At 33.2% G+C, this 115,343-nt stretch carries 110 protein-coding genes, 4 tRNA genes and 1 riboswitch (1 of these 115 running past the window's edge); of the genes, 22 read left to right on the top strand and 92 right to left on the bottom strand.

The genetic code is table 11. From position 1 onward, the window contains the following. The 19 genes from ACN0TY_RS11520 to ACN0TY_RS11430 form a co-directional block, all read right to left on the bottom strand. Window positions 1-728, bottom strand: partial view of a bifunctional DNA primase/helicase gene (locus tag ACN0TY_RS11520; RefSeq protein WP_417444614.1) — the 5' portion only. The gene continues 1,078 nt to the left of window position 1, outside the view; 728 of the gene's 1,806 nt are visible here — the first part of the coding sequence; the start codon lies at window positions 726-728; its stop codon lies off the left edge, out of view. 2 nt (window positions 729-730) lie between these two features. Next, window positions 731-1,543: a DUF4373 domain-containing protein gene (locus ACN0TY_RS11515; protein ID WP_417444613.1), complete on the bottom strand. Its 813-nt coding sequence runs from the start codon at window positions 1,541-1,543 to the stop codon at window positions 731-733. Between the two features lie 5 nt (window positions 1,544-1,548). After that, window positions 1,549-1,893 carry a hypothetical protein gene (locus ACN0TY_RS11510; RefSeq protein ID WP_417444612.1) on the bottom strand — a complete coding sequence of 115 codons (345 nt, stop codon included), beginning with the start codon at window positions 1,891-1,893 and terminating at the stop codon, window positions 1,549-1,551. Then, a complete protein-coding gene (locus ACN0TY_RS11505; RefSeq protein ID WP_417444611.1) occupies window positions 1,890-2,138 on the bottom strand; it encodes a hypothetical protein in 249 nt (82 codons plus the stop codon). The genes ACN0TY_RS11510 and ACN0TY_RS11505 overlap by 4 nt, the downstream gene beginning before the upstream one ends. A gap of 11 nt (window positions 2,139-2,149) precedes the next feature. Then, on the bottom strand, window positions 2,150-2,473 hold the full coding sequence (locus ACN0TY_RS11500) for a hypothetical protein (RefSeq protein WP_417444610.1): 324 nt from the start codon (window positions 2,471-2,473) through the stop codon (window positions 2,150-2,152). Window positions 2,474-2,532: 59 nt separating this feature from the next. Further along, window positions 2,533-2,970 carry a hypothetical protein gene (locus ACN0TY_RS11495; protein WP_417444609.1) on the bottom strand — a complete coding sequence of 146 codons (438 nt, stop codon included), beginning with the start codon at window positions 2,968-2,970 and terminating at the stop codon, window positions 2,533-2,535. Next, window positions 2,971-3,300 (bottom strand): hypothetical protein, encoded by a 330-nt coding sequence (locus ACN0TY_RS11490; RefSeq protein WP_417444608.1) that lies wholly within the window; start codon window positions 3,298-3,300, stop codon window positions 2,971-2,973. A gap of 126 nt (window positions 3,301-3,426) precedes the next feature. After that, window positions 3,427-3,921 carry a hypothetical protein gene (locus ACN0TY_RS11485; protein ID WP_417444607.1) on the bottom strand — a complete coding sequence of 165 codons (495 nt, stop codon included), beginning with the start codon at window positions 3,919-3,921 and terminating at the stop codon, window positions 3,427-3,429. Between the two features lie 73 nt (window positions 3,922-3,994). Then, complete coding sequence (locus ACN0TY_RS11480; protein WP_417444606.1) at window positions 3,995-4,093, bottom strand: hypothetical protein; 99 nt, start codon at window positions 4,091-4,093, stop codon at window positions 3,995-3,997. A gap of 68 nt (window positions 4,094-4,161) precedes the next feature. After that, window positions 4,162-4,725 (bottom strand): NUMOD4 motif-containing HNH endonuclease, encoded by a 564-nt coding sequence (locus tag ACN0TY_RS11475; protein WP_417444605.1) that lies wholly within the window; start codon window positions 4,723-4,725, stop codon window positions 4,162-4,164. 12 nt (window positions 4,726-4,737) lie between these two features. Then, on the bottom strand, window positions 4,738-5,613 hold the full coding sequence (locus tag ACN0TY_RS11470) for a recombinase RecT (protein WP_417444604.1): 876 nt from the start codon (window positions 5,611-5,613) through the stop codon (window positions 4,738-4,740). A 12-nt stretch (window positions 5,614-5,625) separates the two neighbouring features. Further along, window positions 5,626-6,306 (bottom strand): hypothetical protein, encoded by a 681-nt coding sequence (locus ACN0TY_RS11465; RefSeq protein WP_417444603.1) that lies wholly within the window; start codon window positions 6,304-6,306, stop codon window positions 5,626-5,628. Then, window positions 6,306-8,336: an AAA family ATPase gene (locus tag ACN0TY_RS11460; protein ID WP_417444602.1), complete on the bottom strand. Its 2,031-nt coding sequence runs from the start codon at window positions 8,334-8,336 to the stop codon at window positions 6,306-6,308. The genes ACN0TY_RS11465 and ACN0TY_RS11460 overlap by 1 nt, the downstream gene beginning before the upstream one ends. A 150-nt stretch (window positions 8,337-8,486) precedes the next feature. Further along, window positions 8,487-8,786: a hypothetical protein gene (locus ACN0TY_RS11455; RefSeq protein WP_417444601.1), complete on the bottom strand. Its 300-nt coding sequence runs from the start codon at window positions 8,784-8,786 to the stop codon at window positions 8,487-8,489. Then, complete coding sequence (locus tag ACN0TY_RS11450; protein WP_417444600.1) at window positions 8,773-8,931, bottom strand: hypothetical protein; 159 nt, start codon at window positions 8,929-8,931, stop codon at window positions 8,773-8,775. Before ACN0TY_RS11450 ends, ACN0TY_RS11455 begins: the two co-directional genes overlap by 14 nt. 259 nt (window positions 8,932-9,190) lie before the next feature. Next, the gene (locus ACN0TY_RS11445; RefSeq protein WP_417444599.1) at window positions 9,191-9,457 is read right to left on the bottom strand and encodes a hypothetical protein; all 267 of its coding nucleotides are present in this window, start codon (window positions 9,455-9,457) and stop codon (window positions 9,191-9,193) included. A gap of 87 nt (window positions 9,458-9,544) precedes the next feature. Continuing rightward, a complete protein-coding gene (locus ACN0TY_RS11440) occupies window positions 9,545-9,727 on the bottom strand; it encodes a hypothetical protein (RefSeq protein ID WP_417444598.1) in 183 nt (60 codons plus the stop codon). 5 nt (window positions 9,728-9,732) lie between these two features. Next, window positions 9,733-9,966: a hypothetical protein gene (locus tag ACN0TY_RS11435; protein WP_417444597.1), complete on the bottom strand. Its 234-nt coding sequence runs from the start codon at window positions 9,964-9,966 to the stop codon at window positions 9,733-9,735. Continuing rightward, window positions 9,967-10,221, bottom strand: a complete 255-nt coding sequence (locus ACN0TY_RS11430; protein WP_417444596.1) for a hypothetical protein — start codon at window positions 10,219-10,221, stop codon at window positions 9,967-9,969. It abuts the gene before it with no gap. A gap of 159 nt (window positions 10,222-10,380) precedes the next feature. Here ACN0TY_RS11430 and ACN0TY_RS11425 point away from each other — a divergent pair, with 159 nt between their 5' ends. The 5 genes from ACN0TY_RS11425 to ACN0TY_RS11405 all read left to right on the top strand — a co-directional run bounded on the left by ACN0TY_RS11425 (window position 10,381) and on the right by ACN0TY_RS11405 (window position 14,057). Next, on the top strand, window positions 10,381-11,055 hold the full coding sequence (locus tag ACN0TY_RS11425) for a helix-turn-helix domain-containing protein (protein WP_417444595.1): 675 nt from the start codon (window positions 10,381-10,383) through the stop codon (window positions 11,053-11,055). Between the two features lie 11 nt (window positions 11,056-11,066). Continuing rightward, on the top strand, window positions 11,067-11,462 hold the full coding sequence (locus tag ACN0TY_RS11420) for a lipocalin family protein (protein WP_417444594.1): 396 nt from the start codon (window positions 11,067-11,069) through the stop codon (window positions 11,460-11,462). 330 nt (window positions 11,463-11,792) lie between these two features. After that, window positions 11,793-12,452 carry a ribulose-phosphate 3-epimerase gene (gene rpe / locus ACN0TY_RS11415; protein ID WP_236959964.1) on the top strand — a complete coding sequence of 220 codons (660 nt, stop codon included), beginning with the start codon at window positions 11,793-11,795 and terminating at the stop codon, window positions 12,450-12,452. Beyond that, window positions 12,452-13,423 carry a YpdA family putative bacillithiol disulfide reductase gene (locus ACN0TY_RS11410; RefSeq protein ID WP_417444593.1) on the top strand — a complete coding sequence of 324 codons (972 nt, stop codon included), beginning with the start codon at window positions 12,452-12,454 and terminating at the stop codon, window positions 13,421-13,423. Before rpe ends, ACN0TY_RS11410 begins: the two co-directional genes overlap by 1 nt. Window positions 13,424-13,481: 58 nt before the next feature. Continuing rightward, on the top strand, window positions 13,482-14,057 hold the full coding sequence (locus ACN0TY_RS11405) for a hypothetical protein (RefSeq protein WP_417444592.1): 576 nt from the start codon (window positions 13,482-13,484) through the stop codon (window positions 14,055-14,057). Window position 14,058: 1 nt separating this feature from the next. On the opposite strand, the gene ACN0TY_RS11400 is transcribed toward ACN0TY_RS11405, so the two are convergent. Beyond that, a complete protein-coding gene (locus tag ACN0TY_RS11400) occupies window positions 14,059-15,582 on the bottom strand; it encodes a GH3 family domain-containing protein (RefSeq protein WP_417444591.1) in 1,524 nt (507 codons plus the stop codon). A gap of 135 nt (window positions 15,583-15,717) precedes the next feature. Next, entirely contained in the window at window positions 15,718-17,304 is a 1,587-nt protein-coding gene (locus ACN0TY_RS11395) for a beta-N-acetylhexosaminidase (protein WP_417444590.1), read from the bottom strand. Between the two features lie 347 nt (window positions 17,305-17,651). On the opposite strand from ACN0TY_RS11395, the gene ACN0TY_RS11390 reads away from it, so the two are divergent. The 5 genes from ACN0TY_RS11390 to ACN0TY_RS11370 all read left to right on the top strand — a co-directional run bounded on the left by ACN0TY_RS11390 (window position 17,652) and on the right by ACN0TY_RS11370 (window position 27,305). Next, on the top strand, window positions 17,652-18,182 hold the full coding sequence (locus ACN0TY_RS11390; protein WP_236959969.1) for an RNA polymerase sigma factor: 531 nt from the start codon (window positions 17,652-17,654) through the stop codon (window positions 18,180-18,182). A 97-nt stretch (window positions 18,183-18,279) separates the two neighbouring features. Next, the gene (locus ACN0TY_RS11385) at window positions 18,280-19,422 is read left to right on the top strand and encodes a FecR family protein (RefSeq protein ID WP_417444589.1); all 1,143 of its coding nucleotides are present in this window, start codon (window positions 18,280-18,282) and stop codon (window positions 19,420-19,422) included. A 173-nt stretch (window positions 19,423-19,595) separates the two neighbouring features. Beyond that, entirely contained in the window at window positions 19,596-23,000 is a 3,405-nt protein-coding gene (locus ACN0TY_RS11380; protein ID WP_417444588.1) for a TonB-dependent receptor, read from the top strand. A gap of 10 nt (window positions 23,001-23,010) precedes the next feature. Then, complete coding sequence (locus tag ACN0TY_RS11375) at window positions 23,011-24,348, top strand: RagB/SusD family nutrient uptake outer membrane protein (protein WP_417444587.1); 1,338 nt, start codon at window positions 23,011-23,013, stop codon at window positions 24,346-24,348. Window positions 24,349-24,482: 134 nt separating this feature from the next. Continuing rightward, the gene (locus tag ACN0TY_RS11370; protein WP_417444586.1) at window positions 24,483-27,305 is read left to right on the top strand and encodes a M16 family metallopeptidase; all 2,823 of its coding nucleotides are present in this window, start codon (window positions 24,483-24,485) and stop codon (window positions 27,303-27,305) included. Window positions 27,306-27,394: 89 nt separating this feature from the next. On the opposite strand, the gene ACN0TY_RS11365 is transcribed toward ACN0TY_RS11370, so the two are convergent. The 18 genes from ACN0TY_RS11365 to mraZ all read right to left on the bottom strand — a co-directional run bounded on the left by ACN0TY_RS11365 (window position 27,395) and on the right by mraZ (window position 45,349). After that, the gene (locus ACN0TY_RS11365) at window positions 27,395-28,477 is read right to left on the bottom strand and encodes an alkaline phosphatase family protein (RefSeq protein WP_417444585.1); all 1,083 of its coding nucleotides are present in this window, start codon (window positions 28,475-28,477) and stop codon (window positions 27,395-27,397) included. A gap of 115 nt (window positions 28,478-28,592) precedes the next feature. After that, a tRNA-Arg gene (locus tag ACN0TY_RS11360) sits at window positions 28,593-28,666 on the bottom strand. Then, window positions 28,644-28,904, bottom strand: coding sequence for a GIY-YIG nuclease family protein (locus ACN0TY_RS11355; RefSeq protein ID WP_236959975.1), 261 nt, complete (start codon window positions 28,902-28,904; stop codon window positions 28,644-28,646). The genes ACN0TY_RS11360 and ACN0TY_RS11355 overlap by 23 nt, the downstream gene beginning before the upstream one ends. Next, entirely contained in the window at window positions 28,901-29,200 is a 300-nt protein-coding gene (locus ACN0TY_RS11350) for a GIY-YIG nuclease family protein (RefSeq protein ID WP_417444584.1), read from the bottom strand. The genes ACN0TY_RS11355 and ACN0TY_RS11350 overlap by 4 nt, the downstream gene beginning before the upstream one ends. A 78-nt stretch (window positions 29,201-29,278) precedes the next feature. Beyond that, window positions 29,279-29,728, bottom strand: a complete 450-nt coding sequence (locus ACN0TY_RS11345) for a GatB/YqeY domain-containing protein (RefSeq protein ID WP_236959977.1) — start codon at window positions 29,726-29,728, stop codon at window positions 29,279-29,281. Between the two features lie 102 nt (window positions 29,729-29,830). After that, window positions 29,831-31,780, bottom strand: a complete 1,950-nt coding sequence (gene ftsZ, locus ACN0TY_RS11340) for a cell division protein FtsZ (RefSeq protein WP_417444583.1) — start codon at window positions 31,778-31,780, stop codon at window positions 29,831-29,833. An 81-nt stretch (window positions 31,781-31,861) separates the two neighbouring features. Then, window positions 31,862-33,211, bottom strand: a complete 1,350-nt coding sequence (gene ftsA, locus ACN0TY_RS11335; protein ID WP_236959979.1) for a cell division protein FtsA — start codon at window positions 33,209-33,211, stop codon at window positions 31,862-31,864. A 3-nt stretch (window positions 33,212-33,214) separates the two neighbouring features. Further along, window positions 33,215-33,934, bottom strand: coding sequence for a cell division protein FtsQ/DivIB (locus ACN0TY_RS11330; RefSeq protein ID WP_236959980.1), 720 nt, complete (start codon window positions 33,932-33,934; stop codon window positions 33,215-33,217). Beyond that, on the bottom strand, window positions 33,918-35,273 hold the full coding sequence (gene murC, locus ACN0TY_RS11325) for a UDP-N-acetylmuramate--L-alanine ligase (protein WP_417444582.1): 1,356 nt from the start codon (window positions 35,271-35,273) through the stop codon (window positions 33,918-33,920). Before murC ends, ACN0TY_RS11330 begins: the two co-directional genes overlap by 17 nt. 10 nt (window positions 35,274-35,283) lie before the next feature. After that, entirely contained in the window at window positions 35,284-36,381 is a 1,098-nt protein-coding gene (gene murG / locus ACN0TY_RS11320; RefSeq protein ID WP_417444581.1) for an undecaprenyldiphospho-muramoylpentapeptide beta-N-acetylglucosaminyltransferase, read from the bottom strand. Beyond that, window positions 36,368-37,576: an FtsW/RodA/SpoVE family cell cycle protein gene (locus ACN0TY_RS11315; RefSeq protein ID WP_236959983.1), complete on the bottom strand. Its 1,209-nt coding sequence runs from the start codon at window positions 37,574-37,576 to the stop codon at window positions 36,368-36,370. Before ACN0TY_RS11315 ends, murG begins: the two co-directional genes overlap by 14 nt. A 9-nt stretch (window positions 37,577-37,585) precedes the next feature. After that, on the bottom strand, window positions 37,586-38,920 hold the full coding sequence (gene murD / locus ACN0TY_RS11310) for a UDP-N-acetylmuramoyl-L-alanine--D-glutamate ligase (RefSeq protein WP_417444580.1): 1,335 nt from the start codon (window positions 38,918-38,920) through the stop codon (window positions 37,586-37,588). Then, window positions 38,920-40,152 (bottom strand): phospho-N-acetylmuramoyl-pentapeptide-transferase, encoded by a 1,233-nt coding sequence (mraY, locus tag ACN0TY_RS11305; protein WP_417444579.1) that lies wholly within the window; start codon window positions 40,150-40,152, stop codon window positions 38,920-38,922. The genes murD and mraY overlap by 1 nt, the downstream gene beginning before the upstream one ends. A 36-nt stretch (window positions 40,153-40,188) precedes the next feature. Then, on the bottom strand, window positions 40,189-41,652 hold the full coding sequence (locus ACN0TY_RS11300) for a UDP-N-acetylmuramoyl-L-alanyl-D-glutamate--2,6-diaminopimelate ligase (RefSeq protein ID WP_417444578.1): 1,464 nt from the start codon (window positions 41,650-41,652) through the stop codon (window positions 40,189-40,191). Next, a complete protein-coding gene (locus ACN0TY_RS11295; protein WP_417444577.1) occupies window positions 41,649-43,658 on the bottom strand; it encodes a penicillin-binding protein in 2,010 nt (669 codons plus the stop codon). Before ACN0TY_RS11295 ends, ACN0TY_RS11300 begins: the two co-directional genes overlap by 4 nt. 3 nt (window positions 43,659-43,661) lie before the next feature. Then, window positions 43,662-43,979, bottom strand: coding sequence for an FtsL-like putative cell division protein (locus ACN0TY_RS11290; protein WP_236959988.1), 318 nt, complete (start codon window positions 43,977-43,979; stop codon window positions 43,662-43,664). A gap of 7 nt (window positions 43,980-43,986) precedes the next feature. Next, entirely contained in the window at window positions 43,987-44,883 is an 897-nt protein-coding gene (rsmH, locus tag ACN0TY_RS11285) for a 16S rRNA (cytosine(1402)-N(4))-methyltransferase RsmH (RefSeq protein ID WP_417444576.1), read from the bottom strand. Continuing rightward, complete coding sequence (gene mraZ / locus ACN0TY_RS11280; RefSeq protein WP_417444575.1) at window positions 44,870-45,349, bottom strand: division/cell wall cluster transcriptional repressor MraZ; 480 nt, start codon at window positions 45,347-45,349, stop codon at window positions 44,870-44,872. Before mraZ ends, rsmH begins: the two co-directional genes overlap by 14 nt. 289 nt (window positions 45,350-45,638) lie before the next feature. Here mraZ and ACN0TY_RS11275 point away from each other — a divergent pair, with 289 nt between their 5' ends. Then, window positions 45,639-46,403: an alpha/beta fold hydrolase gene (locus tag ACN0TY_RS11275; protein ID WP_236959991.1), complete on the top strand. Its 765-nt coding sequence runs from the start codon at window positions 45,639-45,641 to the stop codon at window positions 46,401-46,403. A 14-nt stretch (window positions 46,404-46,417) separates the two neighbouring features. Then, window positions 46,418-47,029, top strand: a complete 612-nt coding sequence (gene yihA, locus ACN0TY_RS11270) for a ribosome biogenesis GTP-binding protein YihA/YsxC (protein WP_236959992.1) — start codon at window positions 46,418-46,420, stop codon at window positions 47,027-47,029. A 76-nt stretch (window positions 47,030-47,105) separates the two neighbouring features. On the opposite strand, the gene ACN0TY_RS11265 is transcribed toward yihA, so the two are convergent. The 3 genes from ACN0TY_RS11265 to gldB are packed head-to-tail and all read right to left on the bottom strand — an operon-like array spanning window position 47,106 to window position 48,771. Next, window positions 47,106-47,480: a GTPase gene (locus tag ACN0TY_RS11265; RefSeq protein ID WP_417444574.1), complete on the bottom strand. Its 375-nt coding sequence runs from the start codon at window positions 47,478-47,480 to the stop codon at window positions 47,106-47,108. Beyond that, complete coding sequence (gene gldC / locus ACN0TY_RS11260) at window positions 47,480-47,815, bottom strand: gliding motility protein GldC (protein WP_236959994.1); 336 nt, start codon at window positions 47,813-47,815, stop codon at window positions 47,480-47,482. The genes ACN0TY_RS11265 and gldC overlap by 1 nt, the downstream gene beginning before the upstream one ends. After that, window positions 47,815-48,771: a gliding motility lipoprotein GldB gene (gene gldB, locus ACN0TY_RS11255; RefSeq protein WP_417444573.1), complete on the bottom strand. Its 957-nt coding sequence runs from the start codon at window positions 48,769-48,771 to the stop codon at window positions 47,815-47,817. Before gldB ends, gldC begins: the two co-directional genes overlap by 1 nt. Window positions 48,772-48,937: 166 nt before the next feature. Between gldB and nadE the strand changes: the two genes are divergently transcribed. After that, on the top strand, window positions 48,938-49,729 hold the full coding sequence (nadE, locus tag ACN0TY_RS11250; RefSeq protein WP_417444572.1) for an NAD(+) synthase: 792 nt from the start codon (window positions 48,938-48,940) through the stop codon (window positions 49,727-49,729). Window positions 49,730-49,892: 163 nt separating this feature from the next. Then, window positions 49,893-50,522 carry a response regulator transcription factor gene (locus ACN0TY_RS11245; protein WP_236959997.1) on the top strand — a complete coding sequence of 210 codons (630 nt, stop codon included), beginning with the start codon at window positions 49,893-49,895 and terminating at the stop codon, window positions 50,520-50,522. Window positions 50,523-50,590: 68 nt separating this feature from the next. Here the strand turns inward: ACN0TY_RS11245 and dnaG are convergent, their stop codons facing one another. The 16 genes from dnaG to ACN0TY_RS11165 form a co-directional block, all read right to left on the bottom strand. Continuing rightward, a complete protein-coding gene (gene dnaG / locus ACN0TY_RS11240; RefSeq protein ID WP_417444571.1) occupies window positions 50,591-52,594 on the bottom strand; it encodes a DNA primase in 2,004 nt (667 codons plus the stop codon). 115 nt (window positions 52,595-52,709) lie between these two features. After that, window positions 52,710-53,759: a hypothetical protein gene (locus ACN0TY_RS11235; RefSeq protein ID WP_417444570.1), complete on the bottom strand. Its 1,050-nt coding sequence runs from the start codon at window positions 53,757-53,759 to the stop codon at window positions 52,710-52,712. 27 nt (window positions 53,760-53,786) lie between these two features. Further along, window positions 53,787-54,506: a hypothetical protein gene (locus ACN0TY_RS11230; protein ID WP_417444569.1), complete on the bottom strand. Its 720-nt coding sequence runs from the start codon at window positions 54,504-54,506 to the stop codon at window positions 53,787-53,789. After that, window positions 54,487-55,074, bottom strand: coding sequence for an RNA polymerase sigma factor (locus ACN0TY_RS11225; RefSeq protein ID WP_417444568.1), 588 nt, complete (start codon window positions 55,072-55,074; stop codon window positions 54,487-54,489). The genes ACN0TY_RS11230 and ACN0TY_RS11225 overlap by 20 nt, the downstream gene beginning before the upstream one ends. A gap of 232 nt (window positions 55,075-55,306) precedes the next feature. Next, the gene (locus ACN0TY_RS11220) at window positions 55,307-56,284 is read right to left on the bottom strand and encodes a polyprenyl synthetase family protein (RefSeq protein ID WP_417444567.1); all 978 of its coding nucleotides are present in this window, start codon (window positions 56,282-56,284) and stop codon (window positions 55,307-55,309) included. 50 nt (window positions 56,285-56,334) lie between these two features. Beyond that, complete coding sequence (locus tag ACN0TY_RS11215; RefSeq protein ID WP_417444566.1) at window positions 56,335-56,742, bottom strand: hypothetical protein; 408 nt, start codon at window positions 56,740-56,742, stop codon at window positions 56,335-56,337. Between the two features lie 48 nt (window positions 56,743-56,790). Beyond that, window positions 56,791-57,831, bottom strand: a complete 1,041-nt coding sequence (rlmN, locus tag ACN0TY_RS11210; protein ID WP_236960004.1) for a 23S rRNA (adenine(2503)-C(2))-methyltransferase RlmN — start codon at window positions 57,829-57,831, stop codon at window positions 56,791-56,793. 126 nt (window positions 57,832-57,957) lie between these two features. Further along, window positions 57,958-59,007 (bottom strand): tRNA preQ1(34) S-adenosylmethionine ribosyltransferase-isomerase QueA, encoded by a 1,050-nt coding sequence (gene queA, locus ACN0TY_RS11205; protein WP_236960005.1) that lies wholly within the window; start codon window positions 59,005-59,007, stop codon window positions 57,958-57,960. A gap of 309 nt (window positions 59,008-59,316) precedes the next feature. Continuing rightward, on the bottom strand, window positions 59,317-60,546 hold the full coding sequence (gene aroA / locus ACN0TY_RS11200; RefSeq protein ID WP_417444565.1) for a 3-phosphoshikimate 1-carboxyvinyltransferase: 1,230 nt from the start codon (window positions 60,544-60,546) through the stop codon (window positions 59,317-59,319). A gap of 97 nt (window positions 60,547-60,643) precedes the next feature. Then, a complete protein-coding gene (locus tag ACN0TY_RS11195; RefSeq protein ID WP_417444564.1) occupies window positions 60,644-60,970 on the bottom strand; it encodes a nucleotide pyrophosphohydrolase in 327 nt (108 codons plus the stop codon). Window positions 60,971-60,972: 2 nt separating this feature from the next. After that, window positions 60,973-61,422 (bottom strand): D-aminoacyl-tRNA deacylase, encoded by a 450-nt coding sequence (dtd, locus tag ACN0TY_RS11190; protein ID WP_417444563.1) that lies wholly within the window; start codon window positions 61,420-61,422, stop codon window positions 60,973-60,975. A gap of 2 nt (window positions 61,423-61,424) precedes the next feature. Continuing rightward, entirely contained in the window at window positions 61,425-62,375 is a 951-nt protein-coding gene (gene rsgA / locus ACN0TY_RS11185) for a ribosome small subunit-dependent GTPase A (RefSeq protein ID WP_417444562.1), read from the bottom strand. 87 nt (window positions 62,376-62,462) lie between these two features. Continuing rightward, on the bottom strand, window positions 62,463-63,545 hold the full coding sequence (locus ACN0TY_RS11180; protein ID WP_236960010.1) for a bifunctional 3-deoxy-7-phosphoheptulonate synthase/chorismate mutase type II: 1,083 nt from the start codon (window positions 63,543-63,545) through the stop codon (window positions 62,463-62,465). 11 nt (window positions 63,546-63,556) lie between these two features. Continuing rightward, window positions 63,557-64,417 carry a prephenate dehydrogenase gene (locus tag ACN0TY_RS11175; protein WP_236960011.1) on the bottom strand — a complete coding sequence of 287 codons (861 nt, stop codon included), beginning with the start codon at window positions 64,415-64,417 and terminating at the stop codon, window positions 63,557-63,559. Between the two features lie 73 nt (window positions 64,418-64,490). After that, window positions 64,491-65,636, bottom strand: a complete 1,146-nt coding sequence (locus ACN0TY_RS11170; protein ID WP_417444561.1) for a pyridoxal phosphate-dependent aminotransferase — start codon at window positions 65,634-65,636, stop codon at window positions 64,491-64,493. Next, window positions 65,633-66,460, bottom strand: a complete 828-nt coding sequence (locus ACN0TY_RS11165; protein WP_236960013.1) for a prephenate dehydratase — start codon at window positions 66,458-66,460, stop codon at window positions 65,633-65,635. The genes ACN0TY_RS11170 and ACN0TY_RS11165 overlap by 4 nt, the downstream gene beginning before the upstream one ends. A 380-nt stretch (window positions 66,461-66,840) precedes the next feature. On the opposite strand from ACN0TY_RS11165, the gene pncB reads away from it, so the two are divergent. Further along, window positions 66,841-68,028 (top strand): nicotinate phosphoribosyltransferase, encoded by a 1,188-nt coding sequence (gene pncB, locus ACN0TY_RS11160; protein WP_236960014.1) that lies wholly within the window; start codon window positions 66,841-66,843, stop codon window positions 68,026-68,028. A 13-nt stretch (window positions 68,029-68,041) separates the two neighbouring features. Here pncB and ACN0TY_RS11155 read toward each other — a convergent pair whose 3' ends face one another. The 9 genes from ACN0TY_RS11155 to ACN0TY_RS11115 form a co-directional block, all read right to left on the bottom strand. Next, complete coding sequence (locus tag ACN0TY_RS11155; protein ID WP_417444560.1) at window positions 68,042-68,665, bottom strand: TetR/AcrR family transcriptional regulator; 624 nt, start codon at window positions 68,663-68,665, stop codon at window positions 68,042-68,044. A gap of 107 nt (window positions 68,666-68,772) precedes the next feature. Then, the gene (locus tag ACN0TY_RS11150; protein ID WP_417444559.1) at window positions 68,773-70,413 is read right to left on the bottom strand and encodes a RagB/SusD family nutrient uptake outer membrane protein; all 1,641 of its coding nucleotides are present in this window, start codon (window positions 70,411-70,413) and stop codon (window positions 68,773-68,775) included. A gap of 11 nt (window positions 70,414-70,424) precedes the next feature. Next, window positions 70,425-73,592, bottom strand: coding sequence for a SusC/RagA family TonB-linked outer membrane protein (locus ACN0TY_RS11145; protein ID WP_417444558.1), 3,168 nt, complete (start codon window positions 73,590-73,592; stop codon window positions 70,425-70,427). A 199-nt stretch (window positions 73,593-73,791) separates the two neighbouring features. Then, window positions 73,792-75,024, bottom strand: a complete 1,233-nt coding sequence (locus ACN0TY_RS11140) for an enolase C-terminal domain-like protein (protein ID WP_417444557.1) — start codon at window positions 75,022-75,024, stop codon at window positions 73,792-73,794. A 74-nt stretch (window positions 75,025-75,098) separates the two neighbouring features. Further along, complete coding sequence (locus ACN0TY_RS11135) at window positions 75,099-76,334, bottom strand: glycoside hydrolase family protein (RefSeq protein ID WP_417444556.1); 1,236 nt, start codon at window positions 76,332-76,334, stop codon at window positions 75,099-75,101. Continuing rightward, window positions 76,334-77,779 carry a sulfatase gene (locus ACN0TY_RS11130; protein WP_417444555.1) on the bottom strand — a complete coding sequence of 482 codons (1,446 nt, stop codon included), beginning with the start codon at window positions 77,777-77,779 and terminating at the stop codon, window positions 76,334-76,336. The genes ACN0TY_RS11135 and ACN0TY_RS11130 overlap by 1 nt, the downstream gene beginning before the upstream one ends. Window positions 77,780-77,792: 13 nt before the next feature. Next, window positions 77,793-78,857, bottom strand: coding sequence for a Gfo/Idh/MocA family protein (locus ACN0TY_RS11125; RefSeq protein ID WP_417444554.1), 1,065 nt, complete (start codon window positions 78,855-78,857; stop codon window positions 77,793-77,795). An 8-nt stretch (window positions 78,858-78,865) separates the two neighbouring features. After that, window positions 78,866-80,404, bottom strand: a complete 1,539-nt coding sequence (locus ACN0TY_RS11120) for a sulfatase family protein (protein WP_417444553.1) — start codon at window positions 80,402-80,404, stop codon at window positions 78,866-78,868. 26 nt (window positions 80,405-80,430) lie between these two features. Further along, the gene (locus ACN0TY_RS11115) at window positions 80,431-82,014 is read right to left on the bottom strand and encodes a sodium:solute symporter family transporter (RefSeq protein WP_417444552.1); all 1,584 of its coding nucleotides are present in this window, start codon (window positions 82,012-82,014) and stop codon (window positions 80,431-80,433) included. A 129-nt stretch (window positions 82,015-82,143) separates the two neighbouring features. Between ACN0TY_RS11115 and gldA the strand changes: the two genes are divergently transcribed. Continuing rightward, the gene (gene gldA, locus ACN0TY_RS11110; protein WP_417444551.1) at window positions 82,144-83,040 is read left to right on the top strand and encodes a gliding motility-associated ABC transporter ATP-binding subunit GldA; all 897 of its coding nucleotides are present in this window, start codon (window positions 82,144-82,146) and stop codon (window positions 83,038-83,040) included. A gap of 1 nt (window position 83,041) precedes the next feature. On the opposite strand, the gene ACN0TY_RS11105 is transcribed toward gldA, so the two are convergent. The 9 genes from ACN0TY_RS11105 to ACN0TY_RS11065 form a co-directional block, all read right to left on the bottom strand. Further along, entirely contained in the window at window positions 83,042-83,497 is a 456-nt protein-coding gene (locus ACN0TY_RS11105) for a hypothetical protein (RefSeq protein WP_417444550.1), read from the bottom strand. 56 nt (window positions 83,498-83,553) lie between these two features. Then, window positions 83,554-84,822, bottom strand: a complete 1,269-nt coding sequence (locus ACN0TY_RS11100) for an NAD(P)/FAD-dependent oxidoreductase (protein WP_417444549.1) — start codon at window positions 84,820-84,822, stop codon at window positions 83,554-83,556. 135 nt (window positions 84,823-84,957) lie between these two features. Continuing rightward, complete coding sequence (locus ACN0TY_RS11095) at window positions 84,958-85,737, bottom strand: head GIN domain-containing protein (RefSeq protein WP_417444548.1); 780 nt, start codon at window positions 85,735-85,737, stop codon at window positions 84,958-84,960. 41 nt (window positions 85,738-85,778) lie between these two features. After that, window positions 85,779-86,885 carry an acyloxyacyl hydrolase gene (locus tag ACN0TY_RS11090; RefSeq protein ID WP_417444547.1) on the bottom strand — a complete coding sequence of 369 codons (1,107 nt, stop codon included), beginning with the start codon at window positions 86,883-86,885 and terminating at the stop codon, window positions 85,779-85,781. A 33-nt stretch (window positions 86,886-86,918) separates the two neighbouring features. Next, complete coding sequence (metF, locus tag ACN0TY_RS11085) at window positions 86,919-87,872, bottom strand: methylenetetrahydrofolate reductase [NAD(P)H] (protein ID WP_236960023.1); 954 nt, start codon at window positions 87,870-87,872, stop codon at window positions 86,919-86,921. A 72-nt stretch (window positions 87,873-87,944) separates the two neighbouring features. Beyond that, entirely contained in the window at window positions 87,945-90,659 is a 2,715-nt protein-coding gene (metH, locus tag ACN0TY_RS11080) for a methionine synthase (RefSeq protein ID WP_417444546.1), read from the bottom strand. A 100-nt stretch (window positions 90,660-90,759) separates the two neighbouring features. Beyond that, window positions 90,760-91,761, bottom strand: coding sequence for a homocysteine S-methyltransferase family protein (locus tag ACN0TY_RS11075; RefSeq protein WP_236960025.1), 1,002 nt, complete (start codon window positions 91,759-91,761; stop codon window positions 90,760-90,762). Between the two features lie 109 nt (window positions 91,762-91,870). After that, a riboswitch (SAM riboswitch) is annotated at window positions 91,871-92,000 on the bottom strand. Window positions 92,001-92,163: 163 nt separating this feature from the next. Then, window positions 92,164-93,219: an NAD(P)/FAD-dependent oxidoreductase gene (locus ACN0TY_RS11070; RefSeq protein WP_417444545.1), complete on the bottom strand. Its 1,056-nt coding sequence runs from the start codon at window positions 93,217-93,219 to the stop codon at window positions 92,164-92,166. Between the two features lie 149 nt (window positions 93,220-93,368). After that, window positions 93,369-93,980 (bottom strand): hypothetical protein, encoded by a 612-nt coding sequence (locus tag ACN0TY_RS11065; RefSeq protein ID WP_236960830.1) that lies wholly within the window; start codon window positions 93,978-93,980, stop codon window positions 93,369-93,371. A 145-nt stretch (window positions 93,981-94,125) separates the two neighbouring features. Between ACN0TY_RS11065 and ACN0TY_RS11060 the strand changes: the two genes are divergently transcribed. Then, window positions 94,126-95,100, top strand: a complete 975-nt coding sequence (locus tag ACN0TY_RS11060) for a helix-turn-helix transcriptional regulator (RefSeq protein WP_236960832.1) — start codon at window positions 94,126-94,128, stop codon at window positions 95,098-95,100. Window positions 95,101-95,104: 4 nt separating this feature from the next. On the opposite strand, the gene ACN0TY_RS11055 is transcribed toward ACN0TY_RS11060, so the two are convergent. The 5 genes from ACN0TY_RS11055 to ACN0TY_RS11035 all read right to left on the bottom strand — a co-directional run bounded on the left by ACN0TY_RS11055 (window position 95,105) and on the right by ACN0TY_RS11035 (window position 98,221). Then, a complete protein-coding gene (locus tag ACN0TY_RS11055) occupies window positions 95,105-95,563 on the bottom strand; it encodes a COG2426 family protein (protein ID WP_417444544.1) in 459 nt (152 codons plus the stop codon). 172 nt (window positions 95,564-95,735) lie between these two features. Beyond that, window positions 95,736-95,809: transfer RNA gene (locus ACN0TY_RS11050), tRNA-Arg, on the bottom strand. A gap of 15 nt (window positions 95,810-95,824) precedes the next feature. Further along, window positions 95,825-95,899, bottom strand: a tRNA-Pro gene (locus ACN0TY_RS11045). 53 nt (window positions 95,900-95,952) lie between these two features. After that, window positions 95,953-96,036 (bottom strand) — tRNA-Ser (locus ACN0TY_RS11040). A 136-nt stretch (window positions 96,037-96,172) separates the two neighbouring features. After that, complete coding sequence (locus ACN0TY_RS11035) at window positions 96,173-98,221, bottom strand: HD family phosphohydrolase (protein ID WP_417444543.1); 2,049 nt, start codon at window positions 98,219-98,221, stop codon at window positions 96,173-96,175. 121 nt (window positions 98,222-98,342) lie between these two features. Here ACN0TY_RS11035 and ACN0TY_RS11030 point away from each other — a divergent pair, with 121 nt between their 5' ends. The 3 genes from ACN0TY_RS11030 to ACN0TY_RS11020 all read left to right on the top strand — a co-directional run bounded on the left by ACN0TY_RS11030 (window position 98,343) and on the right by ACN0TY_RS11020 (window position 101,769). Next, the gene (locus tag ACN0TY_RS11030; RefSeq protein ID WP_417444542.1) at window positions 98,343-99,518 is read left to right on the top strand and encodes an acetyl-CoA C-acyltransferase; all 1,176 of its coding nucleotides are present in this window, start codon (window positions 98,343-98,345) and stop codon (window positions 99,516-99,518) included. Between the two features lie 24 nt (window positions 99,519-99,542). Further along, window positions 99,543-100,292, top strand: a complete 750-nt coding sequence (locus ACN0TY_RS11025; RefSeq protein ID WP_236960840.1) for a C40 family peptidase — start codon at window positions 99,543-99,545, stop codon at window positions 100,290-100,292. Between the two features lie 109 nt (window positions 100,293-100,401). Continuing rightward, window positions 100,402-101,769 carry a Gfo/Idh/MocA family protein gene (locus ACN0TY_RS11020; RefSeq protein ID WP_417444541.1) on the top strand — a complete coding sequence of 456 codons (1,368 nt, stop codon included), beginning with the start codon at window positions 100,402-100,404 and terminating at the stop codon, window positions 101,767-101,769. A 74-nt stretch (window positions 101,770-101,843) separates the two neighbouring features. Here ACN0TY_RS11020 and mgrA read toward each other — a convergent pair whose 3' ends face one another. Beyond that, window positions 101,844-102,842 (bottom strand): L-glyceraldehyde 3-phosphate reductase, encoded by a 999-nt coding sequence (gene mgrA / locus ACN0TY_RS11015; protein WP_417444540.1) that lies wholly within the window; start codon window positions 102,840-102,842, stop codon window positions 101,844-101,846. A gap of 35 nt (window positions 102,843-102,877) precedes the next feature. Further along, window positions 102,878-103,969 (bottom strand): GDSL-type esterase/lipase family protein, encoded by a 1,092-nt coding sequence (locus tag ACN0TY_RS11010; RefSeq protein WP_417444539.1) that lies wholly within the window; start codon window positions 103,967-103,969, stop codon window positions 102,878-102,880. Between the two features lie 277 nt (window positions 103,970-104,246). Here ACN0TY_RS11010 and ACN0TY_RS11005 point away from each other — a divergent pair, with 277 nt between their 5' ends. Further along, window positions 104,247-105,443, top strand: coding sequence for an LETM1-related biofilm-associated protein (locus ACN0TY_RS11005; RefSeq protein WP_417444538.1), 1,197 nt, complete (start codon window positions 104,247-104,249; stop codon window positions 105,441-105,443). 69 nt (window positions 105,444-105,512) lie between these two features. On the opposite strand, the gene ACN0TY_RS11000 is transcribed toward ACN0TY_RS11005, so the two are convergent. Continuing rightward, on the bottom strand, window positions 105,513-106,886 hold the full coding sequence (locus tag ACN0TY_RS11000; RefSeq protein WP_417444537.1) for a pyridoxal phosphate-dependent decarboxylase family protein: 1,374 nt from the start codon (window positions 106,884-106,886) through the stop codon (window positions 105,513-105,515). A 77-nt stretch (window positions 106,887-106,963) separates the two neighbouring features. Between ACN0TY_RS11000 and ACN0TY_RS10995 the strand changes: the two genes are divergently transcribed. Further along, window positions 106,964-107,509, top strand: a complete 546-nt coding sequence (locus ACN0TY_RS10995) for a pyridoxamine 5'-phosphate oxidase family protein (protein WP_417444536.1) — start codon at window positions 106,964-106,966, stop codon at window positions 107,507-107,509. A gap of 107 nt (window positions 107,510-107,616) precedes the next feature. On the opposite strand, the gene ACN0TY_RS10990 is transcribed toward ACN0TY_RS10995, so the two are convergent. From ACN0TY_RS10990 to ACN0TY_RS10955, 8 genes are all read right to left on the bottom strand, one after another. Then, on the bottom strand, window positions 107,617-108,105 hold the full coding sequence (locus ACN0TY_RS10990) for a hypothetical protein (protein WP_417444535.1): 489 nt from the start codon (window positions 108,103-108,105) through the stop codon (window positions 107,617-107,619). A 77-nt stretch (window positions 108,106-108,182) separates the two neighbouring features. Then, window positions 108,183-108,788 (bottom strand): type ISP restriction/modification enzyme, encoded by a 606-nt coding sequence (locus tag ACN0TY_RS10985; protein ID WP_417444534.1) that lies wholly within the window; start codon window positions 108,786-108,788, stop codon window positions 108,183-108,185. Between the two features lie 780 nt (window positions 108,789-109,568). Continuing rightward, window positions 109,569-111,497 carry an AAA family ATPase gene (locus tag ACN0TY_RS10980; protein ID WP_417444533.1) on the bottom strand — a complete coding sequence of 643 codons (1,929 nt, stop codon included), beginning with the start codon at window positions 111,495-111,497 and terminating at the stop codon, window positions 109,569-109,571. Between the two features lie 192 nt (window positions 111,498-111,689). Next, window positions 111,690-112,460, bottom strand: coding sequence for a TraB/GumN family protein (locus ACN0TY_RS10975; protein ID WP_417444532.1), 771 nt, complete (start codon window positions 112,458-112,460; stop codon window positions 111,690-111,692). Window positions 112,461-112,779: 319 nt separating this feature from the next. Then, on the bottom strand, window positions 112,780-113,193 hold the full coding sequence (locus ACN0TY_RS10970; RefSeq protein ID WP_417444531.1) for a thioredoxin family protein: 414 nt from the start codon (window positions 113,191-113,193) through the stop codon (window positions 112,780-112,782). Window positions 113,194-113,366: 173 nt separating this feature from the next. Then, entirely contained in the window at window positions 113,367-113,513 is a 147-nt protein-coding gene (locus tag ACN0TY_RS10965; protein WP_417444530.1) for a hypothetical protein, read from the bottom strand. A 20-nt stretch (window positions 113,514-113,533) separates the two neighbouring features. Then, a complete protein-coding gene (locus ACN0TY_RS10960; protein WP_417444529.1) occupies window positions 113,534-114,190 on the bottom strand; it encodes a hypothetical protein in 657 nt (218 codons plus the stop codon). A gap of 150 nt (window positions 114,191-114,340) precedes the next feature. After that, on the bottom strand, window positions 114,341-115,198 hold the full coding sequence (locus ACN0TY_RS10955) for a hypothetical protein (protein ID WP_417444528.1): 858 nt from the start codon (window positions 115,196-115,198) through the stop codon (window positions 114,341-114,343). Window positions 115,199-115,343 lie beyond the last annotated feature (145 nt).

The raw sequence follows: 115,343 nt of genomic DNA, 5'->3' as shown, positions 1-115,343 counted from the left end.
CTTTCGCATCTCCATCTACCTAGTCTTTGCGCTATCTTTTCGCTTAAATCATTTCCTTTAATGTCATTATCTGTGCAGATATAAAACTTTTCAATTCCAGATAAATACTGCTCTGAATTTTTCCAATAATCATCATTATCATTCGCTCCATTAGGAACACTTATAGCGTTTTTAATTCCAACTTCTCTTAACGCTAAAACATCAAATTCACCCTCAACGATATAACACTCCTTTTGCCCTATAATTGAATTTATGTTGTAAAAAATACTTTTACCTCCTTTGCTTTGTGTGAACTTCTTATCCCATGTTCGATACTTTTTATTAACAACCTTCTCCCCTTCGAAATAATTAAAAACTAAATTATTTACTTCCTTTTTTGCCGCAGGCTGATAATACACTTCTTCTGTCACCTTCAAATCAATTGCAGTTGACTGACTTATTTTTCGCTCATTTTCAAGCCATTTAACGAGGTTTTCAGATAATTCCGTATAGTTTATCCAATTTTGTTTCGGAAGCTCGTAGGATTGAGCTTTTTGCTCTCTATCGAAGTCTTTTAAACTCTTTTTGTTGCAGTAATGACAAAAAGCAACTCCTTTTGTGATATCCACCGAAAGAGATTTATCTGATTTATTGGATCTCGTATCAATGCATTCTGGACACTTGAATTTGTGGCTTCCAGACATCTTGCCTTTTAAATCTATATTTTCCCAGTCAAAAAATTCGTCCATGGCTAAAGTGTGATGTCGGTTGGTGATTTAATTTTCTTTTTAGATTGCTTTTGTTTTGGATATTTTCCAGCTCCTATGCAATTTTTGAAATATTTAGAATACTCTTTCCATGTTTCTAGGTTCCTGCCTAATGATTCCAAATCAGAATTAAATTGACTTAAGCTTAGGTCTAAGTTTTCTGGAGTTATTTTCATGTTTTTACAAAAAGCACTTCTAAGGTTTTTTTCTTGATACCTAAGTTTTAATTTTTGAATATTCTCAAAAACATCATCGGATGTTGATGATGTTTTTTTTCTTTTTTCAACATCATCTTCTTTACTTTCATTTACTCTACTTTCCTTTACTTTACTTTGTGTACTTTCTTCCGTAGTTAATGGAGTTTCTTCCGTAGTTAATGGAGTTTCTACTGGATTATTTCCAGAATTATCTCGAATTAAGTTTAGTTTTTCCCTTATAATTACGTTGGTTCTCTTTGAATCCTTACAAGCTTTCTCGTATCTTTCTTGAATCTCTTTTGATGTTATAAACCCATTTTCAAACATTTTTTGATTAAAAAATCCAACTTGAACTGACTTATTTATTATTTCTTTAGCTGCACCCTCAGTAACGCCAACTTCATCAGCTATTAAAAAAGGTAAATCTTTATCCCACTCAATGTAATACCCTTTGTTTCTATAGATATTACATAGCAGGCAAATAAGCACAGAGATACTTTGTGGACCACAAGCCATTTTTATTTTTCTAACTTTTATATTCTGATAGAAATCTACATCTATACTGAAATAATCAAGTCCTGTTTTCCTAGGTCTAGCCATAATAATTAATCGTTAATTTTACTTTCAAATCGTTCTTCTAAAACATGATCTGTCGATGCAAATCGGCAAGTAATGTCAAGCTCTTTTAATGCTGCATACGCATTTCCAATTTCATCTAATGGAACCATTAAAACAGCCTCTTTTCTTTGGCTAAAAATCACATCAAGATCCATTTTAGGATATAGTTGCACTGCTTTTCTAACAGTACAATCGCTAACTCTAAAGCTCCTAGCAGTTTTTGAATAATCTTTAGTGTTGTAAATGAAGTCATAAGCCATAGCAGGCTTTAAAATTTCAATTTGCTTTGCACGTTTTCTTATCCAAGGTTCTTTTTCGGTTTCCAAATTCATAACCGTTCAATTTTTTCAGCTACTGCATTGTTATAGGTGTTCTCTCTGGAGTCTATTCTTGCCGTTGTTGTAAATGATACGTCAACTTTATCCCCAGACTTAAAACCTCCTGCTTTATGCATAAGCGACTTTCTAAATTCAATTGCCCAACTACAACCTATATTAACACAGTCAGCTATTACAGCTATTCGTTTAGGTGGGTTTGATTTTACAATTACTTGTTCTATTATTCCGATTGTCTGCATGGACTATTTATTTAAAATGGTAAGTCGTCGTGATCTTCTGATGGCACATCTTTAAATTGATCTTCGTTATACTCTTGAGGCTCTGATTCTCTTCTACTCCAAAGAATTGCGTTTCCAAAAATTGGAGTAGCTTTTTTCTCTTCATCTGTCATTTTTTCAAAAACCTCTTTAGGTAGGTTCTGCTTTATTAAGTGAGTATCTTTACTATCTCCTACCTTATTCTTAACCTCAATAGCTGTAAAATCACCATAAACGCCTTTTTCTCCTTTAAATAAGTTATTGGCATCTACTGGAATTATTAAAACGTCAACTTCATTTCCGTCTTTATTTTTCATTTTTTTAAAAACGTGCTTGAATTGTCTAAGATTGATTTTAATTGAAATGTTTCCCATGATTATAAATATTGTTTTGATGTTTGTTTACTAATTTCCCTTTCTATTTCTCTAAGCGACACTAAATCGTCTGGTGTTGGTAAATACAATCCTTGTTGTGCTGAAAAGTCTCTGAATCTGTCTATTGCAAGGGTTGTTTCTGCTGTATTTAAGTCAGCAGTTGAACGCCAACGTTCAATACTTACAACTCCTTCCACTTGTTCGACATAAAACAATCCAGCGTTTACGTGTTTTTTATAGATTTCTTGTTTTACCTCTTCTAGTGTATAACCGAAATGCAAACCGAACCACGAAAAAAGAAGGTGGACGTAACTGTTTTGAGGAATTGAACGCTTTGGATTTTTTACGGTTAATTCAAAGGTTTTTTCTTTTTCAATTAACCAATTAAGTCGCTCTTTTGCTTTTTCAGCTTCGGGTTGTATTTTGGCGTTGTAGATCATTTAATACTTAATTTTTACTACTCCTACACCTATTCCATTTATTACTGCTTTAGCTTCTCCATCTGGCGTATAACTTAATGCAGTATAAATTGCAGCAATCACTCTATCATCTAATGTTTGGTGTTGTGAAAATGTTTCTCCAGTTCCAGAATATTTTTTACGCTGCTTTTCGTTGTGTCGCTCAATAGTTTTATTTGATTCTATTAAAATTGATAGTGTAGTTGTTACTGGATTAAGTGTCTTTGTTGGTCTATTTTCCCTAATTCCCATCATCCAAAATTGCCATTCAAGGCAAACTCCTATTATATCTTTTGCTTCTTTTATTTTCATTTTAAAAAGGTTTTGTAAATCATTTAATCTTTTTCTTTTATTATTGTTATAATCCAAATAATAAACCCCGCTATTGAAATAAATATCTTAGGGTATTCATCTATTAATTCTATAAAATCCCTCATTTCAAAATGGTTCTTTATTAAATTCTATTTCCATCCCATTATTCGCCACACTAACATTCTTTCCAGTTAGTTCTGCAACTTCTTTTTGAAACTGCTTTTCGTTCGAATTGCTGTCACTTAAGTGTATTAAGCAAATGTTGTTAACCTTACTTAAGTCATTCGCTTGCAATAACTCTTTGCAGTATTCAAGTGATAAATGAGATTTTAATATTCTATTCCTTAAAAACTCGGGAGAGGCGCCAGCCTTAACCTTTCGGTCAATGATCTCCCGAGAAAAATTAGATTCAACAATAATGTTGTTTAGGCCTTTAAATGTGTACGGACAATAAAAAGTATCTGTTAAAAACAATGTATTTCCGCATTCTGGATGATTGATAAAAAAGCCAACCGTTGGAACGTCGTGTTTTACGTCAAAAGGCATAATTTTAAAGCTGCCAGCACTAAATGATGTACCAGATTGTATTTCTATTGAATTATGATGTCCTAATGTTTTCATTTTAACATGAGTTTCCTTTTGTGCGTATAATTTTATTCCGTTCCCTACAATATCTTTACTACACCTTGAATGGTCAAAGATGCTCGTGGCTTAAAACCACGCCTCGCAACTTTTGAAGATTAAAATCAAGTGCTTTTTTTATCTCGCTGATTTTAACACCACACTCAATCATTAAGGATTCGTTTTTGCCTTCCAATATGTAGCAATTGCCCTTTGATCCCGAACTAATTATTTTTAAAGTCATGACGTCAAAAATTCCCATTTATAACCGCCTGCTTGACTTCTTGTCCGCCCTTCCTTATATTCTTTTTTATTAGCAACTTGAAGAATATTTCTTGCGCATACACCAGTTTTTTTAGCTGCTTCTGTACTGTTTTTAAAAACATTAATCATTTTGTTTTTTAAGGATTTCTGTACAATTTTTTTAGGCTTTATTTCTTGATTGTACTTTTTTAACCCAGACAACATTGAAGGCTTTATTTTGACCGCATGCTTAACGTTTTCACTGGGCGTGCACCATTCTAAATTTTCAACTCGATTATCAGTTTTTATTCCGTTCTTGTGGTTAACAAAAGGCTTGTTGTCTTTATTTGGGATAAAGTGTTTTGCTACTAAACGATGTATTTTTATAGATTTATACTTGTTTCTAGTTTTCAATACTATATTCAAATACCACCCTTTTGAGTTTTTATTAGAAAGAATATATCCTTTCGGATCTTTCTTAAAACTTTTAACCCTTCCTTTAGAGCTTATTGCATAAACTCCTTCAAACCCTTTAATTGGTTTCCATACTTCTACACTCATGATTTTTTTGTTTTAAAACCCTGGTCCATCTTGTTCAACAACTTCTTTTTGTGGTTCTGACGCAACTTCCTCATGCACTACTTCCGCATCTTCAACATCATCAAATCCTATTTCCTTTTTGTTGGCTTTTTGTGAAACCTCATAGGCTACATCTGCAGAAGTAGTATCAATTCTTTCTCCCTCATTTTCAGTATATAAAACACTATCATTCGAACCTCTAATTAATAATTTACAAGCTCGATTAATAACAGTTTTCTTTGCCATTTGGTCTGGAAAGTTTTTATGCGCTGGAGAGTTTCCATTCATTGCGCCTTGATTCCAGGCAGCTTCAATTTGCTTAATGTTCATTATTTCGGTATCAATACTGCCGTCAACCATGTGCATAATAGCGTAAGCACCTATCACTTTTCCGCTACCTAAACTTTGAAGTGTTTGCTTGTGTAGTGTTACTTTTTTACAACCAGTAGTTACATCATTTTCAAACTCAAATTCATCTCCTTCGAAAATTGCGTGCGCCTTGATTTCTTTTAGACCTCCGTATCTTTTTGCTAAAGCAATATTCCCAGTATATTCAATAGAACAATCAAGTTTATTGCCGTACATAATAAAGTCACATTGCTTTTTTAGTGGAGACAATCCCCAAACAACCATTTTAAGTAAAGCGTTTGCAATGCTTTCCTTTGTGCAATGGTCTAAAGCTTTTTGCTTTTGTTTGTTTTCGGTTTCTGAAAGGATTAAATAAGCTGATTTAAGAGCGTTCTCTGGAGAGTAATCTTTTGGAAGACTTAACTCTCCTGTTTGTTGAAATCCTTCAATCTTACTTAATACTTGTGCTGAAATATCTTTTTTAATTTCAGCTACTTGTGTGTTTTTGGTTTGTGTACTCATTTTGAATTTATTTTAATTAATTGATTTTTTGTATTTAAATTTATCTACGCCTTTTCTAAGCAATGGAATTGTCAATGATTCCTCCAAAGACCAACCCCTTTTTAACCTATTGTGCAGAGCTTGAATACTAATGTTAAATTCTTCGGCAAACTCAGATAAAGTTTTAGTATCTCCTTTAAAAGTTAATAACCTAGAGCTGGTTCTATTTCTACACTGAATCTTATCTGTTACCCACCTACAATTTGATGGCTCATAATTGCCGTCTACGTCTATCCTGTCAATGCTGAGATTATTCTTATAACCATTATTAATTGACCACTTATGAAAATTCTCATAATTCATCCAAGAAGCGCAAACTTCAACACCTTTACCTCCATATCTTGGATATTCTACAACCCTACTGTTGTTACATCTAGTTTTCATTCCAGACCAAATTCTAAATAGTCTTGTTTTGGTTCCATCTGCATTTTTAGATAGTCCATGTGTTTTAAGAATATTTCTCCCTGTCATTGCAGCTTTTTCTTTTTGTAGACAACCACAGCTTTTTGTGTTTCCTTTTTTTAAAGAAGTTGTTGACGCTTTAGTGTAATTTCCGCAAACACAAACGCATTTCCACACCTTATTTCTATAATTATCAATTCCTATAAATGAAATGATGGTTAGTCGATTAAATTTTTTGCCAATCATTTCCATTATGCAGACTGATTTATAGGTTTATTTGACAACACACTCACCTTGTCATATTCATCGTTAACGTATAGTCTTATAAGCTGGCTATCTATTAACATAGTATTAGTCACTGATTCCGCATTATCAATCCAAACAGGACAAGAAATCCCATAATAATCACTCAAAGCTTGTATTATACTTAAACCCGCATTGATTCTGCTTGCTGTATTTGCATTTGAAAACGGCACACCATCAATTAAAGCCTCACAAGTTTCGTTTAAACCTCCGTTAATTTGAACATCAAACATTTTAAAGTTTACCATCTTGAATTTGGCGTTAATTTTACCTTCTAAATGCTCTATTTTATGCTTAATGAAATTCTCAATTACAAACTCCTCTTTTTCAACATCTGCAATTTGTTGAGCGAGTTCTTTTTCTTGTTTTTCAAGTTCTGAAATACGATCGTCAGCACGCTTAATCTGATCTTTAGCTTGAAGTTTAGTTTTGATGCCGTCAATAACATCTAAAATGCTTTGACGTTCTTTTATAAGTGCTTCATTGTCAGCCTTTGGTTCTTTTTGTAGTTCAGCACGTAGATTACTTATTTTAGCTTTAAGAGATTCTATGTCTTTATTCGAAGCTAATAACTCGATATAAACATCTTCAACATCTAATGTTTCATCACTTGCAGGAATAGACTCTATTTGCTCTTTTAAATCTTTTATTGTTGACTTAATAGATTCTATTGTCTTACTTCCTTTTTCAATACGCTCGGCTGTTTTTGTGGATTGCTCTTTATAGCTTTGTAATTCAGAAGCTAATTGTTTTCCACTCGAATTTATAGCGTTTAACTTTTTAGATTTATTTTCTTTAAAGGAAGCTTCTAATTCTGCTTTTTTTGAATCAATATCGTCTAGCTCTCTGTTGCATGTAGGACATTTACAATCGCTTTCGTCAAGTTTAAATTCAGTAGCATTTTCAGCATTCCACTCTTCACGCTTTTTAACGATATCAGATTCAATTTGCGAAATGTTAGACTGAATGCCTTCCTTTTTGGTTTCTAGCGTTTTTAAAGCATCTTCATACTCTTTTAGTTCTGATTCTTTGTCTGTTAATTTTGAGCGTAAAGAATCAATTTCAGAAGTATCTGGCGTACATCTTTTTTCAGATTCTTTTCTCGTGTCGCTTTCGATTAATTCAACTTTAGAAACTAAATCATTTAATTCAACTCTTTTCGCTCTTACCTTATCTAATTCTGATTGAAAAGCCTTGTTTGAATCGTTGATTTTTTCATCAATGCCAGTTAATTTAATTTGCTCAACTTTTAATTCATTCTCTAATGCTTCAAAGTTTATAGCATCTGGCTTGCTTCTGTCAACTTCATCAATTCTTGAAGGAATTAATTTAAGTTCGTCTTTAGCTTTTTTAATGGAAGCAGCAATTTGTTTTTTGTATTGCTCAATATCTTTGCCGTCCGACAACTTTTTAAGAAGCTCCTCATAAGCTGTATTTCCTTGTGCCAAATCACTATCAGAAACACCACCAACAAGCTCTATTAGTAAAGTTCTTTTATCCTGCCATTTAAGCGAATCAAAAGCGAAAGGGTTTGTTAATAGCTTAAATAGGCTCTCTTCTATAATTCCAGAAACTTTAGATAGAAATTCTTTTTGCTGCAATGGAACACCGTCCCAGAAATACTCTGTTGTATTTCCAGAAAATTCAGAATTTAATGAGCCTTTATTTTTAACCCACTTTTCACGCAACATTCTGCTTATTTCAATATCTCTACCATCAACTGAAATAACAGCTTTAACCTCGTGCTCTAGCTTCTGTATAACGTTATTGTTTTTGTCTAATGTTTTAACTTCAAAACCAGAACGTCCATTTGTATCTTTTCCAAACAATAACCACATCCAAGCATCTGCAATAGTGGTTTTTCCAGTTCCATTTGCTCCTAAAATATCTGTTAAGTCATCGCTTAATTCGATATTTAAGCTTCTAATTCCTTTGAAATTTCTAAGGATTAAACTCTTGATTTTAACTTCTTTTTTCATATTTTTGCTTTGTGTTTAACGCCCCCGAAAGGGGGTTTCTTTATTTAATAAATAGTGTTTCGATTATCCACTTAAAGAACATTATCACCCCAATTATTATTAATAAGTGCATGATGATTCCTTTATATATTTCTGTTGGCTTCATCATTTTTATAAGGCAAATTGTCTTTGTTTGTTCTTTGCTTCTTTAGCCACTTGCTGGAAGTTTCCGCGCTCCCAAACAACGCCGTCTTTGTCCTCAATAACTTTTTTAAAGCGACTTAAGTAACCTCTAACAATATGCATTTGGTCATCTTCAATTTCAGTATCTTTTACGTCGTTATCTTTGATCCTTAGAAGGATATATTTCTTTCTAGTGAAAGTTTTATCGGATTTAAACCACTCGTTATACCTCACAATGGCAGACGGTTCATTGCTTTTTAATATTTTATTTAAGTTATATAGTGTCATTTTTAATCTGTGTGTTTAACTGTTTTGCTTTTATTTCTGCTATGAAATCATTGAGTTGAAATTTTTCATACTCATACATTTCATTGAATTTCTTTCCGTTGACTTCCCATCTACCATTTACAGTCATTATCGTACTTGCTTTCATGCTCGTTGTTTTGGTTAATATGGGTGTTGATTAGAATTTTAGCCACCAACACTACAGCTGTTGCGGACAATAGACATAATGCAGCGAAACCAGATATATAAAGCTTATGGTTGATGCTTTCAAAGCTTAGCAAAGAATCTAATCCCCATAAAAAAAGAATTGATACTAAGGTTACTATTGAAAATGAAGCCATGTATATGTAGCCTATTTTACATTTTTTTTGAGTTAAATTTTTCATTGGTTTATTGATTTTTAGTGATTAATTAATACTAGGTTGAGGGAAACTTAAAGGCTGCTCGATGCGTTTTACTTCTACAATAGTAAGAGTGCATTTTGATAGATTATCAATAGATAAATCATATCTATTATCGTTAAAAATGCTACCTACTTTTTTTCTTATGTCAATAAGATCATCTAGTGTAGTCTCTAGGTTGTATAACTTCGGTTCATCAGTTGAATAAAGACCTTTATACAACATCGATTCGTCTATGAATCTGTCACAATGTGTGAGTACTTTGAATTGCATATAATTTGAATTTGTGTTTAACTTATTTTTTAAAAGAAGCCGCGTGACCTATTTCGGGAACCACCCCACACGCGGCTTTCAACCAACCTAATTGCGTTTAACTCCTTTTAGTTTTGTTAATAGATATTCAGTAGCTTCTGCATCTGTTATCATCTTGTTTCTTTTAACTGGTTTTGATTTGTTTTGAGAAATTCCAAGCATATCATATAATCGAGACGTTTCTTTTTCAGAAAGCTCTTTTATTACGTTATATGCTGTTTCTGCTCTCATTTTAATTATAGGTTCTGAATAAAATCGTTTGCTTTAGTTACCTCTTTGGCAAATTGTTTGTTTGCTTTTTTTATATCACTTATTAAGCTATTATATATCTCTACATCAACCCGCCCCTCTCTTATGATATCGCTTACAGTCTGTCTTTTCCAACCATTTTTAAAAACGATTCCTTTTACACCGTCTGGAGTCTTACTCCAAGCCTCTACAACTTTATTGTGTGCCTCCGTTCCTTTCATTTATATTTTGATATTAAGTTTGCTCTCGTATGTGTTACCAGTTAAAAATGAATACAACCCTTTTGCGGCTGTACTATACCACTTCTTTTTAACCTCATTTGAAGTGATTTCAGATATTGAAAACCACTTATGAACTAAGTCAATTAAATCGCTGTAATTATTAGCTCTATCTAAATCATTCTGTAGGTATAATCCAGTCACACTCATTGAAGCGAAGTATATACTCATGTCTGGTTTTCTTATTAGGTTTTTCATTTTTAAATATTAATTGGTTGAACATTTTTACTGTATTGTCAATTTTTGATATATATTTGACAAGACGACAAGACAAATATACACACTTAAGGCGTGTTACCAAAAATATAAGGCACATTTTAACGCCTTTAATGTGTTAAAATTCGTAAAAATTTGATTATGAGTGACATAGAAGTCAAAAAAATTCGTTCCGAAATGGGGTTAACTCAGGAGGAGTTCGCAAATAAATTAGGTGTTCACTATAGAACTGTTCAAAAATGGGAGGCTGGAGATACTAAAATACGCCCTGCTAACGCCTTTTTAATAAAAGACATATACGATAAGCACACTAAAAATGAAAATAACGGCATTATACTAAATAGCAACGGTAATGAATTTGAAGAGTTGCCTAACGGAAAGTATTTATTGAAAGCTCCTAAGGTTCCATATACAGCTTATGCTTCTTTTATAGAGGTGTATAAAGATGAATACGAGGTTAATAAAGAATTTGGGACATCATATTTTACAGTAGACAAAATAGGTTTAGGAAAGTACATTGCCTTTACAACTGGAAATGATAGCATGAATGGAGGAGGTATATATGATACTCCAGGAGGGGCAGAAGTCTTAGGAAGAGAACTTAATAAAAGTCATTGGAAAGATGGATTTAAGAAAAATACATACGGATGGATAATTGTTTGTATAACAGGTATTTTTCATAAGGACATTGTAGGCCCTAACGAAGAAGGTATTATTAATTGCGTTTCAAGGAATAAGTCCCCAGAGTTCCCAACGTTCCCACTTGTTTTAGACGATGTTCATTCAGTATATAAAGTAATAAAACGAACTTTTTAAAGCCAAACAAAATGAAAAAACTACTAATATTATTGATTGCTATTTTTTTGTCGTGCTCTTCTGACGATGACACTAATAATATTACTATTGAAAATTTAACTGGTGAATGGATTGTTCAAAGTCGAACAGTCAATGATTTCGATATTGATTTAAGCGAATGTGATTTAAAAGAAAAAATAATATTTAAAAGTAATACTAATTTCACTAGACAAAAGTCTTATTCAGACAACGCTCCTTGCTCCATAGTCGAAGAAGATTATAATTACACGCTAGATGATACTGTTATAAACATAGAAAATAAAGGAACTACTTTGTTTTATATTGGATATGTTAAAAATAATAATACAATAGAACTTGTAATGAGAAGCGATGACTTAAGGAGTTCTACAATATTTATAAGGGAATAGCAAAACACTTTGCACCACACTTTTTTCAAACACTATACTACTTTTAAACCCTTATATACAACGAAACATATATTTAAAATGAAACGCCTTCAAGCTGATTACCGGAGTTTTTTAATGCCTTATTTTTGGTGTGCCCCTGAAAAACAGGGTCGGGCTATTCGCTATATCTTTTAAAAAATACATTTTTAAAAGGATGTCGCTACTATCCCTCACACAAAATAGATTCCCAGAATCTAAAAGCATGTTAAGAGCTGCAAATCACCACTGCTATAAAATATATTTCCCGTATTTTTGTGTATATAAGAATCATTAATTACACACTTCATACCGATGAATAATAAATTAATAGCTCCTTCTATTTTGGCTGCCGACTTTGCCAATCTTCAACGTGACATAGAAATGGTAAATAACAGTGAAGCAGATTGGTTTCATATCGATGTTATGGATGGATTATTTGTTCCCAACATATCTTTTGGAATGCCAGTTATAAAAGCCATTGCAAAGCATGCCAATAAAACATTAGACACGCATCTAATGATTGTAGATCCTGATCGCTATATTCAAGATTTTGCAGATTTAGGAGTTGATATTCTAACGGTACATTACGAAGCTTGTACACACTTACACAGAACAATACAAGCTATTAAAGCTGCAGGAATGCAAGCTGGAGTTGCACTAAATCCACATACAAGTATTAGTGTTCTCGAAGAAGTAATTAAAGATATTGATGTGGTTCTTATTATGAGTGTGAATCCTGGTTTTGGAGGTCAATCTTTTATTGAAAATACATACAAAAAAATATCACAATTAAAAGAGCTCATTTTAGCAAATAACGCCACTACACTCATAGAAATCGATGGCGGTGTAAATGGAGATAATGCTAAAAAACTTGTAGCTGCTGGTGCAGATGTTCTTGTAGCAGGAAGTTACATATTTGGAAGTGATAATTCTAAAGAAACAATTTCTGATCTGAAAAATAAAATTTCTTAATGAAGCATATAGAATTAATAATTGTAGGCGGTGGTCCTATCGGAATTGCATGCGCATTAGAAGCAAAAAAAAAGGGAATTGATTATTTAATCCTTGAGAAAGGTCCTATTGTAAATTCATTATTTAATTACCCTATGAATATGCAATTCTTCTCTTCTTCAGAAAAATTAGAGATTGACAATATCCCTTTTATAAGCACAGAAGCAAAACCAAAAAGGAATGAAGCTTTAGAATATTACCGAAGAATTGTAGATGCTAACGACCTTAATATTCATCTTTTTGAAAAAGTAGTTTCCATTGAAAAGCAAGACAATGAACTGTTTAATATCACTACAGAAAAAGGAACTTACAGCGCAACATATACAATTATTTCTACTGGATTTTACGACATACCAAACACTTTAGATGTTCCTGGGGAAGATTTACCAAAAGTGGCTCATTACTACAAAGATCCTCATTTCTATTCCATGCAAAAGGTAGCTGTTATCGGAGCTAGTAATTCTGCTGTAGATGCCGCTTTAGAATGTTACCGTAAGGGAGCAGATGTAAGTATTATTGTCCGAGGTCCAGAAATTGGAAGACGTGTTAAGTATTGGGTTAAACCAGATATCGAAAACCGAATAAAAGAAGGAAGTATAAAAGCTTTTTTTAATACAACAGTAAAAGAATTTAAAGAGAATACCCTCATCCTTAATACTAGTGAAGGTGAAAAGGTAATTGAAAATGATTATGTTTTAGCGCTTACTGGTTACAAACCTAATTTTTCTTTCCTAGAGAAAATCGGAGTGAACTTATCTGAAGATGGAAAATTTTATCCTCAGTATAATGAAGATACCATGGAGACTAACGTTAATAATTTATATCTCGCAGGTGTTATTTGTGGAGGTATGGATACACATCTTTGGTTTATTGAAAACTCTAGAATTCATGCTAAAATTATAGTACAAAATATCTTAAGCAAGAAAAATTAAGAGAAAATTATAATCTGATACTAGAATTCTCCCTTTCCTTTTTTGTATTTTATTAGAGATGAGAAAAGAAGAATTAGAGAATAATTTGGAGACAACAAACAAAGTAATTCCCGAAAGCATAAAAAAAGAAACTTTGAGAGCTCTTAATTTCTATCCAGAGTTAAAAGATGTTCCTATAGAGTTTAAATTCAAGGAAAAGCTACAGAAATCTTTTATGCAGGCACAGCCTGATTTTAAGACACTCCTTAGAAGTGCTAAAAAAAGAAAGTATATCATATTTATCAGTAGTAATTTTAATATTGAAGGAGAAGAGTTTAATATCTATAACGTCCCAAAAGATGTGATTATCGGTTGGATTGGGCATGAACTGGGGCATATTATAGATTACCTCAACAGAAGCAGCCTTAATCTGCTCATATTCGGAATTAAATATATTTTTATCGGGAAGCACATCCGAGAAGCCGAAAGAGCCGCAGACACATTTGCTGTTAGCCATGGTATGGGAGACTATATTTTAAATACTAAAAATTTTATCCTTAATAATACCAGCCTCTCTGAAACCTATAAAAATAGAATTAAAAATTTGTATTTATCTCCCGAGGATATTTTACAACTAACACAAGAGCTAAAGTAATTTATTGTTCAGCAACAAAGCTTTCCCAATCTTTAAATTTCTCCTCTCCCATTACACGCTCCATTTTTACTTGTCCGCCCTTCTTTTTATTACGTTCATTCCAAGCATGAAATATTTCTGGTTTTATAACTTCTACAATTACTCCTTTTAATGCTTTAGAACGCGCCACTTTATAGTTCTTATTTGCTTCCTTTAGAGCCTCATCAAGAGCGGATGCAATTTCCTCTTTATTCGTATTGTTATTTGGAGATCCAATATACCATTTATGGTAATATTCATTATCTATTTTGGTGGCTGCAATAGTAAACTCTGGAATCTCCATATCAAATTTATCTTCTATAATCTGAATGGCATCATTCATTTTATTAACCGATAATTGAGAACCTACTACATTTAAGAAAAATTTTGTACGACCCGTAATAATAATTTCTGCACGCTCTACATCTGTAAACTTTATAGTATCTCCAATTAAATAACGCCACGCTCCAGAAACAGTAGATATTATAAGTACATACTCAACATCCTTTTCTACCTCAGTAATATTTATAGAGGGAGCATCTGCCACTAAAGATCCATCCTCATTAATATAATCTGGCTTAAAAGGAACAAATTCAAAATAGATACCGTTATCAAGCGATAACTTCATAGACTTTGTTTCTGGACGCTCTTGATAAGCTAAAAATCCTTCTGAAGCTAAATAAGTATCTATTATATTTATAGGATGATCTAGTAAAGCATTAAAGCTTTTTTTATAAGGACCAAAAGCAACTCCTCCCGTGGTATATACTTGAAGATTAGGCCAAATATCATGTATATTATCTACCTTATTATATTCTATCACCTTCTTCATCATCAGCTCCATCCAAGAAGGAATTCCACTTAAAGCGCCAATATCCCAATTCTTAGCCTCTTCGGCAATTTTTTGCACACGCTCATCCCAATCGTCAATCTGAGAAATCTCTACACCTGGTTTATAATAACCTCTAAACCAATAAGGGATATTGCTTGCACTAATTCCACTAATCTCCCCTTCTAAATGTCCATCTTTCTCTTTCAGCTTGGTAGAGCTCCCCAACATCATAATTGTTTTTTCGAAGAAATCTGCTGGAAGGTCAAAATTTGCTAATGCACCAACTTGCTTTATCCCTGTTTTTCTTATCGCATCCAACATCTCCTCAGTAACAGGAATACGCTTACTAGTTTTCCCCGTAGTACCAGAACTCAATGCATAATATTCTGGACTTCCAGGCCAAGTTAGATTCTCTTGCCCATCATGTAAAAACTTCCAATACTTATCGTTAATACTATTATAATCGTAGTAAGGAACATTAAGAGCAAAACTCGTTTCTATGGAATCAGATTCTAAAATAGTTTCAAAAGAGTGATCTTTACCAAATTTAGTTTCCTTAGCTTTCTCCAAGAGATGTTTTAAAACTTTATGCTGCTCTTTTGCTGCATTCTCTTCTGGAATAACACTATCTGCTAATTCGATAACTCCCTTTATTATAGAACCTACTATTGCCATATTATTTTTTCTTTGAAATTAACTTTTCTAGCATTAAAATTTATTAATAAAAAGATAAAATATTACAGCTATATATTTATTTGAAAACAAAAAAGCCGCTATAAAAGCGACTTTCTGTATGATTACAATTGTTTACTATTGAATAGAATCTTTAGCAGCTTTATCCCAAGGAACCATTTCTGATTCATAGAAATTGATATTCTTCAATTTAAATCGGTTATAATGTTTCCCTAATCGGACTTTATAAGTATCCCATTCTCTTGATGAATCCTGAGACCATCCAATCTCTGCATAACCTAGTAAACGAGGTATTACCATATATTCAATATCATCAATTGTTTCTAAAGTTTCTGCCCAAAGTGGAGCCTCTACTCCAACAATATTATCTTTCCCTACTCCTTCAACAAGAGTAGAAGGGTTCCAATCGTATCCTGTTTTTACATTTATAAGTCCAGCCCAACTAAGTCCTAAAGGAGAGATTGAATCATATTTCATATCCAAATAAGCTTTGGATGCTGGAGAGATTAATACTTTTGACCCTTGCTTAACTGCTTCTTGAGCGTTTTCTTTATTCGCCCAAAACTGTACAACAGTAGATTCTTTTAATTCAGCATGTCTAATTTCATCCCAACCAATTGGCGTTTTCCCATGTTTATAAACCATATCTTGGACACGAGTAACAAAAGGAATATAATCTTCTAATTCTGTAGAGTGAGACTCATCTCCACCTATATGAATATACTCACTAGGAGTAATTGCTATAATTTCTTTAATTACATCTTCTATAAAAGTATATGTAATCTCTTTGTCTATGCAAAACGAACTAAAGCCTACTTCTGTTCCTGTGTATAATTCTGGTGCTTTTCCATCACAATTTAATTCTGGATAAGAAGCTAATGCAGCATTTGTATGACCTGGCATATCTATCTCCGGAATAATAGTTATATATCGCTCTTGTGCATAAGCAACAATCTCCTTATAATCTTCTTGCGTATAAAAACCGCCTTCTCCGCCTCCTACTTCCGTACTAGCGCCGATTTCTGTAAGCTTTGGCCATGATTTTATTTCAATACGCCAACCTTGGTCATCTGTTAAATGCATGTGTAAAACATTTAGCTTATATGCTGCCATAAGATCAATATATCTCTTTACTTCATCAACAGTAAAAAAGTGTCTTGACATATCTAACATACTTCCACGGTAAGAGTACTGAGGGTAATCTGTAATATTAACTCCTGGAATTACCCATCGTATATTTTTAATAACTTCTGGGCTTGCAATTTCAGAAGGCAATAACTGTTTTAATGTTTGGATACCTCTATAAGCACCAGCTGCTGTAGAAGCACTCAATGTTACAAGATTTTCATTCACATTTAATTTATAACCTTCTTCTCCTTCTACTTCCGAAGATATTTTAAAGACAATCCCACTAGCTACATCATCGGTGCTAGAAGTTGTTTTTAATTTAATACCACTTGCATTGGCTATTGTTTCTACAAAACTGCCTGCTACAGCCTTTAATGCTGCGTCATTATCAACATACAATACTGTACTTTCTGTAATTTCGAAAGTCCCTTCATTCTTTTCAACAGAAACAGGAGCTGGAATTAAACTTCTATCTTCTAAACTTGCTTGTGGTTTATTTGGCGTCGTACAAGCAAATAATAGAATCGCCAATGTTAAACTGGCATTTAGTAAAATGTACTTTTTAATATTTATCATTTTAAAACTTGGTAATTGGTTAGTAATATTTAATTATTTTTTTTCCTATTCCTTAAAAAAGCAAAACTTGACTTAATAAAAGAATCGATTTCAGTGATTTTAAATTATGTTTCCTTACTATTTTATAATAAAACCTTTTAGTGTTTAGTTAATCATTAAAAAGGGAACATTAAAACTATCACTTTTATAATTATTGAACAAATTGTAAGATTCAAAATTAAGAATACAATAAAAATTTAATACTTACCCTACTTTTAGTGAAGTAAATAACTCACTCTCTTTATTTATTTACAATGAATTACTACTTTAGCGGGTTTAAGGTATTTCACTTTTCAATTCCTTTTTAATTGTCAATACATAATAAAAATATAAAATCTCAATTCGAGATACATTATACTGCACTCTGTAAAAAAGCATATTTTTACATAGAGGACATTGATGATGCCAAAGATATTGTACAGGAGGTTTTCTTGAAGTTACTCGACAAAAAAAACTTAAACGATATTAAAGATTTTAAAAGTTACCTTAATCGTTCTGTTGTGAATGCTTCTTTAAAATGGATAGCAAAACAGAAGAAAAAAAAGAAAATTGATCACACAATAGAAATCCAAAAAGGAACAGAATATTCTATTGAAGATAGTATCATTAAAGATGAATCTTCTACTATTTTAAACAAAGAATTAAATAATCTTCCTGAAAAGTGCAAAGAGATATTTGTTTTATGTGTTTTAGAAGATTTAAAATATCAAGAGGCAGCAGATACTCTAGGAGTATCTATAAATACTGTAAAGTCTCAAATAAAGAAAGCTTATAAAATATTGAGAAAGTCTGCTAATTATCACAGCTTTCTCTTCCTATTACTGAATAAAAACCAGTAAAATAATAATTTCTTTAAAAAAAACTCCAATTGACGTCACCCTGAATTAAAGTTTTGGGATCCTAGTTATAAAAGAGGCCTTCTCTATTAAATATAACATGGATCAGATTAACGACATATTAATAAAAAAACTTCATAATAGACATACCGAAGAAGAAGAGCGTATGTTCCAATCGTGGATTCTTGAATCTAAAGAAAATAGCGATTTCTACAAGAAATTAAAGCGTTTAAAAAAAGAAAATGACTTATATAGAATAAATCAAATAGATACGGATAAGGCTTGGCAAGAAATTCTAACTAAGCATCTAGAAAAGAAAAAGTTAACAAATAAAATTGTTCTTAAAAGAGTTCTTGCTTCAGCAGCAGTTTTCATTGGAGTTATCGCCTTAGGAATTAGTTATTACAACCTTAAACAAATTGGAAATACTCCTGAGGAACCTATAATCACCCTTCAAATAGGAAAAGGAAAAACCAATAATATTATACTTTCAGAACAAAAAGAAATTCTTAATCATGAAGGGGATGCTATTGCAAAAAAAGTAGGTTCAGATTTAGTTTTCCAACCTATAAATAAAAAGGATTACAGTATAAATACAGTTCATGTTCCCAACGGAAAGACATTAAATATCATCCTTTCAGACAGCACTTCAATTCACATTAACGCTGGAAGTACTTTAAAATTCCCTACCAATTTTGAAAAAGACAAAAAGCGAGTTGTAACATTGGAAGGAGAGGGTTTCTTTAATGTAACAAAAAATAAAGAGCAGCCTTTTATAGTCAAAACAACTGCTTTAGATATAACTGTTTTAGGGACGCAATTTAATGTTAATGCTTATGCCAACAACCTCAACTCTAATATTGCATTAATAGAAGGTTCCGTTAAAGTAAGTTCAAAAAATAAAAATATTAAAGGTACTCAACTAGCTCCGAATCAAACGGCAACATTGAATGTTGGTTCTAACAATATAGATGTTAAAAATGAAGATGTTTCTAAATACACTGCTTGGATTGAAGGAAAACTAATAATTGAGGCTATTCCATTTTCAGAAATAATAAAACAACTAGAGCGAAAATATAACGTCACCATTGTTAATAATAATAAGGCGTTAGAGGATCAAAATTTCACAGCTTCTTTTGACATCGAAACTATTGATGAAGTTATGGAAGCATTTAAAATAAGTGTTCCCTTTGAATATAAAATTCAAGGAAAAGAAATAACGATTACAAATCCAGAAAAATAATAAACATGTAAAAGAAGAAATACAAACACAAAAAAACAGGAAATGTTGCAGCATCCCCTGTTTCACAAAAATTGTTCAGTCAAATTAGTCTAATAACCAAACATCACAAATGTATGAAAAATAGAACTTTCATAAGGCCCTATTGGTCTTATTCCTCTCAATTTTATTTAAAAATGAAGTTAACTATATTTTTTCTCTTAGCTTCTTTATTTACAGTAAACGCAAACTCATATGCGCAAAAAACAAAGATTGATTTAAATCTTAAAAATGTTAGTATTGAAACTGTACTTAAAGAAATAGAACAGAAAACAGATTTCAAATTTTTATATAATAATAACGAAATAGATACTCAAAGAGAAGTTTCTATTGATGTTTACAAGAAATCTGTTTCTGATATCTTAGATACTATTTTTAATAATAGTAATATCACTTATATTCTTAAGAAGAAGCAGATAGTTTTAAGGAAAAACACTTTTAAAAGCTCCTTCCTTTTTGATAAAATAGAGAATCTCCAAAATCAAGTATCTGGAAAAGTAACTGATGTAAATAACGTTCCGCTATTAGGGGTTACAGTAAAAGTAAAAGATGCTCCAATTGGGACGAGTACAGATCAAGATGGAAATTTCACCATTACTGCTAGTCAAAATGATGTATTACAGTTTACTTACATTGGTTTCGAAACCAAGGAAGTTAAGGTGAATAACGCTTCTACACTTAATGTAACCCTTAAAGAAGCCGTAGAAGCTATTGATGAAGTTGTTCTTGTAGGTTATGGAGAAGTAAAACGAGAAAATATTACTGGAGCTGTAAGTAGTGTTAAAATGGAGAGCTTTAGCAACCAAGCTCCAACAGTAAATGTAGAACAAGCACTTCAAGGACAAGTAGCAGGTCTTTCTGTAAGTACTCCAAACGGACAACCTGGCGCTGCGTCTAAAATTAGAATTAGAGGTACTTCCTCCCTATCAGGTTCTAACCAACCGCTGTTCGTTATTGATGGAATTCCTGTAGTTCCTCAAAGCAATATTCCTGTAGGTGGAACCGAAGGTCAAAATCTAGGTAGAGAATTAAATTACCAAGGTTTAAGTACACCGATCGCTAATATAAATCCAAATGACATTGAATCTATAAGCGTTCTAAAAGATGCATCTGCGGCTGCCATTTATGGTTCTAGAGCAGCCAATGGAGTTATTATTATAAATACAAAAAAAGGGTCTAAATACTCGAAACCCACAATTAATGTAGATGTTTCTAGCACGATACAAACTCCAAATACATTGGATGTTTTAAATGCAGATCAATATAAAGATATTTGGACAAGAGCCGTTCAAAACAGTAATGTAGATGATGCTTTTACAAAAAGTGTTTTAGATGGTTCTTATTTTGGAGATACAGAAACTAATTGGGAAAACGAGCTAACTAACGGGATGGCTGTTTCTACCGACGCTAATTTAAGTGTCCGCGGAGGGAGTGAAAAATCACAATATTCTATTTCCCTTTCTGCTTTAAATTCTGAAAGCGGAATTCAAGGTGCAAGTAGTGAACGTTACACGCTAAATATAAACCTAAATAATGATATAACTGATTTTTGGAGGTTTGGAACCAGCTTACAAACATCCTATCTTAATCAATCTTCTGCAGATGGAGGTCTTGTAGATAGAATGTACACTTTCAGACCAGATGCTCCTATTTTTGATGAAGATGGGAATTATGCATATTCTGAAACTTCTAACAGCGAAAATCCTGTTGCTTTAGCACAAGCTAAAAATAAAAATAAAACTTTTCTTTTTCTAGGGTCTGTATTCACCCAATTAGATTTAACGAAAGGATTGACTTTTGAAACCAGACTTTCCGCAAATTATAACAACGGAAATCAATATAGCTTTTATCCAAAATACACTTCTAGGGGAGGTTGGTTTAGATTTAGTGGAGATGGAGATGGATTTGCTCAAGACAGTAGGTCTACAAATACTATTCTACAATGGCAAAATACATTAACCTACAAGCAGACTTTTAATCAAAAGCATAATATTGATGCAGTTTTAGGAACCACTTTTGAGGAGATAAACAGCTCTTACAATAAAGCTTTTGGAACTGGATTTTCTAATAATGTTTTAAGCAATGTATCTAGTGCTACCGTTAGTAACGGAGGTGAATCCTATGAAGAGGGTTCAGGATTAGCTTCTTATTTTGGTAGAGTTAATTACGATTATAATCAAAAATACCTTATCACATTAACAGGAAGAGTAGATGGTTCTTCAAAATTTGCTAAAGAGAATAAATATGCTTTTTTTCCAGCAGCAGCAGCGGCATGGAGATTATCTAATGAAGATTTTATAGCTAATAGCAATGTCATTGACGAAATGAAATTACGTGTTAGTTATGGATTAACTGGTCAACAAGATTTTGGTGCTTATCAATGGAGAACATTATATTCTACTGATGCTTATGCAAACGACCCTTCCACTGTTTTATCTCAATTGGGTAACGATCGATTAAAATGGGAAACTACGAAGCAGTTTGACTTAGGAATGGATTTTTCATTTTTTAAAAATGTAATTTCTGGAGGAATAGGATATTACTCAAAAAATACAGAGGATGTTATATTCCCTGTAAAAACTCCTGGAAATACAGGTGTAACATCTGTACTTGCAAATATTGGAAAAACGGAAAACAAAGGATACGAACTACTTTTGGACATTCGTCTTTTTAATAATCAAGATTTTTCATGGAATCTAAGCTTAAATGCAACAAAGAACACAAATACACTTACAGAAATAGGAGACGACTATAAAGATGATGACGGTTATATAGTTGGTTTCCCTGGTTTGGGAGGTGGACGTTTGCAAGAAGGAAGTCCTATTGGGCTTATTTATGGTTATGAAGCCGCAGGCATTTTTCAGAATCAAGCAGAAATCGATGCATTGAATCAAGCGGCTCCAAATGGAGTTTATCAAGAAGATGGAACTGCTCCTGGAGATTTAAAATTTAATGATATTTCTGGCCCAGATGGGATCCCTGATGGAATTGTTAATGACTTTGATCAAACTACTATTGGAAATTCTCAACCTGATGTATTTGGTGGATTCAGCAGTACTTGGAGATACAAAGGTTTCTCTCTTTCAGCTCAATTTAGTTACTCTATAGGTAATGAGTTAATGTGGTTTTCTCAATCAAGAGCAATCAATTTTACAAGCACCTATTTTAGTGAGAATAAAACAACTGAAGTTTATAATGCATGGACAGCAGAAAATCCTACAAATCAGCCAAGAATTGTCTATAAAGACCCTAATGATAATGATAGACTTTCTAGCTATTACGTACACGATGCATCTTATCTAAGATTAAATACACTAAACTTAAGATATACATTGCCTAGAAAAACAATGGATAGAATCAGTTTCATTAATTCTATATCATTTTATGGTATTGCTCAAAACTTATGGACACTAACAAATTATCCAGGAGCTAACCCAGAAGGAGGTACTCTATTTAATAATGATATTTCAGGATCTGGGAGAGATACTAATAGATTTCCTCCACAGAAATCTTTCACTCTAGGCGTAAACATTGGTTTCTAAAAAAAATATTATGAAAAAAGTACTATATATAACAATACTAGCAATTACATTAACGGCTTGTAATTTGACAGATTCTATAGATCAAGATCCGCCAAATAATTTAGTCCCAGAAAATGTAGTAACAAATGAAGATGATGCTAAAGCTCTCTTAAATGGTGCTTATAGCCAGATTATATCATATACAAATTCTTCTTATTATATGTATTCTGAAATAATTCCGAGTGCATTAATAGGTTCTATGACAATAAATTCTAGTTCAGACGAAGAGATTTTCGATAATGATATTCTTGCTGAAAATGCTACAGTAAGGAACTTCTGGAGCATTTTTTATAGCGTGATTGATGCCGCAAATAATACAATTGCAAACACAGAAAAGTTAAGTAATGATCTTATTACTCCAGAAGCAAAAAAAGAAATTATTGGAGAAGCTCATTTTCTTAGAGCAATGGCTACTTTTGATGCATTACGCTATTTCGGACAATTTTATGACTCTAGTAGTAATCTAGGAGTGATCCTAAGAACAGAACCTGTAAACTTTGTTACTAGAAGCATAAAAAGAAGTTCTGTACAAGAATCTTACAGTCAGATATTGTCAGATTTAGATTATGCAATTTCTAATGCTCCTGACTTTACAGTTTCTTACAGAGGTTCAAAAACAGCTGCAAAAGCCTTAAAAGCAAGAGTTCTATTGTATAATGGGCAATACAATGAGGCTGCAAACATAGCAGATCAAGTAATAAATGAGGGAACTACTTCTTTAGAAACTAACTTCTCTGATGTTTTTGATAAAGGCTATAATGCTTCAGAAAATATCCTAGTAACTTTTAGAGATTCCGAATCTGATAATGATGAGAATAATAGAAAGCGATTTTACGCTGGGCGTGTTGCTGATGGATGGTTTACCGATCTCATGGAAAATGATCCTAGAAAAGAGGCCAGCTATAGTGGTACTACTGTTTTAAAAACTAATAATGAAAATAGTTTTCGTCCAACATTCTTTATCCGTTTAGCAGAAATGTACCTTATAAAAGCTGAAGGTATTTCCAGAAGTACTGGTGATGTTGAAGCCGCAAAAATTCCTTTAAACAAAATTATAGAGAGAGCAAGTGCAGATTTATCTACTGCTACCTCTATTGAAGAACTCAATGATGACATCTTTAACCAATATATTAAAGAGATGGCCTATGAAAATGGATCTGATTGGTTTGCAGCATTACGATTTGAAAAAGCTATGGATTTAAAACCTTCTATAACAAGTGTGGATCAATACATTCTTCCGATCCCTACAACAGAAATAGAAGGGAATGAATTTCTTACACTTGCAGATCAAAATCCAGGTTACGAATAAGCCGTTATCACTATAAAACTTATCAATAATTTTTAGATAAGCATACATAAAAATCTTTATTTATTTGAATAACAGTATTACATCCTTAAGGAAATATATGCCTTAAGGATGGAAATACTCAAGAAAATTTAAAAATGAAAATACTACAAATATTATTTATACTATACTGTGGAGTTTGCTTTTCACAGGACACGAAAACATTCAATAATTCTGATTTAAGTACTCCGTTACCAATGGATCCTTCAATTAAAACAGGTACTTTGGAAAATGGTTTAAAATATTATTTAAAAAAGAATGTTAAGCCTGAAGCAAAAGCAGAATTAAGACTCGTTCTAGATGCAGGTTCTATCCTAGAAGATGAAAACCAATTAGGACTCGCACACTTTATAGAACATATGGCTTTTAATGGCACAAAATCTTTCAAGAAAAATGAATTAATCGATTACTTACAAAGTATAGGAGTTCAGTTTGGAGCAGATCTAAATGCACATACTAGTTTCGATGAGACAGTTTACAAATTAACTGTTCCAACAGATGATGAAGGTATTTTTGACACAAGTTTAGATATATTAAGAGATTGGGCAGACGGGATCACACTAAGTGATGATGAAATAGACAAGGAACGTGGTGTTGTTGCCGAAGAATTAAGAGCAAGAAACAATGCAAACTCTAGGATGTATGACAAAACAATTTCTGTAATCACTAATAATTCTCGCTACTCAAAAAGACTGCCTATTGGTTCATTAGATATTATATTGAATGGAGAACATAGTGCCTTAAAAAATTTCTATAAAGATTGGTACAGACCAGATTTAATGGCTGTTATCATTGTTGGAGATATTGATATTGATAAAACAGAAAAAAAAGTAAAGTCTTTATTTTCAAAAATTAAAGAAGTTAAGAATCCAAAAGAGCGAACACGTTATACCATTGAAGATAATAGTGCTACAACCATAAAAGTTGTAACTGACAAAGAGGCTAAAAGCACAAGTGTCTCTTTTTATTATAAGGAAGAAAAAGAGGCTGTTTCCACTCTAGAAGATTACAAAAACGACATCATAAAACTCCTTTTTACAGGGATGTTAAAACAACGATTAGATGAATTAGAACTTGCTGAGAACACTCCTTTACTTTCAGCTACTGGTGGAATCGGTAATTTTTTAAGCAATAAAGATGCATATTACTTAAAAGCAATCTTAAAAGAAGAGCAGATTAACGATGGTATTTCCATACTATTACAAGAAAATGAAAGAATAAAACAGCATGGCTTTAAAGCAACTGAGTTGGAACGCTACAAAAAAGCGCTTATAAATAATGCTGAGTTATTTCGTAAAGAAGCTGGAAAGATTCCTTCTAAGCTTTATGTGGAAGAGTTAATAGATAATTTCACTGATAACGAACCTGTTTTAAGTGAAAATTTCAGATATGAATTTTACCAACATATATTACCTACAATTTCTATTAATGATGTAAATGAGATTGCTGACTTTTGGATTCAGAATAAAAATCTAACTATAATTTTAAATGCTCCTGAAAAGGAAAATCTTAAGCTACCTACTGAAAATGATATTTTAGGATTACTAGAAACGTCAACTTCAAAAGAAATTGAACCTTATGTAGATACATTAGGAGATGTAAAGCTGAAAGCAAAAATTGTTGATTCTGGAAAAGTAACAGCTTCCAGTTACAATGAAAAAATTGATGTTACTACTTGGGAGCTAAGTAATGGCGTGAAAATCATATTAAAGCCTACCGAATTACAAAATGATCTCATCTCGCTTAGAGGTTACAGACAAGGGGGGAGTTCTATTGCTCCAGATGAATTATATGTGTCTGCAAGACAAGCCAGCAACATTATCGGTAATAGTGGTGTGGATGGAATTTCAAACATCAATCTAGAGAAACTAAATATGGGAAGAACGGTTTCTGTTACTCCTTATATAAATTATTATGATGAACTATTTTCTGGAAGCAGTACTTCTGAAGAGTTAGAAAGAATGCTTACACTTATAAATCTTTACTTTACCGCACCAAATAAAGATGAAAAAGTATTTAATACCTCTAAAGAGAGAATGCTTGCTTCTATTAAAAATGATAGTCTGAATCCTGATACTGTTTTTGATAATGAAATAAGTAAAACAATGACTAACAATGATTTAAGATCTATTCCACTTTCTGAAAAACAAATTAATGAAGAATTAAAGCTGGAAGAATCGTTTAACTTTTACAAAGAGCGCTTTTCAAATGCTAATGGATTCACGTTTATCTTTGTTGGTAATTTTGATATCAACACCCTAAAACCAATGGTTTTAAAATATCTAGGAGGTTTACCTTCGGATTTAAAAGAACAACAATCGTGGAGAGATATCGGTTTAAGAAGAATTACAGGAAAACATAGAAAAGTTATCACTAAAGGAACAGAAGATAAGTCTAAAGTAGATATCCGATTTACTGGAAAACTTGATTATAATTTAGACAATCAAATGCAAGTTTCTCTTTTAGGAAAACTTCTAAAGATAAAGCTCACCGAAGAGTTAAGAGAAAAAATGTCTGGAGTATATGGAGTTCAAGTTTCTGGATATGCAACAGACCGCCCTTACGATTGGTACCGAATGAATGTAAGGTTTACATGTGATCCTGAAAACAGAGAAGCCTTAATTGATAAAGTACATGAGGTTATAAAAGATATACAAGAAAATGGGGCTTCAGAAAAAAATGTAGCTAAAATTAAAGAAGCTGAACTTAATATTACTAAGGTAGCACTTAAAAGTAACAGTTATTGGGTAATGAAGTTAAGAAGTGCTGATGAATATGGATGGAATCCAGAAGAAATATTAGACTATGAAAAACGATATGATGTAATTACATCTGATTATTTCAAAAAAGCAGCAAACACCTATTTTGATTATTCTAACCATGTGGAATTTATTTTAATTCCTGAAAACTTAGAAGAATAATAAGAATCTTTCTATAAAAACCTCCACTAGTTTCTATACTATTGAAAAGAAACTAGTGGAGGTTTTTTTACATAAACTTCTCTGTAAAGTTATTCTTTGCTCCTTATCATCTCTATAACGGAGCCAGTCATATTCTTTGGAGCATCATCTACACCTAAAATCTCTAAAATTGTAGGAGCTACTTGGTTGCTATACAATTGCTCTTCTATTTTAACTTCACCAAGTGCAGGCACATTTTTCCCAAAAGCTAAAATCCATACTTCGTCTGCTCCATTAATATCACTTCCATGACTTTTCCATGTTTCTAAAGGATGCGTTCCACGACCATGGTCTGTAGTAATTATAAAGGTTGTGTTGTCTTTATAAAATTCATCCTCTTGTGTAAACTCCCATAAATCTTTAATAAAAGAATCTGTAGTATGTGCTGATTTCAAATATGCTTCGTAATCTCCATCATGAGCAAAATCATCAGTTTCTCCATAAGCTACATAAACTATTTTAGGATGCTTACTTTTCATATATTCTTTAGCAAAATGATGTGTAAAGGCATCTAAACGAACAGTTCCCCATGGGCTAGGTATTTCTGACTGTAATTGGTTTAAAAACTTTTCCCTATCAGTTAAATCTCCTTCAGCATTTCTAAACCCCGCATTTACGGGAACACCGCTTCTCTTATCATTAATTATATATGGAAATACATCCCAACTTCCAAAGGCAGCTACCTCCCCTTTAAAATTATTTGTGTTATTTAATAATTCTAAAATGGTAGTATTTGGATTGTAGATTTTGTCATTGCTTTTTATGTTATTATCATCAGCATTACCTGTTAAAATCTCATTGTAGCCAGGGTAAGAAAACCACATTGAATTTGTTAGATTCACTTTACTCCCTTTATCTCTATTACCATGAAGCTGTCCGTTTTTAGCTACATAATCCCATAAAAAAGGAAATAAAGCTTCTCTACGTAGCTTTGGAGTATCCTCCCAAAACATTTTTTTCAAACCTTCTGTGTTACTAACGTACGCTTTATTGTCTACCAACTTCTCGTCTGCACCTGTAAATAATTCTTGCCAACGGAGTCCATCTAAAGTAATTAATACTATTTTTTGTTCTTTCTCTTGTGCAAAAGTAAAAGTTGCTATCAGTAAAAACAGTAAGGCTATTTTCTTCATAAGGTTGGTTTTATTTCTTTTTTTAATACTAGCTAAAATTAATAAGTTATGAACAAATAAAACTATTAATCAGAATTAAAAAAGGCAAGTCAAAAAATGACTTGCCTTCTTAAAGTGACCGCGAAGGGATTCAAACCCCCAACCCTCAGAGCCGAAATCTGATGCGCTATTCAGTTGCGCCACGCGGCCTTATTTTTGTTTTTAAAAATTCTCTTCCAGATCCAGATTTAAAATATCGCTCTCTAGTTATAGCCAATTCCCGCGTATTAAACTCCTCATAATAAACCAAAACCCATGGTTTATATCCTTTAGTTGATTTAGTTTTTCCTGAATTATGCTCTCTTACCCTCTCTTCAAGTCGGCTCGTATGCCCTTTGTACAACCTACCATCAAACCCACTTCTCAAAACATAAACGTAATAAATCATAATTCAAATTTTGCGCCCTGCCTGCCGGCAGGCAGGTATTCAGTTGCGCCACGCGGCCTTATCTTTGTTTTTAAAAATTCTCTTCCAGACCCAGATTTAAAATATCGTTCTCTAGTTATAGCCAATTCCCGCGTATTAAACTCCTCATAATAAACCAAAACCCATGGCTTATATCCTTTAGTTGATTTAGTTTTTCCTGAATTATGCTCTCTTACTCTCTCTTCAAGTCTGTTCGTATGCCCTTTGTACAACCTACCATCAAACCCACTTCTCAAAACATAAACATAATAAATCATAATTCAAATTTTGCGCCCTGCCTGCCGGCAGGCAGGTATTCAGTTGCGCCACGCGGCCTTATAAAAAATGATTTATTCCTAGCTTAATCTACTTTTCACTACTGTAGAAATCGTTTTTCCATCTGCTTTTCCTGCTAATTCTTTTGAAGCCATTCCCATTACTTTTCCCATATCTTTCATTCCTTCAGCTCCTGTTTTAGCAATAACTGCATCAACGATTACGGCAACTTCTTCTTCACTTAGTTGCTCTGGTAAGAACTTTTCTAAGATTGCTGCTTCTGCCATTTCAGGTTCCGCTAAATCTGCTCTTCCTTGCTCTGTATATATAGCAGCGCTATCTTTTCTTTGTTTTACAAGCTTCTGTAATAGTTTTATTTCATCTTCTTCAGACATTCCATCCTTACCACCAGCACTTGATTGTGCCAATAACAATTCAGATTTTACTGATCGAAGTGCTGTTAAAGCTACTGTATCTTTTGATTTCATAGCAGTTTTCATCTCTGCCATTACCTTGTCTTGTAAACTCATAATTGTGCTGTATTTACTATTATTTACGCTGTGCGAAGATAAAAAAATAACCCGAAACCTTTTTAAAAGATTTCGGGTTTTAAATTATTAGATTTTTAAAAACTAATCTACATTATCATGCAGAAAAGAATTATTGCTTCTCAATTGTGTTTCTTCATTGCTATCAGTTCCTACACTCATACGAGATGATTGACTATCAGATCTTCTATCTTCTAGGTCAATTCCCATTCGCTTATAAGCTGGTTGCTTTTCAATTTCTTCAATCTTAGAAGCATTGTTATGAAATTTGTAGTTAAAGTCCTTTAACTTACGTCTACGCTCTTCTGCTCTATTTCTTAGGCTATCTTCAATAGAGCTATTCATAGGATCCACCTCTTCATCTGCAGCTTCTTGTTGCGGTTGTTTTTCTTCTACAACTTTTTTCTGAAAAGCTAATTCTTGCTCTACCTTCTCTACTTTTTTCTCAACAGGTTTTGCGCTGTTCATCTGGTCTTCAATCTCCATATAATCATCTAAACTATAACGCTTAGTTCCTCCTTCAGAGACTTCAGTTACGGGAACAACCTCTACATGATCATTCACTTCAACATCATTCACACTATCAGAGAAATCAAAAGTAACCACATGCTCACTTTCACTTTCCTCTTGATTGTCTTCATTTAAAGGCATATCAAAAGGCAATGCTGTTTGCTTTTTTGGTTCAGCTCTCAAAACCTCAGGATCAACTACATCAATATCTTTAATTTGAGATGTCGTGTCTATAATTACAAAGTCATCATCGTTTTCTAATGTTACTTCATCATAAACAACATTAATGTTTTTTATAAGCTCTGATGTTGGAATTAACTCCATATCATTTTTAGCTTGAGGCTTCACTTCTGGCTCCACATCATCTTCAACAAGAGTATGCTTTACAACCTTTTCTGGCTTTGCTTCTACTTCTTGTTCATTTGAACTAAAAAACTGCTGCTGATTATTTTTAGGGGTTAAATCATGCATTGCTTTTTGTTCATCTTCTAAAGTGTGGATTATTTTTTTTGCTTCAGTATTAACAATTTCATGCTGTTGCTCAGCGTCGAAACCCGTAGCAATAACTGTAACAGCGATAGCATCTCCTAAACTTTCATCTTCACCAACTCCCATAATGATATTTGCATTATGTCCAGCTTCATCTTGAATATGATCATTAATTTCTCCAATCTCATCTAGGGTAATTTCATCAGCACCAGAAACAATAAGTAGCAATACGTTTTTAGCACCTGATATTTTGTTGTCGTTTAATAACGGAGAATCTAACGCTTTCATAATAGCCTCTTGTGCACGGTTAGCTCCAGTAGCAGTTGAAGATCCCATTATTGCAGTTCCACTATTTGAAAGTACTGTTTTAGCATCACGTAAATCGATATTTTGCGTGTAGTGATGTGTTATCACCTCTGCAATACCTTTTGCCGCAGTTGCCAATACTTCGTCCGCTTTAGAGAAACCAGCTTTAAAACCAAGGTTTCCGTATACTTCACGAAGCTTATTATTATTAATCATAATTAGCGAGTCTACATTCGCACGAAGCTTTTCTACCCCACGCTGTGCTTGCTCATTACGCATTTTCCCTTCAAACTGAAAAGGAATTGTAACAATACCAACAGTTAATATGTCCATGTCTTTTGCTAGCTTAGCTATAACTGGTGCAGCTCCTGTACCAGTTCCACCACCCATTCCTGCGGTGACAAAAACCATTTTAGTATTGGTATCCAACATAGATTGCAGTTCTTCTAAGCTTTCTATAGCTGCATTTTCACCAACTTCTGGATTGGCTCCTGCACCAAGTCCTTCTGTTAATGAAACCCCTAACTGCACCTTATTTGGTACGCCTGTATTTTGTAACGCTTGTGAGTCTGTATTACAAACTACAAAGTCTACTCCGTTTATACCCTGCTGAAACATGTAATTAATTGCGTTACTTCCGCCGCCTCCAACGCCAATAACTTTAATTACATTACTTTGATTCTTTGGTAAGTCGAATGAGATGTTCCCTAAATCTGTTGTGCTACTCATAATAATTCTTTTTTACCCTAATTTTTTCTATTTACTACTTTTTTGAATATTTTTTAAGATGACCTTTATAGCGTTGGTTTACTACTCTGCGTTATCTAAAAAATCTTTTAATTTTTCTGACCACTTTTCGAGAAACGATTTCCGTTCTACTGGCGGTTCAGTTGGTTGGGGCTCTGTATTTATTTGCGGTTCTTCTATTTGTTCTTGCTCTATTTGCTCTTCCTTAATGGCTTCTTTTTCTTTTTCTATTTTTAAAGCTCCATTTTTCTTTTGCTGCTGAATGGCATTCATAACCAAACCTACAGCAGTTGCATAAACAGGACTTGCCACTTCAGCATCAGAATCTCCTGCTAGATGTTCATTAGGATATCCTATTCTAGTATCCATACCCGTGATGTATTCTACCAGTTGCTTTAAGTGCTTTAGCTGACTTCCACCTCCTGTTAAAACGATTCCAGCTATTAATTTTTTCTTTTGGTCTTCATGCCCATAATTCTTGATTTCCATATAAACCTGCTCTACAATTTCCACAACTCTTGCATGGATAATTTTAGATAAGTTTTTTAAGGTTATCTCTTTAGGCTCTCTACCTCTTAAACCAGGAATAGAAACAATTTCATTATCCTTATTTTCTCCAGGCCAAGCAGATCCAAATTTTATTTTTAATAACTCTGCTTGCTTTTCTATAATTGAGCATCCTTCTTTAATATCTTCAGTAACAACATTTCCCCCAAAAGGAATTACTGCAGTATGCCTAATTATACCATCTTTAAAAATAGCTAAGTCTGTAGTACCACCTCCTATATCTATCAATGCTACTCCAGCCTCTTTTTCTTCTTGACTAAGAACTGCATTTGCAGCAGCAAGAGGTTCTAATGTAATTCCAGCTAAATCTAGTCCAGAACTTTTTACACATCTTCCTATATTTCTAATAGAAGACACTTGCCCAACAACAACATGGAAATTCGCTTCTAAGCGACCTCCATACATCCCTATTGGTTCTTTTATTTCAGCCTGTCCATCTACTTTATATTCCTGAGGAAGCACATGTATTATTTCTTCTCCAGGTAACATTACAAGCTTGTATACTTGATTACATAATTTATCTAAATCAACCTCACTGATTACCTCCTCAGAATCTGGTCTTGTGATATAATCACTATGTTGCAAACTTCTTATATGCTGACCAGCAATCCCTACCACGCAATCGTGTATTTTTAATCCAGAAACACTTTCTGCTTCTTGAACAGCTTGCTGTATAGATTGAATAGTTTGAGTAATATTATTAACGACACCTCTGTGTACTCCCAAACTTTTGGATTTACCAATACCTAAAATTTCAATCTTTCCATAGTCGTTTTCACGACCTATCATAGCCACTATTTTAGTGGTCCCTATGTCTAATCCTACCGCGTATTTAGTATTTTCCATAACTTATTTTTTGGTACACACCACTTGATTATCAAAACTAAGGTTAACAGTTTTATAACTATCTAAAGTTTTATCATGTAACCCCTTCTGATAAAAAGCTTTAAAATTATTGAACTTAGATTCTAAGTTCGCTACCTCACCAAGGTCTACAATAAAACCCTCGGTTCTTAACTTCAATTCAAAATGCTTATTGTTCTGATGAATTCCTATAATATTTTTTTTCAGAAACTCATCGAAATATATAAACATAGCCAACTCATAGAGCTTTGGCATATTATTTTTTACATCTGTACCAGTTATCAACGGCACTCTAGCTGAATGCACCGGAGATAATGGCATCGATTTACCCTCTATATCTATATAAAATGGCTGATTCGCTGCTACTCGCCCTATTGGCGTGCGCTGCCGAATTTTAGCTCCAATTTGCCCTGTTACAGATACATACACATCTGCTTCTTGCACCATTGCATTAGCAATCAGAGACTTCTCTATAGTATTCAAAGCTAATTTTTCTTTTCGTACGCCCGTAAGGGTATCTGGATTTTGTATCAACAATTTATTAACCGTATTTCGAGTGATATAATGACCATCGTTATTTAAAAATTCGATGTTGCAATTAGCACTCAATTCACGGTTTTCATTCCTTGTATTCGAAAATGAATACAAGAAAATCAATGCGAATAGCACAACAAATATTTTTATATGGTTAACATATTTTTTCACTTAACGCTTTTTTTATGGTATTAACTTCTAGTCCAATATCTCCTGCTCCTAAGGATAAGAAAACTTGCGAATCGCTTTTTCTCAACACCTCAGTTAAATCTCTTTTTTCAACCTTTTGCTTGTTATCACTGGAAATCATTTCCAACAACCAATCGGCAGTAATTCCTTCAATAGGTTTCTCTCTAGCGGGGTATATGTCTAATAAAATTATCTCATCAAAATTGGCTAAGCTCTTTGAAAATTCGGGGGCAAAATCTTTCGTTCTTGAAAAAAGATGGGGCTGAAAGATTACAGTTGTTTTTTTATTTGGGTGTGCACTTTTTACGGCTTCAAAAACAGCATCTATTTCTGTTGGATGATGCGCATAATCGTCTATATAAATAAGATCTTCTTGATTTATATGATAAGAAAATCTACGTTTTATTCCTTTAAAAGTGGCAAGGGCTTCAGCAAGACGACTTAGAGGGGTGTCTATAGTAGTCGCCATTGCTAATGCTGCCAATGCGTTTAACAAATTATGTTTTCCTGGCTTGTTAAACCTCACTCCTCTAACATGTTCTGTGGGAGTCACTAAATCGAATAGGTAGGTTGAGTCTGTTATTGTTAGATTTCTGATTGAAAAATCAGAATTATCCTCTATACCATAAGTAATTCCATTAATTGGCAATCCACTTTTCACAAAAAGCTTCCCTCCTGGTTTTACTTTCTCAGAAAACGCTACAAAAGTTCGTTCCATCTCCTCCTTATCTCCATAAATATCTAAATGATCTGCATCTATTGAAGTAATACATGCTACCGATGGAGAGAGATGTAAGAAAGAGCGATCAAATTCATCCGCTTCTACTACGGTAAATTCATCTCCTTCTATTAAAAAATTACTATTAAAGTTTTCAGAAACACCTCCTAAAAAAGCTGTAATTGATGTTCCTGTTTCTTTTAAGATATGTGCTAAAATTGCACTTGTAGTTGTTTTTCCATGAGTTCCAGCTACAGCAAAGCAATAAGAGTCTTTTGTTATCAGTCCTAAAACTGCTGCTCGTTTCTGAATATTAAATCCATTTGAAACAAAATAACCATACTCGCTATTATCACTTGGAACTGCAGGTGTATAAACAACTAATGTGTTTTCTATATTTTTAAAATCAGCTGGGATATTGTCTATAGCTTCATCATAATGAATTGCAATTCCCAACGCTGTTAACCCACTAGTAATCTCACTAGTAGTTTTATCATATCCAGCAACTTCCTTTCCTATGAATTTAAAATAACGTGCTAAGCCAGACATGCCTATGCCGCCTATGCCCAGAAAGTAAACGTTATTTATTTTATTTAAATCCATTTTCAACTTGTTAAGCTGTTTTTTTTATTATTTCATCAATAGCATCAACGATGTCTTTTGTTGCATTCGGTAATGCTAACATCTTAAAGCTATTTCCCATTTTTTTCTGTTCTTCTTCTGAATTCCATACTGATAAAAACTTAGTTTCAAAATCAGTATCTAAATCAGTTTCTTTTACTAATAAAGCCGCATCTTTACTTACTACTGCCGCTGCATTTTTTGTTTGATGATCTTCAGACACATTTGGAGAAGGAATAAAAATAACAGGTTTTCCTACTATAGCTAATTCCGAAACCGATATTGCACCCGCTCTAGATATAATTACATCTGCTGCTGCATAGGCTAACTTCATATCATTTATAAAAGCATTCACTTTTACAAAGTCACTCTCATATTTTTTATATTCATCATAATACAGCTTTCCACATTGCCATATTAGTTGTACGTTATTTTCTTCAAAAAAGTTTAGCTCTTTTTCAATCAGCTGATTAATTCTTCTCGCCCCTAAACTTCCTCCCATGACAAACAGCGTTTTACGTTTTTCAGAAAGATTAAAAAATTTAATTCCCTCTAACTGTTTATCTCCTATCTGTAAAAGATCTTGCCTTACTGGATTTCCAGTTTTTACAATTTTTTCAGCTGGAAAAAAGCGCTCCAAATTATCATAAGCAACAAATATTTTTTTCACATCTTTTGCCAACCACTTATTTGTAATTCCAGGAAAAGAATTTTGCTCTTGTATCACACAAGGAACACCTTTCCCAGAGGCTGCTTTAAGCAATGGACCACTAGCAAATCCTCCTGTACCGATAACTACATCTGGTTGAAATGATTTTACAATCTTTCTCGCCTTCCAAATACTACTAATCAGCTTAAAAGGGAACATTAAGTTTTTTAATGTTAGCTTACGCTGTATTCCTGAAATCCATAATCCTTCAATCTCATAACCCGCTTGAGGCACTTTCTCCATCTCCATTCTATCTTCTGCACCTACAAAAAGGAATTCTGCATCTGCATACCTATGCTTTAACTCATTTGCTATAGCAATGGCAGGATAGATGTGACCTCCTGTTCCGCCTCCCGATAATATGAATTTATAATTGCTCACTTAAAATATCTAATGGGTTCTGATTATCTATTGCTTCTTTCTCTTCAATTTCTTCTAAATCCTCTTGACGCTTTGCACTCACACTTAGAATAATACCTATTGCTAAACATGTCATCCAAATAGAGGTTCCTCCACTACTAATTAGCGGAAGTGTTTGCCCTGTTACCGGAAATAACTCGACTGCTACTGCCATATTTATAAATGCCTGCACTACAATCGGCAAGCCTGCAGCTATAACCAATAATTTTCCGAATGTAGACTCCGATTTATGTGCTACAACTACAATTCTAAACAATAGAAGTAGATACATAAATATAATTACGAAACCACCTACAAGGCCATATTCTTCGATGATGATAGCATATATAAAATCTGATGAGCTTTGAGGTAAGAAGTTTTTCATTACACTCTTTCCTGCTCCCAAACCAACAACACCTCCTGTTGCAATTGCTATTTTTGCTTTCTCGATTTGGTAATCAGCTTCTGTATCCTCATCATTTGTAAAATTATCAATCCTGCTTATCCAAGTATCAACACGATTTGGAAAGAGACCTGGAAATGCTTTTGCAGTTAACACAAACATCGTAAGTCCTAATATACCTGCACCTATTACTCCCAACAGATATTTCCAAGGATATCCTCCTAAGAAACATAAAATTAAAACCATTAAAAAGATAATAGCTGTAGTAGAAAAGTTAGCTGGTAAAATTAAAACCAACACTATAAAAACTGGCAACCATAACGGCACAATAGTCTCTTTAAAAGTTACCGTTCTATCTTTTATTTTTGCTAAATACCTAGCTACGTGTACTAAAAGCACAATAGCAGCAAAAGTAGATGTCTGAAAAGTGATTCCTACGTAAGGAACTTGTATCCATCTACTTGCATTAGCTCCACCAATCATCGTTCCTTGAGCTAATGTATAAAGCAATAACAGTATTACAATGGGCATTGCTAAAATCGACAATGCCTTGAAATATCTATAAGGTATTTTATGCACAGCATATATAACTCCGATACCTAAAAGAAGCAAAACAGCATGCTTTAATAAGTACCCAAAGGTAGTACCGCTACCAACCACATACACTAAGTTTGTACTGGCGCTATATACTGGTAAAAAAGAAAATAACGCTAGTATGGCCACTACGGCCCATATAGCTTTATCTCCCTTAATATTTTTAAATAATTGCTGCACTATTTCTTTTTATAATTCTTGAACTGCCTTTTTAAACTGATCTCCACGATCTTCATAGTTTGTAAATAAGTCGAAAGATGCACATGCTGGAGATAATAAAACTGTATCCCCTCTTTCTGCTACCTCTTTACTCATATTTACTGCATCTTTCATAGATGTAGTTTCCACAACAAAATCTACAACACCACCAAAAGTCTCTATGATCTTAGCATTATCAAGACCCAAGCAGATTATCGCCTTTACCTTCTCTCTTACAAGAGGCATTAAAGACAAATAATCATTTCCTTTATCCTGCCCTCCAACAATCCATACCGTAGGAGTTTTCATGCTATCCAACGCATAAAACGTTGCATTTACATTCGTTGCCTTAGAATCGTTCACATATTGAACATTTTGGATTTTCAACACTTTTTCTAATCTATGCGTTGCTCCTTGAAAATTCTCCAGACTCTCTCTAATTGTCGCCTTTCTAATTTTTAATAACTGAGCCACAGTAGAAGCCGCCATTGCGTTCTTCGTGTTGTGTTTCCCTTCTAATGCTAAAGTATCTGTAGACATTTCTATATGCTGTTTATCTATGTTAATTATAATTTTATCATTTTCTAAATAAGCTCCGTTTTCTATTTTCTTTTCTATGGAAAACGGTAATAATTTTGATTTCACTGGATGCTTTTCTAACCAAGCTTCTATCACTTCGTCATCAGCATCATAAATAAGGTAATCGTCTGCAGTTTGATTCATAGCTATTCTGAATTTAGAAGCTATGTAATTTTCAAACTTATAATCGTAACGATCTAAATGATCAGGGGTAATATTTGTAATAATGGCTATATGCGGATTAAACTGATGGATTCCGTCCAATTGAAAACTACTAATTTCAAGTACATAAGAATCTTTATCATTTTCGGCTACCATTTGAGCGAAACTATCACCAATATTCCCAGCCATTCCAACGTTTAACCCTCCATTTTTTAAAATATGGTTGGTTAACATTGTAGTGGTGGTTTTTCCATTACTCCCCGTAATTCCAATAAGCATTGCTTTTGTATAAAGAGCTGCAAATTCTATTTCAGAAATCACAGGAATCTTCATTTCCTTCAACTTTACAATTAAAGGAGCTTTGTCTGGAATACCAGGGCTTTTTACAATCAAATCGGCATTCGTAATTTTATCTTCTGAATGCTGACCTTCTTCCCAATCAACCTCAATATTTTTAAGAACGTTTTTATATTTTTCCTTTATAGGACCTCTATCAGAAACAAAAACCTCGTATCCCTCCTTCTTTCCTAAAATCGCAGCGCCAATGCCACTTTCTCCTCCTCCAAGAATCGCAAGAACTTTCATTACCTAAGTTTTAACGTAACTACAGTTAATACCGCCAATAAAATTCCTATAATCCAAAAGCGAGTTACAATCTTGCTTTCATGATACCCTTTCTTCTGATAATGGTGATGCAAAGGCGACATTAAAAATATCCTTCTTCCTTCTCCATACTTCTTCTTCGTATACTTAAAATAAGCTACTTGCAATACCACTGATAAATTCTCTGCTAAAAAGATTCCACATAGGATTGGAATTAACCATTCTTTACGAATAGCAATTGCCAATACTGCAATGATTCCTCCAATAGTTAAACTCCCCGTATCTCCCATAAAAACCTGAGCAGGGAAAGCATTGTACCACAAAAAACCAACTAATCCACCTGCAAAAGCAGCTATAAAAACTGTCATTTCTCCAGCTCTAGGGATGTACATAATATTCAGGTAATCCGAGAAAATTATATTCCCAGAAACCCATGCAAATATTCCTAATGTGAGTACTATTATTGCAGATGTTCCCGCTGCCAAACCATCAATTCCATCCGTTAGGTTGGCACCGTTTGAAACTGCAGTAATTATAAAAACCACTATTGGAATAAATATTAACCAAGCATAGCTTTTATAATTATCTCCCATCCAAGAAACCAATTCTGAATAATCGAACTCATTATCTTTTACAAAAGGAATCGTAGTTTTGGTTGACTTCTCTTCTTTTCCATACTCTAAAGCCACATCTCCATTTGCTACAACTTCAATATTATTTGGTGCTTTAAGCTCTTCTTTGATGGTAACAGCTGGATGAAAATATAATGTTGCTCCAACTACAATACCGATTCCAATTTGTCCTAATATTTTGAATCTTCCTTTTAATCCTTCTTTATCTTTTTTAAATATTTTTATGTAATCATCTATAAAACCAATAGCTCCCATCCACAAAGTGGTAACAATTAGAAGAATGATATATATATTATCTAGCTTCGCGAATAACAACACAGGAATAAGCGTAGACATAATTATTATGATCCCACCCATTGTTGGAGTTCCTGCTTTTTGAACTTGACCTTCTAAACCTAGTTCTCTTACACTTTCTCCTACTTGTTTTGCTCGTAAATAATTGATGACTCTCTTTCCGAATATTGTAGATATCAACAAGGATAAAATCACAGCAGCAGAAGCCCTAAAAGTGATGAATTGAAACAATCCAGCTCCAGGGAGTTGATAATTTTTTTCTAAAAATTCGAATAAATAGTATAACATATATTTTTCTATTTACTCCTTTCGGAGCTTACTGCTTTATTTTTTTACGTTTGATAATAATTCTTTAACAACCTTCATATCGTCAAAATCGTTACGAACTCCATTTACCTCTTGGTAGGTTTCATGACCTTTTCCTGCGATAAGAATAATATCATTAGCCTGAGCAAATTGGCAAGCTGTTTTTATTGCTTGCTTTCTATCTTCAATAGAGATTGTTTTATTAAAATTCTGAGGCTCCACACCTGCTTCCATTTCTTCAATAATTACCTTCGGATCTTCCGTTCTTGGATTATCAGAAGTGAAAATTGCTTTAGAGCTTAATGTCGAAGCAATATTTGCCATAACTGGTCGCTTTGTCTTATCTCTATCTCCACCACAACCCACAACTGTAATCAAGCTTTCATTCCCCGTGCGAATTGTATTTATAGTTTCTAATACATTCTTTAACGCATCTGGAGTATGTGCATAATCTACAATAGCAGTTACCTTTTCTTCAGAAATAAAATACTGAAAACGCCCACCTACACTTTCTAATTCACTTAAATGCTGCAACGTTTCTATGGCTCCCAATTCAAAAAGATCGGCTACCGCAAAAACAGCTAATAAATTATAAGCATTGAAACTTCCTATTAATCGAGACCAGACCTCATTATCATTTACTTTTAATAATAAGCCTGTGAATTGATTTTCTAATATTTGCGCTCTATAATCGGCATACGATTTTAATGCATAAGTAACCTTCTTTGCTTTTGTATTTTGCAACATCACAGCACCATTCTTATCATCTGCATTTGTTAATGCAAAAGCTGTTTTTGGAAGCTCATCGAAAAATATTTTCTTCGTATCTCGATACTCAGCAAATGTTTTGTGATAATCTAAATGGTCGTGACTTAAGTTTGTAAATACTCCCCCAGCAAAGTGCAGTCCAGCAGTTCGCTGCTGATGAATTCCATGAGAACTTACTTCCATAAAGCAAAATTCCACTCCTTCATCACTCATTTTTTGCAAATAGCTATTAATCTTTAATGAATCTGGAGTTGTATGCGTTGCAGGATATTCTTTATCCCCAACCATTATTTTAACTGTAGATAGCAAACCTACTTTATAACCCGCCTTCTTAAATAAATTATATAATAGTGTTGTAACTGTTGTTTTACCATTGGTTCCTGTTACCCCAACTAATTTTAAATTTTCTGAAGGATTTTTATAGAAATTGGCAGCCATAATAGCCAATGCTTTATGTGCATTTGCTACTTCTACATAAGTAATTCCGTTAATTATTTGCTCCGGAAGCTGCTCGCATATTACAGCAATTGCTCCAGACTCCACAGCCTTCGTGATATAATCATGTCCATCTACAATTGTTCCTGGAATAGCCACAAAGACATCATCCAAAGACACCTTACGAGAATCAAAATGAATATCATTAACATAAGTAACGGTACTTCCCGCCACTGCGTTAATATTCACTTTATATAATATGTCTTTTAATAACATCATGACAATTGCAATACGATTGTTTGATTCGACTCTATTTTTTGTCCTCCTTTTATAGACTGACTTTTTACTTTACCTACACCACTTCCTTCAACCTTAACACGCACTCCTAGATTCTCTAAAATAGAAACTGCATCCATTCCACTCATTCCCTCTACATTTGGAATTAAATTATTACGCTTTTTTACTTTTGCGTAATAAGACTGGTAATCTTTTTCTGTTTTATCACTCTCTTCATTAAGTTCTTCGATAGTATCTATTAATGGAGAATTTGTATATATTTTCTGAGCTACACTTTTAAATACTGGACCTGAAACATCTGCTCCATAATACCCTACACTTTTATCAGGATTATGAACTACTACAATACAAGAATATTTAGGCTCATCAGCAGGAAAATACCCCACAAAACTTGAGATATAATTCATTTTACTTTTATCAGCATAATCCTTTTGAGCAGTTCCCGTTTTTCCAGCCATTGAAAAATTAGGGGAATACAATCCATGACCTGTACCATGTTTATCTTCCACCACATTTTTAAGCATAGCCTGAACTTTAGAAATAGTTTCTTTTGAACAAACAGAAGGATTGATAACATCTTTATCGAACTTATAAATAACCTTATCCCACTCCCTAACTTCCTTTATTAGGCGAGGCTTCACCATTTCTCCTCCATTTGCCACCGCATTATAAAAAGTAAGCGTTTGCAAAGGTGTAAGCGAAACTCCATAACCGTAAGCCATCCACTGTAGAGCAATTCCACTCCAACGACTCTTATCATTTGGATGCGGTATAATTGGACTTCCTTCTCCTTTAATCGACATTCCCAGTTTTTCATTGAGCCCCATGTTGTAAATTCTATTTACAAACTTCTCAGGTTGGTCTTTATAAAACTTATCGATTATCTTTACAATACCTACATTCGAAGAACGCTCCAACACTTCAGAAACAGTTATTTTACCATAACCACCTCTTTTAGAATCACGCACTTTTTTTCCGTAGAAAGAAATAATTCCATTTTCAGTATCAATAACATCACTTGTATCTACAGCCTTATCTTCTAAAGCTGCAATCATAGACATTAATTTAAACGTAGAACCAGGCTCGTGAGATTCCCCAATTGCATAATTTAATCGCTCATAATAAGCGCCACCATTCGTTCTTCCTAAATTAGAAATTGCCTTTATTTCTCCAGTAGCCACTTCCATAACTACCACCGAACCATGATCGGCTTTATATTTCTCTAATTGCTTTAAAAGCGCATGATGTGCAATATCTTGGATATTCACATTAATAGTAGAAACTACATCATAACCATCTTTAGGCTCAATCTCGTTATAATCTGTAATAGGCTTCCATTGCCCTTTTGCTATTTTTTGCTTGAGCCTATGCCCTTCAGTTCCTCTTAAATAATCACCAAAAGCACCTTCCAAACCTACTCTCGTATAATAACCTTTATCGTCAACACGCTCATAACCAACACTACGATGCGCCATTCCTCCCAAAGGATATTCACGTTTTGTTTCTTGCTCCACAATAACACCTCCTTTATAAGGACCTAAATTAAAAAGCGGGAAATTTTTAATACGTACATATTCTGTATAACCAACGTTTTTAGCTATTAGTAAATACCTATTCTTATTGGCTCTAGCTTTTCGTAATAAATTTGAATAATAAGAGGAAGATCTCCCCAACGCAACAGATAAAGAATCTGAAAGCGGCTTTATATGCTCTTCAAAGACTTTATGTTGAGGCGTGATAGCATCAAAACGAATATCATATTTAGTAACAGATGTAGCCAACAAACTACCATCATCCGAATACAAATTCCCCCTTTTAGGTTCTATTGTAAAGTTTTTGACAGTACGCTGCTCCGCAAGTTCTCTATATTTTTCCCCGTCTACTACTTGGATGGTAACAAGCTTTACCACTATAGCCAACGCAAAGAAAAACATACATCCTGCAACGAAATACAAACGGCTTAATATGTTTTTATCAGTTATCGGCATTTTTTACTTTTTATGAGCTACCATTATTTTTTTTGGCGGGATTAGCGAGGGTTTTAATCCCGAAGATGCTACTTGATTTGTAACATTCGACTCCAATTTTACTTGTTGCACTTTAGTTCTTACATCTACAAATTCACTTCTTAACTCTAAAACTTCATTGTTAATTCTTGCTAAATCATGCACCTTTTTATCGGCATGATGCGCACTAGATATCATTACTACTGCTAAAATTGATATAAAGAGTATGAACCTCCAGTTTTTAATTGAATCTTCATTTACCAGAAATCCTCCTTTTAATAAATCTAAAATTCCTTTCTTCATAACACTCCTACAACTTTTCTGCTATCCTCAATTTTGCGCTTCGCGCTCTATTATTCTGTTTTATCTCTTCTGAAGTTGGAACAATCAATCCACCTACTTTTTTAAGAGGTACATTTATGTTTCCATAGAAATCCTTTTCAGGCTCTCCTTCAAATTTTCCGCTTCTTATAAATCTTTTAACCAATCTATCTTCTAAAGAATGGTAACTTATTAAACTTATTCGCCCTCCTTCTTTTAACAATTCTGGAGTTTGAAGTAAAAACTCTTTTAACACCTCTACTTCTTGATTTACCTCTATTCTTATAGCCTGATAAATCTGAGCTAAAATTTTATGCTCCTTATGCTGAGGTAAGAATTTTCTTATTGCCGACTTTAATTCTTCTGAAGTTTTTATAGGAGCCTCCGCTCTTTTCTCTACAATAGCTTTTGCCAAAGAACCTGCATTTCTCAACTCTCCATACAAACCAAAAACTTCTTTCAAAGCATTCTCTTCATAATCATTAACCACTTCATAAGCAGAAAGATGATTTTTCTTACTCATCCTCATATCTAAATCAGCCTCAAAACGAGTAGAAAAACCACGTTCAGCAACATCAAATTGATGAGAAGAAACTCCAAAATCACCCAATATCCCATCAACTTCTTTTACTCCATAGAATTTCAAAAAACGTTTTATAAACCTAAAATTCTCTTCTATCAATGTAAACCTTGGATCTCCTAAAGAATTATCCACCGCATCTTCATCTTGATCGAATGCATATAATTTACCGTTAGGTCCCAACCTTTTTAAAATCTCTTTGGAATGCCCTCCACCACCAAAAGTGACATCAACATACACACCATCTTCTTTTATAGCCAAACCATCTACGGTCTCTTTCAGCAACACTGGATTATGATATTCCATCTTCTTCTTCATTTAATTCAAAACCACCCATTACATCTTCCGCTAGATCAGAAAAAGAATCCGCTCCATCATCCAATACATCATAATACTTCTGCTTATCCCAAACCTCAATTCTGTCTATCGATTCCGAAAGCACAATTTCTTTTGCTATACCCGCAAACGTTATTAGATTTTTTGGAATAGACAACCTTCCACTAGCATCGATTTCTACCACACGAACTCCCGCAGTAAACTGACGGATGAAATCATTATTTTTCTTAACAAAACGATTTAATTTCCCAATTTGCTTCATTTCTTTCTCCCATGCCGCCATTGTATAAATTTCTAGGCATTTTTGAAAAATAGAGCGTTTTAACACCAAACCGTCCTTTAAAACGGGTGCTAATTTGGCACGCAAACTAGACGGCACCATTATGCGCCCCTTGCTATCTGCCTTACACTCATACTCTTCTGAAAACTGGATCAACTAAATTATTTTAAGTTGTTAATTCTTCAAATATAGCCAATTTTTTACCACTTTTTACCACTTTTTGTCACTTTTTACCACATTGTTAATAAATTATACCCACTACCACGCAAACAGCAGTAAATCCAATAGTTATAAAATTGTTAATAACCTTAAAGTTGATATTTAAACCAGGAAAAACCCTAATTTTGCCCTTTTTAGAAGATCAAATATTTGCATCGCATAGAAATGGTTTATTATACGTTCGAAATGCCTATATTTGTTTCCCAAGAAATGTAACAAACCCTTAATGGTACACGATTTAAAGAAGGAAGGTAAATTTACTTATTTAGAGGTTGGAGAAGGAACCCCCATTATTGTCCTACACGGATTGATGGGAGGATTGAGCAATTTTAATAACGTCGCCGATTACTTTTCAACTCGCGGGTACAAAGTTTTAATACCCGAATTACCGATATATAACATGTCTTTATTAAAGACAAATGTTAAAAGTTTTGCAAACTATTTAGAGAAATTCATTGATCATAAAGATTTAAACGATGTGATTTTACTTGGAAACTCCTTAGGTGGACACATTGGTCTTTTACACACAAAACTATACCCAAAAAGAACCAAAGCTTTGGTTATTACTGGAAGTTCTGGATTGTATGAAAATGCAATGGGAGACGGTTACCCAAAAAGAGGTGACTACGAATTTATCAAAAAGAAAAGTCAGGATGTTTTTTACGATCCTAAAGTAGCTACCAAAGAAATTGTAGACGAGGTATTTGCTACCGTAAACGATCGTAATAAATTAATCAAAACCTTAGCCATTGCAAAGAGCGCTATTCGTCATAATATGGCGAAAGACTTACCGCATATGCTTACTCCTACATGTATAATCTGGGGTGAGGATGACTCTGTAACACCTCCTACTGTAGCTAAAGAATTTCATGAACTTCTTCCAGATTCAAACTTATTTTGGATTGAGAAATGTGGGCACGCTCCAATGATGGAACACCCTGACCAATTCAATACAATTTTGGAAGACTGGTTAAACGAGCGAAAATTTTAAACAACAATAGAACTATGCAAGTCAAATCCGCCACTTTTATTATAAGTAATTCGGATGTTTCAAAATGCCCTAACGAGCCATTACCTGAATATGCGTTTATAGGAAGATCTAATGTTGGAAAATCTTCGCTTATCAATATGCTTACCGACCGTAAGCATTTAGCTAAAATATCTGGAAAACCAGGAAAGACACAGCTTATAAATCATTTTAAAATTAATGAAAATTGGTTTTTAGTAGATTTACCTGGCTATGGATATGCCAAAGTTTCTAAGAAAACTAAAAATACATTTCAGAAATTTATAACCAAGTATTTCGAAGAAAGACAACAATTGGTTTCTGCTTTTGTTTTGATAGACATAAGACATGAACCTCAAAAAATAGATATGGAATTTATGGAATGGCTTGGAGAACATCAGATTCCATTTTCTATAATCTTCACTAAAGCAGATAAGCTAAAGCCTAAAGCTATAGAGCGTGATGTACAGAAATATTTAGACACGCTAACTGCTGGTGTTTGGGCGGAAGCTCCTAATCATTTTATAACCTCTTCTGCAAATGGAACTGGTAAAGATGAACTTCTTGAATATATAGACACTATTAATCAAGAGTTTTACAAGCAAAAATAAGCTAAGCGCTGTACTAACTCTTCACGTATTCACAAACATAAACCTTTATATACCTATATTATAAAAGTAGACGGTTTTAAGTTGTTGGAAGGTTCTCTTTTATAGTTTCAATTAAAGACTCAACTGTAGAGTTAGCTGCAATCTGATCTGACGTCAAGAATATTTCTGGAGAGCAATTCTCTTCTTCTATAAGGACTAGTGGTAATTTGTGCGCTGCCAGAAACTCAGGATACCTCTCGTTAAGATGCTCCTTATATAAAAATTCCATCGCAACATTATTATTTGTCCTAAAAGAACGCCACACTTCCTTTTCTTTAAAGTTACCATGAGTAAGTTTACAAAGACTACAAGCATAGGTATTTGGACTCACAATTTTGTGAGCAGCATCAAAAAGCCCATTAACCATACCTGCCTTTGCATTATAAACAAAAAGAAGTGTAGGCTTGCTCATTATTTTTTAAGCTCTAATTTTTCAGCAAAATAATCACAAAAATCACGCATTGTAGCTGTCATTTTTTCGTCTTGAGTTGCACGATTAAAAGTATCACTCAAAGAAACTAACGTTTGATGCATGAATTTCTTCATCTCATCTACAGGCATATCTTTTGTCCAAAGATCAATCTTTAAAGTTTCTTGTTTTTCACTATCCCATACAGATAACAAAAATGCTTTTGCTTTTTCATTTTCTACACCACCATCTTTTGCTGTCCAACGCAACTTTTCTGGGACTCTATTCTCGTCTAACTCTATATTTAGATTAATGTCTGAGCTATAAGTTTTAGCCATTACTTTTCTGGTTTATATCTTGATTTATTAAAAATTTCTTCTGCTGAAGTGTTCAGCATTTGCTGCAAAGATACTTCATTATTTTGCATATAAGAAGCCACTATTTGCCAACCTATAAATTGACCAATCCTCCCTGGAGAATCTCCATCTATTTCTAGGTAAAACTTAGAAAAAGGAGCTGGATTGATAAAACGCTCCCCTAGTTTTGCATCTGTAGAAAAAAGCAATTCTTTTTCAATAAAATAACGCCACACATAATTTTCATTTGCAAGCGCCCAATCATATTCATCAATAGTATATCCTATTATATTGTTTTTTTCAGCTGAAGGAATAAATAGGTCTATTAGATAATAAAGTTTTCCATACTGAATCAACTCACCAAGAAATGTTCTATCCTTTGGAGCTGCGATTTTACTTCTTCCGATCGTTTTTGCAACGTCAATTGGTATTTGAGTTGCTGTGAAATTCTTCTTAATATATTGTTGGATTCCGCCATAATATCTATGGTCACTTCCTAAATAATTATCCAAGCCTATCAACATCAAACTATCTGCATAAATTACCCTGTTTTTATAATCTACATCAGAAATTACAGTGATAACTTTAGGGGCTTTAAAATCCTTGAAATAATATTTAACATGTTGAAAGACCGATTTTATCTGCGATGTATCTGTCTCAAAATCGTTATATTTTAAACGGATTTCATTATAAACATCTTGATGTAAAGAATCGTTCATTCTAGCAACCCAAACACTGTCTGGATATTCAGCTGGAAATAAATAAGGAAATTCCTTTTTTAAAGCTCCTAAGTCACTTTTATCAGCATTTGCAAAAGTCTTATCAAACCTAACTATCTTAGCTTGAGTATCAATTTTTGATATTTCATCTTCCAATCTATCCGCTTTAAAGCAACTAATTAACGAAATGACAATAAGAAAGCAATAAAATTTATTCATATGCATTATTTAAAAACCTTTAGCTATTATGCTTTTTAAAAATTTAAGAATCTGTTACATTTGTTTACAAAGTTAACTGAAAGTAAAAGTTAGTCCTAAAGTTTTACTACAGATAAAAAAATTCTTTTTAATTACCTTTTGATAACGCAATACAAAGACACAAATTATGAAAACAGAAAAAATAATAGATCACATCGTTACTTGGTTAAAAGACTATGCAGAGAATGCTAACATGAAAGGTTTTGTTATCGGAATTTCTGGTGGAATAGACTCCGCAGTAACATCCACATTATGCGCTAAAACAGGTTTAGATGTACTGTGCTTAGAAATGCCTATTCATCAAGCAGAAAATCAAGTAAGCAGAGCTTTAGACCATATAGATTGGCTTCAAAAAAGCTACCCAAGTGTATTAAGTAAGCAGGTAAACTTAACTCCTGTATTTGATAGTTTGGTAGCTGCTCTTCCGAAGGTAGAAAAAGAAGAAGATCGCTTTATGGCTTTAGCAAATACTAGAGCGAGATTGCGAATGACCTCTTTGTATTATTTCGCTACTCAAGAAAAATACTTAGTAGCAGGAACCGGGAACAAGGTGGAAGACTTTGGTGTAGGCTTCTATACAAAATATGGTGATGGTGGTGTAGACCTAAGTCCTATTGCAGATTTATTAAAAACAGAAGTTTACAATATTGCCAAAGTTTTAGGAATTAACCAAGCAATACAGAAAGCAGCTCCGACTGATGGCTTATGGGGAGATGACAGAACAGATGAAGATCAAATAGGAGCTTCATATCCTGAATTAGAATGGGCAATGGAAGCTACAGATCAAGGAAAAACAGCAGCAGATTTTGAAGGAAGAAAAAAAGAAGTCCTAACAATATATACAAGATTAAATAAAGCAAATAGACATAAAATGGATCCTATTCCTGTTTGTGAAATACCTGCTGAATTGAAAAAATAAATATATTTTTATTATTTTTTTTCTCATAGTTGACTTTAAAACTAATTTTTACTATATTTACTTACAAATTAACAAAGGATACCCCCAAAGTCGCTATGAAGTATATTAACTATTTTCTATTTTGTTGTGGCTTATTTAAAACGAACTTTAAAAAGTCTTTATTATGATTAAAGTTTTAGTTGCTGATAACCACCCCATCGTTAGAATGGGCTTAGAGACAGCTTTACAAAACAATGATACTCTCGAATTTATCGGAAGTGCAAGTACTACATCTGAATTATTCAGCACGTTAACTGTTAAAAATCCGGACGTGATTCTATTAGAAATGGATATTCCTGAAGTTAATGGTATCACCGCATTAAGAAGACTTAAGAAGGATAAGAAGGATATTAAAATCCTTATATACAGTGCGCAAGCTGAAGATGTATATGCGCTAAGCACTTTAAGAGCTGGAGCTTCTGGATATGTTTCTAAATCTGCTTCTATCGAGACTCTAATTAGTGCAATAACTAAAGTAGCAGACGGAGGTATGTTTATTACAAATGAACTAGCGCAACGCCTTGCCTTTGATGAAAGCACTAACAAACCACGAAAACTATTTAGAAAATTATCTACTCGTGAAGTGGAAGTACTTAAATTACTAGCTTCAGGAAGAAGAAATAAACAAGTTGCCGAAGAGTTAGGACTTAATGAAAAAACAGTAAGTACTTACAAAGCTCGACTTATGAGAAAATTAAATGTAGATAATATGGTTGATATGCTACAACAAGCAAAAGCATTAGAATTGTATTAAAAAAGTATATATAGCACATAAAAAAACACTCCTAGGAGTGTTTTTTTATGTGCTATAATGAAATTTGGTTAGCTATAAAACGTAGTGTTAGTAACCAATCCGAATCGGTCTGACAGTTTCTTTCTTAAATCCCAATAGTTTTTTATATCTTCCATTTGATCTAATGTTGCATTATTATTAGCCCCAATTATTTCATGAATACTGTCTACTAACATATTCAATAATTTCAATCGAAGCATCGCTATTGTCTGATGCACCAATAGATTAACAGACATATCTTTATCTTTCACAAGAATATCCTTACTTTCCCAATTTGATAAGGAATATTTTTCTTCATTCATGAGAATATCTACTACCTCAGCATTTTCTTCAAAACTTAAAGAATGTAGAAAATCATCCATTTTTAAACTTCCTTCAACATTATACATTTCTATAAGAATAGCATATATACGATGAAATTTTTCATTTGTAAACTCAATTTCATCAGCCTGTAAGTCTAAAAATATTTTTTCATAGACTTTCATTTCGACTTTAATCTCCTTCTCCAACATTTCCCCTTTGTCATTTTCTTCTAAAATTACATCGGTAAATGTTTCTGTTTTACTTCCATGAAAAAGTAGGATTCCTATAATAGATTTTTCTAATTGATTTAGCTGATCTATTTTTCTACTTCCTCCCTCTTTTCCAGATTTTACAACATCAAATGTATTATTTCTTTTTTCTTCTTTATGCTTTTTATTAGCATCCGATTTCTCTTTATTACCTAATTGAGCTAATGTATTATATAAAACATCTTCAGAAATATCCATTATCCTGGAGCACTCTTGGATGTATACCTCCCGTTGGATTCTATCTGGAATCTTATAGATACTATTTACAATCTCACGAATAGTATCAGCCTTTTTTATAGGATCGTTTTCAGCATCTTTAACCAGTAAAGAAGCTTTAAAACGTATAAAATCGGTTGCATTTTCTTCTAAAAAAGCAACTAACTCTTCATGATCATTTTCTCTTGCGTAGCTATCTGGATCTTGACCTTCAGGAAAAGTACAAATCTTAACATTCATTCCTTGTTCCAAAATCAAATCTATACCTCTAATAGAAGCTCGAATCCCAGCAGCATCACCATCAAAGAGAACCGTAATATTCTTTGTTAATCTATTTATAAGTCGAATTTGATCCGACGTCAAAGCAGTTCCACTAGAAGCTACAACATTTTCTATTCCGCTTTGATTAAACTGTATCACATCTGTATAACCTTCAACTAAATAACAATTATCTTGTTTGGCTATAGCTTGCTTTGCATGATAAATACCATACAACACTTTACTCTTATGATATATCTCACTCTCAGGGGAATTTAAATATTTTGCAGCCTTTTTATCTGATGTTAGAATACGACCTCCAAAACCTAAAACACGGCCACTCATAGAGTGAATAGGGAACATTACTCGACCTTTAAATCGATCGAACATTCTCTTATCTCCAGAACCCTCTTTCTCCTTTACAATAGTTAACCCCGTTTTTTCTAAAAAATCTAATTGATATCCTTTTCCAAGCGCTTCTTTTGTAAAAGCATCCCACTGATCTAAAGAGTATCCTAGTTTAAATTTTTCTATAGTTTCTTGGGTAAAACCACGCTCTTTAAAATAAGTTCCACCAATTGCTTTTCCTAACTCACTATTTTTTAATGTTTTTTGAAAATAGTCTTGAGCGAATTCAGAAACCAAATACATACTTTCACGCTCACTAGATTTCTCTTTAGCTTCGTTAGTTTGCTCTGTCTCCTCTACTTCAATCCCATATTTCCTAGCTAAGTATTTAATAGCTTCAGGATATGTATAATGTTCGTGTTCCATAAGGAAAGCCACAACATTCCCACCTTTCCCACTACTAAAATCTTTCCAGATTTGTTTCACAGGAGAAACCATAAAACTAGGTGTTCGCTCATCAGAAAATGGACTAAGCCCTTTAAAGCTAGACCCCGATTTCTTTAATTGTACAAAATCACCAATCACCTCCTCTACGCGAGAAGCATCAAAAACTTTATCTATGGTCGACTTTGAAATCAATTGAAAATAATTTTTAAAAGAATTTATAAAAAAATGATTCCCACTTAAAGCAGGAATCAAAAATAAGTAATATTATAACCTTATAACGTTACTGATGACACTTTTTTATTGAAATTTATATTTCAAATCGAAGTCCTAAGGATATATTGTGCTGTTCTACATTTGGCTCTTTAAACATATCATTTAAATCATATTTCACATATAACGATACACCTCCATAACCTATATAACCAGCAATTCCATAAATAAAATTATTTGTGTTATAATTGTCTTTTATCTTTTGTTCCGACTTTACACCCTCTAAATTAGTAGCTCTTAATTTTTGTCTAGTACTTGAGTTTAGGCCTGCATAACCTCCAATTCCAGTTACAAATTTATGTCGCGTATCATATCTAAAATAATCTTCTCGCTCTACCTTTTTTGAAGGCCCAAATTCAAAAAATACAGGGACTACAAAATTATCCATTCGCAATTTAGCTTTATGAACTTTACCCTCATAAGTTTCTAAAGATGTTATATTTCCCTCTTTTACGAAGTACAAATTATCTGCTGCCTTAATCCCGTTCGATTGATACGAAATTCCATAAGTTAATCTTATTGCATTACTATTTTTAAGAAGACGAGTTTTCCATTGCCAACCAACCTCAAAGAATTTACTTCCTCCAATCTGATATGGTGTATCATTAAAAGAAACTCCATCAATCAACCCATGATTAAATCCAAAAGCTACATAAATAGCTGAGCTTGTTCTTTTATCATAAACTCGTTTATATTTACAATTATTGGGTTCTTCTAATACATCTTCTTTCACAATATCTTCTTCAATAAAAAGATCCTCTCCCCTTTGCAGCAATGCTATATTATTATCCAATATTGCAATTTTATTCTCGATATTCTTTGCTGCTATTTCTGCGGCTTCCTTTTTCTTATTCTCCGCTTCAGTACTTGTTAAAACTCCACTAGACTGATCTTCTGTTATTTTTTCAACCTCCCTCTTAAGCCTAGCTTTCTCGTCATTTATTACTTGTTCCTTCTGTTTTTGTAATAACTCGATCTTTGACAAAGGTGTTACAACTTTTAAAGTATCTGATACTTCCTGTCCCAATACATAATGGACATTAAGGAGTACTATCGCTATGGCGATATAAATTTTAATTCTAAACATGATTTTTGATTTTGATTGATGAATAAACTATTGATTACGGTCGGCTACAGCAGATTTAACTCTCATCAATCTTTCTTTGATAACTTCGAAGACTTTCTCTTTAAAAGATTGATCTAGTTCTGTTTCTACTTCGTCTAAAAGCGCCATTGCACTGAGGCTATCCGGCCGCTTATTATGCATTTTTTCATTATAGATTGACTTTTGAGCTTCTAATAAAAGTGCATTTATCTCTTCATCTGTAACACTTGTACCCTCTTTCAACTCTATTATTTTCGAAGCCACATCATTAATTTTATCTGATTCAATAGTTTCCTTCTTTCTTTCTGCTACCAAAACCGAAGTTCCATCTTCAACATACTCGATAGCCTTTTTAGATTGCGAAGCTTTATTTTCATTTAACTCATCTGACACTGACTTTTTAGTAGCCATGCTGTTAGATGCTTCTATAATTTGCTCATTTAGTATTTCTGGGTTCTTTTTTATAGGCTCTTCAATAGGGTCTTGAACATTTTGTTTTACTACCTCTAAATGTATATCTTGATTGGATGAATTAATTAAATAAATACTACTAACTAAAATCACAACAAATACTGCTGCTACCCAATACACCATAGCTATATTTTTCCTTTTTGAATTACCATCTGTATTCAACTTGGACTCCAAACGCTCCCATGCATCTTTAGAAGGATTAATTTTTCGTTCTTCTAAAGTTTTCTTTATATGATTATTAAGAGGATTGAGACTCATAATTACTATTTTTAAATTCTTTAATATTTTCCTGAAGCACCCTTCTAGCTTTAAACAATTGAGATTTAGATGTACTTTCTGCAATATTTAACTGTAAAGCTATTTCTTTATGAGAATATCCTTCAACAGCAAATAACAAGAATACAGATTTATAACCATCTGGAAGCGCATCTATTAAAACCTGAATTTCTTCTACTTCAAGAAGTTCATGGTATTTATCCAAGACAAAATCTTCCTTAGGATAATCATTTTCATTTTCTAAAAAGATTATTTCCTTTTTACTTCTTATAAAGCTTAAACATTCTCGAACCATAATTTTACGAATCCATCCTTCAAAACTACCTTCACTCTTAAAAGTTTCTATCTTTTTAAAAACTTTGTAGAAAGCAGTTATCATAACATCTTCAGCATAATGAATATCTTTTATATAATACCGACATACAGAAAGCATTTTAGGCGAAAATTGTAAGTATATTTTATGTTGCGCATCTCTACTTCCCTTCCTTGCCTTTTCTATAAGCTTCTGCTCGTTACTGTTAAGTTGTATGATTTTCAAGACCCGTTTCATTGTTAGTTCTATTTAAAAAGACGTTTGCTTTTTAAGAAAGGTTGCCTAGGTTGTTATTTTATTTAAAAATAATAGCTAATTCATATATAAACAGCATATTAAAAATACATAATAACTATAAAGAGAAACAGTTCTTTTAATTAAAAAAAATGTAATTGTTTAAAAGAGATTGCTACAAAAGTAAATCGTAGCAACTACTATAAAAGTAAGTATAGTAAGGAGAATTTTATATTTATTTTTTACGCTCAATCACGTAATTTACCATAAGCTCTAAAGAATCTTTGTAAACTGAAGGTGGGAAATCTGCTAATAACAAAAGAGCTTCTTGCTGAAATGCAATCATTTTTTCTTCAGCATAAATTAAACCTCCCTTGTCTTTTACAAAAGCAATAACCTCATTAACTCGCTTTTTATCTTTGTTGTGTTTCTTAACGGAGTTTATAAGCCACTTGCGCTCTTCTTTACTACAATTATCTAACGTATAAATAAGAGGAAGCGTCATTTTTTGCTCTTTTATATCTATTCCTGTAGGTTTTCCTATCGGTCCATCTGTATAATCAAAAAGATCATCTTTTATCTGAAAAGCCATTCCTATCAGCTCTCCAAACTTTCGCATCTTTTCAACTTCATCAGAATTCGGTTTTACAGAACATGCACCTAAACTACAGCACGCCGCAATTAATGTTGCCGTTTTCTGACGAACTATTTCATAATAAACAGCTTCTGTTATATCTAAGCGTCTTGCTTTCTCTATTTGAAGTAATTCCCCTTCACTCATCTCTCTAACAGCAACAGAAATTATCTTCAGGAGATCAAAATCTTCATTATCAATAGAAAGAAGTAGCCCTTTAGAAAGAAGGTAGTCTCCTACTAAAACCGCTATTTTATTTTTCCATAAAGCATTTATGGAGAAGAATCCACGCCTCCTATTGCTATCGTCTACCACATCATCGTGAACCAAGGTAGCTGTATGAATAAGTTCGATAACACTCGCTCCTCGATAGGTACGATCATTAACAGCTCCATCGGAAACCATTTTTGCTACAAGAAAAACAAACATAGGGCGCATTTGCTTACCCTTTCGATTTACAATATAATATGTAATACGGTTGAGTAAGGCTACTTTTGAAGACATCGATTCATGGAACTTTTTTTCAAAAAGTTCCATCTCATGACGTATCGGCTCTTTAATTTGTTCTACTACCTTCATAGAAAGCGTAAATATAGTATTAAAATACAAGGTTATAAAAAGCCTCCTATTTATTTTTTAAGAAAACCTTTATCTTGAAATAAAGCAATGAGTTTGTTAGAATCAGATTTATATCTCGGAAAGAATAGCTCCCTTTTTCGTCCAGATTTTAAACGAATCATAAATGACTTCCTATTTAAAATATTCTTATATTTTATTTCCTGGATTTCTTCAAAAGAAATAACCTCTTTATTAGAATATTGGAAAAACCATATCAATGCAAAAGCACATATTAACCCTATACCTATCAACAAGTAGCTATAATGTGTTTGCCCTTTAAAATAATGGTATAAATTAACAGCTCCGTTTACAAATCCCATAAACAAAGCAATTTTTAGGTATAAGTATTGCCGTTTCTGACCATCATTTATATGAAGTGCATTATTTATAATTTTTAAATCTCCGGATTGTAGCTCCATGACTTGACATTTTACACTACAATATAAAAAAATTAAACTACTTTTTGTCTATGATTTATTTGCCAGCTGCCCGCAAGCAGCATCAATATCTTTTCCTCGAGAACGTCTTACCGTTACTGTAATTCCATTACGCTCTAAAACCTTTTGATACATATCTATCGCGCTAGAATCTGCTTGATTAAATTCATCATCACCAATAGGGTTATATTCAATGATATTGACTTTAGAAGGGGCAAATTTACAGAACTGAACCAATGCATCTGCATCTTTACGAGTATCGTTTATACCTCTCCAAACAACATACTCATACGTAATTCTACTCTTTGTTTTATCAAACCAATACTGAAGTGCTTCTCGTAAATCTGCTAAAGGAAAAGTAGCATTAAAAGGCATTATAGAAGTTCTAATCTCATCGATAGCAGAATGTAATGAAACTGCCAATTTAAACTTCACCTCTGTATCTGCCATCTTCTTAATCATCTTAGGAACTCCAGATGTAGAAACCGTTATTCTACGTGGCGACATTCCTAACCCTTCTGGAGAAGTAATTTTCTCAATAGCTGCCAATACGTTATTGTAATTCATAAGCGGTTCTCCCATCCCCATAAAAACAATATTAGATAAGGGCTTATCAAAATACAACCTACTTTCATTATCTATAGCAACTACCTGATCGTAAATCTCATCTGGATTAAGATTACGCATACGTTTTAACTTAGCAGTAGCACAAAACTTACAGTCTAAACTACATCCTACCTGACTAGAAACACAAGCCGTAGTTCTTGTAGAAGTAGGAATTAAAACCGACTCTACAATAAGATCATCGTGTAAACGAACAGCATTTTTTATGGTACCGTCACTACTACGCTGCATTTGATCTACCTTAATATGGTTGATTACAAAGTTAGCCTCTAGCATTTCCCTAGTTTCTTTAGAAAGGTTGGTCATTGCTTCAAAAGAATAAGCCGCCTTCCCCCATAGCCATTCATAAACTTGATTTCCACGGAAAGCCTTATCTCCTTGAGATACAAAGAAATCTCGGAGTTGTTCTTTAGTTAATGCGCGTATGTCCTTTTTTGATGCTTGCATAGGTGCAAAGATACGTTTTGATTTATGATTTACGAATAGAGATAACAAAGTTGTAACAAACTTTGAAGAACAAAAAAGTCCTGCTCATTACAAGAGCAGGACTTTTATAATCATCTTATTTTTATATTATAATATAAGCATTGCATCTCCGTAAGAATAAAACTTATATCCTTCTTTGATTGCCTCTTTATATGCTTTCATTGCAAAATCATGACCTGCAAAAGCAGAAATCATCATTAATAATGTAGATTTTGGAGTATGGAAATTTGTAACCATACAATTAGCTATACTAAAGTCATAAGGAGGGAAAATAAATTTATTAGTCCACCCTTCATAAGGATTCAATTTTAAATCTGAAGAAACAGCACTTTCTAATCCACGCATTGCAGTAGTACCAATAGCACATACTTTACGCTTATTTTTCTTCGCGTTATTTACAATATCAGCAGTACGTTGCTCTATAAACAATTCTTCACTGTCCATTTTATGCTTAGAAAGATCTTCAACCTCAACTGGATTAAAAGTTCCAAGACCTACGTGAAGTGTTAGCTCAGCAAAGTCAATTCCCTTTATTTCTAAACGCTTTAATAAATGCTTAGAAAAGTGAAGTCCTGCTGTTGGTGCAGCTACAGCCCCTTCTGTTTTTGCATATATAGTCTGGTAACGCTCTTCATCAGACTCTTCAACATCTCTTTTGATGTATTTAGGAAGTGGCGTTTCTCCTAAATCATTTAATTTTTTTCTGAATTCTTCATAAGAACCATCGTATAAAAAACGAAGCGTTCTCCCTCTAGATGTAGTATTATCGATAACTTCTGCTACTAAGCTTTCATCATCACCGAAATATAATTTATTTCCAATTCTAATTTTTCTAGCAGGATCAACTAATACATCCCAAAGACGTTGCTCTACATTTAATTCTCTTAATAAGAATACTTCAATACGAGCTCCAGTTTTTTCTTTGTTACCAAACAATCTAGCAGGAAAAACTTTAGTATTGTTAAGTACCATTACATCTCCTTCATCAAAATAATCAATCAGATCTTTAAACTGTTTGTGCTCAATAGTCTCTTCTTTTCTATTAAGAACCATCAAACGCGCTTCATCTCTATGCTCCGATGGGTATTCTGCTAATAATTCCGGTGGAAGGTCAAAACTAAAATGTGATAATTTCATCTGCTATTTTCTTTTTTTAGAGTCGAAAATCGTTCAAATAAAAAACCGATATTCTAATAATCATTAATCGATAATAGAAAAATCGGAATATATTAATACGTAACTTTCTAAACTCAAATCTGTTATATATAATAAGGAATTGAACGCTTTATGCACATTAATTCCTATAATCGCATTTTTGCGAGCTGCAAATATACAATATGAGCATAGGGGTTGTCAAGTAAAACAGCAATTATTTCTTATAATCAGTATTTTACACTTTATAAAATTATTTTGATGGTAAAAGAAATAAGCAAATTATAAAAACAACTATACTTCGCTAACTTTAAAATGCAATGCTTCCATGTCTTTCCAAAAATCTGGATACGATTTAGAAACTACTTCTGCATCGTTTATTCTTATTGGAACTTTTAAAGCTAAAGGAGCAAAAGCCATTGCCATTCTATGATCGTTATAAGTATCTATAGCTACATTTTCTTTTATTTCTCCTGAAGGCTGTAAAAATAATTCTTTATCAGTAACTGATATATTTGCTCCCAATTTTGATAACTCCGTTTTTAACGCTTCTAATCGATCTGTCTCTTTGATTTTTAAAGTATGAAGCCCAGAAAGCTCACATTTTAATCCCAACCCGAAACAAGTTACAGCTATTGTTTGTGCAATATCTGGAGCGTTTGCCAGATCAAAATTGATAACCTCATCTTTAGAAACCTCTCTTACTTTTTTTAGTGTAACTATAGTTTTATTAAATATTGTTTCTACTCCAAACTGCTTATAAAGCTCTTTAAGAACGCTATCCCCTTGGAGACTTGTTGCTTTGTAACTAGAAAGCGAAATCTCTGAACCTACATTACATAAGGCTGAAATTCCATAAAAATAAGACGCTGAACTCCAATCAGATTCTACAATCAAAGTTTTATCTACAACTTCTTTTTGCGGTGACACAGTAATCACATTACCAGAAAAATCGCTTTTAACTCCTATTTCTGTGAGTAATGCCAAAGTCATTTTAATATATGGGACGGATGTTATTTTACCTTCTAATGTTAACTCCAATCCATTTTCTAAAGTAGGAGCCACCAGTAACAGTGCAGAGATATATTGACTACTTACATTGGCAGCCAAAGAGACTTTATTATTAGTTATTTTTTTCCCTTTTATTTTTAATGGAGGATATCCTTCATCTTTTACATATTCTATTTCTGCCCCTAATTGACGAAGTGCATCTACTAAAATTTTTATTGGACGCTCGGTCATCCTTTGGGAACCAGTTAAAACAACATTTCTTTCAGCTTGAGTAGCAAAAAAGGCCGTTAGAAAACGCATTGCAGTGCCTGCATGATGAATATCTACTTCTCCATTATATACTTGAAGCCCTTTTTTCATTACTTGAGAATCATCAGAATTAGACAGATTCTCAATTGTAATATTTGGATATAATGCCTGTAAAAGTAAAGCTCGATTGCTTTCACTTTTAGACCCAGTAATTGTTATATGTTGGTGTAAATTATGCTGATTGGAAGATAAAAGTAAGTTCACAATTATAAATTTCTAGTGGTTATTATTACTCGATAATCGAGATTTGAATAGGTTAAGACTTTTAATTTAGCCTGTTTGGAATTAATTGATTGAAAAATTATTTCAATTTCTGATTGTTATGATGTCTATCGTGATCACGTTCCGTTTTAACACCCATTTTCTTATCAAAAGAAGCTTGTAAATCGATTCCCGTTTGATTCGCAAGACAAAGCACTACAAATACAACATCTGCCAATTCCTCTCCAAGGTCTTTCCCTTTATCGCTCTCCTTTTCGCTTTGCTCCCCATATCTACGAGCAATTATTCTTGCTACTTCTCCTACTTCTTCGGTAAGCTGAGCCATATTGGTAAGTTCATTAAAATAACGAACACCGTGCTCCTTTATCCAATTATCTACTTCTAGCTGTGAGTTTTTTATGTCCATGATTATCTATTTTTTGAATCTATTATAATCGTTACTGGTCCATCATTTAGCAAAGAGACTTTCATATCGGCTCCAAACTCACCAGTTCCAACTTCTTGTCCAATTTCGGTTTCTAAATGCTTAATAAAACTTTCATATAACGGAATAGCAACCGTCGGTTTAGCTGCCTTAATATAAGAAGGTCTTGTTCCCTTTTTTGTTGAAGCATGTAACGTAAACTGACTCACTACAATTGCATCTCCTCCTACATCCTTTAAAGAAAGATTCATCACTCCTTCAGAATCATTAAAAATACGTAAGCCTGCTATTTTTCTACAGAGCCATTCGATATCTTCTTTTCCATCAGCATCTTCAATACCTAATAGAATAAGTAATCCATTATTTATGCTTGATTTTATTTGACCTTCTATAGTAACGCTTGCTTCAGAAACACGTTGTATTACTACTTTCATAATTAAGAATCTCCGTAAATATCTGTTCTATAATTCTCTTCTTCCCCATCTATAATTTGGATATAGCTCTTATAACGACTCCATGCAATCTTCCCTGCCTCTAACGCATCTTTAACTGCGCATTTAGGCTCATCTATATGCAAACAGTTATTAAATTTACAATCATTTTTAAGGGCAAAGAATTCTGGAAAATAGTTTCCTATTTCATGTTTTTCCATGTCTACAATTCCAAAGCCTTTAATTCCAGGAGTATCTATAATACGAGCATTAAAACTTAGATCGAACATTTCTGCAAATGTAGTGGTATGCTGCCCTTGCTTGTGTTGCTCTGAAATTTCGGCTGTTTTTAAATCCAAACCACTCTCAATTGCATTTACTAAGGTAGACTTACCAACACCAGAATGTCCCGTAAAAATGCTTGTTTTACCTTCCATTAATTGCTTTACCTCATCTATATTAGTTCCGTTTGTTGCAGATACTTCCACACATTTATAACCGATATCTCTATAAATATGAACTAAGAAACGTAGGTCTTCAAGTGCTGCTTCATCATAAGAATCAATTTTATTAAAAAGTAAAATTGGAGTTATATGATAAGCTTCCGAAGTAACTAAAAAACGATCTATAAAATCAGTAAATGTAGTTGGGTTATTTAATGTGACTAATAAAAAGGCATTATCGATATTGGCACCAATAATATGTGTTCTTTTAGAAAGATTTACAGATTTACGAATAATATAATTCTTACGTTCATGTATATCTTTTATAACACCTATGGTTTCCCCTCCAATAGAATCTAAATCTATCTCTACAACATCACCTACTGCTACCGGATTGGTACTTTTTATACCTTGAATTCTGAATTTTCCTTTGATTCTACAATTATAGAATTCTCCGTCATTCGTTTTAACGCTGTACCAGCTTCCAGTCGATTTATAAACTATTCCTGTCATATTAAAAAGTAAGAAGTCAAAAGTACAAATTTAGAAGTTAACGAAATGTTAGCTTGGTACTTTTGACTTCTATATCCTAATCTTCAATTATCCTTTAACTACCTTTTCTTGGTGGTTAATAGACTCTTGGTGAATTGCTTTAAAAATACGTAAGATAAACTCTTCACTTAATCCTTTTTCTTCACCATCCATAATCATCTTTCCTAGGATCTCATTCCATCTTTTAGACTGAAGTACAGCAACGTTACGTTGTTTTTTCAATTTCCCGATATCATCAGAAACCTTCATTCTCTTTCCTAATAATTCAATTAAAGAATTATCAATAACGTCTATCTGAGCACGAGAATTAGTAAGTTTACTAGTGTATTCTGCCTCTTCATCAGTTTCTTTTCTTATTTTAAGATCTCTCATAATATTCTTAAGAGTATCTGGAGTAACTTGTTGAGCTGCATCACTCCAAGCTTTATCTGGAGTTGTATGTGTTTCGATCATCAATCCATCGTAATTAAGATCTAAAGCAGTTTGAGAAACATCAAAAATCATTTCTCTATTTCCTGTAATATGAGATGGGTCTAAAATTAAAGGAAGATCTGGAAATTTATTCTGTAACTCAATAGCTAATTGCCATTCTGGATTGTTACGGTATTTAGATTTTTCATAAGTAGAAAACCCTCTATGAATAACTCCAAGATTTTTAATATTCTTACTGTATAAACGCTCTACTCCACCTAACCAAAGAGATAAATCTGGATTTACAGGGTTTTTAACTAATACAATTTTATCTGTACCCTCAAGAGCATCAGCAATTTCTTGAATTATAAACGGACTCACTGTAGAACGTGCACCAATCCATAACAAGTCTACATCATTCTCTAAAGCTAACTCTACATGTGCTCTATTTGCAACCTCTGTAGCTGTTTTTAGGCCTGTTTCTTCTTTAACTTTTTTAAGCCACTCTAAACCAATTGCTCCAACACCTTCAAAATTTCCTGGTCTTGTTCTTGGTTTCCATATTCCTGCACGGAAGTAATTTACATCACTATCTTTTAATTCGTGAGCAATTTGTAAAACCTGTTCTTCTGTTTCTGCGCTACATGGACCTGCTATTACTAATGGATGATCTAAGTTCATCTCATCTAACCATGTTCTTAATCCTGCTGAATTTTCCATTTTTAATTTACTTATGAAGTTTTGATTGAAATTCCTTTTAATATTTCTTTTATTCTATTTGTTTCTGCCATCTCTTGATAAATAGCATCAAAGTCATCTTCTTGCATTAATTTTTTAAACTTCTGAAGATTTGCAATATATTCTTCTAAAGTCTCTATCACATTCTCTTTATTATGTTCAAAAATTGGACTCCACATTGCTGGTGAACTTTTTGCTAAACGCACTGTGCTTTCGAATCCACTTCCCGCCATATCAAAGATATCACGCTCATTTTTTTCCTTATCGATTACTGTTTTTCCAAGCATAAACGAACTTATATGTGATAAATGCGATACATAAGCTATGTGCCTATCATGCGCTTTTGGCTCCATGTACCGAATTCGCATTCCTAAATCATTAAAAATTTTAAATGCACGTTCTTGAAGCTTAAATGCTGTCTTTTCCACTTCACAGACAATATTCGTTTTGTCTTTATATAATTCTCTAATCGCTGCTTTTGGTCCTGAAAACTCAGTTCCAGCAATAGGATGTGCTGCTAGAAAATTTCTCCTATTTGGATGATTCTCTAACGTATTACAAATATTAGCTTTTGTTGAACCTACATCAAAAACCAAAGTGTCTTCTTTTACGATGTCCAAAACTTTTGGAAGCACCTCAATAGCTGCATTTACAGGAATAGAAACAATAACAACATCTGCTTTTGCTACATCTTCAAATACGCCCTTTTCATCAATAAAACCTAGTGCTAAAGCCTCCTCCATATGTGCGTCGTTAGCATCGTAACCAATAATTTTTGCATCTTTATTGTTCGCTTTTATATCCAACGCCATCGATCCTCCTATGAGACCTAAGCCTATTATTAATACATTCATTTCTATATAGTTTAAGAAATATGAGTCAAAACATTCGATGATTTTATTGTCCCGACTCTTATATTCTTTTTAATTAAAATCTTTCTATCGCTTCTTTTATTTTATCTTCTCCTACACAAAGTGAAAATCTGATATAACCTTCTCCATTGCTTCCGAAAATTGTTCCCGGAGTTATAAAAACACTTTTATCATAAAGAATGTTATCTATAAACTCTTCTGCGGAATTTACTCCTGAAGGAAGTTTTGACCAGACAAACATTCCAGATGCATTTTTATCGTAGGTACAATTAAGCTTATCTGCTAATTGAAAGATTAAATCTCTACGAGTTTTATACACTTCATTCAATTTAGAATACCATTCTCCTGAAGATTCTAATGCTTTAATTGCTCCTTTTTGCAAACCATAAAACATCCCGCTATCCATATTACTTTTCACTTTAAGTACTGCATCTAAATGGGTCGCATTTCCAAATACAAATCCTACTCTCCAACCTGCCATATTAAAAGTCTTACTCAAAGAGTTTAGCTCTAAAGCAACATCCTTTGCTCCTGGAATTTCTAGAATACTCAATCTATTTTCATTTAAAACAAAACTATATGGATTGTCATTCACCAATAAAATATCATTCCTTTTAGCAAAAGCCACTAGCGCTTCAAAAACTTCTTTTTTAGCATTCGCTCCAGTTGGCATATGTGGATAACTAAGCCACATTAATTTTACTTTAGAAAGATCTTCTTTCTCTAAAGCCTCTATATCTGGAAGCCAATTACCTGTAGCTGTTAAATCGTAATATCTAGGAACGGCTTCAACTAATTTTGTAACCGATGTATAGGTAGGATATCCTGGATTAGGAATAAGCACCTCATCACCTTCATTTAAAAAAGCCATACTTATATGCATAATACCTTCTTTAGAACCCATTAATGGTAATATTTCAGTATTGCTATCTAAAGTCACATTAAAATGCTTTTTATAGAAATTTACAGCCGCAGCTCTCAACTCAGGCAATCCTTGATAACTCTGATATTGATGCGCTTTATCTTCTTTTAAAGAAGAAATTAAGGCTTGTAAAACATCTTCGGAAGGAGCCATATCTGGACTTCCTATCCCCATGTTTATAATAGGTTTTCCTGCTGCCATTAATTCTCTAACTTCTCTCAGTTTTTTCGAGAAGTAATATTCTTCTACACTATGTAAACGATTGGCTACTTGTATCATTTCTTTGCATTTTTATATTCTCCATGCACCTTAAAGTGAGATGCCATTATATTTAGTAAAGCCTTAGCTTTTTCAAAATCTTCATAAGTTTCAAAAGTTACATCTACATAAAAAGAATATCTCCATGGAGTTTCTATTTTTGGTAGGGATTGTATTTTAGTTAAGTTTAACTTACAATCACTCATAACATTTAAAACAGTTGCTAAACTTCCTCTTTTTGTTCCCAATTCGAACATTATAGAAGCTTTATTAATCTCTTCCTTAGGAATTACAGAATTCTTAGTCTTTACAATTACAAAACGAGTAGAATTATTTTCAATAGTCTGTATTTCTTCGGCCAACATTTTTAACTCAAAAATAGATGCCGCTGCTTTACTTGCTATTGCTCCAACTCCTTTTAATTGCCCTTGATGAATTCTTCTTGCCGCCTCCGCAGTATCTGCATCTTCAATAAGTTTTATATGCGGATATTGTCTAAAAAAAGCTTTACATTGAAGCAATGCCATTGGGTGCGAATAAACCTCTTTTATGTCATCGATTGTTTGCCCATCTAGCACTAATAAGTTGTGATGCACATTTATATAATGCTCCCCAATAATATGTAAATCGTGATTATTTATCAACGCATAATTAGGAATTATAGACCCCGCAATGGAGTTCTCAATTGCCATTACAGCTATATCACTTTCTTTATTAATTAGGCTATCTACAAGTGCATCGAAAGACAGACACTCATCCACAACTACTTCTTTTCCAAAATATTCTAACGCCACTTGGTGGTGAAAAGATCCTAATATTCCTTGTATTGCAACTTTATTATTCATTAAAATTTGGCATAAAAAAAGTCCCGAAAAAATTTCGGGACTCTATATATATTTTTCATTAGCAAAAACCTATAACCGTCCCGTTCCTTTATTAAAGAAATAAAAGAAAAAGAAATAAAAGTTCCAGTTGTATGCGTTTGCTAACATGTGTTGTTTCTTGTTTACGCTGCTAATGTAATTATTAATTTGTAATATAAAAGGGTTCCCTTAATTTTTTTTCAAAAAAACATATTTTCTTAACTTTTTCTAAACATTTAATTTCAAAAATCACGATTTACTACGTATTTCATATCTCAGTCAATGCATATTCAATAATATACTTTATACTATAGCTATCCTATTTTGAAAATATATCTTAACTTTCAGCTTAAATTTAAAGTATGCTTAAAGACCATAATTTTACTGTTTTCAACTCTATACTAGATAACGATTTCTATAAATTTACCATGCAATGCGCTGTAGTAAAGCTATTTCCTAACGTACAGGGGAAATATAAATTTATAAATCGAGGGGAACATAAATTCCCTGAAGGATTTGAACAAGCACTTCGTACTGCAGTAGATAACATGGCTTTATTACAGCTTACAAAAGATGAAAAGCAGTTTTTACGTAAAAACTGTCAATACCTAAACCCTGCATATGTTGACTTCTTAGAAGGATATCGTTACGATCCATCTGAAGTTACCATAAAACAAACCGGTGAAGATTTAGAAGTATACATTTCTGGATATTGGTACCGAACAATCTTATGGGAAGTTCCTCTTTTAGCTATGATTAGCGAATTATATTATGAGCTTACAAAACAGGAGCGATGGCCTAAAGAAAAAATAGTAGACAATACATTAGATAAAATAAAACTCTACAATGAACTAGGTGTTACTTTTGCCGAATTTGGCACAAGAAGAAGACACTCTTACCGCACACATCGAGAAGTAGTCCATACACTTTCTTCATTTAAAGGGAAAAGTTTTACTGGATCTAGTAACGTACACATGGCAATGCTTTACAATGTAAAACCTATTGGTACACACGCCCATGAATGGTTTATGTTTCATGCAGCAGAATATGGTTTTAAAATGGCAAATGCAATGTCTTTAGAGCACTGGGTGGATGTCTATCGAGGAGATTTGGGAGTTGCTTTATCTGACACCTATACAACTGAAGTTTTCTTTAAACAATTCGACACCAAGTTTGCAAAGTTGTTTGATGGTGTTCGTCATGACAGTGGTGATCCTATTGAGTTTGCAGAAAAAACAATTGCCCATTATAAAAGTCACGGTATAAATCCTCTTTACAAATACATTATCTTTTCTGATGGATTGAATCCTGAAAAAGTAGAATTGATTACAAAAGCTTGTAAAGGTAAAATAGGTATTTCCTTCGGAATAGGTACAAACTTAACCAATGATGTAGGATTAAGACCTATGAATATTGTTATTAAACTTACGGATGTTCTTACAAGTGACAATGAATGGCTTCCTACCGTGAAATTATCTGACGAACCCAACAAACATACGGGCGATAAAAAAATGATATCCTTAGCGAAGGATATACTAAGAATAGAATAGGTGTCTCACTATTTTACCCTAGAGATTCTAGTATTCGATGGTATTCTTTTTTTCCCTGAATAGTCATTACAGGAATTAAAAGTTCCCAAATATATTTTGGCATTATCCCTGTTTGATCTGTTTTATATCCAATTAACAGTTCTTGTTGCGGCAACCAGAATGTAATTATAATACGTATGGTATGTTGTAATCTTTCAAAAGAAATATCTTCATTCATAACAATTAATCCTTCTTCTAAAAAGCGATTGAAAAATTGTTGCATCTGTTCTTTTCTGTTGACTAATGTTCCCTTTAAAATTTTTGCTACTTCTGGGTTTGATCTTGAAATTTCTAACACATCTAAATTAAAAAAACGATACTTAGACTGAAACTTATCTATATGCATCATCAATCTATGAAAATGCTCAAATGAAGAAAATTGATCTTCTTTAAACTCATAAGAAGCAGTCATTTCCTCACGCATTTGCTCATAAATAGCAATAAGTAGCGCCTCTTTAGTATTAAAATGATAATCTAAATTTCCGTGACTAATCCCAATTTTCTTTGCTAAACTTCTACTCGTTACATTCTGTACTCCCAATTCGTTGAACAAATCGATAGCCGCTTCAATTATTATTTCTTTGGTTTTCTTTTTCATTTATCTATCCAATTACATCAACTTAGTAAAAGCTCATAAAATATTAAACTCGCACCTTTTACATAAATTTATTATATAAAGGTACGAGTTTTATCAAATCCAATTAGTTACCAACCTGGTGTTTGTTCTAAATTTGGATTTAAAGACAATTCATTTACAGGAATAGGAAAGTAATAATTTTTAGACTCATCAAAGGAATAAACATTATCAGAAATAATGTAACCCTCATTATTGAGCTGAATATCTGTTCCTACTTCAAATGCATCAGCATCAGCAATATCTGTATCATTAAATTTTAATCCTAGCACTGGTTCTGCTAAAAGGCTCCCTTGTTTCCAACGCATTAAATCATCATAACGGAATCCTTCAAAAGCCAACTCAACTCTTCTTTCTCTTCTAATATCTTCAATGATACCTCCACTCAAAGTTAAATCGGCAACTCCAGCTTTTACTCTTAATAGATTTACTGTATTATCTATATCATTTTGAGTAATAGTTTGCAATTCTGCTTTTGCTTCCGCATTAATAAGTAAAACTTCAGCATATCTAATTAATGGAGCATCAATGAAATTACGATTCCAAGCTAAAGGATCCTGTTCTTCATTATAAAATTTCACTAATTGATATCCTGAAGGTGTTCCCGTATTCACAATTCCATTAGGATCTGAATTTAAATATATCTTATCCCCAATAAAATATGAATTTGGAATCCCAAAAGTTTCTCTTAAGCGTAAGTCTCGATTAGCAAATTCCTTTTCAATCGTTTCATCACCTTCGTACAAGTCACTTTCTTCTATAGGCAAACCATCTAAAGCCAAATAATCATTTATCAAACTTTTAGAACCTCCAAATTCGGCACCATTTACATGAGTTAAAATGTTACCAACATTGTGATATAATTGTAACGATTCCTCATAATCTTTAAAGAATACAATTTCTTTATTGCCTGATAAATTTAGATTAGAGAATAATTCTCCGTAGCCAACAGATGGATCAATCATATAATCATCACTATCCATTACCAATTGTGAAGCAATAGCTGCTTGTTGCAAGTAGGTTTTTTCTTGACCTAAACTATGGTATTTTCTAAATGTACCTTCATGCAACATAATTCTTGCTTTATAAGCTGCTGCTATGTATTTATTAAAGCGGTTTTCTTCTGCTGAAGTTGGCAACCATTGTACAGCGAAATCTAAATCATCATTTATAAACTCCATAACTTCATCTCTAGGAGATTGTGATGCTGTTAATAGTTCATCATCTACAGCTAAAACACGATCTATAATAGGCAAATCTCCATAAAGCTTTACTTTATCATAATACTCTAAAGCTCGGATTAATCTTGCTTCTGCTATATATCGATTCCTAACTACCTCTTCTACATCTGCTGATGATGCATTCTCTAAAAACTGATTAATATCTCTTACTAAAGACCAATCCCACTCCTGAAAACCAGGTTGGTTTGCCGAATTTATCCCTAAACGAATATCGTCTGGAGTTTGCATAAAAGCATTATCACTATATTTATCGAATGTTAAAACTTCAGCATTAAAAGCTCCTTGATTTTGAAAGCCTTCTCGAAGAAAATACGAAGAATACAAACCATTATTATAAATTTTTAAATCTGATTCCGATTTAAAAAAGTTTCCGTCATTAATCTGTGTCTCTGGATAACGATCTAAAAAATCGTCATTACACCCTACTAATAAGAGCGCAAATACCAAATAGTAAATATTTATATATTTCATTTTTTTAACTTTTAAAATTGCACACTTAATCCTAATGAAAATCGTTTAGATATAGGATATAACTTCCCTGATTGTGTTGTATTTGCACTACCAAAGTTCACAGCTCCTAAAGATGCTGTCCCTAATGCAAGTGCTTCAGGATCGTAATTAGGATTAAGATCTGTAAAGGTTAATAGATTCTCTCCTGATAAATAAATTCTAAAGTTTGAAAACCCTTTAATTCCTTTAATAGTATACCCTACTGTTACATTTTTTAATCTTAAATAACTAGCATCTTGTAAATATCTAGACTGTACCTGAGAGTTTCTAGTCATTACATCTCTTTGACTAGGACGGAAATAGAAAGCATCTGTATTTACAGGTAAATCATCACTTCCATCACTCCATATATCATTATAGAGTTCATCTGTTACAATTACATTTCCGTAAGCATTATAACCTCCAAAAGTAATAGGTCCTGATAACCAATAATCTCTTTTACCTACACCTTGAAAGAAGAAGCTCATATCAAAGTTTTTGAAATTTATACCACCACGGATACCGTATAAATATCTAGGCGATTGATTCCCTATAACTTTTCGATCTCCAGGGTTATCTACTGTATTTTCTCCCATGTCGATACTCCCATCATTATTTAAGTCAGCATATCTAACGTCTCCTGGAGCAACAAGATTTCCTCCTCCAAGTGGTGAATGGTCTGCTGAGGCATCGATTTCCTCTTGACTTTGAAATAATCCATATGTTTCATACCCCCATACTTCGCCAATATCTTGACCTTCATAAAAACTTCTACTTAAAGAATTTGTTGGGTTTTCAAAACGCGTTATCTCACCTTGAGAATCTGATAGCGCTAGATTAATATTATATCTGAAATCTTTTCCGATTTGGTCTTTCCAACCAACACTAAGCTCCCATCCTTTCACTTCCAAATCTGCAGCATTTTTTTGCGGTGCCGTAGCTCCATAAACACCTGGAAGCGCATCACCTGCAACTAACATATCTTCTGTTGTTCTCTTAAACCAATCAAAAGAAGCATCAAATTTCCCATTGAACATCACTAAATCTAATCCGTAGTTTGCAGAAGAAACTGTTTCCCACGTTCTATCATCAGAAATTGGATTTTGAGGAATTACCCCAATTGGTCTTTGCCCATTAATTATATAATCTACTTGGCTATCTGTATCATAACCAACATACGGATATAATACACTACTATTTTGATTTCCTAATGAACCATAAGACGCTCTAATTTTTAACAAGTCAATAAATCGTACATCATCCATAAAAGATTCACTAGAAATTTTCCAACCAGCTGAAACAGAAGGAAAGAATCCAAATCTATCATTTTCGCTAAATCTTGAAGATCCATCGTATCTACCATTTAAACTTATTAAATACCTACCATCAAAATCATAATTCAATCTTGCAAAACCACTTCTTAATGCCCAATCTGTTATATCGTCTGCTACTGTAGGCACACCCGTTGCATTTGATAGTGAAACAATGTCATCACTAATTAAATCTGTTACATAACTATTTGTTACATCAAACTCTTTCCACTCTTGGTTATATCCTACGGTAGCTTCTATATGATGCCCGTTATCCCAACGCTTTTTATAGGTAGCATAAGCATCAAAAGCATAATAGTTATTGATGGTATTTGTTTTATCTACATATGATGGACCTCCGTCTTCTCTCGTATCAAAACTTGCTTCTGGAGTTACCGATGTAAACACAACATTATTTCGAACTCGTTTACTTATAAAAGGGTTATATGTGAAGTTTGAAAAGATATCAAAGTTCCCGAAATTCATCTCTATACCTCCTTTTAAGTTCAGATTATATTGATCTAAATCATCCCTTCCACCAAGCTCAAGTGTAGATACTGGATTTTGTCTAATAAATGTTGGATACGATACCCCATCAATTTCAACTTCTGGCGTTTGAGTCGGTTTTGCTCTCCAAACGGTGTGGAAAATTGAAGGTCCGTGTCCTGGGGGTAAGTTATGCAAGTTTGTATTTGAACGTATAAAATTAGCTTGCACAGTAGCCTTCATCCAGTCACTTAAATCAGTCGATAAGTTTGTATTGAAGTTAAACCGTTTATATTGATCATCACCAATTTTCACAACTCCTTCATTTCCTGTATATGCAAATGAAGCCCGGTAACTTGATTTTTCAGAACCTCCATCAATTGAAAGTGAATGGTTTTGCCCAAAAGCAAAATCAGAAAAAACTAAATCAGACCAATCTGTATTTGCATGCTCATAATAAGCTGTTCCTGATGGTTTTAATGTATAGTCATTTTGTATAACACCATCTACACGTTGTTTTATCAAAGACAAATGTTCATCTATAAAAATTGGGCTTGCATTTGTACTCGAAACCATACTATTCACATAAAGTGCAAACTTGTAGCTGTTCGATTTTTTAGGTAAGATAGTAGGACTCGCTATATATGAGTTCCCTGAGTATCGCACACGAGTTTTGGTTTCTTTCTTACCTTTTTTAGTCGTGATTAATATCACCCCAAAAGCAGCTCTAGCTCCGTATATTGCAGCAGATGCAGCATCTTTTAATACAGTTACACTTTCTATATCATCTGGGTTAACAGCATTAATATCTAATTGAGCTCCATCCACTAAAACAAGGGGTGAACCTCCATTTATACTTGTTGCTCCTCTAATATTAATATCTGGAGTTTCGCCAGGTGTACCACTTGTCGGTGAAATACTTAAACCCGCAACAACCCCTTGAAGTCCTTCTGTTACGTTTATAATAGGTCGGTTTTCAAGCACTTCTCCTTTTGCTATACCAATAGCTCCTGTCAAGTCTTTCTTTTCTTGACTACCATAACCAACTAACACCAATTCTTCTAATTCTGTAACATCTGTTTCCAACGTTACATTTATAGTTTGCTGGCTCCCTACCGTTACACTTTTAGATTTAAATCCTATAAAAGTAAAAACGAGCACCGATTGCTCACTTGGGACAGAAATTGAATAATTCCCATCGAAGTCTGTTACAGCTCCTGTATTAGTACCTTCTACTCTTACAGTTACTCCAGCCAAAGGCTCATTAAAATCGTCACCTTTAATAACTCCGGTTACAATATTTCCTTGCTGTGCTGTACCTAAAAAAGGGACAAACAAAAGCAAGAAAACGGCTAACACCTTCACTGTTTTCGGTCGAAACAGTGAAAAGCAAAACTTAATACACATTTTCATAAATTTAGATTGATTTAATAAATATTAGGTTAAAAAAATCTAAATCTATTAATATTAGTGCATTCGCCCAAATTTTTATAAGTAAATATTACTTTTTTAAATACGATTTTCCTTACGAAGATTCAAAATCCAAAAACACACTACTCTTAAGCTACAACAAATCTGAGCTCATTCCTGGAGATTGAGGTGTTTGATAATATCCATCTATTATTTGAACGGGGTTTTTAAAATATTCTCGCAAATGTGGTATGTGTTCTAAAAACAAAACAGGATGCCCTAAAGTAATATGATTAAATAAAACCAAGTGCTGATGGATTTGCCCCATATCTCCTACATGAGGAACTACAGGTATGTTATATTTACGTGACAACAAGCTGATCAAAATAAATTCGGAAACACCTCCTACTCTAACTACATCAACCTGATTGAAGCTCATTGCCCCCGACTGAAGGAAGTTTTTAAATAGTATTTTATTAGGAATATGCTCTCCCATGGCTAATTTTACAGCTACCGCATCTTTAAGTGCAACATGGGCATACACATCATCTGGATGCGTAGGCTCTTCAATCCAATATGGATTTAATTGTTTTATCTCATTACAAATGGTAATAGCTTTTGGCAAATTCCATTGCTGATTAGCGTCAAACATAATAGTCGCTTCATCACCAGCTTCATTTCGTATTAAATTCGCTCTACGGATATCTCTATTGATATCTGCTGATCCTACTTTAAGTTTCATTGCTGTAAAACCATTATCCATAGCAATTTTTACATTCTTCTTAATAGTTTCATCATCATAATTAAACCAACCTACAGAGGTATCATAACCAGGATAACCTGTTTTTAAAATGGATTCCCTAGCTTCTTTACCCATACGCTGTTCATCGAGCAATTGGATAGCTTCTTCTCTAGTCAAAACATCTTCATAGTATGAAAAATCCAGTAAATCAACTATCTCTTTACTGTCCATATCTATTAGTAGTTTCCATAGCGGCACATCTTGGCTTTTTGCCCATAAATCAAAACATGCATTTACAACTGCTGCCAAAGCTAAATGAGTTACCCCTTTGTGTGGCCCTAGCCATCTAAGATTTGGGTCGTCTACCATTTTTTTATAAACCTCACCAAAATTTTTCATCAACTCATTAATCTCCTTTCCTTCTATATAAGGCACTAAATAATCAATTGCTTTACACACCAAATTATTTCCATGCCCTAAAGTAAAAGCTAAGCCCACTCCTTCATCATTTGTATCCGTTTTTAACACACATACAGCATAAGCATAACTCGGCACAGTATGCACAGCGTCGGAACCAGCCCCTTTTTTTAAGGCATATCTTTTGTCATGCGCTTCTCCTTTTTTAATCAAGACTACTTTTTTCATTTTTTAGTTTTTAAAGTTCCAATCAATTAGAACAAAATTATTCCTTGCGAGTCATGCTATTTATCTTATGAAGCTTATGGTTGGTTTACTTCTATAGGAATTTGAATATTAAACGAACTTCCATCATTCTTTTTATTCAAATTTTCCAATGCACATGCAGCATACATAGCGATGGGAATCCCTTTTTCATCTATTAAAAGCTGTGGCCTTTCTAATCTCGATACTTTTACAACTTCACCAGTTTGTAACGTTACTTCTAAAGGAGAAAACAACTTATTCTGATCATTTTCCCATTCGATTCCATCCTTCGATTTTAAAATAGCCAAACCGGGTCTAGACTTTGTTATGGCTCCTGTAAAGTCTTTAAAAACGGCATAAAAAATCTCTTCTGAAGGACTATACCATACGTATGGATCTTCAGCAGAAGCTATTTTACCTTCTGCATCTGTATACTTAAATACGATTTTATCAGATTGCTCAAAAGGCCCGTCTGGATTATCAGATATAGCATACCCATGAACACCTCTCCAGCTTGGATCGTATAAATTCCCTTTAAAATAAAGAATGAATTTTCCATCTATAGGATTTTCTACAACTGATGGATTTACAGTAATAATATTACTTGGCATCGGTTTCGTACCTTCTGGAGATGGATTTAATATCTTATTTTGTTTTACGCGTGTTTTAGGGCTTATTAAAGGAGTATTTGGTCTTTTAAAGTTTCCTGATAAAAGATCATCTATCGTATTAAACTTTATAACTCCAATCTGCTGAGATTGCTGAACTCGAGAACGTTTATCTAAATACCCACGCGTACTTTCTACTGACTGCTCCCCAGGATCATGCCCAGCTATATAGTATAAATAATAAGTATTCTTAAATTTCTTTATGTGTGGGTTATGAACGGCCTGTGAATCCCAAGCCACAGTATCTCCCTCGAATCTTTTTCCTTGTAAAATGGTTTTTACATATCTAAAATCTCTTGCTGGTTTATCTGATACCGCATACGCGATCTCTGATTCTAATACCCAACTTTTTGAAAACACATCTGTATCTGGGCCAGATTTCCATCGGGAATAAAACATGTGGTATCTACCATCTTCTCCTTTAACGACACTACCACCCCAAACAAAATAGCCTTCATTGTTTAATATAGAAGCCCCTTTTAGTACTTTAGAACTTCCAATATCAACAACCTCTGCTGAAACTGGCATTGGCTTTATTTGTATTTGTCCATAAACTGATACTTGAGAGAAAATCAGCAATAAAATAAAACAGCTACTATACTTATAAAAACACGCTCCTTTCATTACAAATCGTTATCCCTTACACTTTTCAATTTTTTAGCTAATATGCTTTGCATTTCCTTAACGACTTGCTTGTAAGCAGGGTTATTAGCTAAATTATTATACTGTTTCTCGTCCAACTCCATATTGTAGAGTTCTTTCCCTGATCCAGCATCTTCATCATATTGGATATACGCCCATTTGTCATTTCTTATTAAAAATGATTTCCCTCCTTGAGTTACTGAGAAAGCAAAGTCTCTTACTTTATAATCTGGAGCGTCTAGTGTTTTACTTATATCTTTTCCTTGAATACCATCACTGTATGAGATATTAGCTAGCGATGCTACTGTAGGATATAAATCAAGTAACTCAACAAAAGAGTTACAAACAGCAGGTGCCTTTCCTGGCATTTTTATAATTAAAGGGACTCTAACCGATTCTTCATGAAGGCTGACTTTCATCCAAAAACGATGCTCTCCTAAATGAAATCCATGATCTGAAGTAAAAACTACAACCGTATTATCTTCTAATCCTTCTTCTTTTAAAGTATTTAATAACTTCCCTACTTGATCATCCATAAATGCCACAGAAGCATAATATCCTGCAATAGCCCTTTGCTCCTCTTCTTCTCCCATTTCTCCATTTACGCTAGTCACATAATTTATTCCCCTACTTGGAATATCATCCCAATCGTTTGTTACATTTGGAGGAACAACCATTTCATTGTGTGGATAAGCATCAAAAAAACGCTTAGGAGCTACAAATGGAACATGTGGACGCACCAAACCAACGGCTAAAAAGAAAGGTTCATCTTTATGTTGTTTTATAAGTTGTGTTGCTTTTGCTGCTGTTTTAGCATCAGACTGAAGTAAGTCATCTCCTTCAGCTTTAACAACAGTCATTACATTGCCACCCTTTCGCTCAATCGTTCCATATCGATTATTTTGTACTAAAATTGCTTCTCCTTCAGACTTCCATTCTGGTCCTTGACTATTAAAACGCTCTGTCCAAGACATTTCATCGTCTTTTCCATTAGTTCCATTTTCAATATCAATAGGGATTCCCATATGATATATTTTACTAACCCGAGCTGAGTAATAACCATTGTCTTTAAAAAGTTGAGACCAAGATTTTTTATCATTTCCAACATTTTCTCTTCCACTTACATACCCATATGTTCCTGTAGCGTTTGGATAGTAACCAAACATAAAAGATGCTCGAGATGGTCCACATACTGGATATTGCGAATAGGCCTTTGTATAACGAGTTCCTTCCGCTGCCAAAGCATTTATATGTGGAGTAATTGATGCTGTGTTTTCATAACAGGAAAGCGCTGTGGTGGTCAAATCATCAGCTATTATAAATAACACATTTAATTTTTCTTTTTTTTCTTGTGAATACATTTTAGGGCTGAAAAGAGAAATCCCGAAACATAATGCACTTAAGGTTGATTTATATATAATTTTCATAAATAATAGGTTTCTATAAATATTCGCCTCCAGTTTTACTCGATTCATAGGCTTTTTCAACGAGTCTCATAGTTTCTAAACTATCTGAAAAACTGTTAGCTAAAGGTTGATCTTTATCATTATAGTGGTTTTGAAGACTCACCATAGTTCCTAGAAATGCATCTGGAAACCAATCTCCATCCAATTCCACTTCTTTCCATTTTGGAGGTTCACTATTTAAAATACAATATTCCATTGTCGAAGGCTCTCCTTTAGGATAATCTAATGACAATCCAATTTTTATATAAATAGCTCCTTCTGTTCCCTCTATCTTTAAATAGGACTGTTGATGTTCTCTTCCATATTCATGTCCATGATTCGTAATAATTCGCGCTTGAGTATATTCATCATAATCTAAAATCATAGTAGACCTTGTTGATGCCAATTCCTTCATCTTAGGATGCTTTATTGTACTTGCATATATTTTTGAAGGTTTCCCAAGGAAACTCCTCATCAAGTCTAAATAATGAATACTATGATATAAAATTTCTACTCTTGGCAATTGAAATAAAAAATCCCACAAATGCCATGGAGTAAATACAGTTACCATAAGTTCCATATCATATACATCGCCTATGAGACCTTCTGATATTATATCCTTTGCGGCCAACATATAAGGTGCATATCTCAGTTGAAAATTTACAGCAGCTACAAGCTTTTTGTCATCACAAATTGCTTTTATTTTAATGGCTTCTTCTAATGTTTCCCCCATTGGTTTCTGAATAAGAACAGCTGCTCCATCAGGTACTTTATCTAGAATCTGACATATATATTTTGCAGGCACAGCAATATCGATTACTGCATCTTCATCAGCTGCAAATTTCATCATACTTGACAAATCAGAAAAAACAGTTCTTATAAACGGAAAGTCATTTCTTAAATTTTTTGCTTTATTCTCATCTACATCAAACACCCCAATAACATCTAATCCTCCTTTTTTATAGGCAGGAAGATGTGCGTCTCTTACAATACTTCCTGCTCCTACTATAACTATAGGCTTAGAAGTTCCAACGGGTGTTATTTTCTGTTTAAAATTCATATTAAGAATTATTCAATCGAATTGCCCTGCTTCTTATACTGCTCTAATTTTTCATCAAGGACATCTACTATTTCTTTATTCTCTGTATAAAGGTTATGCTCTTCTACAAAATCATTTTTTAAATTATATAGCTGACCAGGAAGATTTTTATCATCAATATCTCTTTTAGTCCAACCTCCAGAACCTTGTCCTTGAATATATTTCCAATCTCCATTACGAATAGCAAACATTCCGCTTATGGAATGGAGCACTAAATAATCTCTAACTTTTTCTGCTGATGTACCTAACCAAACTTTACTAAAATCCTTACTGTCATCAAAATCATGAACCTTGTCTTCATCTGTATCAATAATTCCTTCAATGGTAGCTAAAATATCTATTGAACTTATTAATTGATTACTTTCTTGTTTTGACTTAATCTTTGATGGCCAAGAAACAATAAAAGGAACTCGGTGTCCTCCTTCCCAAATATCTGCCTTTACTCCCGTAAAAGGTTCGCTTGGGTTATGATCGTATTTCTCAAATATAGTTCTTATTTTTCCTCCCATATTAGATCCATCCCGTTGTGGAGAACCATTATCTGATGTAAAAACAATTAAGGTGTTTTCTAATTGTCCTGTTCGTTTTAAAGCTTCAACCACTTGCCCTACTGTATAATCAACTTGATTCACATAATCTCCATAAGGCCCTGCTTCACTTTTTCCTATAAACTCATCTGCTGGTGCAATTGGAGTATGAGGTGCTGTTAATGGAAAATATAAAAAGAAAGGCGACTCTTCTTTTTCCTGATTTTCGATATAACTTACTGCTTTCTTTGTAATAGTTGCCATCACATTTCTTAAATCCCATCCTTCAACCATCGGACCTGGATTCCCAAATAAAGTATCAGGTTTTATAATATTTGGAACTGCTTCTAACTTATCATCACTTATAAATGTATATGGAGGGAAGTTTGGCACGTCATCTCCAAAGTAGGTATCAAAACCAACAGCTATAGGTCCTCCTTCGACAGGTTTTGTATAATCTATCTTATCCCATAATGTATTACGGTTTGGCATCCCATAATCTCCTCCAACAATAGTATCGTTTACAATATTACCATCAATTCCTCTCCATTTCCAACCTAAATGCCATTTACCAATACAAGCTGTATTATATCCTTTTTCCTTTAAAACTCTTGGTATTGTTTTCCTATCAGGATCAATTAAAGGAGGATCCCAAGGCCATAAAACTCCTTTCTTTAAAGATGTTCTCCAAGCATATTGTCCTGTTAAAATACCATATCTGGTTGGTGTACACACACTACTTGGCGAGTGTGCATCTGTAAACCTAATCCCACTTTCTGCTAATGTGTTCAAATTTGGAGTAGGTATTTTAGAGTTCTGATTATAAACTTCTAAATCTCCATATCCTAAGTCATCAGCTAAAATGAGTACGATATTCGTTTTCTGTTTATTACTTTTTGCATTATCAGTTACTTCAGTGTTTGCTTTTTTACAAGCACCCAAACAAAGGATGATTGCTAATAAATAAAGTATATTTTTCATGGAATAGGTATTTTTAATTATTTAGTTTAATAAAAGAAAGCATATATACATAGCATTACTATAACTAATGTAACACTTAATATTCGTACCGTTTTTGATGTATTCTTTACTTTTAGATATAATTGCTCATTTTCTACCTGAGGAGATTTATCAATGCTTGAAATTATAAAATAGATAGCACTAGAAATTATAAAATAAATATATGTTTGTCGAAGCCAGTTTATATAAAGGCCTTCAGAACTGGATATATAATTCTCTACACCATTAATAACTACATACTTTTCAATTATAAAAATGGTTAAAGCAAATGCACTACCTCCAAGGAGCGTCCAAAAAGAAGCATTAGCAGTTCCTTTTTTTGATAAAACACCCCATAAAAAAACAGCTACAATGGACGGTGCGAAAATTGAAAACATCTGATTTATCAATTCAAAAATACCGCCCAAATTACCTAAAAAAGGAGACCATATAACTGCTATAACAAGTACTACAGCTCCTGTTATTCTACCTATTCTGATTTTTGATTTATCAGAAAGGTTTGTCTTTATCTTATCAAAAATATCATAAACTACTAGTGTAGAACAACTATTTAAAGCAGCAGCTACGCTACTCATTACAGCGGCTAAAAGCGCTGCTACCATTAAACCTTTTAATCCTACTGGCAGTAATTCTTTTATTAAAACAGGTAAGACACTTTTAGTATCTACTCCAATATCATCTTTAAAAAGTGCAAAAGCTAAAATACCGGGTAATACCATTATAAAGACTGGTAATATTTTTAAAAAACCTGCAAAAATAGCCCCTAATTTAGCTTGTTTTTCAGACTTAGCCCCTAAGGTACGTTGTACAATAGTTTGATCTGTGCACCAATACCAAATTCCTAAAATTAAATGTCCCGCAAGAATATCAAAAAATGAAAACCCCTTTTTGGTGGCATCAAAACTTACTGCTTTTAATCGATCCGGATCTACTGCTTGTTTTAACGACTCGTAAGAATCTATACCTATAGTTGGTAATTTATATACGGCTAGAACTGTAATTAATAAAGATCCTAAAATAAGCACTATTGTTTGTAACGTTTCCGTTACCACTACAGATTTTAGGCCGCCAATTATTGTATAAATACCAGTTGCAATGGCTATGATTATAATAGACCAAACAATATTTATCCCAAACATTTCTTCAAAAACAATTGCTCCTGCATAAAAACTAACTCCAATATGCATAAATAGAGCTGCAAGAATACTAAAAACAGCTAATACAACTCGAGATCTATTATCATAGCGTTTCTCCAAAAACTCTGGAAGTGTTGTTATTTTAGTTCTGAGGTAAAAAGGAATAAAAACAAATGCTAGTATTAGTAGTTCAAAAGATGAAAGCCATTCAAAATTCCCCCAAACAATTCCATCTTTAAAACCAGATTCTGCAAGTCCAACCAAATGAACAGTAGATATATTTGATGCAAAAAGTGATGCTCCCACAACACTCCAAGTAAGTGTCTTTCCTGCCAGAAAATACTGCTTACTAGTATTACCCGACTCTCTTGAATACCATAATCCAACAAAGATTATAGCTACCATATAAATCACAATCACAAGAATATCCAGCATCCTTCAGAAATTATTTTCAATTATTTGAGTTCTAATATATTACTTTTAGGTCAAATGCCCTAATTTTTTACAACAAAAACACCTTTTGGTTTTCTTTTAAGTTTAAAACTTTACAGTTACATTTGGGACATGTCTATAGTTGTATCAAATATCACAAAAATATACGGAACGCAAGAAGCTCTTAAAGAAGTTTCTTTTACTGTCAATAAAGGGGAAATAGTTGGTTTCTTAGGGCCAAATGGTGCTGGAAAATCTACTATGATGAAGATACTAACAACATATATCACCCCTACAAATGGTAGTGCTAAGGTAAATGATTATGATATTGAAGGTGATAAAATGGGCATCCAAAAAAGCATTGGATATCTTCCAGAGCATAACCCGCTTCACTTAGACATGTACGTAAGAGAATATCTAAGCTATACCGCTGACCTATATAAAGCTCCAAAAGAAAATATAGAAAATGTAATTTCACAATGTGGATTATTACCAGAAGCTAATAAAAAAATTGGAGCACTTTCCAAAGGATATCGGCAACGTGTTGGTTTAGCTGCTGCACTTATTGGAGATCCGGAAGTACTAATTTTAGATGAACCAACTACAGGACTTGATCCTAACCAATTATTAGAAATAAGAAAACTAATACAAAGCATTGGTAAAGAGAAAACAATCCTTCTCTCTACACATATTATGCAAGAAGTTGAGGCTATTTGTGATCGAGTAATTATTATTAACAAAGGGGTTATTGTTGCTGATAAAAAGCTAAATGAATTAAGAGTTTCCAAAGAGCAAATCATAGAAGTTGAGTTTGATTATCGTGTGGAAGAAGTTTTACTTCAACAAATTCCTCATGTGACGCACGTAAAAAACATCATTGGTTTTGTGTATGAAATAACTTTTGAAACCGATAAAGATATGCGTGCTACAGTTTTTGATTTTGCTCACGATAATGGATTAAAAACTCTTCAATTGAACAAAAAAAATAAGAATTTAGAGAGTTTGTTTGTTGAACTCACCAATAAATAGACTATTTAACCCGTACGAACTTCTCGATATTTAAATGGTTGACTCCTAGTTTTTCGATTTTTTCTACAGCAGTTGTAAAGAGTGTATCTCCCACTATTTTATATTCTAGATCGAAGCTATTTCCTTCCCACTCCCTATTATTAAAATACGCTAAGTTTTCAGTATAAATATTTCCTTTAACCGAATAAGAGCCTCCACCAGCGGCATATATTGCGGTACTATCTTTACCATGATTTAAATCGTGTCTCAAAAAAGCAAAATGAGTCTTATTGATAATTTTAATCATCTCTTGCCCCTTCGTAAAATCTGTAATACTTGTGTCTTGATCTTGAATTACTGTTGCAGAAACAAGCTTCCATGTTCCTACTAGATCTGAATTGGCTTCTTCATGATGTTCTTTATTATTACATGAAAATATTATAACAAGGAGCATTGCCAATGGTGCATACTTTATCATATTTTAAATGGTTAATTTGGTTAGTTAGTTTGATTGCAAATGCATAATTAAACTCATTACTTCTTAGGAGTCGGCTTAATAATCATTCTAAAAGATTGATCCTTTTTAAAGTAATATCCCGTCCAATCATACAAAGTACGAAGTCGGTTTTTATAATTTACCAATGACATAATGTGCACAAATATCCAGATAAACCATGCTGGGAATCCTTTTAAAAAGAAACTTTCATTAGGGCCATCTGTTACTGCCTTATTTCTTCCAATTATAGCCATTGAACCTTTGTCTGAATACTCAAAAGATTTCCAGTCTCCTGTATTTCTTAATAAGTTATTTCCCAAGTTTTCAGCTTGCTGAATAGCTACCTGCGCAACTTGTGGATGCCCATCAGGATATTTTTCATCTCCAGATAAAATGGCTGTATCTCCAACAGCATAGATATTTTTATAACCATCAACTAAATTAAAAGTATTCGTTTTTAATCTACGCCCTCTTCCATAATCCTCTTTTTGGAAGCCTTCAAAAACTTTTGCTGAAACTCCTGCTGCCCAAATTAAATTCTTTGAATCTATAGTAGTATCATCAGAAAGATAAACAACACCATCTTTAAAATCTTCCACCAAAGTTTTTAACTTCACATTTACTCCTAGCTCTTCTAATTTCTCTCTTGAATATTTTTGAGCCTTTCCCGACATTGGAGCTAATACTGCATCCAAACCGTCTAATAAGTAAACTTCTCCTAAATCTTCTTTTACTAATTCTGGATAATCTTTAGTGATAATATGCTTTCTCATCTCTGCCAGTATCCCAGAAAGCTCCACTCCTGTTGGTCCTGCACCTGCAATTACAAATGATAACAATTTTTTTCTGTCCAAAGGATCTTGGACTCTTGTAGCCCTTTCCAAACGAGTAAACAACAAGTTTCTCAACGCCAAAGCATCTCCTATTGTCTTCATTGGCAACGAATTATTCTTGATATTTTCATTACCAAAGAAATTAGTTTCCGTTCCAGTAGCCATTATTAAAATATCATAAGATAAGGTTCCATTGCTAAGAATAATTTTATTCTCTTCAGGGACAACTTTTTCTAAAGCTCCTAATCGGAATCTTATATTTTCTTTTCCATGTAATATTTTTCGGAAGGGATAACTTATCGCAGAAGGCTCCATAAAGCCAGATGCCACTTGATAAAGTAAAGGAGGGAAAAAATTATAATTATTTAAGTCTACTAATATAACCTCGTAAGTATCAGACTTTTTTAGTTTTTTAATGAGTTCTATTCCTGCAAAACCACCTCCAACAATTACGATTCTCTTTTTAGAGTTCATATCAATCTATTTAAAAACAACTTTTATTACACTATAAAGTTACTTTAAATACTTGGAGAAAAAGTTAATCTGGTTTAATAAATATCGTGAAATAATCATTCCTAAAATGCTTTCTTCTGAAGAATGATTATAAGTTTATTCCTCAAAAATAAGTTTCCCTTTATAATGTTCAGTAATATCTACTGATTCCGGACTACCAACAGAAATAACATCTCCTGTGCTATAAATATTCCCTTTTAATGATACAGAAGCATTTACTATAATATCATTAGAACTACGATGATAAATAGTAGCATTTTCTACAGGAAAATCTCTACCCTCAAATCGACTATTACCAGATGCAAAATTTATATTTAAATTTTCAGCGGTTCCAGTAACATACATATTTGAAATCCCATTAAATACCATTTGTAAAGAAGTCACTTTTAATTCCAAATGAATATCTGCACTCGTTAAATATTCATTGTTATTATAATTTTCAGAATAAACTGCTAACTTTTCTACCTCAAGAACTCCATCCGAACGGATTTCTCTTTGTGTGGCACTTCTTATTTCAGAAATAGCTGGCGTAGTTACATATACTGTAGTAAGATCGTAATCTCGGAAAAAATTACAAACATTATTATTCGTCAAAATTAATTGGTTATCTACCACTTCAACATCAATATCATTTAATAGATTAGCTCCAGAAGACACCTCTACTTTGTATTCATCTCCTTGTTTTACTACTAATGAAATTCCCTCATTCACTAAAACTCTAGAAAAAATATCAACAGCTCTCTCTTCACTTTTAATGGATCCAGCAGCCTGAATACAATCATTTGCATCTTCATTATTACATGCACCAAAAAAAAGCATGCTAACAAGTAGCCCAGTAGAAAGTAATGATTTTATGTAAGAGTAAAATAATTTCATTATCATTTAAGATTCAACACTCCCTAACGGAGTTAAATTAATTACAAACGGTAACCTATTCCAATTTCTACAGCCTCAGCTTGTGCTGCATGTGCTTTTACGGTAACTACAGCAAAAAGTTTTTTCTTTGGAGTTAAATATCCCTTTAATCCCGCACGCAAATAAACTCGCCCTTCATAATCTATTGGATAGTAAAGATAATAACCCGCTTGTGTTATTACAGAGAGTCGGTTTATAAACAACTCATGTCCTATAAATAAACCTGCTCGCATACTATCTTCAGTCCCATCGATTCCTCTTTCTGGATAGGCAATACTACTATACTTAATATATTCTTTTAGGAAATTAGAATAAAAAACATCTGTTCCAATCTGAAAGGCACTCTTTTTATTTATCCTCTTATCAGCATAAAATGAAAATATATAAAAAGGAAATTGCCCGCTATCTATTACATCACTTTCATTAACCCCGCTTCTAAAAACAAAATTATACCTAACAGCCTCATTAAATTTATTGGTAAGACCTTCGGTTACTTCGTAAGGAGGATCTACAGCGTCTAACTGATAATTCAACCCTACATTAAAAGTTACCGAATTAATACTTGTATTTGGAGCCTTTGTATTACCATTAGAATAATGGATAAGCGACAAACCAGCTTGTGCCCCAAACCTATTGAAAATACGCTCTTTTTTATAGTTCAACATTAAATAAGTACTACTCAATAATTTTGAACCAAAAGCTACATTTCGGAAGTTATCTTCTTTATTATAAGGATTAGAGGCTACGGCAATACCTTGACCTATTCTAAGCATTAAGTTTCGCTTAAAAAAGTAAAAGTTGTAATGACCATATAATGCCACATTATTCCCCATATATTCATTTTTCAGGTTTTGATACCCTAAAGAAACTCCATAATCTGGGTAATTATACAACTGTTCCCATTCACGATTACCATACGTTTTTTTATTCCAACTAAGGATAAAACCTTCTGGATGCCCCGTTATGAGATGTAAAATATCATTATTATGTCTAGAAATATTTCCATAGAAATAACTAAGATCTACATAAGATGAATATTCTTTATCCCCTTCCTGAGCAGTAACTCCACAAGATAAAAGCACGATAAAAATGATGAATACTTTCTGCATAAATTTTATTTCACGGCAAAAGTAATCTTATTTTTAAAATAACGCAGAAGCGATAGCTTTAATATTATCAGATTTCCCCATTGAATAATAATGTAACAATGGAACTCCTGCATCTTTTAATTCTTTAGATTGCTGGATACACCATTCGATTCCAACTTGGCGAACTTCCTTATTATTTTTACAACTCTCTACAGAATTAATAAGTTCTTCTGGGATATCAATTTTAAAAACTTGTGGTAATAATTGCAAATGCTTTTTCACTGCAATGGGCTTTATACCAGGAATTATAGGCACATTAATTCCTGCTGCCTTAGCTTTCTCTACAAACTCAAAGAACTTACTATTATCAAAAAACATTTGCGTTACAATATAATCTGCACCTGCATCTACTTTTTCTTTTAGTTTCTTTAAATCAAAATCTAGTGAAGGAGCCTCTAAATGCTTTTCTGGATATCCTGCCACTCCGATACAAAAATCAGAGGCACAATCAGACTCTATTGTTTCGTGTAGATATTTCCCATCACATAAATCTCTAATTTGTTTCACCAAATCTGTTGCATAAGGATGACCACCTTTGGTAGGCTCAAAATAACGTTGATGCTTCATTGCATCCCCGCGAAGTGCCATTACATTTTCGATTCCCAAATATTGACAATCTACCAATAGATACTCCGTTTCTTCTTTTGTAAAACCACCACACAATACATGCGGAATTGTGTCTACATCATACTTGTGTTTTAATGCCGCACAAATCCCAACTGTACCAGGACGCATACGAGTAACTTTTCTATCAAAAAGACCTTCCTTTTCTATATAAACAAACTCCTCACGAGAAGTAGTAACGTCTATAAACGGCGGATTAAACTCCATCAAAGGATCGATATTATTATATAATTCTTGAATATTTTTACCTTTTTGAGGAGGTATAATTTCAAAAGAAAACATAGTTTTCCCGTTGGCTTTCTTTATATGATCGGTTACTTTCATTATAATATATTTTGGAATTTATAGGCTTATGAAACCTAAAACCCTATTTTAAACTTTATATTCTACTATTTTTTAATTAGCAATACTTGGACTTAGCCACTTTGTAGCTTCTTCTACACTAATATTTCTACGTTCAGCATAATCGGCAACTTGGTCTTCTTTTATTTTCCCTAAACCGAAATATTTCCCTTTCGGATTTGCAAAATAATAACCTGAAACAGAAGATGCAGGCCACATAGCCAGGCTTTCTGTCAACTTAACTCCTATTCTATTTTCAACATCTAAAACTTTCCAAATAACCTTTTTCTCTAAATGATCTGGACAAGCTGGATACCCTGGTGCTGGTCGCATTCCTTTATAATTCTCCTTTATTAGATCTTCATTTGATAAAGATTCATCGGAAGCATATCCCCAGATTTCCTTACGAACACGCTCGTGAAGGTACTCTGCAAAAGCTTCAGCCAATCTATCTGCTAATGCCTTGATCATAATCGAATTATAATCATCTAAATCTCTGATATATTGAGCTGAAATTTCATCAACACCAAATCCTGTACTTACACAAAAAGCTCCCATATAATCCTGCTTCCCTGTTGTTTTAGGTGCTATAAAGTCTGCTAATGCTATATTTGGTGCTCCTTTAGTTTTTTCTGATTGCTGACGAAGTGTTAAGAATTTATCTAACTCATTTCCATTTTCATCATACAGTTGGATATCATCATCGTTAACTTGATTAGCTGGAAAAATTCCAAGAATACCTTTGGCTGTAAGCCATTTCTCATTAATAATCTTATCCAACATTTCTGTTGCTTCATCAAAAAGTTTTGATGCTGCTGCTCCTACAACTTCATCCGTTAAAATATCTGGATATTTACCATGTAACTCCCATGATCTAAAAAATGGAGTCCAATCTATATAATCTCTTAGCTCCCCTAAATCAACCGACACCTCTTTTACACCTAAAAAATTAGGTTTTGGAGCAGTAAACTCATCCCAATCTAATTTTATCTTATTCTTTCGAGCATCTGCTATACTTAGATAATTCTTCACACGAGCTCTATTTAAGAAACCTTCGCGTAATTTATCATATTCCGCTCTCAAAGAAACGCCATAAGCCTCCTTAAGTTTAGGGTTAATAAGACTTCCAGCTACATTTACCGCCCTAGAAGCATCATTTACATGAACTACCGTTTTAGAGTATTCCGGAGCAATTTTAACTGCCGTATGTGCTCTAGAAGTTGTAGCTCCCCCTATCATTATAGGAATACTTAAGTTTATTTTTTCTAACTCTTTAGCCAAATAAACCATCTCATCTAAAGACGGTGTTATTAAACCACTAAGACCTATTATGTCTACTTCTTCATCTATCGCTGCTTGAATTATTTTTTCTGGTGGAACCATCACTCCAAGATCTACAATCTCATAATTATTACATCCTAAGACAACACTTACAATATTTTTTCCGATATCATGCACATCTCCCTTTACGGTTGCCATCAATACTTTTCCTGCTGAACGAGAATTTTCATCTTTTTGCGCTTCAATAAATGGCAATAAATACGCTACCGCCTTTTTCATAACACGAGCAGATTTTACCACTTGAGGAAGGAACATTTTTCCACTTCCAAAGAGATCTCCCACTACATTCATACCATTCATCAAGTAGTTTTCAATAACTTCTATTGGTTTATCTACTACCTGTCTAGCTTCCTCTGCATCTTCTTCAGCAAATTCTAACACTCCCTTTACCAAAGAATGCGTAATTCTCTCTTGCAATGTTCCATTTCTCCATTCTTGAGCTAGCTTTTCATTAGCTTTTGTATTTCCTTTTACTGTTTCAGCAAAATCCAATAAACGCTCTGTTGCATCGTCCCTTCTGTCTAATAAAACGTCTTCAACATATTCTAAAAGGTCTTTTGGAATCTGATCATAAACTTCCAACATCTCAGGATTTACAATTCCCATTGTCATTCCATGTTGAATCCCATGATATAAAAAAGCAGCATTCATCGCCTCTCTCACAGTGTTATTTCCACGGAAAGAAAATGAAACATTACTAACCCCTCCACTAACATGTGCATGTGGTAAATTCTCTCGAATCCATTTTGTGGCTCTAAAAAAATCAACTGCATTCTGGCGATGTTCTTCCATCCCCGTTCCTACTGGGAAAATATTAGGATCGAAAATAATATCTTGAGGATTAAAGCCAATCTTATTTACTAATGTATCATAAGAACGCTTACAAATTTCAATCCGTCTTTCATAAGAATCTGCCTGCCCAACCTCATCAAAAGCCATCACAATTACAGCTGCTCCATAACGCTTTACAAGTTTTGCGTGCTGTAGAAACTGCTCCTCACCCTCTTTTAAACTAATAGAGTTTACGACACCTTTACCTTGCACCACTTTTAATCCAGCTTCGATGATCTCCCATTTCGAGCTATCTATCATTACTGGCACACGAGCAATATCTGGCTCTGCTGCAATAAGATTCAAGAATCTTGTCATGGCATATTTACCATCCAACATTCCTTCATCCATATTCACATCTATAATCTGAGCTCCTCCCTCTACTTGGGCACGGGCAACTTCAAGCGCCTCATCGTAATTCTCTTCTTTAATTAATCGAAGAAATTTACGTGATCCCGTTACATTAGTACGTTCCCCAACATTAACAAAATTTGTATTTTCATCTACAATAAGAGGTTCCAGTCCCGATAAAACTAAGGGAATTCTCCCTTGCTCTTCGTTTTCTGATTGTTGGTTACTAGTCTCCATCCCTTTCATAATTTATTTAATAATTCATAAAAACCATTCATTAGCGTCTATAGCAAAACGGTTTTAATTACTTCTTATTTATAATATTCCAATTAAAAGCCATCTAAATTTAATAGGTAGCTAGTGCTTTTCTAGGTTTATATTCCTTAGCAATAGTTGCCAATAGACTGATATGATCTGGCGTTGTACCACAACATCCTCCGATAATATTTACAACATTCTCTTCTAAATACGTTCTAACAAGTGCTTGCATCTCTTCCGCAGTTTGATCATACTCTCCAAAGTGATTTGGCAAACCTGCATTTGGATATGCAGAAATATAGAATGGTGATTTTTGTGACAACCTTTTTACATAAGGTAACAATTGATCTGCTCCTAAAGCGCAATTAAAACCAACACTTAATAAAGGAACATGAGAAATACTTATTAAAAAAGCCTCTGCTGTTTGCCCTGAAAGTGTTCTCCCAGAAGCATCTGTGATAGTACCACTTACCATTACTGGAATATCAACTCCCTTTTCTTCTTTTACCTCTTCTATTGCAAATAAGGCTGCCTTTGCATTAAGCGTATCAAAAATAGTTTCTACCAAAAGTACATCTACCCCACCATCGATTAATGCTTCTGCTTGTAGTTTATAAGCAATTCGCAACTCGTCAAAAGTAACTGCACGGTAACCAGGGTCATTTACATCTGGAGACATACTGGCTGTCCTATTTGTAGGTCCCATGGCACCTGCTACAAAACGAGGTTTATTAGGTTCTTTAGCTGTAAACTCATCTGCTACTTTCTTAGCTATCTTAGCTGATTCGAAATTTAATTCATAAACAATATCTTCCAAATGATAATCTTCCATTGCGATGGTAGTACCAGAAAAAGTATTTGTTTCCACTATATCTGCTCCAGCTTCATAATATTTTGCATGAACATCTGCTATAGCTTGCGGTTGTGTAAGAGACAACAAATCATTATTTCCTTGCAACGGATGTTCAAAATCTTTAAAACGTTCTCCTCGAAAGTCCTCTTCAGTAAATTTATAGCGCTGTAACATAGTTCCCATTGCTCCATCTAGCACTAAGATTCGTTGTTCGAGTTCTTTTCTAATATCCTTCATTTTATTCTACTTAAAATAGTAATAACTATAATCGTTTATTCGCTCAAAAGACGGTAGTAATATCTGTTGTATGTATCAAGAAAGGGTGAAGTAAAAAAGGAAATCTTTTTTGTTATCTGTCCACGAAAAATACGTGGTAGAACGTAGCACCTTCTTAATACATTTTATCGTTTGTAAAAATATACAAAGGGTTGCTAAGGCTTCTGCGGGTCTAATCCCTACACCTTTCTTGATAACGTTCAGTAAAACTATGAACAATTGAAATGCAAATATAACTTACATTTTACTGTTAAACAAATGCATATTGTTTAATTTCTGATGAAAAGAATTGCTCTAAAAAACAAAAGGCAAACCTACATTTTATAATGGATTTGCCTTTTGAATAATCTTATATAAATAGTATTAAACAATACTTTTAATAACTTCTTTTTTAGCTTCTTTTTTTGTTCCATCAAAACCTTGAACTCCTCCAACCGTTGTATATTTCATTACATACTTTTTATCTGGAAAAATACGTTGGTAAGCACTTTGGCACATTACTGCTGCTTCATGGAAACCAGAAAGAATCAATTTTAATTTTCCTGGATATGTATTTACATCGCCTATTGCATAAACGCCAGGAATATTGGTAGCATAATCATACGCATTATTAACTTTTATAGCATTCTTTTCGATTTCTAAGCCCCAATTTGCAATAGGTCCTAATTTTGGTGACAATCCAAATAATGGAATAAAATTATCTACTTCCACATGAGATTCCCCATTTTTTAAATGCTTTACCGTAAGCGCTTCTAGTTTATCTTCTCCGTGTAGCGCTGTAACTTCTGCCTCTGTAATAAGTTCAATCTTACCCTTTTTAGAAAGTTCTGCTACCTTTTCAACAGAATCCAACGCTCCTCTAAATTCATTTCTACGGTGAACTAAATAAACTTCTGAAGCTACATCAGCTAAGAAAATAGACCAATCTAAGGCAGAATCTCCACCTCCAGCAATCAATACTTTTTTATCACGATATACTTCTGGATCTTTTATGATATAAGAAACTCCATTATCTTCAAACTTATCAATGTTTTCTAATTGTGGTTTTCTAGGCTCAAAACTTCCTAGACCTCCAGCAATTACAACAACAGGAGCATGATGTTTTGTCCCCTTATTTGTAGTAACAATAAAGCTTTCGTCTTCTAATTTCTCGATCGTTTCTGCTCTTTCCCCTAGTGTATATGTAGGCTCAAAAGATTTAATCTGCTCTAAAAGATTGGTTACAAGATCGCCAGCCAATACTTCTGGAAAACCTGGGATATCATAAATAGGTTTTTTAGGATAGATCTCAAAACACTGCCCTCCTGGCTGTGGCAAAGCATCAATTAAATGACACTTCAGCTTTAATAAACCTGCTTCAAAAACCGTAAATAATCCCGTTGGCCCTGCTCCTATTATTAGTATATCTGTTTTAATCATATAAAAATTCTAATGCTTAACAAGTAAAACTTATTAAGACTTATTATAAATAATGCAAATGTATTTTATAAGAAGCTAATCAAACCTACGTGATACGGAACTATATGTACGCAAAACGGAGGAAAACCGAGAAGCTATAAATAAAAGTGCTACTGAAGTTTATTCAATTTAAACAATACTGATTTATCTTTTTCTAATTCAGATTGGTAACACATAGACAATTCAAAAACCATAAAATCCTCCACTTTAAACAAAGAAAGGTTTATAGCGTCCAACAAAGACAGAACATCCTCATAGCTTTGTATTGAAAACACCAAGATCATCCTACCGCCATTACAAACTTTATAAAACACTTCGTTTATATAATCTGTTAACTGACTCCTATCTATCCTTGGATTAATGCTCAATATTCTATGAAAGAACTGATTGACGTATGGAATGTCATTATTCTCGAAGCAACTAAAAATAGCCTTCCTTTTAGATATGTATTCCTTATAAACAACAGCAGCTTTATTTACAAAATTAATGGAGGAATCTAGTGCAAAATAGCTAACACTAGCATCTTCTAAAATAAAAGATGTTAAAGGATTGATTCCAAAATAAAGATCCAAGACTCTTACTTTAGGTCTTAATTCTAATGACTTAACTATTAATTCAATGAATTTATCATAAGTGATATTATTCAATTGCATTCCTACTGAGCTAGAAACATTTACATAAAATTCATCCACACTATCACGCCGGTTTTCTAATTTATTCATCCCCCAAACCATTATTAATTAATAAAAAAATCCATTATACTTATTTAGATTAAGTTTAAATAAGTACTTTTGAATTTCAAAAATAACTATTTGAATCTAGCTTAAACCTACGCTATAGGGAATAAAACCTACGTGATAAGAAATAATGGAGAAACTTAAAATTAACAAGAACACCAACAAGGCTACAGAGTTTAATTTCGGGAAAACAACAATAAAAGTAGATAACTATAGCACCATTGAAGCAAACACTGTCTTTGATGAAGAGGATATTAAGGGATGGTACAAAGAGGCTATTTATAATGAATTCAAAATAGGGTATGGAGAACTATCTACTAATAAAAATGCATCACTTACTTGCAATTATTATGATAAAATAATTGAGATGATATTCTCTGTTGATGGTAGCGCATCAATGAAGTACAATGGATCTACACAAGTTCATGACTTTCAAAAAAACACTCATACCGTTCTTCACTGTAAAAATAACTACACAGAGATCACATTTAAAGATACCTATTCTACATTTGTTCTGATTCAATTAAATGCATCTTTTTTTGAAGACTTAATTCCTTCTGAATCGACATTCAATGACTTTAAATCTATCATTAGTGAAAGTCTAACTGGATGCATTAAAAACGTAAATAATACAATAAGTCCTAAAATGAAGCTTATCATTGAAGAATTAAAAACCTCTTCTCTAGAAGGCCCTTATCGTAAGCTATTTATACACTCTAAAGTGCTTGAGTTATTACTCTTACAATTAGATCAATATAAAACTTCAGAAGCAAGCTCCACACTTTCTGAAAATGAGATTGTAAAAATTAATAATGCAAAAGAATACTTATTAAAAAATTATAAGAAACCAATAACCATCCAAAAATTAGCAAAAGCTGTCGGAACTAATGAATTCACTTTAAAAAAAGGGTTTAAAGTAATATTTGGAGAAACTGTATTTAGTTGTATCAGTAATTTAAGGATGAATAAAGCCAAGCAATTACTGTTAAATAATAATTTATCAATTAGCCAAGTATCAGAAATCATAGGGTACAAAAATCCACAACATTTCTCTACAGCTTTTAAGAAAAAGTTTGGATATGTTCCTAGCAAGCTTAAAAAATAAGCTGCTAATTTATACCATGATAAGCTGCTAATGTCATCCCTAAAACTAAAACACAGGAAAAGAAAATACCAATTGTATTAGCTAAGAAGGCTGTTTTATATGGCATTCTAAATAAATAAGCAGCAATTGAGCCTGCATATACTCCAGAGCCAGGTATTGGAAGCATTACAAAGATTAGAATCCCATAAAAGCCGTATTTAGAAATACCACTTCCTGCTCCAGTTTTAACTCTGCGCGCCACTTTAATAGCACTTCTTTTATAAAAGTTCCAACGCAACAAATGCTTGTTTAAATAATCAAGAAAGAACGTCATAATTGGAAATACGAGAACATTGGCTAAAAAGCAACAAATAAAGGTCACATAGATGTTGGCATCTTTAAAGATAGCATAAGGTATACCAACTTTGGCTTCACCAAAGGGCGATATACTCCACAACATAGCAATTATTATATCTGTAATCACTCTTCTTTTTTATTTAAATTTTATAGCCTTCAAATAAACAATTTATTTCTTTTATTTTGAACGTATAAATGTAAAGAAACTTACAATCATTCTTTAGAAAAGCACACCAATTAAATCTTCAATTTAGTCTTAAAAGCAAAAAGCTCCACTAAGTTAATAGTGAAGCTTCTTGTGAGCCCGATAGGATTCGAACCTATGACCGCCTCCTTAGAAGGGAGGTGCTCTATCCAGCTGAGCTACGAGCCCGTAACTCTATAATTGTCGGGGTGGCAGGATTCGAACCTGCGACCTCCGCGTCCCAAACGCGGCGCGATAACCGGGCTACGCTACACCCCGATTGGTTATCTATAACTTCGACAAATATATGTCAAAATTATTATAAAAAAAAGCGGAGAGACAGGGATTCGAACCCTGGCAACACTTACGCGTTGACAGATTAGCAATCTGCTCCATTACCACTCTGGCACCTCTCCTAAATTCTTTAATATTTTTATGAACGTGCAACCCTTAAATTGCGGATGCAAATGTAGTAGTTCACCTAGAACAATGCAACTATTTTGTGCATTATTTTTATAAAAAAATAATACTTCCCTAACAACCAATAAAATACTATTCAGGATATTCTATTCTCAAGTGATAAATATTGGTCAATTTTTGCTTTAATACCTTTTTTATCTGTTCAATTTCTTTGAAAGTAATATTGGCATTTAGAAACTGTTTGTCCTCAATTTGCTTGTTAATAATTTTATCAACAAAATCATTTATAATAGAAAAAGTAGGATTCTTTAAACTTTTTGACGCTGCTTCCACAGAATCTGACATCATTAAAATAGCCGTTTCCTTAGAATACGGTATTGGCCCTGGGTATTGAAAATCATCTTTATTTACACTTTCATCCATATCATGAGCCATACGATAGAAATAATATACTACCGATGTTCCGTGATGTGTTCTTATAAAATCAATCACACGATCTGGTAAATTATGCTTCTTAGCTAATTCTATTCCTTCTATAACATGGTTTATTATAATCTTCGCACTTTCTACTGGAGAAAGCTCATTGTGCGGATTTACACTTGTAGTTTGATTTTCTGTAAAATATGCTGGATTGTTCATTTTACCAATATCATGATATAAAGCTCCTACCCTAACCAACATAGAATTAGCGCCAATCTCATTAGCAGCAGCCTCCGCTAAATTAGCCACTTGTAGCGAATGATGAAATGTTCCTGGGGCTTTATCTGAGAGCTCTTTTAATAATTTAGAATTTGTATCTGAAAGCTCTAATAAAGAAACATCAGAAACTAAAGAAAATAACTTTTCGTAAATATAAATTAAAGGAAAAGCAGCCAATGTTGCTAAACCATTTAAAATAAACAATCCGAAGTTAACCCAATGGATATTGTCAAAATTACCTTCATGAATAATGTAAAAGGCGAAATAGGCTATTATATATACCAATGTTATCTGTGCTACCGAAATAAATAAGTTAGCGCGTTTATGAAGCTCAGAAATAGTCTGTATGGTAACAATCCCAGCTATAATTTGTAAGAATACATATTCAAAACTATTTGGCACTATAAACCCTAATAATAACACCGTAAGTACATGTGTAAACAACCCTAAACGGGGATCAAAAAAGGCCTTTAAAATTAGTGGCATAATACACAGAGGGACAACATACACGTATTGCACATTAAACTTAACTACGGTAGTCGTTAAAAATATAACCACCAGAATATTAAAGAAAATAAAAGTTACTTTATTATTATTCTCAAAAACTTCTTGTCTATATTTCTGTAGGAACAGTAAAAGCATCAGTAGTGTAAGCCCTACAAGAATTGTATACCCAAAAACAATCCAGTTATAATTATTTTCATTCCATAATTTGGATTGATATTCTCTTCGGAGGGAATTTAAAATATTATACTTCTCCCCTTCTACAACTTCCCCTTTAGCAACAATCCTTTTCCCTTTATCAATATTACCACGTGTTGTTGTTACCTTGGCGATTTCACTTTCTAATGTTTTTTCTGTTAAAACCTCATCAAAAAACACATTTGGCTGAATTATATCAAAATAAATACTGTTATAAAGGTCTTTATACGCTACAATATCTTTCTCTGTCAGATACGCATCTATAATTTTATCTAATTGACTTAACCTAACAAAACTCCCGTATAATACGGTTTTCTCTTCGTTGCCTTTTACAACGTTTACAACCTTATCACCACTATAATCTGCATCATTTTGTACAACTCCCTTTGTATAAATATTGGTAAGTAATTCTTTACCGTAAGAACGTAATTGCTCTAACTCCCTTTTATCTATTTCTTCTTCTGAAAAATAGGAAGAGAACTTCTGATCGTAACCATTTAAAACTGCATCACGAATAGCTCCTTCATATTTAAAATAATCAGAGTGATTGGCTTTTACTGCTGCTTTATCATTTTTAATCTCATCATCTGTTTTATAGATTGCAAAATCAAAAGGAGCGTATAAAGTCTCGTATTGCCACAACTTCCCTTTCTGAAAGTCATATTTAAATTTCCCTCCTTTAGGAAATAAATAAACTATAAGAAATATGGTTATTATAAAAAGAAAAACCTTGTAAATTAATGACTGGTTTTTATAAAGATTGTCTAGAAAATGCTTCATCCATTAGGTATTGATATTCAAATGTAACAAAAAATAGTCTCCTTATTACCATTTATTAAAAACGAACTTCTTGTGATTATCTTTTTAAATTAACTAAATTCGCAACAACAAAACGAGTATCATGAAAAAAGTTGTAATAGTTTCTGCTGCTAGAACACCAATTGGAAGCTTTTTAGGCGCTCTTTCTACAGTTGCCGCTCCTAAATTGGGTGCAGTAGCAATAAAAGGAGCCTTAGATAAGATAAAATTAGATCCTTCTTTAGTAGAAGAGGTTTTAATGGGAAATGTAGTGCAAGCTGGCGAGGGTCAAGCTCCTGCTAGACAAGCTGCCATTTACGCAGGGATTCCTAATACGGTTCCTTGTACCACCATCAATAAAGTATGTGCTAGTGGTATGAAAGCTGTTATGCAAGGTGCGCAAGCAATTGCTCTTGGAGATGCTTCTATTGTTGTTGCTGGAGGAATGGAGAATATGAGTCAGATTCCACATTATGTACACATGCGTAATGGTGTTAAATTTGGACCTGGAAAGATGGAAGACGGACTTCAAAAAGATGGTTTAGTTGATGCTTATGATGAAAATGCAATGGGGGTATGTGCAGATGCATGTGCTACTGAATATAAATTTTCTAGAGAAGATCAAGATGCATTTGCTGTACAATCTTACCAAAGATCGGCTAAGGCATGGAAATCTGGTAAATTTGATAATGAAGTAGTTCCTGTGGAAGTTCCTCAACGCCGTGGAGATGCCGTTATCGTTAAGGAAGATGAAGAATACAAAAATGTAAAACTCGATAAAATTCCTTCGCTTAGAGCTGCTTTCAGTAAAGATGGTACTGTAACTGCAGCAAATGCTTCTACAATTAATGATGGCGCTGGTGCTGTTGTATTAATGAGCGAAGAAAAAGCGAAAGAATTAGGTTTAAAACCACTTGCCACTATCGTAAGTTATGCTGATGCTGCTCAAGAGCCTAAATGGTTTACTACAGCTCCTGCAAAAGCATTACCAAAAGCATTGGCAAAAGCTAATTTAGAACTTGGAGATGTAGATTTCTTCGAATTTAACGAGGCTTTCTCTGTTGTGGGATTAGCAAATATGAAGATTTTAGGGTTATCAGATAAAAATGTAAACGTAAACGGAGGTGCTGTTTCTTTAGGACATCCACTTGGCTGTTCTGGGGTACGTATTTTAATTACATTATTAAATGTGCTAGATCAAAATAATGCAAAAAGAGGAGCTGCTGCAATTTGTAATGGCGGTGGTGGTGCTTCTGCAATTGTAATCGAAAGAAATTAACCTTAAACAATTAACATCATCTAAATGCAATACGGTATTTGTCATCTAAGTATTGTTCCTTTACGTAATGAACCCCAAAATGCTGGAGAATTAAGCTCTCAGGTGCTTTATGGGGACCATTTTAAGGTGTTGGAACGTAGAAAACATTGGAGTAAGATTCGATTAGCTTTTGACAAATATGAAGGATGGATTGAAAACATACAATACCAGCTGATTGATGATTCCTTATATGATAAAATCGATAAGGAGTCGCCATTGCTATCTGCAGATTTAGTAGAGTTTGTTTATGATCAGCAGAATAATCTAATTCCAATTCCTTTAGGCTGCAATATTAATACTGTTTCTTACTTAGCTGCAAATTTTGACGGTGAAAGTAAACAAGGTATTTTCCCAAAAGAAAACATTATTGAAACTGCCTTTTTATATCTCAATGCTCCATATTTATGGGGAGGAAAAACCCCATTTGGAATTGATGGCTCTGGGCTTGCACAAATGGTTTATAAATTAAATGGATATAAATTATCTCGTGATGCTTCCCAGCAGTCTAAACAAGGGGAAGCATTAAGTTTTATTGAAGAGAGTGAGCCTGGAGATCTTGCTTTTTTTGATAATGACGAAGGAGAAATTATTCATGTTGGGATTATAATGAAAGATAACTACATCATTCACGCTCACGGAAAAGTACGTATTGATCGGTTAGATCATACGGGGATTTTTAATGTAGATTCTAAAACACACACGCATAAATTAAGAGTTATAAAAAAAATAGTGTAACCTTTATCTTATTAGGTTGCACTATTTTTAACTATCCATATTTTTTTAGCCTCTAGCTTTCCCATATATCATCAGATTTTGTAAATTACTGGTCAAAACCAACCAACTCATGTCTTTTTACATTAACCGAAGGCAATTTATAAAATCTGCCACCGCCGCCTCATTATTCACAGCTTATGGTGCGTACGGACACCATTTAATGTTTCCTTCCCAAAAAATTAAAGTAGGCCTAATAGGTACAGGCTGGTATGGTAAAAGTGATTTACTGCGTTTAATACAGGTAACAGCGGTAGAAGTAGTAGCATTATGCGATGTAGACAAAAAAATGCTTAACGAAGCTTCTAAGCTAATTACACAACGAAATAAACAGTCAAAACCGCCTCACCTATTTACCGATTATAGAACTATGCTTTCTTCTGAAGAAATGGATATTGTTTTAATTGGAACTCCAGACCATTGGCATGCATTAAACACTATAGAAGCGCTCAAAGCTGGATGTCATCTATATGTACAAAAACCAACTGGAGTCGATGTTATGGAAGGCGAAGCAATGATAAAAGCTGCTGAAAAATATAACAAAGTTATTCAAGTTGGACTGCAAAGAAGGAGTACTCCTCATTTAATTGATGCGAAGAAGAATATTATAGATGCGGGACTTTTAGGAAAAATTGGCCATGTAGATATGTGCTGTTATTACCATATGCGCAGTAATGGAACTAGAGACCAGAAACCTATTCCAGACTTTTTTGATTATGATATGTGGTGTGGGCCTGCGCCAAAAATCGACTATACAGGTTTACCACACAGGCAATGGTGGCGAGCACGAATGGAATACAGTAACGGAGTTATGGGAGATATGTGTGTCCATATGTTTGATGCTGTACGCTGGATGTTAGGTTTAGGTTGGCCTAAAAGTGTTCAGTCTAAAGGCGGGATTTATATCGACAAAGGAGGTTACGCTAATACTACTGACTCCCAAACTGCGATTTTTGAATATAATGATTTTAACTGCGTATGGAATCATCGTACATGGGGAACACCAACCGATCCAGAGTATCCTTGGGCATTATTTATTCATGGCGAAAAAGGAGTTTTGAAAGCAAGCGTGAAAAAATATGAGTTTATTTCTACTGATGGTAAAAATCATATTAAAAAAGATGTGGTTTACGAGCGAGAAAAATTCCCAGAAGACCTTACAGAAAAAGATATCGAACTACACACAGCTCCTGCTACTAGAGGACATATGTTAGATTTTTTAAGCGCCATTGATCAAGGCTCTAAACCTATTGCTAGTATTCAAGAAGGACATATTTCTTCTGCAAGTTGCATTATTGCAAACATATCAATGGAACTTGGAAGACCGCTTCAATATGATCCTAATTCATATTCTTTTGTAAATGATGATGAAGCTAATCAATATTTAGCTAGAAATTATAGGCAAGATTGGAAACACCCACATCCTAAAGATTTTATCTAAAGTGTTTCCAATATAAATACCTATACTATAATCATATAATTGTATGTACCCGATAAGCTAGAATTAAAAACGCTCTACTTATCTAAAATAATCTTATCTATTTTGGATAATTCTGTCTTTGTAAACTTCAAGTTATTTAAGGCTTCTATATTATCTTTTAACTGAGAGACTTTACTAACACCTATTAAAACAGAAGTAACTCTTTCATCTTTTAAAAGCCATGCAATAGCCATTTGTGCTAAACTTTGATCACGTTTTTCAGCAATCTCATTTAAGCTCTTAATCTTGGCAACTAAAGCTTCATTGATCCTTGATGCATCCAAATAACTACCTTCTGTCGCTGCACGAGAATCTTTTGGAATCCCTCCTAAATATTTATTAGTAAGTATTCCTTGTTCTAAAGGAGAGAAAACAATACTCCCAATTCCTGTTTCTGTTAGCGCATCTAGCAGTCCATCTTCCACCCAACGATCCATCATATTATATCTCGGTTGATGTATTAAAAAAGGTGTTCCCTGTGCTTTTAAAATCTTAGCTGCCTTTTTGGTGTCCTCTGCATTGTATTGGGAGATTCCCACATAAAGAGCTTTTCCTTGCCTTACAATCTGATCTAAAGCTCCCATCGTCTCTTCCAATGGCGTATTAGGATCTGGGCGGTGGTGATAAAAAATATCTACATAATCTAATTTCATTCGCTTAAGCGATTGGTCTAAACTCGAAATTAAATATTTCCTAGAGCCAAAATTCCCATAAGGACCAGGCCACATATCCCAACCTGCTTTTGTAGATATTATAAGCTCATCTCTAAGCTTCTTAAAATCACGTTTAAATATCTTTCCGAAGTTCTTTTCTGCAGACCCATATGGAGGCCCGTAGTTGTTGGCTAAATCAAAATGAGTAATTCCATTATCAAAAGCAGTACGGAGAATTTTAGCAGCGTTATCAAAGTCGTCATTATCGCCAAAATTATGCCACAACCCTAATGATAATAAAGGAAGGTCTATTCCACTTTTACCACATCTGCGGTATTGCATTTTCTCGTATCGATCTGCTGCTGGTTTATATTTTTTCATACTTTATTTCTTTTATAGGTTGTACGATTCGATTGTTATTTTCTAATCAGTAATTTCTTATACTTCGGAATCATTTGAATTGCCATTTTCTCATGATCCTCAATATTTGGATGAGAACCACAGCCTTTAGGGTTTATGTCTTTAAACTGAAAAATAACAATATCATGGGTTTCCTCGAAGCTATTTTTCACTTCCTGAAGGCAAGATACTAAGATATCGTTTTTTTCTCCAGAAACCATTGGGCTATTTAATAAAACGACTTTTGCTTTAGGATATCGTTTATAAACAAGCTTTACAAAATTAATATAGTTCTTCGTAAATTTTTCTTTGCTGAAAGGCAATCTCTTTTTGGTTCCATCTCCTGTTGAAAGATCGTTTGTTCCTAAACAAATACTAACAATTGCTGGTTGCTTTTTAGGTTTCCATAAATCCTTTTTATTACCGTCTAAATTTATCGTTTGGTAAACATCTGGCATCACAAATTGATCTTCATCATTCCAATTTCTATACATTCCCATTCCAGAGAAGCTACTCAATGTATAATTAGCGTTCATAGCGCGCGCAATTCTGGAACCATAAGCATAATAAGCAGTGTGTTGATCGTACCACTCTGCTCCGCTCCCGCATGGAATCTCTTCCGTAGCTGCACCATATCCGCAAGTAATAGAATCACCTATAAACTCCATCTCTAATGAAGAAGTATCGTTATAGGTAAGTAACTTTTCAGCATTAATTGTAGTTAATAACAACCCTCCATTAGGGGCCTCTGTAGCTTTAAAAATCTGAACATGGTTTGAGGAATCTTCCTTTAAATCAATTTCGATTTCCGTTTCCCCTGCTGCGGATATCTTATAACGATCTATATAATTCCCATTTAAGCTAACTTCAATAAATCCATAAGCATCGGTAGCAGATTTACAATTGATAACTACAGATTTTCCTGAAGCTATAAAAGATACAGAAGAAGCGGAACCTATAAGCTCCACGGCATTTGGTAGTAATTTTGTTCTTCCATCTATTTTAAAAATATCTTCATTGCTAAAATCTGAGTAAGACTTAAGTTCTTGTGCTTTAATACCGATAACAATAAATAGTATCAAAGCAGTTAAAAAGTGTAGGTTAGGCATAGGTTAGTTGTTTTTTATAATTGTAAGTTATAGTTCATAAAACTATTACATAAATATATTCAATAAAAGGAAAAGCGCAATTAATAATAATCACGCTTTTCACATCTAACAAAAAACCTAACCCACGAAGTGGGAATAACCAAAAATTCATTTTACTTATTTACGGAATTATTAGCCTTGCGGTTTTATATTTCCATTTAAAAGAAACTCTTCATATAATATAGTTTCATATTTTCAGTTTATCTGTTGTATTTTAGCACCAGAAATTTATAATTATATGAACCCCTCTGCCCAAGGTTGGATAGATAAGTTTGCTTCCGTTACAAAAAACAAAGAGCTATTATGTTCTGATACTACTTCGCTATATAATGAACTGCGAAAATTAGGATTTATATATGGAGCAAACGTTTCCACACCTCCATTTTTAGAGGTCAACAACGACCTTTCTGAAGATGAGATGGCAAAAGTCAATCTATTTGCAGCCTTACACAACACCTATTTTATTTATAATAGCTCTGACACAAGCTTCAAAGATTTTATTAAAAATCTAACTACTTTCTATGAACTATTAGAGGCTGAGAAAATGTCTTTTTTCAGTAATCTATTTATAGGAAATAATAATACAGCGAGGCTAGAAAAAATCATTCACGATCGTGTTTATTTACTAGATAATATCTTAACCAAAAACTTTCAAAAAGTACTTACCAATTCCCTTCTTTATGTAGATGTTCTTATTTATGAAAAGTTCTTAAATGGAGACAAAGATATAAGGTCTCATGCGCAACAAATGGAACAGATATTAATTAATCTTTCCTACCACGCCATCAATATAAAAGAAGAGAAAACAGAAAATGACAAGCAACTTATTAAGCTTTTAAAAGCTTCGATAATGTATAATACTATTGAAGAAAGTAAATTTGATGGTTCTTACAGGTCATTACTTAAAAAAGATTTTCCGATCAATGAAAAGAGATACTTTCTAGATATGGTATGCCTTGCTGCTTGGGAAGATCATTCTATGGATTATAAAGAATCGGAGTTTATATTTGGAACAGGAGAAGATCTAAAACTCGAGGAGCATTATGTAACGGAAGCCATTCAACATGTGAGCATTTTCTTTGAAAAATATAAAGATCAAGTTTCATTATTTAAGAATGCAAATCCTGTAAAGCAGTTTTTTGATAACTCTCATAACCTTGTAAAAAGACTCATTACAAGAAATAGTAAGCGATTAAAAAAAGAACTTGTTGAAAGTAAAGAGCTCCTTTATTTACTGGGGAAATCTACTGCTACTGATCTTACGGAAGAAGAACGAAAAAAAATAAAAGTTCAGCTATTAGATATTTTTAAATCAATTCCCTCCTTAGCTATTTTTGCACTTCCAGGAGGCGCTATTCTTTTGCCTATTTTTATAAAATTAATTCCAAAATTACTCCCTTCCGCTTTTGATGATAATAGAGTTGAAGACGAATAACAAATAAAAATTCCGTTCTATAAACGTATAATAGCCATAGAACGGAATTAGAATTAATATATCGAAATCCTATAAATGCATAGAATCTAAAATAGCAGTTATATCTGCTTCTGTAGTATCAGGATTGATAAAGCAAAAACGAGCTACGGTTTCAAAAGTATCGCCGTCTCTCCATTTTGTAGGTGTTACTAATGCAAACCCTTCTTTATGGTTTTTATAGGTCCAATTACGATAATCGTCTGGAGTCCATCCTCTTCTTCGGAATAATACACAAGATAAGCTTGGCTCTCTTACCAATTCTACATTTTCATTCTCCGTAATTAATTTCCCTGCTAGTTTTGCTAAGCTAAGTCCTTCTTCTACTGCCCATTTATATTTATCTGTTCCATGCATTGCCAAAGAAAACCATAAAGGTAAACCTCGCACTCTTCTTGTTAGCTGGATCTGATAATCTGATGGATTAAACCCTTGTGCTCCTTCATCTTTAAAAATATCGAGATAGGAACCTTCCTGTGCATGAGCTTCTTTTGCTAACTCTGGATTCTTATAAATAATGGCACCACAATCGTAAGGCGAAAATAACCATTTATGAGGATCGATCGTAATACTATCTGCACGCTCAATTCCTTTAAATAGATGTCTTACAGAATCGGCCGCTAAAGCTCCTCCTCCATAAGCTGCATCCACATGGAACCAAAGCTTTTCTTTCTCACATACTTCGGCAATTCCATCTAAATCATCTATAATTCCAGCATTTGTAGTCCCTCCTGTTCCGACAACGGCAAACAAACGCTTGCGTTGATGTGGAGTAAGCTCTTCTAATTTAGACTGCAAATCTTGCTTGGTCATGCTATCCTCTGTTTCAATAAGCATTACTTCAGCATCAATAACTTTTGCCATCGATTTTACCGAAGAATGTGCTCCAATAGAGGTTATCATCAAGCCCTTCTCCCCTACATTACTTTCATCTTTACGCCAATATTCTCTTGCCGTAACAATTGCAGAAAGATTTGCTGCAGTTCCTCCACTAGTAAAAACTCCAAAGGCTCCTTTTGGTAGCCCTGTTAAAGAAACCAGCCATTTCATAGCTTCATTTTCACAGAAAATACCACCTGCACCTTCCATCCAATAGGCACCATGAATACTTGATGCCGAAGTCACCAAATCGAACATTATGGAAGCTCGTGTTGGCGATGCTGGTACAAATGCTAAATGTCTTGGGTGGTCTATAGGAACTGTTGCTTTTATAAGCACATCTTTAAATAATTGAAATGCTTTCTCTCCTCCAATCCCCTTTTCAGTTACTGTTTCTCCTACTAAAGCTTTTAATTCTTCTTCTTTTTTTGGCTTTCCTAATTCTGGAGAAACCATAGTTATTCTGTTTAACGCGTACTTCATGACATCTAGAGTCATCTCCACAGAATCCATATCTATATTATGCATACAAAATCACTTTTTTGCAAAGGTAAGCTTTTGTTCTGTTTTCACGAGAATTTGCTATCTTTATAAAAAGCAAGATTGTGACCAACCAATTATTTAAAAACGCAAAAGAAGCATTAATAAATGCTACGAAAGACGCCAAGCATCCGTTCCGATATTTTACAATGGCTACTATCGGAATTAATAAAAGCCCTCGATTACGAACCGTTGTACTCCGTGAAGTTAAAGAAGATCTTACCCTAAAAATATTTACTGACAAACGTTCAAAAAAAGTAACTCATATTAAAGAAAATAACAATGTGTGTTTATTGTTTTTTGATCATAATAAAATGCTTCAGCTTAAAGTTGATGGGAAAGCTTATTTAGAGCAAGATGAAAAGACTATAGAAGAAACATGGAAACAAATTAGAATCGGTTCAAAAAAAGATTATTTAACCACCCAAGAGCCTGGAGCAAAGATTAAAGATCCAGAAATGATTGAATATCTAGACACTTCTAATCATTTTGCAATTGTACACATTATCCCTTCTAAAATTGAGTATCTAGAACTCAAAAAGGAAAAACATATAAGAGCTCTTTTTTCTAAGGAAGAAAATACTTGGGAAGGGAGTTTTATAGTTCCGTAGTTTGGGTATTCCTTATGGGTGTTAGTTTTTGGTTTTTGGTTTTTGGTTTTTGAGTGTTGGTAAACAACTAAATCAATATTAAACTCATTTTTTTTCTACTAAAAGATCTAGTTTATAAAAAACCATCCATGACTCCCAGCTACAGCTCCTACAATTGTTATTAAACTTAATAACAGCAAAAACCAATGCGCTTTATGCATAATTGAGAATGTTTTTGCAGGATTCTTTTCAGCATACTCTTTAAATAATTTATGCAAAACGAGTGGTTCCAATACGTATAGAACTAGCGTAAATATAATCCAAACAAGTGTCATAGCGTGGATCCACCAGAATCGATAGTCCAAATATCTGTCCCAAGCATCGAGCACATAAAGCATATAAAGCATATAAAATCCGGAGATTCCCGTTATTAAGGTTGTTATTTTTGCTTGTGTAGCGAATTTTCCTTCTATCTGCTCAAATGTTTTAATCTGATCTTCCTTAGATCTGAGCTTTTTTATAGCAGGAATAATAACAGTCGTAACCATTGCCACCCCACCAATCCATAAAACAACTGCTACCACATGTATGATTCGTGCTAAAGTAAATTTTTCCATTTGTATTATTTTTAATGTTTCGTGTAGCAAAGTGTTAGCGACTTATATTAAAACTACAAGCCCCCTATAATTCATTTTTATATTTTAGAAATGGTAACAATCATCCGCTGGTATTGTAATATGTCTTTCAACTTCAACTCTTTTTGCTTTCGGTTTTGAAGCCAATTTTGAGCAGGTTTATAATCGCCAATACTAAACTCCCAAACAAGACTTGGAATTCTATCGAAATACTGTTGCTTATTAATCCATATTCTCCCTAACTGATTTTTCGCATCATATAATTCCCAATCTACATCCGTAATCTCTGTGGTAATTATATTATCGCCCTCTTTAGGATATGTAGCTACCGATTTCTCTTTTTCAATGTACTCCAAAATAAAAGATACTCGTAACGCTCTACCTGTTTTTACTGATTCCCAAAAAGTATTGGTGTCTTTTGGAAGCAACAGCCCATTAGAATTTATGTTTATAAGCTCTTTATTACTTTCTCTCTGCAAAGGAGCATGTAAAACGGCGTACATATAATCTAAAACATCAAAAAGAGTGAAACTAGTTTTATAATCATCTCTAAGTTCACTGCTATTAGCATAGCAAACGTTAGCTTCTGTTTCTTGCTCGAAAATAAAGGGTAGACTTATTACTGAAGAAATCTCATTTACAATATCTCGCTTAGGACTCCGCATTGAATTTATGGTAGTTGGCTTTCTTGTAAATATAGTTAATATAAAAACATTAATAAAGAATTCATACTGAAGCCCATTAGGTTTATTTCTTATATCCTATTTACAAACCAGCAGATATGTAAATTTACAACTTAACTACTTTCAAAAACTCCATTTAGGTCCAAAGGTGTCCCGTTTAGGTCTTTTAATGAAGATTATGATTAAAAGACTTAAAGTTTTAAGTGAAACATCAAAAACTTTAGGCTCCACACTTAAAATTTTAAGCAAAGAGGTTAAATCTTTAGCCTTCGGGCTTAAAGTTTTAGGCATCGAGCTTAAACACATCTATTTTTGACCTAAAAACTCTATTAAAACACTACAAAATATCATTAAAAGACCCAAATAGAACATTAAATAACCTAAAAGCATTATTGTTTACGCTAAAAATTGCTAAAATTAAGGGAAACTAATGTATTATTCCTGTAACCAATAAACTACTTGAACAATGTTTTGCTAATGCGAAATCAGGCAAACCATATGATGAAATGTACATTTCTGTATTGCTCAAATAATTATAATGAATAGAACAAAAAAAGCTTACAAAATCAATTAATTGAATCTGTAAGCCCAATATAATAGTGTCTAGTATTTTTGAAGAAAGGGTTGGCTTTTTACCTCAGGTCTTCTTAAACAAGCTTTTGCTATTGTGAAAAATGGAATGCCTTATGATGAAAACTTTGTTTCAAGATTGAGGTAAAAACCAAAGGATTTTACCTCAGTTCTTTGTTAGGCACTGGCTTTCTATTTTTTTCCTATTAGTTTGTCGTACCATTTCAAGTTTTTAAGTCGTTCTATTTCTGCTTTATTGTTTTGAATTTCTTTGTTTTTATTCCGTAAATCTGATTCAGTTTTCTGAAGTTTGGTTTCAAGATCGTTAGAGTGAACTTGAGAGTAAGATAGTTTTTTCTCGGTTTGTTTTAATGCTTTTTTCAGTTGTTCTATTTCGTTTTCAAACTCGGAAGTTTTTTCTAAAAGCAGTCCAATTGAAGAATTTTGTTCTGATATTTTAGTTGACTTGTTATTAAGTTCTTTCGCTTGCGATTCAATTTTTTCTTGAGCTTCTGAAAGTTCATTGTTTGTCAATTCAAAACGCTCTATAAGTGAAGTATACTTTTGTTTAAAGTCTAAAAGTCGTTTTCCTTGTACTTCAATAAACTTCTTGAAAATGTCCGTATCAATATCATTACGGAACTTTAATGCTCTTTTGAAAAAGTCAAAAGCAGATTTGATTTTTCCATTTTGAAAATCTTCTCTTGCTTTTTTGTAGTAGAAATCTGCTTTACCTGTATTAAGTTGTTCAGTTATTAACGTTTCGGGTGTTTCGTTTTGGGCAAATTCGATAACTCTTGGGTCGGTTTTTATAGCGTAGCTGTTCAGTTGAGTTTTAAGCATTAAACCACTAAAGGAAGTACAACGACTTAAAGCGACATAAACCTGTCCTGGAGCAAACGCTCTTCCTAAATCAGCAATTACTTTCTCAAACGTTAAACCTTGGCTCTTATGCACGGTGATTGCCCAAGCCAATCGAATAGGAAACTGTTCAAATGTTCCGACAATTTCTTCCACAATCTTTTTTTGCTCTCTGTTGTATGAATACTGAATATTATTCCAAACTGCTCTTTCAACTTCAACTTCGGATTCATCATCAAATACAACTGTTATTGTAGCTTCTTCAAGTTCTTTTATCTTTCCAATTTTACCGTTGTAATATTTTTTGTATTCGCCTGTGTCATTTTTGATAAACATTATTTGAGCACCAACTTTTAATTTTAAATAGTGGTCTGTCGGTTTATGTTTATCTGGAAAAGTGCCCGTTACATTCGCTTCATAAGTAAATAATTCGGTTGTGAGTTGATTTAGCTTTGTAAGGTTTGTTTCGTTTACAATGTTATTATGAGTGGCAAGAATTATATAGTCACTTCCATTTCCTGAAAATGTCGGATTGTATTTTGCATTAAGAACACTAAAATCATTTGCATTTACCTGACTTACTCTAACTCTATTCAATAAGTCAATAAATTCTTGCTCGTTTTGCCTGTAGATTTTCTTCAACTCAATATAAAGAGGCGTATTCTGTTCTATGATTTTTGAACTAAAGAAAAAAGGGGTTTTGTAGAACTGGGATAGAATTGACCATTGTTCATTATCTGCAATCGGTGGTAATTGAAAAGTATCTCCAATTAATATAACCTGAACACCACCAAAGGGTAAATAGGGTTTCTTACGGAAAACTTTTAAAATTCTGTCAATTACATCCAACATATCCGCTCTCACCATTGAAATCTCGTCAATGATTAGCAGTTCCAAATTTTCAATTATTTCTCTCTTATCATCTCTATATCTAAAAGTTGTGTAAATCGTTTCTCTGTTTTCAGTCCCTGTAGCTGTTGTTCTTAATCTTGAATCATCAGGAACAAAAGGTCCAAAAGGAATTTGAAAAAAGGAATGAATTGTAACGCCACCTGCGTTGATTGCTGCAACTCCTGTAGGCGCAAGAATCACTGTGTTTTTATTTGTAGTGTCCTTTATGTATTTGAGAAATGTTGTTTTACCTGTTCCTGCTTTTCCTGTTAGGTAAACTAATTTATCTGTGTGACGGACAAATTCAGCAGCGTTGTTAAATTCAACGTTTTCCTTGTCAAGTTCTATGTTGTCTAATGTTTCTGTCATTGTCGATTTTCAGCTTGTGCCTAACGGCTCGGCTATGAGTAGTTCGGTGTCGGCACTCCTTAATGTTTCCCTCACGCAAATAGCCAAATCTTTTTGTTTGTCTTTATCTTTTTTTTGCCAAAGCCAAATCCAAAAGATTTGGTGGTGCTAGCAAATACGCCCAAGCCTATCGGATAAGCAACTGAAAACAAATCACTTATATCCATTGTTAGGCGGCGTATTGTCCATTCCGATTGGTTCTAATTTATATCCTTTTTCCAGAAGTCGATTTAAAATTCCGTTTTTCCCTCCCAAATGTCCCATTCCGACCGCAATAAATGTCTTGTCCTTTTCAATCAGGGAATTTATGTCATCAATCCAATTTTCGTTTCGTTGGTCCACAAGTATTTTTGTGATTTCCTCTCCCATTTGGACTATCATTCTTTTATGAAATTTGCCAATTGATTCGGTTTTGTATTGTTTTAAACTTTCCTGATAGTCTGTTAACATTTGGTCTTTAATAAAAGTATTTTCGGGTATTTTAATATCTCTGACCGTTTTCATTATGTTCAGAATTTCATCGGTAGATTCCAGTCCAGTCAAGTCCATTTTCGATTTCCGTGCTTTTTCTATCAACTCACTTTCCATATTGACGAGTTCATCTCCGTATTCCGATATTATGACCCTATAACTTTCCAGAAAAAAATTTGGCATTTGAAAGTCCGCAAATTTCTGTTGTTCCGATTGATCGGTGATGTCTCTTTCCAATGCAAGTACGTTACATTCTTGAAGTTTGAAAATGACGTTTTCGGAAAGTTCCATTTCAGTCTGCGGATATAGATGTATTGTTCCAAAAATAAAGGATTCAATTCCGCTTTTAGATTCAATTTTCCATAAAATTCCCGATTCGAAGTCCGTTTTTTCATTTTGATGACAGGACGCCAAGAGAAATAATATTGTGATATTTAGCAGAATTTTTGTCATATGACGCCTAACTATCAAACAAACATAATTGCGTTTATTTTTTATAAATATACACTTTCAAAAAATAAATTACTTACGGGAATCCACAATATGAGAAAAAGAGAATAAAAAAAACACATAAAGTGTGTTTTACAAATTTGAGCATTCGCAGATTTGCATAATTATGAGTATGTACTTGTATATTGTTTTATATAAATAATGGGGACTTATATACGAGGGTTTCCTGAAATAAATATAGAGGCAGTAAACTTATAATCACCTTAGATTAAGTATGAAACCGAGCTATTATTCTCATAAATATTAAATTGACAATCGCTTTTTAATATTGAGATTCTATCTGTTCAATTAATTTCTTTGGACTTTTTACATAAGCAAAAAAGCTAGATTTAGTTCCATCATCCTTTAATAAAACAATGGTTGGAACCGACTCAATTCCATATTCTGTTCTCGTAGTCTTAACATATTCTTGATTCTCAGTATTTGATTTATCTAAATCGTCATAGACTTTTACCATCACATATTTTTTTGAATAATCAATAAACTCCGATTGAGTGAAAGCATATTTATCAATCATTCGGCATGGGACACATTTTTCCATTCCAAAATAAATTAATACTTCTTTATTTTGTTTCGTCCCAATTTCAATTCCATTATTAATATTGTAAATCCAATCAATTTTTTCAACTGACTCTTGAGAAAATCCATAGAAGGATACTAACAGAAGTAAAATCATTAAATTATTTTTCATAATATTCAATTTTTAGTTGTGGTTAGTGGTGTGCTTGAGTAACTAATTTAGTAAATACTTCCTAAATAGGAAATCAATTAATTGAATCTGTAAACCCAATATAATAGTGTTTAATATTTTTGAAGAAATGATTTGCTTTTACCTCAGTTCTTCTTAAGTTAGCAAACGTTTTTCATTTCAATTATACTTTCAATAAGCATTTCAACCCTTTTATATTCATTGTCTAAATCCATAGCAATTAATTTTTCAAAATCGTCTAAATAAGGATCCATTGGGTTTTCTGTAGATGTAGTTTTTAAGTGCATAAAACTATTTCTAATTCTACTTAGTTGTAGTTTGTTGAATATTTATTTTGATATTCCTTGATGTCTTTAATTTCTTTTATTTTCGGGATTACGTCTCTGAATTTTTCTTTTAGTTTATACGTTTTTTCAATATCACTTTTTGAGTTTATTTTTCCGTCTTTTTCAATATTCATTTTTTCTGGAATAAGATTATTTACAAAAGACTCAACCGTCATTATTAAAAACACAAGAGAACTTATCTTGTTTAATATATATTGATTGTAAATTTCTTGATTCAGAATTTTTAAGTTAAAATTTTCGCTTGGATTCAATTCTCCATCAATGCTTTCTTTAAACGTGTTTTCTAATTTTTGAATCTTGAGATTTAAAGACTTTGAGTTGGCTAAGAAAAGTAAATATGGTTCAGGCATAAAACCTGCATAAGAATTCCCTTTAAGGTTTATTTGGGTCAAATATTTCATTGTCTCATTAACCAATAAAACCCAAGTTGTTGATTTTCCTTCTTTACTGTATTTTTTGAAATCAGAATCTTCTCCTTTTTTTTGCGGAACAGTATTTATAACATCCTGTGAAATACTATATTTTTTTAAATCAGGTTTCATTTCAGTAATGTTTGCCAACGGCTCTGTATAAGAACAGTAGGGCTGGAAATTAGCGCAAACTATTCGGTTTAACACAAGCCGAATTTTTAAATTTCTATGTTTATTTTTTCATTTAAATATAGCCAAATTTAAAAATTTGGCGGTCTTCGAAAACACACACAAACCTTTGGTTTAAGCACTTATTAGTTATGTTTTATACACCGTGTTAGCAAACGTTTTACTTATTTATTTTTTTCGTGCTTTTTTAAAGTAATTGTCTCTAACATATAAGTAATGTTTTTCCCAATATTCATTTTCTATATCATAATCGGTAAATTCAGGTCTCTCAAATCCATTTTCAGTTTCTAAATCTTTATATAGATAAGCAATTTGATTAACACCATCATAGAAATATCCATTATCGATATATTGAGTAATTCTTATATTTAGGTTACCATTTTCTAACATTATACTATTCCAATAAGAACTTAGTTCATTTTTATTTAAATTCTCTGGGATGTAGAAGAATAAAGTAATTGAATTATCAACTTCTGATGTTTTACAATGAAACTTGAAAACTTTACTTTTTAAAAATGAGCTTAATACAACCTCTATAAATATTTTAGGCTTTACTGAGGTTGAAAATGGAGTAGACGTAGAGTAACCACAAATGTCAAAATTTGTATATTCTTTAGAATTTATTTTCTTGAACGATTCAGTCCGCCATTGATAAGTACTATAAATATCTGTACCTAAGTGTAATATTGAATTTCTGTAAATTTCTGTTTTAGATTTTCCCTCTGTTTGTTCTACTTTTTTAAATTCATTTGTAAAAACACTTAAAGAATCTGAATTCTGTAGAATCTCAATGATTTTATTTTTTACAATTTCGTGATTTGGATTTTGTTCACTTCTTGTCAAACATTTACCTGGAGAGTTTTTATATCTGAAGTATGGGTTTTCACTATTTACAGCTATTAAAATATTTTCACGATTTAAATCTGTTAATCCGTAATATCGCATTTCGACAAGTTTATTTCGACTTTTTATATCGAAAGGTTCGTATTCTTTTCCGTTGTAACAAAATGCTTTTAAGTGTTTCAATTGCGTTTTTTTATGTCACGTCCTAAAATACGGCTACAGATTAATATTAAATTTAAGCGGCATTTTGGTGCACGTAATTAGGTGTTTTATAATCTAAAGATAAATGTAATCTTTTAGAGTTGTATAATTTAATTGCATTTTTGGC

It is taken from the genome of Joostella sp., assembly GCF_048266025.1.
Lineage (GTDB): Bacteria > Bacteroidota > Bacteroidia > Flavobacteriales > Flavobacteriaceae > Galbibacter > Galbibacter atrarenae.
Note: the sequence above shows the minus strand (reverse complement) of the source record. Positions and strands in the feature narration are given on the sequence as shown.

What these genes read in the sequence shown, in the direction of transcription:
- ACN0TY_RS11515 (WP_417444613.1), bottom strand. Translation starts at nt 1,543, where the DNA reads ATGGCTAGACCTAGGAAAACAGGACTTGATTATTTCAGTATAGATGTA.
- ACN0TY_RS11510 (WP_417444612.1), bottom strand. Translation starts at nt 1,893, where the DNA reads ATGAATTTGGAAACCGAAAAAGAACCTTGGATAAGAAAACGTGCAAAG.
- ACN0TY_RS11505 (WP_417444611.1), bottom strand. Translation starts at nt 2,138, where the DNA reads ATGCAGACAATCGGAATAATAGAACAAGTAATTGTAAAATCAAACCCA.
- ACN0TY_RS11500 (WP_417444610.1), bottom strand. Translation starts at nt 2,473, where the DNA reads ATGAAAAATAAAGACGGAAATGAAGTTGACGTTTTAATAATTCCAGTA.
- ACN0TY_RS11495 (WP_417444609.1), bottom strand. Translation starts at nt 2,970, where the DNA reads ATGATCTACAACGCCAAAATACAACCCGAAGCTGAAAAAGCAAAAGAG.
- ACN0TY_RS11490 (WP_417444608.1), bottom strand. Translation starts at nt 3,300, where the DNA reads ATGAAAATAAAAGAAGCAAAAGATATAATAGGAGTTTGCCTTGAATGG.
- ACN0TY_RS11485 (WP_417444607.1), bottom strand. Translation starts at nt 3,921, where the DNA reads ATGAAAACATTAGGACATCATAATTCAATAGAAATACAATCTGGTACA.
- ACN0TY_RS11480 (WP_417444606.1), bottom strand. Translation starts at nt 4,093, where the DNA reads ATGATTGAGTGTGGTGTTAAAATCAGCGAGATAAAAAAAGCACTTGAT.
- ACN0TY_RS11475 (WP_417444605.1), bottom strand. Translation starts at nt 4,725, where the DNA reads ATGAGTGTAGAAGTATGGAAACCAATTAAAGGGTTTGAAGGAGTTTAT.
- ACN0TY_RS11470 (WP_417444604.1), bottom strand. Translation starts at nt 5,613, where the DNA reads ATGAGTACACAAACCAAAAACACACAAGTAGCTGAAATTAAAAAAGAT.
- ACN0TY_RS11465 (WP_417444603.1), bottom strand. Translation starts at nt 6,306, where the DNA reads ATGGAAATGATTGGCAAAAAATTTAATCGACTAACCATCATTTCATTT.
- ACN0TY_RS11460 (WP_417444602.1), bottom strand. Translation starts at nt 8,336, where the DNA reads ATGAAAAAAGAAGTTAAAATCAAGAGTTTAATCCTTAGAAATTTCAAA.
- ACN0TY_RS11455 (WP_417444601.1), bottom strand. Translation starts at nt 8,786, where the DNA reads ATGACACTATATAACTTAAATAAAATATTAAAAAGCAATGAACCGTCT.
- ACN0TY_RS11450 (WP_417444600.1), bottom strand. Translation starts at nt 8,931, where the DNA reads ATGAAAGCAAGTACGATAATGACTGTAAATGGTAGATGGGAAGTCAAC.
- ACN0TY_RS11445 (WP_417444599.1), bottom strand. Translation starts at nt 9,457, where the DNA reads ATGCAATTCAAAGTACTCACACATTGTGACAGATTCATAGACGAATCG.
- ACN0TY_RS11440 (WP_417444598.1), bottom strand. Translation starts at nt 9,727, where the DNA reads ATGAGAGCAGAAACAGCATATAACGTAATAAAAGAGCTTTCTGAAAAA.
- ACN0TY_RS11435 (WP_417444597.1), bottom strand. Translation starts at nt 9,966, where the DNA reads ATGAAAGGAACGGAGGCACACAATAAAGTTGTAGAGGCTTGGAGTAAG.
- ACN0TY_RS11430 (WP_417444596.1), bottom strand. Translation starts at nt 10,221, where the DNA reads ATGAAAAACCTAATAAGAAAACCAGACATGAGTATATACTTCGCTTCA.
- ACN0TY_RS11425 (WP_417444595.1), top strand. Translation starts at nt 10,381, where the DNA reads ATGAGTGACATAGAAGTCAAAAAAATTCGTTCCGAAATGGGGTTAACT.
- ACN0TY_RS11420 (WP_417444594.1), top strand. Translation starts at nt 11,067, where the DNA reads ATGAAAAAACTACTAATATTATTGATTGCTATTTTTTTGTCGTGCTCT.
- rpe (WP_236959964.1), top strand. Translation starts at nt 11,793, where the DNA reads ATGAATAATAAATTAATAGCTCCTTCTATTTTGGCTGCCGACTTTGCC.
- ACN0TY_RS11410 (WP_417444593.1), top strand. Translation starts at nt 12,452, where the DNA reads ATGAAGCATATAGAATTAATAATTGTAGGCGGTGGTCCTATCGGAATT.
- ACN0TY_RS11405 (WP_417444592.1), top strand. Translation starts at nt 13,482, where the DNA reads ATGAGAAAAGAAGAATTAGAGAATAATTTGGAGACAACAAACAAAGTA.
- ACN0TY_RS11400 (WP_417444591.1), bottom strand. Translation starts at nt 15,582, where the DNA reads ATGGCAATAGTAGGTTCTATAATAAAGGGAGTTATCGAATTAGCAGAT.
- ACN0TY_RS11395 (WP_417444590.1), bottom strand. Translation starts at nt 17,304, where the DNA reads ATGATAAATATTAAAAAGTACATTTTACTAAATGCCAGTTTAACATTG.
- ACN0TY_RS11385 (WP_417444589.1), top strand. Translation starts at nt 18,280, where the DNA reads ATGGATCAGATTAACGACATATTAATAAAAAAACTTCATAATAGACAT.
- ACN0TY_RS11380 (WP_417444588.1), top strand. Translation starts at nt 19,596, where the DNA reads ATGAAGTTAACTATATTTTTTCTCTTAGCTTCTTTATTTACAGTAAAC.
- ACN0TY_RS11375 (WP_417444587.1), top strand. Translation starts at nt 23,011, where the DNA reads ATGAAAAAAGTACTATATATAACAATACTAGCAATTACATTAACGGCT.
- ACN0TY_RS11370 (WP_417444586.1), top strand. Translation starts at nt 24,483, where the DNA reads ATGAAAATACTACAAATATTATTTATACTATACTGTGGAGTTTGCTTT.
- ACN0TY_RS11365 (WP_417444585.1), bottom strand. Translation starts at nt 28,477, where the DNA reads ATGAAGAAAATAGCCTTACTGTTTTTACTGATAGCAACTTTTACTTTT.
- ACN0TY_RS11355 (WP_236959975.1), bottom strand. Translation starts at nt 28,904, where the DNA reads ATGATTTATTACGTTTATGTTTTGAGAAGTGGGTTTGATGGTAGGTTG.
- ACN0TY_RS11350 (WP_417444584.1), bottom strand. Translation starts at nt 29,200, where the DNA reads ATGATTTATTATGTTTATGTTTTGAGAAGTGGGTTTGATGGTAGGTTG.
- ACN0TY_RS11345 (WP_236959977.1), bottom strand. Translation starts at nt 29,728, where the DNA reads ATGAGTTTACAAGACAAGGTAATGGCAGAGATGAAAACTGCTATGAAA.
- ftsZ (WP_417444583.1), bottom strand. Translation starts at nt 31,780, where the DNA reads ATGAGTAGCACAACAGATTTAGGGAACATCTCATTCGACTTACCAAAG.
- ftsA (WP_236959979.1), bottom strand. Translation starts at nt 33,211, where the DNA reads ATGGAAAATACTAAATACGCGGTAGGATTAGACATAGGGACCACTAAA.
- murC (WP_417444582.1), bottom strand. Translation starts at nt 35,273, where the DNA reads ATGGATTTAAATAAAATAAATAACGTTTACTTTCTGGGCATAGGCGGC.
- murD (WP_417444580.1), bottom strand. Translation starts at nt 38,920, where the DNA reads ATGAAAGTTCTTGCGATTCTTGGAGGAGGAGAAAGTGGCATTGGCGCT.
- mraY (WP_417444579.1), bottom strand. Translation starts at nt 40,152, where the DNA reads ATGTTATACTATTTATTCGAATTTTTAGAAAAAAATTATCAACTCCCT.
- ACN0TY_RS11300 (WP_417444578.1), bottom strand. Translation starts at nt 41,652, where the DNA reads ATGATGTTATTAAAAGACATATTATATAAAGTGAATATTAACGCAGTG.
- ACN0TY_RS11295 (WP_417444577.1), bottom strand. Translation starts at nt 43,658, where the DNA reads ATGCCGATAACTGATAAAAACATATTAAGCCGTTTGTATTTCGTTGCA.
- ACN0TY_RS11290 (WP_236959988.1), bottom strand. Translation starts at nt 43,979, where the DNA reads ATGAAGAAAGGAATTTTAGATTTATTAAAAGGAGGATTTCTGGTAAAT.
- rsmH (WP_417444576.1), bottom strand. Translation starts at nt 44,883, where the DNA reads ATGGAATATCATAATCCAGTGTTGCTGAAAGAGACCGTAGATGGTTTG.
- ACN0TY_RS11275 (WP_236959991.1), top strand. Translation starts at nt 45,639, where the DNA reads ATGGTACACGATTTAAAGAAGGAAGGTAAATTTACTTATTTAGAGGTT.
- yihA (WP_236959992.1), top strand. Translation starts at nt 46,418, where the DNA reads ATGCAAGTCAAATCCGCCACTTTTATTATAAGTAATTCGGATGTTTCA.
- ACN0TY_RS11265 (WP_417444574.1), bottom strand. Translation starts at nt 47,480, where the DNA reads ATGAGCAAGCCTACACTTCTTTTTGTTTATAATGCAAAGGCAGGTATG.
- gldC (WP_236959994.1), bottom strand. Translation starts at nt 47,815, where the DNA reads ATGGCTAAAACTTATAGCTCAGACATTAATCTAAATATAGAGTTAGAC.
- gldB (WP_417444573.1), bottom strand. Translation starts at nt 48,771, where the DNA reads ATGAATAAATTTTATTGCTTTCTTATTGTCATTTCGTTAATTAGTTGC.
- nadE (WP_417444572.1), top strand. Translation starts at nt 48,938, where the DNA reads ATGAAAACAGAAAAAATAATAGATCACATCGTTACTTGGTTAAAAGAC.
- ACN0TY_RS11245 (WP_236959997.1), top strand. Translation starts at nt 49,893, where the DNA reads ATGATTAAAGTTTTAGTTGCTGATAACCACCCCATCGTTAGAATGGGC.
- ACN0TY_RS11235 (WP_417444570.1), bottom strand. Translation starts at nt 53,759, where the DNA reads ATGTTTAGAATTAAAATTTATATCGCCATAGCGATAGTACTCCTTAAT.
- ACN0TY_RS11230 (WP_417444569.1), bottom strand. Translation starts at nt 54,506, where the DNA reads ATGAGTCTCAATCCTCTTAATAATCATATAAAGAAAACTTTAGAAGAA.
- ACN0TY_RS11225 (WP_417444568.1), bottom strand. Translation starts at nt 55,074, where the DNA reads ATGAAACGGGTCTTGAAAATCATACAACTTAACAGTAACGAGCAGAAG.
- ACN0TY_RS11220 (WP_417444567.1), bottom strand. Translation starts at nt 56,284, where the DNA reads ATGAAGGTAGTAGAACAAATTAAAGAGCCGATACGTCATGAGATGGAA.
- ACN0TY_RS11215 (WP_417444566.1), bottom strand. Translation starts at nt 56,742, where the DNA reads ATGGAGCTACAATCCGGAGATTTAAAAATTATAAATAATGCACTTCAT.
- rlmN (WP_236960004.1), bottom strand. Translation starts at nt 57,831, where the DNA reads ATGCAAGCATCAAAAAAGGACATACGCGCATTAACTAAAGAACAACTC.
- queA (WP_236960005.1), bottom strand. Translation starts at nt 59,007, where the DNA reads ATGAAATTATCACATTTTAGTTTTGACCTTCCACCGGAATTATTAGCA.
- ACN0TY_RS11195 (WP_417444564.1), bottom strand. Translation starts at nt 60,970, where the DNA reads ATGGACATAAAAAACTCACAGCTAGAAGTAGATAATTGGATAAAGGAG.
- dtd (WP_417444563.1), bottom strand. Translation starts at nt 61,422, where the DNA reads ATGAAAGTAGTAATACAACGTGTTTCTGAAGCAAGCGTTACTATAGAA.
- rsgA (WP_417444562.1), bottom strand. Translation starts at nt 62,375, where the DNA reads ATGACAGGAATAGTTTATAAATCGACTGGAAGCTGGTACAGCGTTAAA.
- ACN0TY_RS11180 (WP_236960010.1), bottom strand. Translation starts at nt 63,545, where the DNA reads ATGGAAAATTCAGCAGGATTAAGAACATGGTTAGATGAGATGAACTTA.
- ACN0TY_RS11175 (WP_236960011.1), bottom strand. Translation starts at nt 64,417, where the DNA reads ATGAATGTATTAATAATAGGCTTAGGTCTCATAGGAGGATCGATGGCG.
- ACN0TY_RS11170 (WP_417444561.1), bottom strand. Translation starts at nt 65,636, where the DNA reads ATGATACAAGTAGCCAATCGTTTACATAGTGTAGAAGAATATTACTTC.
- ACN0TY_RS11165 (WP_236960013.1), bottom strand. Translation starts at nt 66,460, where the DNA reads ATGAATAATAAAGTTGCAATACAAGGAATATTAGGATCTTTTCACCAC.
- pncB (WP_236960014.1), top strand. Translation starts at nt 66,841, where the DNA reads ATGCTTAAAGACCATAATTTTACTGTTTTCAACTCTATACTAGATAAC.
- ACN0TY_RS11155 (WP_417444560.1), bottom strand. Translation starts at nt 68,665, where the DNA reads ATGAAAAAGAAAACCAAAGAAATAATAATTGAAGCGGCTATCGATTTG.
- ACN0TY_RS11150 (WP_417444559.1), bottom strand. Translation starts at nt 70,413, where the DNA reads ATGAAATATATAAATATTTACTATTTGGTATTTGCGCTCTTATTAGTA.
- ACN0TY_RS11140 (WP_417444557.1), bottom strand. Translation starts at nt 75,024, where the DNA reads ATGAAAAAAGTAGTCTTGATTAAAAAAGGAGAAGCGCATGACAAAAGA.
- ACN0TY_RS11135 (WP_417444556.1), bottom strand. Translation starts at nt 76,334, where the DNA reads ATGAAAGGAGCGTGTTTTTATAAGTATAGTAGCTGTTTTATTTTATTG.
- ACN0TY_RS11130 (WP_417444555.1), bottom strand. Translation starts at nt 77,779, where the DNA reads ATGAAAATTATATATAAATCAACCTTAAGTGCATTATGTTTCGGGATT.
- ACN0TY_RS11125 (WP_417444554.1), bottom strand. Translation starts at nt 78,857, where the DNA reads ATGAATTTTAAACAGAAAATAACACCCGTTGGAACTTCTAAGCCTATA.
- ACN0TY_RS11120 (WP_417444553.1), bottom strand. Translation starts at nt 80,404, where the DNA reads ATGAAAAATATACTTTATTTATTAGCAATCATCCTTTGTTTGGGTGCT.
- ACN0TY_RS11115 (WP_417444552.1), bottom strand. Translation starts at nt 82,014, where the DNA reads ATGCTGGATATTCTTGTGATTGTGATTTATATGGTAGCTATAATCTTT.
- gldA (WP_417444551.1), top strand. Translation starts at nt 82,144, where the DNA reads ATGTCTATAGTTGTATCAAATATCACAAAAATATACGGAACGCAAGAA.
- ACN0TY_RS11105 (WP_417444550.1), bottom strand. Translation starts at nt 83,497, where the DNA reads ATGATAAAGTATGCACCATTGGCAATGCTCCTTGTTATAATATTTTCA.
- ACN0TY_RS11100 (WP_417444549.1), bottom strand. Translation starts at nt 84,822, where the DNA reads ATGAACTCTAAAAAGAGAATCGTAATTGTTGGAGGTGGTTTTGCAGGA.
- ACN0TY_RS11095 (WP_417444548.1), bottom strand. Translation starts at nt 85,737, where the DNA reads ATGAAATTATTTTACTCTTACATAAAATCATTACTTTCTACTGGGCTA.
- ACN0TY_RS11090 (WP_417444547.1), bottom strand. Translation starts at nt 86,885, where the DNA reads ATGCAGAAAGTATTCATCATTTTTATCGTGCTTTTATCTTGTGGAGTT.
- metF (WP_236960023.1), bottom strand. Translation starts at nt 87,872, where the DNA reads ATGAAAGTAACCGATCATATAAAGAAAGCCAACGGGAAAACTATGTTT.
- metH (WP_417444546.1), bottom strand. Translation starts at nt 90,659, where the DNA reads ATGAAAGGGATGGAGACTAGTAACCAACAATCAGAAAACGAAGAGCAA.
- ACN0TY_RS11075 (WP_236960025.1), bottom strand. Translation starts at nt 91,761, where the DNA reads ATGAAGGATATTAGAAAAGAACTCGAACAACGAATCTTAGTGCTAGAT.
- ACN0TY_RS11070 (WP_417444545.1), bottom strand. Translation starts at nt 93,219, where the DNA reads ATGATTAAAACAGATATACTAATAATAGGAGCAGGGCCAACGGGATTA.
- ACN0TY_RS11065 (WP_236960830.1), bottom strand. Translation starts at nt 93,980, where the DNA reads ATGAATAAATTAGAAAACCGGCGTGATAGTGTGGATGAATTTTATGTA.
- ACN0TY_RS11060 (WP_236960832.1), top strand. Translation starts at nt 94,126, where the DNA reads ATGGAGAAACTTAAAATTAACAAGAACACCAACAAGGCTACAGAGTTT.
- ACN0TY_RS11035 (WP_417444543.1), bottom strand. Translation starts at nt 98,221, where the DNA reads ATGAAGCATTTTCTAGACAATCTTTATAAAAACCAGTCATTAATTTAC.
- ACN0TY_RS11030 (WP_417444542.1), top strand. Translation starts at nt 98,343, where the DNA reads ATGAAAAAAGTTGTAATAGTTTCTGCTGCTAGAACACCAATTGGAAGC.
- ACN0TY_RS11025 (WP_236960840.1), top strand. Translation starts at nt 99,543, where the DNA reads ATGCAATACGGTATTTGTCATCTAAGTATTGTTCCTTTACGTAATGAA.
- ACN0TY_RS11020 (WP_417444541.1), top strand. Translation starts at nt 100,402, where the DNA reads ATGTCTTTTTACATTAACCGAAGGCAATTTATAAAATCTGCCACCGCC.
- mgrA (WP_417444540.1), bottom strand. Translation starts at nt 102,842, where the DNA reads ATGAAAAAATATAAACCAGCAGCAGATCGATACGAGAAAATGCAATAC.
- ACN0TY_RS11010 (WP_417444539.1), bottom strand. Translation starts at nt 103,969, where the DNA reads ATGCCTAACCTACACTTTTTAACTGCTTTGATACTATTTATTGTTATC.
- ACN0TY_RS11005 (WP_417444538.1), top strand. Translation starts at nt 104,247, where the DNA reads ATGAACCCCTCTGCCCAAGGTTGGATAGATAAGTTTGCTTCCGTTACA.
- ACN0TY_RS11000 (WP_417444537.1), bottom strand. Translation starts at nt 106,886, where the DNA reads ATGCATAATATAGATATGGATTCTGTGGAGATGACTCTAGATGTCATG.
- ACN0TY_RS10990 (WP_417444535.1), bottom strand. Translation starts at nt 108,105, where the DNA reads ATGGAAAAATTTACTTTAGCACGAATCATACATGTGGTAGCAGTTGTT.
- ACN0TY_RS10985 (WP_417444534.1), bottom strand. Translation starts at nt 108,788, where the DNA reads ATGCGGAGTCCTAAGCGAGATATTGTAAATGAGATTTCTTCAGTAATA.
- ACN0TY_RS10980 (WP_417444533.1), bottom strand. Translation starts at nt 111,497, where the DNA reads ATGACAGAAACATTAGACAACATAGAACTTGACAAGGAAAACGTTGAA.
- ACN0TY_RS10975 (WP_417444532.1), bottom strand. Translation starts at nt 112,460, where the DNA reads ATGACAAAAATTCTGCTAAATATCACAATATTATTTCTCTTGGCGTCC.
- ACN0TY_RS10970 (WP_417444531.1), bottom strand. Translation starts at nt 113,193, where the DNA reads ATGATTTTACTTCTGTTAGTATCCTTCTATGGATTTTCTCAAGAGTCA.
- ACN0TY_RS10965 (WP_417444530.1), bottom strand. Translation starts at nt 113,513, where the DNA reads ATGCACTTAAAAACTACATCTACAGAAAACCCAATGGATCCTTATTTA.